This is a genomic window from Vibrio sp. H11, from assembly GCF_004804295.1.
GTDB classification, from domain to species: Bacteria; Pseudomonadota; Gammaproteobacteria; order Enterobacterales; family Vibrionaceae; genus Vibrio; species Vibrio ostreae.
Window position 1 is genome coordinate 230,687 of sequence record NZ_SSHN01000003.1, and the last position, 114,806, is coordinate 345,492.

At 50.2% G+C, this 114,806-nt stretch carries 107 protein-coding genes and 1 pseudogene (2 of these 108 running past the window's edge); 56 read left to right on the plus strand and 52 right to left on the minus strand.

Annotated elements, in window-relative coordinates; all coding sequences use genetic code 11:
* A protein-coding gene (locus tag E6C74_RS05975) for a LysR substrate-binding domain-containing protein (protein ID WP_136483781.1) crosses the window boundary here: on the minus strand, positions 1-433 show its 5' portion. Its footprint begins 464 nt before the window's first position; 433 of the gene's 897 nt are visible here — the first part of the coding sequence; its start codon is at positions 431-433; its stop codon lies beyond the left edge, outside the window.
* 92 nt (positions 434-525) lie between these two features.
* On the opposite strand from E6C74_RS05975, the gene E6C74_RS05980 reads away from it, so the two are divergent.
* Positions 526-1,443, plus strand: coding sequence for a DMT family transporter (locus E6C74_RS05980; RefSeq protein WP_136483782.1), 918 nt, complete (start codon positions 526-528; stop codon positions 1,441-1,443).
* Positions 1,444-1,466: 23 nt separating this feature from the next.
* Here E6C74_RS05980 and E6C74_RS05985 read toward each other — a convergent pair whose 3' ends face one another.
* From E6C74_RS05985 to E6C74_RS05995, 3 genes are all read right to left on the minus strand, one after another.
* On the minus strand, positions 1,467-2,543 hold the full coding sequence (locus E6C74_RS05985; protein ID WP_240798146.1) for a DUF3541 domain-containing protein: 1,077 nt from the start codon (positions 2,541-2,543) through the stop codon (positions 1,467-1,469).
* A gap of 185 nt (positions 2,544-2,728) precedes the next feature.
* The gene (locus E6C74_RS05990) at positions 2,729-3,337 is read right to left on the minus strand and encodes an alpha-ketoglutarate-dependent dioxygenase AlkB (protein ID WP_136483784.1); all 609 of its coding nucleotides are present in this window, start codon (positions 3,335-3,337) and stop codon (positions 2,729-2,731) included.
* Between the two features lie 538 nt (positions 3,338-3,875).
* A complete protein-coding gene (locus E6C74_RS05995; RefSeq protein ID WP_136483785.1) occupies positions 3,876-5,396 on the minus strand; it encodes a DUF3612 domain-containing protein in 1,521 nt (506 codons plus the stop codon).
* Positions 5,397-5,557: 161 nt separating this feature from the next.
* On the opposite strand from E6C74_RS05995, the gene E6C74_RS06000 reads away from it, so the two are divergent.
* Positions 5,558-6,136 carry a hypothetical protein gene (locus E6C74_RS06000; RefSeq protein ID WP_136483786.1) on the plus strand — a complete coding sequence of 193 codons (579 nt, stop codon included), beginning with the start codon at positions 5,558-5,560 and terminating at the stop codon, positions 6,134-6,136.
* A gap of 216 nt (positions 6,137-6,352) precedes the next feature.
* On the opposite strand, the gene E6C74_RS06005 is transcribed toward E6C74_RS06000, so the two are convergent.
* Positions 6,353-7,369 (minus strand): GGDEF domain-containing protein, encoded by a 1,017-nt coding sequence (locus E6C74_RS06005; protein WP_136483787.1) that lies wholly within the window; start codon positions 7,367-7,369, stop codon positions 6,353-6,355.
* A 167-nt stretch (positions 7,370-7,536) separates the two neighbouring features.
* A complete protein-coding gene (locus E6C74_RS06010; protein ID WP_136483788.1) occupies positions 7,537-8,433 on the minus strand; it encodes an EamA family transporter in 897 nt (298 codons plus the stop codon).
* Positions 8,434-8,548: 115 nt separating this feature from the next.
* Here E6C74_RS06010 and E6C74_RS06015 point away from each other — a divergent pair, with 115 nt between their 5' ends.
* On the plus strand, positions 8,549-9,040 hold the full coding sequence (locus tag E6C74_RS06015) for a MarR family transcriptional regulator (RefSeq protein ID WP_136483789.1): 492 nt from the start codon (positions 8,549-8,551) through the stop codon (positions 9,038-9,040).
* A gap of 5 nt (positions 9,041-9,045) precedes the next feature.
* Positions 9,046-9,435: an MmcQ/YjbR family DNA-binding protein gene (locus E6C74_RS06020; RefSeq protein ID WP_136483790.1), complete on the plus strand. Its 390-nt coding sequence runs from the start codon at positions 9,046-9,048 to the stop codon at positions 9,433-9,435.
* On the opposite strand, the gene E6C74_RS06025 is transcribed toward E6C74_RS06020, so the two are convergent.
* Complete coding sequence (locus E6C74_RS06025) at positions 9,436-10,359, minus strand: chemotaxis protein (protein ID WP_136483791.1); 924 nt, start codon at positions 10,357-10,359, stop codon at positions 9,436-9,438. It lies immediately after the preceding gene.
* A 217-nt stretch (positions 10,360-10,576) separates the two neighbouring features.
* Between E6C74_RS06025 and ppiC the strand changes: the two genes are divergently transcribed.
* Both ppiC and E6C74_RS06035 read left to right on the plus strand, forming a co-directional pair.
* Entirely contained in the window at positions 10,577-10,855 is a 279-nt protein-coding gene (ppiC, locus tag E6C74_RS06030; RefSeq protein ID WP_136483792.1) for a peptidylprolyl isomerase PpiC, read from the plus strand.
* Positions 10,856-10,880: 25 nt separating this feature from the next.
* Positions 10,881-11,105 (plus strand): alpha/beta hydrolase, encoded by a 225-nt coding sequence (locus tag E6C74_RS06035; RefSeq protein WP_240798133.1) that lies wholly within the window; start codon positions 10,881-10,883, stop codon positions 11,103-11,105.
* Positions 11,106-11,259: 154 nt separating this feature from the next.
* On the opposite strand, the gene E6C74_RS06040 is transcribed toward E6C74_RS06035, so the two are convergent.
* The 3 genes from E6C74_RS06040 to E6C74_RS06050 all read right to left on the minus strand — a co-directional run bounded on the left by E6C74_RS06040 (position 11,260) and on the right by E6C74_RS06050 (position 13,356).
* On the minus strand, positions 11,260-11,580 hold the full coding sequence (locus tag E6C74_RS06040; protein WP_136483793.1) for a heavy metal-binding domain-containing protein: 321 nt from the start codon (positions 11,578-11,580) through the stop codon (positions 11,260-11,262).
* 213 nt (positions 11,581-11,793) lie between these two features.
* A complete protein-coding gene (locus tag E6C74_RS06045) occupies positions 11,794-12,417 on the minus strand; it encodes a bifunctional 4-hydroxy-2-oxoglutarate aldolase/2-dehydro-3-deoxy-phosphogluconate aldolase (RefSeq protein WP_136483794.1) in 624 nt (207 codons plus the stop codon).
* Positions 12,418-12,429: 12 nt separating this feature from the next.
* Entirely contained in the window at positions 12,430-13,356 is a 927-nt protein-coding gene (locus tag E6C74_RS06050) for a sugar kinase (RefSeq protein WP_136483795.1), read from the minus strand.
* 276 nt (positions 13,357-13,632) lie between these two features.
* Here E6C74_RS06050 and kdgR point away from each other — a divergent pair, with 276 nt between their 5' ends.
* Together kdgR and E6C74_RS06060 are read left to right on the plus strand one after the other, a co-directional pair.
* Positions 13,633-14,415 (plus strand): DNA-binding transcriptional regulator KdgR, encoded by a 783-nt coding sequence (kdgR, locus tag E6C74_RS06055; RefSeq protein ID WP_136483796.1) that lies wholly within the window; start codon positions 13,633-13,635, stop codon positions 14,413-14,415.
* 193 nt (positions 14,416-14,608) lie between these two features.
* A complete protein-coding gene (locus E6C74_RS06060; protein ID WP_136483797.1) occupies positions 14,609-15,217 on the plus strand; it encodes a 2OG-Fe(II) oxygenase in 609 nt (202 codons plus the stop codon).
* Between the two features lie 185 nt (positions 15,218-15,402).
* Here E6C74_RS06060 and speG read toward each other — a convergent pair whose 3' ends face one another.
* From speG to E6C74_RS06075, 3 genes are all read right to left on the minus strand, one after another.
* Entirely contained in the window at positions 15,403-15,933 is a 531-nt protein-coding gene (gene speG, locus E6C74_RS06065; RefSeq protein ID WP_136483798.1) for a spermidine N1-acetyltransferase, read from the minus strand.
* 105 nt (positions 15,934-16,038) lie between these two features.
* Positions 16,039-16,434: a DUF2391 family protein gene (locus E6C74_RS06070; RefSeq protein ID WP_136483799.1), complete on the minus strand. Its 396-nt coding sequence runs from the start codon at positions 16,432-16,434 to the stop codon at positions 16,039-16,041.
* Positions 16,435-16,637: 203 nt separating this feature from the next.
* Positions 16,638-18,098: a PLP-dependent aminotransferase family protein gene (locus E6C74_RS06075; RefSeq protein WP_136483800.1), complete on the minus strand. Its 1,461-nt coding sequence runs from the start codon at positions 18,096-18,098 to the stop codon at positions 16,638-16,640.
* A gap of 114 nt (positions 18,099-18,212) precedes the next feature.
* On the opposite strand from E6C74_RS06075, the gene E6C74_RS06080 reads away from it, so the two are divergent.
* Positions 18,213-19,118 carry an EamA family transporter gene (locus E6C74_RS06080; protein WP_136483801.1) on the plus strand — a complete coding sequence of 302 codons (906 nt, stop codon included), beginning with the start codon at positions 18,213-18,215 and terminating at the stop codon, positions 19,116-19,118.
* A gap of 135 nt (positions 19,119-19,253) precedes the next feature.
* On the opposite strand, the gene malK is transcribed toward E6C74_RS06080, so the two are convergent.
* Positions 19,254-20,363: a maltose/maltodextrin ABC transporter ATP-binding protein MalK gene (gene malK / locus E6C74_RS06085; RefSeq protein ID WP_136483802.1), complete on the minus strand. Its 1,110-nt coding sequence runs from the start codon at positions 20,361-20,363 to the stop codon at positions 19,254-19,256.
* Positions 20,364-21,094: 731 nt separating this feature from the next.
* On the opposite strand from malK, the gene malE reads away from it, so the two are divergent.
* The 3 genes from malE to malG all read left to right on the plus strand — a co-directional run bounded on the left by malE (position 21,095) and on the right by malG (position 24,827).
* Positions 21,095-22,276, plus strand: a complete 1,182-nt coding sequence (gene malE, locus E6C74_RS06090; RefSeq protein WP_136483803.1) for a maltose/maltodextrin ABC transporter substrate-binding protein MalE — start codon at positions 21,095-21,097, stop codon at positions 22,274-22,276.
* Positions 22,277-22,349: 73 nt separating this feature from the next.
* Complete coding sequence (malF, locus tag E6C74_RS06095; protein ID WP_136483804.1) at positions 22,350-23,924, plus strand: maltose ABC transporter permease MalF; 1,575 nt, start codon at positions 22,350-22,352, stop codon at positions 23,922-23,924.
* A 12-nt stretch (positions 23,925-23,936) separates the two neighbouring features.
* Positions 23,937-24,827, plus strand: a complete 891-nt coding sequence (gene malG / locus E6C74_RS06100; RefSeq protein ID WP_136483805.1) for a maltose ABC transporter permease MalG — start codon at positions 23,937-23,939, stop codon at positions 24,825-24,827.
* Between the two features lie 160 nt (positions 24,828-24,987).
* On the opposite strand, the gene E6C74_RS06105 is transcribed toward malG, so the two are convergent.
* The 3 genes from E6C74_RS06105 to E6C74_RS06115 all read right to left on the minus strand — a co-directional run bounded on the left by E6C74_RS06105 (position 24,988) and on the right by E6C74_RS06115 (position 27,021).
* Positions 24,988-25,239, minus strand: a complete 252-nt coding sequence (locus E6C74_RS06105; protein ID WP_136483806.1) for a hypothetical protein — start codon at positions 25,237-25,239, stop codon at positions 24,988-24,990.
* A gap of 174 nt (positions 25,240-25,413) precedes the next feature.
* Positions 25,414-25,905: an acyl-CoA thioesterase gene (locus E6C74_RS06110; protein WP_136483807.1), complete on the minus strand. Its 492-nt coding sequence runs from the start codon at positions 25,903-25,905 to the stop codon at positions 25,414-25,416.
* Between the two features lie 204 nt (positions 25,906-26,109).
* Positions 26,110-27,021 (minus strand): DMT family transporter, encoded by a 912-nt coding sequence (locus E6C74_RS06115; protein ID WP_136483808.1) that lies wholly within the window; start codon positions 27,019-27,021, stop codon positions 26,110-26,112.
* A gap of 214 nt (positions 27,022-27,235) precedes the next feature.
* Here E6C74_RS06115 and E6C74_RS06120 point away from each other — a divergent pair, with 214 nt between their 5' ends.
* The gene (locus tag E6C74_RS06120; protein WP_136483809.1) at positions 27,236-28,024 is read left to right on the plus strand and encodes a helix-turn-helix transcriptional regulator; all 789 of its coding nucleotides are present in this window, start codon (positions 27,236-27,238) and stop codon (positions 28,022-28,024) included.
* 75 nt (positions 28,025-28,099) lie between these two features.
* Here E6C74_RS06120 and E6C74_RS06125 read toward each other — a convergent pair whose 3' ends face one another.
* Positions 28,100-29,014: a M14 family metallocarboxypeptidase gene (locus E6C74_RS06125; protein ID WP_136483810.1), complete on the minus strand. Its 915-nt coding sequence runs from the start codon at positions 29,012-29,014 to the stop codon at positions 28,100-28,102.
* A gap of 181 nt (positions 29,015-29,195) precedes the next feature.
* On the opposite strand from E6C74_RS06125, the gene E6C74_RS06130 reads away from it, so the two are divergent.
* Positions 29,196-30,104, plus strand: a complete 909-nt coding sequence (locus E6C74_RS06130; RefSeq protein ID WP_136483811.1) for a DUF808 domain-containing protein — start codon at positions 29,196-29,198, stop codon at positions 30,102-30,104.
* 186 nt (positions 30,105-30,290) lie between these two features.
* Here the strand turns inward: E6C74_RS06130 and pyrC are convergent, their stop codons facing one another.
* On the minus strand, positions 30,291-31,319 hold the full coding sequence (gene pyrC / locus E6C74_RS06135) for a dihydroorotase (RefSeq protein ID WP_136483812.1): 1,029 nt from the start codon (positions 31,317-31,319) through the stop codon (positions 30,291-30,293).
* Positions 31,320-31,627: 308 nt separating this feature from the next.
* Here pyrC and E6C74_RS06140 point away from each other — a divergent pair, with 308 nt between their 5' ends.
* Positions 31,628-33,448: a hybrid-cluster NAD(P)-dependent oxidoreductase gene (locus E6C74_RS06140; RefSeq protein WP_136483813.1), complete on the plus strand. Its 1,821-nt coding sequence runs from the start codon at positions 31,628-31,630 to the stop codon at positions 33,446-33,448.
* 145 nt (positions 33,449-33,593) lie between these two features.
* Here the strand turns inward: E6C74_RS06140 and E6C74_RS06145 are convergent, their stop codons facing one another.
* On the minus strand, positions 33,594-34,220 hold the full coding sequence (locus tag E6C74_RS06145) for an AraC family transcriptional regulator (RefSeq protein ID WP_136483814.1): 627 nt from the start codon (positions 34,218-34,220) through the stop codon (positions 33,594-33,596).
* 243 nt (positions 34,221-34,463) lie between these two features.
* Here E6C74_RS06145 and E6C74_RS06150 point away from each other — a divergent pair, with 243 nt between their 5' ends.
* Positions 34,464-35,570 (plus strand): 1-acyl-sn-glycerol-3-phosphate acyltransferase, encoded by a 1,107-nt coding sequence (locus E6C74_RS06150; RefSeq protein ID WP_136483815.1) that lies wholly within the window; start codon positions 34,464-34,466, stop codon positions 35,568-35,570.
* A 66-nt stretch (positions 35,571-35,636) separates the two neighbouring features.
* Here the strand turns inward: E6C74_RS06150 and E6C74_RS06155 are convergent, their stop codons facing one another.
* Together E6C74_RS06155 and E6C74_RS06160 are read right to left on the minus strand one after the other, a co-directional pair.
* The gene (locus tag E6C74_RS06155; protein ID WP_136484002.1) at positions 35,637-36,236 is read right to left on the minus strand and encodes a hypothetical protein; all 600 of its coding nucleotides are present in this window, start codon (positions 36,234-36,236) and stop codon (positions 35,637-35,639) included.
* 218 nt (positions 36,237-36,454) lie between these two features.
* Positions 36,455-36,757, minus strand: coding sequence for a YfcZ/YiiS family protein (locus E6C74_RS06160; protein WP_136483816.1), 303 nt, complete (start codon positions 36,755-36,757; stop codon positions 36,455-36,457).
* A 589-nt stretch (positions 36,758-37,346) separates the two neighbouring features.
* On the opposite strand from E6C74_RS06160, the gene E6C74_RS06165 reads away from it, so the two are divergent.
* Positions 37,347-37,808 carry a TetR family transcriptional regulator gene (locus tag E6C74_RS06165; RefSeq protein ID WP_136483817.1) on the plus strand — a complete coding sequence of 154 codons (462 nt, stop codon included), beginning with the start codon at positions 37,347-37,349 and terminating at the stop codon, positions 37,806-37,808.
* Positions 37,809-37,914: 106 nt separating this feature from the next.
* Here E6C74_RS06165 and E6C74_RS06170 read toward each other — a convergent pair whose 3' ends face one another.
* The 3 genes from E6C74_RS06170 to E6C74_RS06180 are packed head-to-tail and all read right to left on the minus strand — an operon-like array spanning position 37,915 to position 40,590.
* Entirely contained in the window at positions 37,915-38,697 is a 783-nt protein-coding gene (locus tag E6C74_RS06170; protein WP_136484003.1) for a heme ABC transporter ATP-binding protein, read from the minus strand.
* The gene (locus E6C74_RS06175) at positions 38,697-39,728 is read right to left on the minus strand and encodes an iron ABC transporter permease (protein ID WP_136483818.1); all 1,032 of its coding nucleotides are present in this window, start codon (positions 39,726-39,728) and stop codon (positions 38,697-38,699) included. The genes E6C74_RS06170 and E6C74_RS06175 overlap by 1 nt, the downstream gene beginning before the upstream one ends.
* A 7-nt stretch (positions 39,729-39,735) precedes the next feature.
* Entirely contained in the window at positions 39,736-40,590 is an 855-nt protein-coding gene (locus tag E6C74_RS06180) for an ABC transporter substrate-binding protein (RefSeq protein ID WP_136483819.1), read from the minus strand.
* Positions 40,591-40,939: 349 nt separating this feature from the next.
* Between E6C74_RS06180 and hutX the strand changes: the two genes are divergently transcribed.
* From hutX to E6C74_RS06195, 3 genes are all read left to right on the plus strand, one after another.
* On the plus strand, positions 40,940-41,437 hold the full coding sequence (gene hutX / locus E6C74_RS06185; RefSeq protein WP_136483820.1) for a heme utilization cystosolic carrier protein HutX: 498 nt from the start codon (positions 40,940-40,942) through the stop codon (positions 41,435-41,437).
* Positions 41,438-41,454: 17 nt separating this feature from the next.
* Positions 41,455-41,985 carry a heme utilization protein HutZ gene (gene hutZ / locus E6C74_RS06190; protein ID WP_136483821.1) on the plus strand — a complete coding sequence of 177 codons (531 nt, stop codon included), beginning with the start codon at positions 41,455-41,457 and terminating at the stop codon, positions 41,983-41,985.
* Positions 41,986-42,429: 444 nt separating this feature from the next.
* On the plus strand, positions 42,430-44,553 hold the full coding sequence (locus E6C74_RS06195; RefSeq protein ID WP_136483822.1) for a methyl-accepting chemotaxis protein: 2,124 nt from the start codon (positions 42,430-42,432) through the stop codon (positions 44,551-44,553).
* 67 nt (positions 44,554-44,620) lie between these two features.
* On the opposite strand, the gene yjeH is transcribed toward E6C74_RS06195, so the two are convergent.
* Positions 44,621-45,886, minus strand: a complete 1,266-nt coding sequence (gene yjeH, locus E6C74_RS06200) for an L-methionine/branched-chain amino acid transporter (protein ID WP_136483823.1) — start codon at positions 45,884-45,886, stop codon at positions 44,621-44,623.
* Between the two features lie 302 nt (positions 45,887-46,188).
* On the opposite strand from yjeH, the gene E6C74_RS06205 reads away from it, so the two are divergent.
* Together E6C74_RS06205 and E6C74_RS06210 are read left to right on the plus strand one after the other, a co-directional pair.
* Positions 46,189-46,647, plus strand: coding sequence for an Lrp/AsnC family transcriptional regulator (locus E6C74_RS06205; protein ID WP_136483824.1), 459 nt, complete (start codon positions 46,189-46,191; stop codon positions 46,645-46,647).
* Positions 46,648-46,724: 77 nt separating this feature from the next.
* Positions 46,725-47,339, plus strand: a complete 615-nt coding sequence (locus tag E6C74_RS06210; protein ID WP_136483825.1) for a LysE family translocator — start codon at positions 46,725-46,727, stop codon at positions 47,337-47,339.
* A gap of 141 nt (positions 47,340-47,480) precedes the next feature.
* On the opposite strand, the gene E6C74_RS06215 is transcribed toward E6C74_RS06210, so the two are convergent.
* The 6 genes from E6C74_RS06215 to E6C74_RS06240 form a co-directional block, all read right to left on the minus strand.
* Positions 47,481-47,693 (minus strand): hypothetical protein, encoded by a 213-nt coding sequence (locus tag E6C74_RS06215; RefSeq protein ID WP_136483826.1) that lies wholly within the window; start codon positions 47,691-47,693, stop codon positions 47,481-47,483.
* An 89-nt stretch (positions 47,694-47,782) separates the two neighbouring features.
* Positions 47,783-49,303, minus strand: a complete 1,521-nt coding sequence (locus E6C74_RS06220) for an EAL domain-containing protein (protein ID WP_136483827.1) — start codon at positions 49,301-49,303, stop codon at positions 47,783-47,785.
* 484 nt (positions 49,304-49,787) lie between these two features.
* On the minus strand, positions 49,788-52,913 hold the full coding sequence (locus E6C74_RS06225; RefSeq protein WP_136483828.1) for a DUF748 domain-containing protein: 3,126 nt from the start codon (positions 52,911-52,913) through the stop codon (positions 49,788-49,790).
* Positions 52,914-53,201: 288 nt separating this feature from the next.
* On the minus strand, positions 53,202-54,638 hold the full coding sequence (locus E6C74_RS06230) for a glyceraldehyde-3-phosphate dehydrogenase (RefSeq protein ID WP_136483829.1): 1,437 nt from the start codon (positions 54,636-54,638) through the stop codon (positions 53,202-53,204).
* 355 nt (positions 54,639-54,993) lie between these two features.
* Positions 54,994-56,040, minus strand: a complete 1,047-nt coding sequence (locus E6C74_RS06235) for a porin (protein WP_136483830.1) — start codon at positions 56,038-56,040, stop codon at positions 54,994-54,996.
* Positions 56,037-56,477 (minus strand): hypothetical protein, encoded by a 441-nt coding sequence (locus E6C74_RS06240; protein ID WP_240798134.1) that lies wholly within the window; start codon positions 56,475-56,477, stop codon positions 56,037-56,039. Before E6C74_RS06240 ends, E6C74_RS06235 begins: the two co-directional genes overlap by 4 nt.
* A gap of 117 nt (positions 56,478-56,594) precedes the next feature.
* On the opposite strand from E6C74_RS06240, the gene E6C74_RS06245 reads away from it, so the two are divergent.
* A complete protein-coding gene (locus tag E6C74_RS06245; RefSeq protein ID WP_136483831.1) occupies positions 56,595-59,249 on the plus strand; it encodes an ATP-binding protein in 2,655 nt (884 codons plus the stop codon).
* A gap of 50 nt (positions 59,250-59,299) precedes the next feature.
* Here E6C74_RS06245 and E6C74_RS06250 read toward each other — a convergent pair whose 3' ends face one another.
* Complete coding sequence (locus E6C74_RS06250; RefSeq protein WP_136483832.1) at positions 59,300-61,108, minus strand: bifunctional diguanylate cyclase/phosphodiesterase; 1,809 nt, start codon at positions 61,106-61,108, stop codon at positions 59,300-59,302.
* Positions 61,109-61,411: 303 nt separating this feature from the next.
* Positions 61,412-61,882 (minus strand): cytidine/deoxycytidylate deaminase family protein, encoded by a 471-nt coding sequence (locus E6C74_RS06255; protein ID WP_136483833.1) that lies wholly within the window; start codon positions 61,880-61,882, stop codon positions 61,412-61,414.
* Between the two features lie 983 nt (positions 61,883-62,865).
* Here E6C74_RS06255 and E6C74_RS06260 point away from each other — a divergent pair.
* The 4 genes from E6C74_RS06260 (at position 62,866) to yddG (ending at position 65,770) form a co-directional block, all read left to right on the plus strand.
* Positions 62,866-63,444 (plus strand): exopolysaccharide biosynthesis protein, encoded by a 579-nt coding sequence (locus tag E6C74_RS06260; RefSeq protein WP_240798135.1) that lies wholly within the window; start codon positions 62,866-62,868, stop codon positions 63,442-63,444.
* Positions 63,445-63,476: 32 nt separating this feature from the next.
* Complete coding sequence (locus E6C74_RS06265) at positions 63,477-63,875, plus strand: OsmC family protein (protein WP_136483835.1); 399 nt, start codon at positions 63,477-63,479, stop codon at positions 63,873-63,875.
* A gap of 343 nt (positions 63,876-64,218) precedes the next feature.
* Positions 64,219-64,791 (plus strand): sugar O-acetyltransferase, encoded by a 573-nt coding sequence (locus tag E6C74_RS06275; RefSeq protein WP_136483836.1) that lies wholly within the window; start codon positions 64,219-64,221, stop codon positions 64,789-64,791.
* 52 nt (positions 64,792-64,843) lie between these two features.
* Positions 64,844-65,770 (plus strand): aromatic amino acid DMT transporter YddG, encoded by a 927-nt coding sequence (gene yddG / locus E6C74_RS06280; RefSeq protein WP_136483837.1) that lies wholly within the window; start codon positions 64,844-64,846, stop codon positions 65,768-65,770.
* Between the two features lie 140 nt (positions 65,771-65,910).
* Here yddG and E6C74_RS06285 read toward each other — a convergent pair whose 3' ends face one another.
* Positions 65,911-66,807 carry a cation diffusion facilitator family transporter gene (locus E6C74_RS06285; protein ID WP_136483838.1) on the minus strand — a complete coding sequence of 299 codons (897 nt, stop codon included), beginning with the start codon at positions 66,805-66,807 and terminating at the stop codon, positions 65,911-65,913.
* Positions 66,808-67,192: 385 nt separating this feature from the next.
* Positions 67,193-68,071 carry a LysR family transcriptional regulator gene (locus E6C74_RS06290; protein WP_136483839.1) on the minus strand — a complete coding sequence of 293 codons (879 nt, stop codon included), beginning with the start codon at positions 68,069-68,071 and terminating at the stop codon, positions 67,193-67,195.
* 271 nt (positions 68,072-68,342) lie between these two features.
* Between E6C74_RS06290 and E6C74_RS06295 the strand changes: the two genes are divergently transcribed.
* From E6C74_RS06295 to E6C74_RS06330, 8 genes are all read left to right on the plus strand, one after another.
* A complete protein-coding gene (locus tag E6C74_RS06295; RefSeq protein WP_136484005.1) occupies positions 68,343-68,924 on the plus strand; it encodes a methyltransferase domain-containing protein in 582 nt (193 codons plus the stop codon).
* A 249-nt stretch (positions 68,925-69,173) separates the two neighbouring features.
* Positions 69,174-69,791: a thermostable hemolysin gene (locus tag E6C74_RS06300; protein ID WP_136483840.1), complete on the plus strand. Its 618-nt coding sequence runs from the start codon at positions 69,174-69,176 to the stop codon at positions 69,789-69,791.
* Entirely contained in the window at positions 69,788-71,296 is a 1,509-nt protein-coding gene (locus tag E6C74_RS06305) for an AMP-binding protein (protein WP_240798136.1), read from the plus strand. The genes E6C74_RS06300 and E6C74_RS06305 overlap by 4 nt, the downstream gene beginning before the upstream one ends.
* Positions 71,297-71,350: 54 nt before the next feature.
* On the plus strand, positions 71,351-72,034 hold the full coding sequence (locus E6C74_RS06310) for an iron-containing redox enzyme family protein (RefSeq protein ID WP_136483841.1): 684 nt from the start codon (positions 71,351-71,353) through the stop codon (positions 72,032-72,034).
* 10 nt (positions 72,035-72,044) lie between these two features.
* Positions 72,045-72,851, plus strand: coding sequence for an SDR family oxidoreductase (locus E6C74_RS06315; protein ID WP_136483842.1), 807 nt, complete (start codon positions 72,045-72,047; stop codon positions 72,849-72,851).
* A 13-nt stretch (positions 72,852-72,864) separates the two neighbouring features.
* On the plus strand, positions 72,865-73,503 hold the full coding sequence (locus E6C74_RS06320; protein ID WP_136483843.1) for a hypothetical protein: 639 nt from the start codon (positions 72,865-72,867) through the stop codon (positions 73,501-73,503).
* Positions 73,503-74,159, plus strand: a complete 657-nt coding sequence (locus tag E6C74_RS06325) for a response regulator (RefSeq protein WP_136483844.1) — start codon at positions 73,503-73,505, stop codon at positions 74,157-74,159. Before E6C74_RS06320 ends, E6C74_RS06325 begins: the two co-directional genes overlap by 1 nt.
* Positions 74,149-75,567 (plus strand): ATP-binding protein, encoded by a 1,419-nt coding sequence (locus tag E6C74_RS06330; RefSeq protein WP_136483845.1) that lies wholly within the window; start codon positions 74,149-74,151, stop codon positions 75,565-75,567. Before E6C74_RS06325 ends, E6C74_RS06330 begins: the two co-directional genes overlap by 11 nt.
* A 466-nt stretch (positions 75,568-76,033) precedes the next feature.
* Here E6C74_RS06330 and E6C74_RS06335 read toward each other — a convergent pair.
* Both E6C74_RS06335 and E6C74_RS06340 read right to left on the minus strand, forming a co-directional pair.
* Positions 76,034-76,933: pseudogene (locus E6C74_RS06335) on the minus strand (LysR family transcriptional regulator); the annotation flags it as partial.
* A 101-nt stretch (positions 76,934-77,034) separates the two neighbouring features.
* Complete coding sequence (locus E6C74_RS06340; RefSeq protein ID WP_136483847.1) at positions 77,035-79,020, minus strand: acetoacetate--CoA ligase; 1,986 nt, start codon at positions 79,018-79,020, stop codon at positions 77,035-77,037.
* 227 nt (positions 79,021-79,247) lie between these two features.
* Here E6C74_RS06340 and phhA point away from each other — a divergent pair, with 227 nt between their 5' ends.
* From phhA to E6C74_RS06370, 6 genes are all read left to right on the plus strand, one after another.
* Positions 79,248-80,039 carry a phenylalanine 4-monooxygenase gene (gene phhA, locus E6C74_RS06345; protein WP_136484007.1) on the plus strand — a complete coding sequence of 264 codons (792 nt, stop codon included), beginning with the start codon at positions 79,248-79,250 and terminating at the stop codon, positions 80,037-80,039.
* Positions 80,032-80,361: a 4a-hydroxytetrahydrobiopterin dehydratase gene (locus E6C74_RS06350; RefSeq protein ID WP_136483848.1), complete on the plus strand. Its 330-nt coding sequence runs from the start codon at positions 80,032-80,034 to the stop codon at positions 80,359-80,361. Before phhA ends, E6C74_RS06350 begins: the two co-directional genes overlap by 8 nt.
* A gap of 675 nt (positions 80,362-81,036) precedes the next feature.
* Positions 81,037-81,585 (plus strand): diaminobutyrate acetyltransferase, encoded by a 549-nt coding sequence (gene ectA / locus E6C74_RS06355; protein WP_206208382.1) that lies wholly within the window; start codon positions 81,037-81,039, stop codon positions 81,583-81,585.
* 17 nt (positions 81,586-81,602) lie between these two features.
* The gene (gene ectB, locus E6C74_RS06360) at positions 81,603-82,868 is read left to right on the plus strand and encodes a diaminobutyrate--2-oxoglutarate transaminase (protein WP_136483850.1); all 1,266 of its coding nucleotides are present in this window, start codon (positions 81,603-81,605) and stop codon (positions 82,866-82,868) included.
* Positions 82,869-82,877: 9 nt separating this feature from the next.
* Entirely contained in the window at positions 82,878-83,270 is a 393-nt protein-coding gene (locus E6C74_RS06365; RefSeq protein WP_136483851.1) for an ectoine synthase, read from the plus strand.
* Positions 83,271-83,397: 127 nt separating this feature from the next.
* A complete protein-coding gene (locus tag E6C74_RS06370) occupies positions 83,398-84,828 on the plus strand; it encodes an aspartate kinase (protein ID WP_136483852.1) in 1,431 nt (476 codons plus the stop codon).
* A 193-nt stretch (positions 84,829-85,021) separates the two neighbouring features.
* Here the strand turns inward: E6C74_RS06370 and E6C74_RS06375 are convergent, their stop codons facing one another.
* Positions 85,022-86,362 (minus strand): PLP-dependent aminotransferase family protein, encoded by a 1,341-nt coding sequence (locus E6C74_RS06375; RefSeq protein WP_136483853.1) that lies wholly within the window; start codon positions 86,360-86,362, stop codon positions 85,022-85,024.
* A gap of 345 nt (positions 86,363-86,707) precedes the next feature.
* Here E6C74_RS06375 and E6C74_RS06380 point away from each other — a divergent pair, with 345 nt between their 5' ends.
* From E6C74_RS06380 to E6C74_RS06390, 3 genes are all read left to right on the plus strand, one after another.
* Entirely contained in the window at positions 86,708-87,571 is an 864-nt protein-coding gene (locus tag E6C74_RS06380; protein ID WP_136483854.1) for an NAD(P)-dependent oxidoreductase, read from the plus strand.
* Positions 87,572-87,597: 26 nt separating this feature from the next.
* Positions 87,598-88,383 (plus strand): TSUP family transporter, encoded by a 786-nt coding sequence (locus E6C74_RS06385; protein ID WP_136484008.1) that lies wholly within the window; start codon positions 87,598-87,600, stop codon positions 88,381-88,383.
* Positions 88,384-88,548: 165 nt separating this feature from the next.
* Positions 88,549-89,376, plus strand: coding sequence for a Cof-type HAD-IIB family hydrolase (locus E6C74_RS06390; RefSeq protein WP_136483855.1), 828 nt, complete (start codon positions 88,549-88,551; stop codon positions 89,374-89,376).
* A 138-nt stretch (positions 89,377-89,514) separates the two neighbouring features.
* On the opposite strand, the gene E6C74_RS06395 is transcribed toward E6C74_RS06390, so the two are convergent.
* Positions 89,515-89,952, minus strand: coding sequence for a ribosome recycling factor family protein (locus tag E6C74_RS06395; RefSeq protein WP_136483856.1), 438 nt, complete (start codon positions 89,950-89,952; stop codon positions 89,515-89,517).
* 255 nt (positions 89,953-90,207) lie between these two features.
* Positions 90,208-90,927 carry a prephenate dehydratase domain-containing protein gene (locus E6C74_RS06400; RefSeq protein WP_240798137.1) on the minus strand — a complete coding sequence of 240 codons (720 nt, stop codon included), beginning with the start codon at positions 90,925-90,927 and terminating at the stop codon, positions 90,208-90,210.
* Between the two features lie 175 nt (positions 90,928-91,102).
* On the opposite strand from E6C74_RS06400, the gene E6C74_RS06405 reads away from it, so the two are divergent.
* Positions 91,103-91,951, plus strand: coding sequence for a helix-turn-helix transcriptional regulator (locus E6C74_RS06405; RefSeq protein ID WP_136483858.1), 849 nt, complete (start codon positions 91,103-91,105; stop codon positions 91,949-91,951).
* A gap of 86 nt (positions 91,952-92,037) precedes the next feature.
* Here E6C74_RS06405 and E6C74_RS06410 read toward each other — a convergent pair whose 3' ends face one another.
* Both E6C74_RS06410 and E6C74_RS06415 read right to left on the minus strand, forming a co-directional pair.
* Positions 92,038-93,147, minus strand: a complete 1,110-nt coding sequence (locus E6C74_RS06410) for a succinylglutamate desuccinylase/aspartoacylase family protein (RefSeq protein WP_136483859.1) — start codon at positions 93,145-93,147, stop codon at positions 92,038-92,040.
* Positions 93,148-93,281: 134 nt separating this feature from the next.
* Positions 93,282-94,052, minus strand: coding sequence for a transporter substrate-binding domain-containing protein (locus tag E6C74_RS06415; RefSeq protein ID WP_168796971.1), 771 nt, complete (start codon positions 94,050-94,052; stop codon positions 93,282-93,284).
* A 269-nt stretch (positions 94,053-94,321) separates the two neighbouring features.
* Here E6C74_RS06415 and E6C74_RS06420 point away from each other — a divergent pair, with 269 nt between their 5' ends.
* Positions 94,322-95,296: a sensor domain-containing diguanylate cyclase gene (locus tag E6C74_RS06420; protein WP_136483861.1), complete on the plus strand. Its 975-nt coding sequence runs from the start codon at positions 94,322-94,324 to the stop codon at positions 95,294-95,296.
* Between the two features lie 81 nt (positions 95,297-95,377).
* On the opposite strand, the gene hemB is transcribed toward E6C74_RS06420, so the two are convergent.
* Positions 95,378-96,364, minus strand: a complete 987-nt coding sequence (gene hemB, locus E6C74_RS06425; RefSeq protein WP_136483862.1) for a porphobilinogen synthase — start codon at positions 96,362-96,364, stop codon at positions 95,378-95,380.
* 344 nt (positions 96,365-96,708) lie between these two features.
* Between hemB and E6C74_RS06430 the strand changes: the two genes are divergently transcribed.
* Genes E6C74_RS06430 through E6C74_RS06440 form a run of 3 tightly spaced genes read left to right on the plus strand, consistent with a single transcriptional unit; the run spans position 96,709 to position 99,564 of the window.
* The gene (locus tag E6C74_RS06430) at positions 96,709-97,746 is read left to right on the plus strand and encodes a TRAP transporter substrate-binding protein (protein WP_136483863.1); all 1,038 of its coding nucleotides are present in this window, start codon (positions 96,709-96,711) and stop codon (positions 97,744-97,746) included.
* Between the two features lie 8 nt (positions 97,747-97,754).
* The gene (locus E6C74_RS06435) at positions 97,755-98,264 is read left to right on the plus strand and encodes a TRAP transporter small permease (protein WP_136483864.1); all 510 of its coding nucleotides are present in this window, start codon (positions 97,755-97,757) and stop codon (positions 98,262-98,264) included.
* 1 nt (position 98,265) lies between these two features.
* Entirely contained in the window at positions 98,266-99,564 is a 1,299-nt protein-coding gene (locus E6C74_RS06440) for a TRAP transporter large permease subunit (protein ID WP_136483865.1), read from the plus strand.
* 106 nt (positions 99,565-99,670) lie between these two features.
* On the opposite strand, the gene E6C74_RS06445 is transcribed toward E6C74_RS06440, so the two are convergent.
* From E6C74_RS06445 to proV, 7 genes are all read right to left on the minus strand, one after another.
* A complete protein-coding gene (locus tag E6C74_RS06445) occupies positions 99,671-99,886 on the minus strand; it encodes a hypothetical protein (protein ID WP_136483866.1) in 216 nt (71 codons plus the stop codon).
* A gap of 210 nt (positions 99,887-100,096) precedes the next feature.
* Positions 100,097-101,446 carry a magnesium transporter gene (locus tag E6C74_RS06450; protein WP_136483867.1) on the minus strand — a complete coding sequence of 450 codons (1,350 nt, stop codon included), beginning with the start codon at positions 101,444-101,446 and terminating at the stop codon, positions 100,097-100,099.
* Positions 101,443-102,009, minus strand: a complete 567-nt coding sequence (locus tag E6C74_RS06455; protein WP_136483868.1) for a mechanosensitive ion channel family protein — start codon at positions 102,007-102,009, stop codon at positions 101,443-101,445. Before E6C74_RS06455 ends, E6C74_RS06450 begins: the two co-directional genes overlap by 4 nt.
* Before the next feature lie 148 nt (positions 102,010-102,157).
* Positions 102,158-102,649 carry a MarR family transcriptional regulator gene (locus tag E6C74_RS06460; RefSeq protein ID WP_136483869.1) on the minus strand — a complete coding sequence of 164 codons (492 nt, stop codon included), beginning with the start codon at positions 102,647-102,649 and terminating at the stop codon, positions 102,158-102,160.
* Between the two features lie 314 nt (positions 102,650-102,963).
* Positions 102,964-103,968, minus strand: coding sequence for a glycine betaine/L-proline ABC transporter substrate-binding protein ProX (gene proX, locus E6C74_RS06465; RefSeq protein ID WP_136483870.1), 1,005 nt, complete (start codon positions 103,966-103,968; stop codon positions 102,964-102,966).
* On the minus strand, positions 103,965-105,071 hold the full coding sequence (proW, locus tag E6C74_RS06470; protein WP_136483871.1) for a glycine betaine/L-proline ABC transporter permease ProW: 1,107 nt from the start codon (positions 105,069-105,071) through the stop codon (positions 103,965-103,967). The genes proX and proW overlap by 4 nt, the downstream gene beginning before the upstream one ends.
* 2 nt (positions 105,072-105,073) lie before the next feature.
* Complete coding sequence (gene proV / locus E6C74_RS06475; RefSeq protein WP_136484009.1) at positions 105,074-106,261, minus strand: glycine betaine/L-proline ABC transporter ATP-binding protein ProV; 1,188 nt, start codon at positions 106,259-106,261, stop codon at positions 105,074-105,076.
* Positions 106,262-106,581: 320 nt separating this feature from the next.
* On the opposite strand from proV, the gene E6C74_RS06480 reads away from it, so the two are divergent.
* From E6C74_RS06480 to speB, 3 genes are all read left to right on the plus strand, one after another.
* Positions 106,582-107,439, plus strand: coding sequence for a hypothetical protein (locus tag E6C74_RS06480; RefSeq protein WP_136483872.1), 858 nt, complete (start codon positions 106,582-106,584; stop codon positions 107,437-107,439).
* A gap of 318 nt (positions 107,440-107,757) precedes the next feature.
* Entirely contained in the window at positions 107,758-109,668 is a 1,911-nt protein-coding gene (gene speA, locus E6C74_RS06485; RefSeq protein WP_168796972.1) for an arginine decarboxylase, read from the plus strand.
* Positions 109,669-110,598, plus strand: coding sequence for an agmatinase (speB, locus tag E6C74_RS06490; protein WP_136483874.1), 930 nt, complete (start codon positions 109,669-109,671; stop codon positions 110,596-110,598). It begins immediately after the preceding gene.
* Between the two features lie 89 nt (positions 110,599-110,687).
* Here the strand turns inward: speB and E6C74_RS06495 are convergent, their stop codons facing one another.
* Complete coding sequence (locus E6C74_RS06495) at positions 110,688-111,173, minus strand: Lrp/AsnC family transcriptional regulator (RefSeq protein ID WP_136483875.1); 486 nt, start codon at positions 111,171-111,173, stop codon at positions 110,688-110,690.
* 153 nt (positions 111,174-111,326) lie between these two features.
* Between E6C74_RS06495 and E6C74_RS06500 the strand changes: the two genes are divergently transcribed.
* From E6C74_RS06500 to E6C74_RS06515, 4 genes are all read left to right on the plus strand, one after another.
* Positions 111,327-112,556: an aminotransferase class V-fold PLP-dependent enzyme gene (locus tag E6C74_RS06500; RefSeq protein ID WP_136483876.1), complete on the plus strand. Its 1,230-nt coding sequence runs from the start codon at positions 111,327-111,329 to the stop codon at positions 112,554-112,556.
* A gap of 172 nt (positions 112,557-112,728) precedes the next feature.
* Complete coding sequence (locus tag E6C74_RS06505; protein ID WP_136483877.1) at positions 112,729-113,538, plus strand: transporter substrate-binding domain-containing protein; 810 nt, start codon at positions 112,729-112,731, stop codon at positions 113,536-113,538.
* Positions 113,539-113,613: 75 nt separating this feature from the next.
* Positions 113,614-114,558 carry an amino acid ABC transporter permease gene (locus E6C74_RS06510; protein WP_136484010.1) on the plus strand — a complete coding sequence of 315 codons (945 nt, stop codon included), beginning with the start codon at positions 113,614-113,616 and terminating at the stop codon, positions 114,556-114,558.
* A gap of 19 nt (positions 114,559-114,577) precedes the next feature.
* Positions 114,578-114,806 carry the 5' portion of an amino acid ABC transporter ATP-binding protein gene (locus E6C74_RS06515; protein ID WP_136484011.1) on the plus strand. It continues 497 nt past the right edge of the window, so 229 of the gene's 726 nt are visible here — the first part of the coding sequence; the start codon lies at positions 114,578-114,580; its stop codon lies beyond the right edge, outside the window.

Here is a 114,806-nt window from a genome sequence, read left to right on the forward strand (position 1 = left end):
TCAACGCCACATCCACACCTTCAGCTTCGAGTGAAAATGCACCGGTCAGGGTCGAGATACGAATATCAATTTCCGGCGCAAACTGCTGGAATTTGGGTACGCGCGGGATCCACCAATGCAGCGCCAGAGAGTTAATCATGTTGAGAGTGAGGCGGTTCGGGGTATTACTTACCAGCATGGACTCGGTTGCATCGACAATCTGTTCCAGCGCGGGGGCTATCTGGCGGTAATATTTTTTACCGGCACTATTGAGGATCACACTGCGTCCGACCCGGTTAAACAGCGGCTGATTAAGCTGGCTTTCCAGTGACTTAATCGCCTGGCTTACTGCTGAGTGGCTGACATTGAGTACCTGTGCCGCTTCAGTCATGCTGCCGGTTTCTGCCACAGCGATGAATGAGTACAGGGATTTAAGAGGCAGTAGTTTTCGCATGTGTAAGTTTTTCTAACAAGTTTGGTCAATATTACTCGTTATTTTTTCCGCTGTCACTGACGTAATATAAGCGCCAGATGAAGGAGAATTCCATGCCCAACAAATTATTACCTGTGGTGTTTATGCTGTCGTCGACCGCCAGCCTGTCCATCACAGGTTTACTGACCAAGTACCTGACTACTGTATTACCACTCAGTCTGCTGAGTGTGCTGCGTTTTGCCATCCCATCACTGATTTTACTGGTGTTTCTCGCGTTGACTCAATTGCGTTTGCCAACGCGCAGTATGTACAAGCCGCTGGCGATGCGTGCATTGTGCCTGGCGGCGTGTCAGCTCTGTTTCATCTATTCGTTGCAACATTTGACGCTGGTTGAAAGTGTGGTGTTGTTCAGTACCGGGCCGCTGTTCATTCCGTTGTTAGAAAAGCTCTTTTTTGGTGTTCGCATGCCCTTGACGACGCTGGCTGGGTTAGTCAGTACTTTTACTGGTGTGGTGATGTTGTCCGGCAGTGTCGGACATGTCGAATGGCGTCCGGAGCTGATGTCAGGCCTGTTGGCTGGCGTGCTTAACGCGGCTTCTCAGCTGTGTCTGTATCGGGTATCGAAAAGTAACATGCGTTCGGTTGATATCAATCTGTGGAGTCTGGGTATCGCATCGATTGTTTTGCTGCCGATGCTCGTCTTCGTGCCCTGGCAAGCCGCAGGCCAATTGACCTTGAACCCGCAATTATTGGTCATTGTCGGTTCGTTGCTCGCGGTTTCCCTGCTGGTGATTAATACGCAGATCTTTCGTTCTAAGGCGTATCGGCTGGCTGAGTCCGGATCTCAGTTGGCACCGCTGATTTTTACCAATCTGCTGTTCTCTGCGGTGCTGCAGGTGGTGTTTTTCGATGTGCAATATAGCCCGGTTCAGAATCTCGGACTGCTGCTGATTGTTGTCGCGACCATGATGACTAATGTCTTACCAATGTTGTGGAAAGCGGCCACCGCCCACAAACTGCATTCCGCTTAAGTTGTTACTTGTCTGGGGCGCTTTTATTGGATGGCCGGAGTGGGGCTTGGAGCGACTTTGGCCGGTTCCAGTCCGAACGGCAAGTCGGCAAAAATGTCCGGCTGATGGGCGAACGTTGGCGCTTCATGTACGCCCTGCCAGTCGAGCAGCATAATCGCCAGCACATTACGATGTTCGCCCCGGGCAAGGTTGGTGCCTCCTCTGACGGAAGGCACCATGCCCGCTTCTTTATTCATTGCCTGAACGATGGCCTGGCGGGTCTTGTCGACCACGGGATCATCGTCCAGTCCTGCTAATAAGAAACTGATGCCTACTTCGGCAATCACATCTTCTTTGGCATGCTGCAATATGGTGTCGATATTGGCGCGCAGATAATCGTATATCCACTGATATTGCTGTTCACTGACCAGGTGTTGATAGTATTCCGAAGCGGCGAAAATAATGTGTGTCATGCCATACAATTTATTTTCAAATTGCTGTGGTGACAGGTCATCATCCTCATTATCTGGATAGGTTGCGCGAAACGCCTGGATAAACTTATCGACCACATCTTGCTCACCCAATTGGCGTAGCCAGTAAACCTGATTGGCCAACTGTGCTGCCCAGGCACGGATCATTTCCGGATTCGTGGCATAGTTGCTGAAGTCGTAGCGACGGATGATGTTCCTAAATAGCTTATCGGAGCGGTGTTTGAGGCCATATTCATTGGCCCTCGCCATACTGCCGAGTAGATCAAGACCAAGGTAGAGATATTCCGGGGTATGTTTCGATACGGTGTAACGCAATTTGGAACGAATCGAGGGGTCTTTGCCGTAGTTGGCAAGCTTTTGTTGCGAATAGAGATAAATTTGCTCGGGCGAATTCACTTCAGCCGCAAAATAGTTGAGCTGACTGGCTACTCTGGCCATATCACTCCACACCGCAGCAGCGTATTTGTCATCCAGCGTCTGGCGATACATTCTCAGACCATAGTGGCCTTCTTTAAAAGCGGGCAGTGTGTACAACTGACTTTCAAAGGTATTTCGAATCAGATCGGCGGTGTAGGCATAATTGTCAACCGATGCGCTATTATTCTCTTTGGCGCTGTCTGCCTGAGCCATTGACGCGGCAAGTGCCGGTTGAGGCATCAGCAGTGCTGCAGAAAGTAAGCTGATTAGGTAGGAGCGAGGTAGCAACATAGTAAGCCTGAAAATGACCATTCATAACAACTAAGCATAGAAGATAGTCCTAATGTGAAGTGAAACTGACGTCAGGCTTGTGTAAAAACACAGCAATATTAAATCTTCTAAGGGTAAATATACCGAAAAGTCAGATTGATACGCGGCTCTCTGGGCTTTGCGGTTTTTGGTACACAATGCTGCCAGTAGTGCTGGGTAGGGCCTGCCATCACCAGCAGTGAGCCGTGCCCCAGTAGCAGCTCAAATTTCTCTTTGCTGTGCAGATGTTTTAACACAAAACGACGGGTTTCACCGAATGACAACGAGGCAATCACAGGCTGATGGCCCAGTTCCGGTTCGTTGTCCTGATGCCAGCCCATAGAGTCTTGTCCGTCGCGATACAAGTTGGCCAGCACTGAATTAAATGATGAATGTGCGGCCAGTTCACACTGTTGGCGCAGCGTATTCAGGGTTGGAGTCCAGGGGGTGGGCGCCATAGTCAGTCCGGAATATGTATAACTGTGGTCACCATACCAGGCTTGCAGGCGTGGCTGAATAACCCTCTTACCAAACAGAGTGATCGACTCCTGCTGCCAAGCGAGTTCACGCGTCAGCACGGACTGAATCTCGTCCGCCTCTGCTTGAGGCAGAAAATGTTCTACCCACAGCAAACGTCCATCTGCAATATCGATCCATTGTGGGCTGTTATCAAATAATCCTGATGTCTCTTTTTCCATAATTTATACAACCAAAATAACAATTTAAGTGTGGATTTAACGACTGATTTGTTTATTCTAATTGTTGTAGTCTCATAACGCCCACTATAACGGGGCGGCTCGTTCACAGTAACAGGAGATAAGCGCGATGACTCTGACCTCAGGTAAACGAATGGGTGTCCGTGCGCTGCTTGTTACGTTAGGTTACCGAGCGGCTTTATGAGTTAGCATGCTTAGTGTTAGATTGCTTATTGTCGTTGCAAAATGCAAGTAATTGCAAATCGCAATTGTATTATGACATCAGTTGTAATGAAATCGTTCTATTTTTCACCGGTAACCCCGTATTTAAAGCATTTTATAAGTTGGCACGCTATGTGCTTTATATACAGTGACCCTTTTAAGCCGAGGGTCACCTAGCCAACTGACGTTGTTAGTGAACCATCTTGTTCACATCTATATATAGCCAACCGCCTTTATTGCGATTGGCTTTTTTTTTGCTCTTTTTCCGGCAATTAACTTTTTACATTAATATCTTAGTTGGCCGGATGTTGTGTGACTTTTACTCTTCTCCATCGCATTTTGCATAGCAGCTTGGTTGACGTGGACAGACTGCACCACGTGAGCAAATCAAGCGGGCTTCATTTTCAATCCCACGTTCAATCCAGTTAATATTAAGAATTTTTGCGATAGTGAGTAAATCTTTCTTAATTGCGCCCGGAATCACAGTACTCCCGCCGTGACTGACGCAAGACGCTTTCAGCTCTTCTGCGATGGCCAGTGCATCTCCACCTTGCGCTGCAATGGCCGGGTTAAGATCGATACCTGCGCACAACACCCGGTTATTGCCGGCAGGATCGGTCATGTTGATCGATTCACAGCAGTAAATACGCGGTTCGTCCCCGACGTTGAGAATAGAGATCTGTGCGGAGCTGTCCGGTTGAGGCTCAGAGAGGCGACGGAAAACCGCCCAGTGCTGACAGGGGTCGTTAACTTTACGCATATTGCCCCAGGGCAGAGGGATACCATTGCCACGATAAACCGCTTTGAGCTTTCCTGCTCCGTAAGCATCGAAATAGTGCCAGTACGGGTAGGGTGAAACGACCGTCATACGGCGCATCGCGACCGACGGTGATACACCGGCTTTGAGGTGCACATCAATTTCATAGCCATTGCGGTCGAGTAGTTGGCGGAAGGGAACTTTAGGACACAGCAGGGCACCGGCAAAAAAGCTCGATTCAAAGTCTCGCCACGCCTGCAGAATATCCTGCGAGTTAAGCTCTGAAGTGGGCTGGCTGTCTTGCTCTTCCCAGCCCTGCGTATGACCGACAGTGAGTACGCTTTTCAGGCCGTCTTTGCTGTGCAGGACATTGTGACCAATGTAGACCGCCAGATCATATTTAAGCCGTGTCGGATGCTGGCGCAGGATTTCATTGAGATAAATGGTGCCGGGAGGTTCAAAAAATGAGGTGATAAGCTGTTTGGCACTCACTCCAAGCTCGTCCACCACGTCACGAGGTGTACGCTGTACCCAGCGAATATTCAGTCCCAGGCTTTTGGCGATATCGAACAGATCTTCCACCGCCAGGTTCAGACGTTTAAGACCGACCTCTTCAGCAGCACGTTCCAAATCGGGAAAATGGTTCTGCAGGCTTTCCTGGTGGGCTCGGATCAGCAGATGAGCAAACTGGCGACCGGTAATACCGGTTTGTGACAGCATTTCCGGTATGGCGATCTGCAAAATGTCGTTCGAAAACAAGAAGCTTGGCTCCAGAGCCATGCCGCTGATCCCGCCCCGGTTACCTTTGTCCGGGGTGATATCGGCCTGCTCCGGCTCGTCATCGAGAAACCAGGCCGGATCTTTTTGAAATACATTGGCGATCACCTCGAGCATTTCCACACTTGGTACCCGTTTGCCCCGTTCAATCATCGACAGGTAGGAGACGGATGGCGCGTACTCCGGATTAACCCGAATACAGCGTGCGGAGAGATCCTCCATTGTTAAGTGATTGCGTTTTCTCAGGTTTCTGACTTTAGTCCCGAGAAAATGAGACTGTCTGACTAAGCTTTTTGACACGGCCATTTTGTAAAATTCACATTGTAAAATTTTTGTTGTGAAATTGTAGTAAAAAATCCGCTAATCTACAAAATAAGCAAGTCACAAACTGGAAAACAAAAATACTTAACCAGCTTAATGTGAATGCACAGGACGAAACATTTTTGGTTATCCATGAGGGAAAGACGATGAATATGCTGACATTCGATAAAACAGAAATCCAACAACAACCGAAACCATTTATCGCTGAAGCTGTCTTCGCCGTCGAGACGATCAGCGCTGATAAGCAGTGTGAAAAACAAGCCAAAGCCAAACAGCTGCTCGATCGCCTGTTTCCGCTGGAAAATGGCTCACACCAAGATGTGACCAGCTACATGATTGATTACAGTCACGTACTGGCCTATTTCAAAGACGGTACTCACAGTGGACTGAAATATCCGAAACACTTTGTGGCGTACACTGGCGGAAAAGACAATCCGTGCTCAATCCTGCTGCGTGATGGCAGTGGCTGCCATGTTGAAGTGCTGCTGGGCTGCATGAAAGGCACCGGCTGCGTTGAGTTGGTAGAGATTGACGATATCCAGCTTGAGACCTGTACCACCTTCTGTCAGATGTGTGATGAGACGGAACCGACCGCTGCGATGCGTCACTGGATAAGCCTTATTAAGGGAGACCAGCGTGGCAGACCACAGGCGTGCAGTGAGGATAAAGAATACACGTCCAAAAGCGGAGAAGACTACTGCCTGAGCTACTGCTTTAATCTGTGATAGCAAAACGTTGCGGTGAAAAGCCGCGCAGTGATATCAATCAGAGCCTTATATCAGAGTGATACATAGCACAGTGATATTAGGTAACTTGATTCATCGCCAAAGCGTTTACTTTGGGTAAGGCCTTCAGTAATAAAAAATCCACCGGGTTAAATCGGTGGATTTTTATTGTCTCAGCGTTTCGCAAAGCTGTTGTGTGCTGCTTGACGTGCCTGTTTAAATCGGCATCACCCGGTTACGTCCCAAGTGCTTGGCGTCGTACAGCATTTGGTCGGCCCGATCGAGCAGTGACTGCGCGCTATCAAGGTCATCACGCTGCGAAACTCCGAACGAGGCGGTAATGTTGCCAACCTGGTTATTATTGCGGCGATCGCGTACCTTGAGTTTTTCAATTGAGCGGCGCAACGTGTCGGCGAACTGGCGTGCGCTGCGTAATGATTTATTCGGCAGGATTAGTGCAAACTCTTCGCCGCCAAAACGATAAGCAGTGATACCTTCCCGACAACTCGCCTGCAGACGTTTACCCAGGCTGCGTATGATATTGTCGCCGAACAGGTGGCCAAATTCGTCGTTAAATCTTTTAAAATGATCGATGTCGAGCAAAATAATGCTCATTGGCTGGTGGCCATGCATTAGGGCGGCCAGATCATCATTAAAGGCTCGGCGGTTATACAGGCCAGACAGGCTGTCAAACAGGGCATCGCGCTGTACCGTCGCCAGCTGCGCTTTCAGGCGTGATATTTCCTGACTGGCACTCTGTAACTGGTTGTTGAGGAAACGGGTCGAGTGCCGGATATCGTGTGATTCACTGACAAACTGACGGATCATCATCATCACTTCCTCGATGGAAAGCTCTTCATGCTCAACCCGTTCAAGGTCATTCAGACTCTTATCGATAGCGGCCTCAAATGCACTGGTGTCCGTCATGGTGTCTGACATGGAGCAGCAGATTTCATTGGCCAGCAATTCGATATTGTTGCGCAGTTCACTGACGCTGGTTTCGGCTCTGGTCGCTATGTGCGTCTTGTAGAGATGCTCACCAGTGGCTGGCGGGAACAGATCGAAGTTGGCCAGAATGGCGTCCATCTCCTCGTTCAACTGAGGCATACTGTTATCAACATAGGTGTACCAGAGCGCGTAGTTGGCAGGCGTCGCGGCAACATGGTTTTTGATCATCAGTGGAACGGCTTGTTTGAGGTTGGCCGTGGATTTTTTGAAATCGTCGTCAGTCATTATGTATCGGAAGTCACTAGGCGATAACCATTTGATTAGCAAATAATAGCTGAGTTTGGTCAGCAATGCTTTAAAAAACGCATGATATGTAAGGTTCCATGAGTCAGACTAGGCTTTAGCTAAGTCCTTTTTTCTATACAGATCAAAACCTAATTAAATTAGGCCGCTCATGAGTGAGCAGCCAGTTTTAACGGGCGGCGCTGACGCAGCAGCGCGATCACCTGAGGTAATAATGACATGACGATCATCCCGGCCATCAAGGCATATTGCTGCGGTTGGTAAAATTCACTCAGTAACAAGCCCCCGCACACAATACCGGCCACCGGATTGGCGATACCGCCAAAGGTAAAATCGACCACCGACATACGTTGCAGTAGCCACACATACAAACCATAACCGATAACAGTATTGGCCAGCACTATCCATAGGATGCCGATGGCGTTACGGGCAGAAAAATGATGTAGCGCCTCCAGATAGGTATGAGGTTCAATCAAAGCGTGTACCAGTGCAGCCGCGCTCAGCGCCAGGCCGCCAATGATCAGTTGCCAGGTCAGCACTGACCACCAGTGAATGCGTCCACCCAGTACCTTGGTCAGGGTTGAACCAAAAATGATACACATGATTGCTGCCAGCATGGCCATCAGACCAAACGGGTTGAGGCTAAGGGTTTTAGGATCAAACAGCATCCAGGCGAGCAGCACCAGGCCTAGACCGCACATCAACTGAATCAGCGATGGTCGTTGACGCCGGACCAGCCAATGGTAGCCCATGGCAAAGACAGGGACAGACACCATACCGACCCCCGAAATGGCTGATGGCAGCGTTAAAGCCATGACAAAGATCAGGCTGAAGAATGCGGCAATATTGACCAGACCAACCATACTCAGCGTTTTCCAGCTTGTCTTATCAGGCCAGCTTGGTTTTAGAGCAAGCAGCAGCAGACCGGCAGGCAGTGCGCGCAACGCTCCTAGTGCCAAAGGTGGCCAGTCGGCCAAGGTAGATTTAGTGACAGCGTAGGTGGTTCCCCACAGGAAGGCAGGAATCATGGCAAATAAAATGTTCATATCAAGTATCTTTATGTTGAGATATTTAAGTGAAATTTATCGCACAGAATGCTTCTTGTAAAGTATCTTTATGTTAAAGTAAATTATCGAAGCCGATAAAGGAGAATACAACCCGATGGATGCGATTGATCGCGTACTTGCACAGTGGCAGGCAGAGCGGCCACAGTTAGACACTTTACCTATGGGTATCATGGGACGCATGATGCGTTTGATTAAGCACCTTGAAGCAGCGGTGGGTGAGTTGCACAAGCAGCATGGTCTGAAAATGGGCGAATTTGACGTGCTCGCCACGTTGCTGCGATCCGGAGCCCCTTATCAGTTGACACCGTCAGAGCTGCTTTCTTCTATGATGCTTACCTCAGGCGCGATGACCAACCGGCTGGATAAACTGGATCAGAAAGGCCTGATCACCCGCGTACACAGCACGGCGGATCGACGCAGTATTGAAGTCAAACTCAGTGAGCAGGGATTGTTATTAATTAATACTTTGGTGCAGGAACATGTCAACATTCAACAGCAGTTAACCCAGTCGTTGAGCCCGCAGCAGCAGCAGGCGCTGACACTGTTACTCAAACAGTGGTTGAGTGATTTCGAAGCGCAGGAGTAAGTCGTATGGCGCTGACAAACACACCCAGGCAGACGCTGATTGAATTTATCGAAAGCTTGCCGCAGGTACAGGCGGACTATCCCTTTGGTCCTGAGCCTCTGGTGTATAAAATTCGCGGCAAAATGTTTGTGCTGTTTTTTGAATCGGCCTCGGAGTGGTTTGTGAACCTGAAATGCACTCCTCAAGACGGTGAAATTCTCACCAGCCAGTTTAATGCGATTCGGCCGGGCTACCATATGAACAAGCGTCACTGGATTTCAGTCGCGCTGCAGGGAGATGTGGAGCCGGGAATGATCGAAGATCTGTGTCTGCGTTCTTACCAGTTGGTTGTGAATAAACTAAGGAAAGGGGAGCGCGAAGCCTTGCAGCGTTTGTGGCCGCAAGGCAAGGCGTGATCAGTGGCTGGAAGAGAGCGCGGGCTGGCTCAGTTTTTTGGCACCGCGCAGCATAGCTTCAATCAGTTCGGTGGCGTTAAATTTCTCTAATGCTTCATGTGCGCCGACCTGATGGGCACGATCGACACAGATTTCACTCGACAGTGAGGTGTGCAAGATGCAGTAGGCATGGCTGAGGTGAGCGTCGTTTTGTACCTCAAATGCCAACTCGTAGCCATCCAGTCCCGGCATTTCAATGTCGCTGACCAGGATATCAATCGCCTGATGGTCTGCAGCCAGTCTGCGCATCATATCAATCGCTTCGAGACCGTTTTTACAGATCTGGTAAGGGATATTGATACGATCCAGCGCATCCGCCAGCTGTTTACGTGCGATAGATGAGTCATCCACCAGCATGATATTGAGGGCTTTGAGTCGCTCACGTTCCACATCGGTCAGCATCGGCACTTTAGTGGATTCATACTGCGGGTAAATTTTAGACAGCAGCAGTTCGACATCCAGCATCTGAACGATTTTCTGCTCGTAGCGGGTAATACCTGTCACGAAAACATTGCGCCCGGCTGACGGCGGAGATGGCTCAATACTGCGCCAGTCACATTCGATGATCTTTTCAATCCCGCGCACCATAAATGCCACGACAGTACGCAGACAGTCAGTGACGATCAGATAGCTTTTTTCATATTCATCCGGGTGGATCGGGCGAAAACCGATCGCCGCTGCCATATCAATCACCGGCACGGTGGTGTTGCGGAAGGTAACAGTACCAACCACATGGTGATGTGAGTAGGGAATCTGAGTCATCGGCATAAAAGGAATAATTTCGCGTACTTTTAATGTTCCAATCGCGAACAGCTGTTTTTGCATATTCAGCGTGAACATCAGCATGCCCTGCGACTGATTTGCCTTACTGAGAGTTTTAGCCATAACTAGTATCTTAATTAATCGTTATTCACTCTATACTAACTGAAAATAGCGCATCGGCAACGGTAACGCGGTTTTTTTAGTGCAGACGGAGTGCCAGTTCGAGAACAATCGAACAGTTGTTTGAAAAATGTTTTCACGATGTAAATGAAACAATGCCGAGTGCATCGGGTGCGGAGTTCCGCTAGACTAGGCAACTTTTTCGGGTGAGGTAAAAGTTATGGCAAGAACGGCAGCAGCGTTGCATATTCTGGTAAAACACAAAGAACAAGCTGACGATATTATGCAGCAGCTGAAAAAAGGCGCCAAGTTTCAGACTCTGGCGAAGAAATATTCTCAGTGCCCTTCGGGCAAACGCGGCGGTGATCTGGGTGAATTTCGCCAGGGCCAAATGGTGCCGCAGTTTGATAAAGCGTGTTTTAAAGGCGAAGTGCTCACTCCGCAACTGGTCAAGACCAAGTTTGGCTGGCACGTGATTAAGGTGTTGTATCGGACATGATAGCCCTAGCTGGCATAAGTATTATATGCCGATTCTGACTTATATCGCTGAAATCTCACCACGTCCGGTACTGTTTGTGCTTGTAGAAGTCGCTCATTCGCGTTACGGCAGTGAAACCGCGTACGAGGCGGCAGTTGAACCGAAAGAGCGGATGATCATTCCGGGGGAGACCCATACCGATTTGTACGATCAGTTGGATGTAATTGCGTTGGATAAGATGACCAGCTTCTTCCCGTCTCACCTGTCGTAGCTCCAAGCTTATTATCAACACTTATCATCAAAGCCGGGTCTGCCTGCAGGCCCGGCTTTGATCTATGTAAACGTTCGATTCAATTCATCAATTTCGCAAAGCAACTTAGCGAATCGATTCATCTAATTCAGCAAGAAAGCCACTAAGTTTCCGACTATTCCACCAGTACGGCCGTGCCGCTGACAGACACCATCAGCATACCGTTGGTTTTGCCAAATGTTTCGTAATCGAGGTCGATACCGACCACGGCGTTGGCTCCTAGTTCGGCAGCACGGGCTTCCAGCTCTTGCAGCGCAATAGTGCGCGCTTTTTGCAGTTCGTGCTCATAGGTGGCTGAACGGCCCCCGACGATATCGCGAATGCCTGCAAACATATCTTTAAAAATGTTCGCGCCCATAATGGCTTCACCGGCGATGACACCGCAATAGCGCACGATACGTTTACCTTCGACTTGGGGAGTGGTGGTGATGATCATAGTTATGTTCCTGTTTTACAGAGAATATCAACAGTGTAGAGCAACATAACCGCGGTGTAATAGCATTGAATGAAAAAAGCCCGCCATGAGAGGCGGGCAAATCGTGTCTTAGGCCAGAAGCCGCTAATATGACGCCGATCTAACGTAAGTTCCTCAGAGCTAACGTAAGTGCGCTTCAGCGCAAAGGTATGATCCCGATAAAAATGTTCAGGGTCACGCAATGACGGAAGCAACTTCTTTGACCAGTGCGGCCAGTTCATCCCACTTTTCATTGTCGATCAAATCGTTTGGTACCATCCAGGTACCGCCGCATGCCAGCACTGCCGGGACCGCGAGGTAGTTTTTCACGTTGCTCGGGCTTACGCCGCCGGTTGGCATGAAGCTGACCGGGTACACGGCAGTCAGTGCTTTGAGCATCGCGACACCGCCGGACGGCTCTGCCGGGAAAAACTTCAATGTGTCGAGGCCCATTTCCATCGCTTGTTCCACCAGGCTTGGGTTGTTGACGCCAGGGATGATGGTCACGCCGCGCTGCTGACAGTATTTGACCGTGGTCGGGTTAAAGCCTGGGCTGACGACAAAATCAACGCCGGCTTCAATCGCTGCATCAACCTGTGCTGTGGTCAGTACTGTTCCTGCGCCGATCAGCATTTCTGGATAGGCTTCACGCATGTTTTTCATCGCCAGCGCCGCCTGTTCGGTACGAAATGTCACTTCTGCGCAAGGCAGGCCATTTTCAAGCAGTACCTGCGCCAGTTTAACGGCTTTGTTTGCGTCTTTGATTGCAATTACGGGCACGACTTTTATATCGCGCAGTTGTTGGTTAAGCGTTGTCATAGTTCATGTCCTTTAAAGTGTTGGCATTGCAGCGCAGGGAATAATGGCACCGCGGTGCTGGATAACAGTGCCGGCCAGCAGATGGCCGGATTGAGCTGATTCAAACGGATTACCACCGGTCAGACGCTTGGCGAGGTAGCCGGCACTGAACGAGTCACCGGCAGCGGTGGTATCGATCACCTTGCTGATCTGGTTGGCCGGCACAGCGATGGTTTCGTTGTTGACGTGTACCAGGCACTCTTGTGCGCCGCGTTTGATCACTATTTCCTGTACTCCAAAAGCTTGTGTGCGGGTAATGGCATCGCTTTCGGTGTGCGGGCCGTACAGCATGATTTCGTCATCAAAGGTGAGAAAGGCAAGGTCGGTCAGGCGCAGGACTTGAGCATACGCTGCCTGTGCGTCCGCCACTGAGTTCCAGAGAGCAGGACGGTAGTTGTTGTCAAAAGCAATAGTACAGCCCTGCTTACGACACTCGCTGAGTACATCGACAAGCTTTTCCAGGCAGTCAGGCGGCAGAATCGCCAGGCTGATGCCACTTAGGTAAATCACCTGAAACTGGCTAAGTGAGTGCGCCAGCTCGGCTGGGTTGCAGTCACGTAACCAGTATTTGGCCGCGGAATCATTCCGCCAGTAATAAAAACTGCGCTCGCCATCTGGTGCGGTTTCTATTGCGTACATGCCTGGCAGTTTAGTATCAGAGATGTTCACCAGCTCTGTATTGATCCCTTCTTGCTGCCAACTGGCCAACATCTGTTGGCTGAACGAATCCTTGCCCAGACCTGTTGCGTAGGCTGTCGAAATGCCGTGCTGCTGAGTCAGGCGTGATAAGTAAACGGCGGTGTTGAGGGTATCGCCCCCAAAACTCTGCCTGAGCTGGCCCGCAGATTTCTGTAGTTCGACCATACATTCACCAATGATCGCAACACGATTGACCTTCATAGCTACTCCTTAATCTGTCTGCCGTTATTATGACCATTTGTACTTCGTGTAACAATAAAAATAAAACGTAGGTTCATTTATTTTGTGAGTTGTGTCGTTAAATAAATTGAAGTGATTGAAACGGACGAATCGAATCGCCGGCCAGGGGACGGGTTACCTGGGCGATGAAGGCCTTGAAGCGACTCTCATAAATTTGAAAAGCCTTTTTAAAAATACTGGTACGAGGATGTTGAGTCGTTATAATGGGCGCAAGCTCTAAGATGCAAAGGATTTAGCATGGAAAAGTCATCGCAACCGGAAGCCGTCTCTTCGGTTCTGAAAGTATTCAATATTCTGCAGGCTCTCGGTGAGCAAAAAGAGATTGGGGTCTCTGAGCTGTCTCAGCGTTTGATGATGTCGAAGGCGACGACCTACCGTTTTCTGCAAACCATGAAATCGCTCGGTTATGTGGCGCAGGAAGGCGAGGCAGATAAATACCAACTGACACTCAAGTTATTTGAACTGGGCGCGAAGTCTCTGGAATACGTCGATCTGATCGAACTGGCGGACAGAGAGATGCGGGTTATCTCGGAACTGACCAATGAAGCGCTACATCTCGGTGCGCTGGATGAAAAAGAGATTATTTATATCCACAAAATTGATTCCGGTTACAATTTGCGTATGTATTCGCGTATCGGACGGCGTAATCCGCTCTATTGCACTGCGATAGGTAAGGTCCTGCTGGCAGAGCGGGATGAAGCCTTTGTACGTCAGACTCTGGACGGAGTTGAATTCACCAGGTTCAACGAGCGCACATTACAAAATATCGACGAGCTACTGATTGAATTGGATAAGGTGCGCAGCCAGCACTTTGCTGAGGATAATGAAGAGCAGGAAGCCGGGCTGCGCTGTATTGCCGCGCCCGTCTACGACCGGTTTGGCAATGTGATCGCCGGAGTGTCTATTTCGTTACCGACCATTCGTTTTGATGAACAGCAGCTCAGCTATTATGTTGAGTTATTGCAAACCGCAGGGCGTAACATCTCCCGTCAGTTAGGTTTCAACCAGTATCCGGTGTAAATAAGTCCGTCTCAACTAGGAAGGGCATGTAACAGCAGTCTCATGGCTGCTGTTTTCTAATCAGGCAGCCTGAGCAGGGTAGATTAAGCCAGTCGCATCGACAAATTATATTGTCCGTTTGGATAAAAACTTAGATTTGTCGCCCTTGGGTTATCCTTATATAACGCCTTTTTTCAAACAGATATGTAGAAAAATGGCATTAGAAACCTTATTGGATGCAATTGCTGAGCAGGGCTGGTACGTGTGGGATGATTTTCTTTCCCTGGAGCAGGTACAGAGCCTGAGAGAGTGCGTACCTCAAGATTGGTACCGTGCCCGTATTGGCCGCAATGATGATCTGCTGCAAGCCAAGGCTATTCGCAGTGATCGTATTCAGTGGTTGAATTCGGAGATGGGACTGCCGGTGCAGGATTACCTGACACGCATGGAGCAGATCCGCTGCGAGGTGAACCGCGATTTCTTCATGGGCCTGTTTGAGTATGAATCCCACTTTGCCCAGTATCAGGTCGGCGACTTTTACAAAAAGCATCTCGATGCGTTTCGCGGCCAGGAAAACCGCAAACTGACCACAGTGTTCTACCTCAATGAGAACTGGACCGAAGCCGATGGCGGCGAACTGAAAATCTACGATATGGATGATCAGTTAATTGACACCGTTGCGCCGGTCGCCGGACGTCTGGTGGTGTTCCTGTCAGAAAATTTCCCGCATGAAGTGCTGCCTGCCAAAGCGGAGCGCATGAGTATTGCCGGTTGGTTCCGCACCAACGGCGTGACAGAGAGTCGTTTCGATATTGCCCATTGATATCAGGCCACCGTCTAAGTCGCTGAGTAACGCGATGGCCCGATGATAGCCCGTTTTATACCAACCGCGCCGCTGTTTGCTGGCGCGGTTTTTATTTGGGCTTATGATAATGTTTTAGGCGAAAAGTCGCTTGGCTAGGAGGCGTTTTGAAGATGGTGGCCTCATTTCCCTGAATTGCCCCTGGCTCAGCTTTGCGCTGAGAGTTTGCTCAGATAGTCATTTTGCAGAATATACATGCGTTTGACGTCACGATAGGCGCCGTTGATGAAGAATTCTTCCACCAGATGGCCCTCTTCTTTAAATCCACATGACTGATACAAATGCACCGCTTTTTCGTTATCGATCGCGACATGCAGATACACTTTATGCAGGTTGAGAATGGTAAAGGAGTAGTCGAGTGCTTTATGAATTAACGTGCGGGCGAAGCCACGGCCCTGATGCTGCGGGGTGATGATAATCTGAAATTCACCACTGCGATGGATATAGTCAATTTCAATCAACTCGACCAGACCCACCAGTTCCTTTTGTTCATTTTCTACCACAAAGCGGCGTTCGGCGTTGTCGTGGATGTGCTTGTTGTACAACTCTTCCAGTTCATCGAACGACTCATACGGCTCTTCAAACCAGTATGACATAATATTGCGGTTGTTGTTGAGATCGTGAATGAAACGCAAATCACTGCGTTCAAGCGCTCTGAGAGTGAGTTGGATGTTCATATGAGGTCCTGATTTATTCGCTTGTATTGCAAGGAATCTTATAAGGTTTTGAATATAGTCCGCTTTTGTTGCAAAACGACGGTAGTAAAACAATGGGTTCGGTGATTATTCTTTGTCAAAACTGTCAACGATAATAGCACCCATCGATGCGGGCATGGCGATGACGACAATACGTTTAAGTGAAATTAGCGGTTCGTCGAGGAGCGGCAATTTGTCGAGTGCGAGCAGGACAAAACCCACCACCAACGCGGTTATCGCATAGGCGATGACAATACGCAGCAAAAAAGCGGGTATCCGACGCTGCACATTGCGCTGGAAGACACTTTCATAGGCAAATACGCCGAGAAAACCCAGAGACAGCGTCAGTAACAGCAGCAGGTTGGGCAGCGGGAGCGACGTTCCAAGTTGCCAGGCTTCTTCTGAAAAGGAAATGGGCACCGCCAGAGCAAAGGCACCGACGCATACCTGACTGGCGTCTTCCATGTTAAAACTCATTTTCATACTTACACCTCATGATTGGGCCGGCTGTGAGCGGCAACCGATATCCTCAAGCATAATCGATTATCGGTTGAGACAAATTCACGCGCAGAGACAATTTAATGTGCTGCGATAGCTGTATGCTCACAGACAACTGTATGCGCTGAAACCACTTTACGTGCTGGTCACGCAATTAGCGAACTTCTTAGCTCTGTTGGGTCAATCGTTTAGCTCTGATTATGTTGGTCCGCTAATGTTTTACCACTGCTGCGGGTGAGCTGCTGCACTATTATCTCAGCCAGTATCTGCAGACTTTTTTGCCAGCGCGTTTCATCTTCCAGATTGGAAACACTAAAGCGGATACATTGGGTAAATTGTCCCTGATTAGCGAACAAGTGTCCGGGTAGCAGGCTGATTTTCTGACTCAGGCAGTGTTGATAGACCTGCTGGGTATCGACCTCTGCAGGCAGCGTCAGCCAGCACAGGAAAGAGCCCTGCGGACGTGACAGGTGGTAGCGGCCATTGAGCTCCGGATGTGAGTTAAATGCCTGAGAGAGCATCTGGGCGAATCGGAGTTGCCGGCTCTGATACAGGCGTCGCATGCGCGTCAGATGAGTGCGGTATCTGCCGGTCGAGAGAAAAGCCGCGACCGCCGACTGGATCAAATTGAGACTGCCCATATTTTCGCTCAGCAGGACTTTCTCGATCTGATTCATATAGCGTCCGGCGATAATCCAGCCGATACGCAGTCTCGAATCGAGCGTTTTCGATAACGAACTGATGTAAATCACCCGTTCCTGCTGATCCAAACTCTTCAGGCTCGGTAGCGCCTGTGCAAATCCCAGGCTGCCAAACACGTCGTCTTCGATAATGGGAATTGATTCAGTGACATCCAGCAGCGCCTGGCGATGAGCCAGCGGCATCAGCGCTCCGGTCGGATTGTTAAAATTCGGCGTGACCATGACAGCCTTGATGCGCCAGCGGCTGATGGCTTGTTTGAGCGCTTCGATATCCATCCCTGTGGTGAGCTGACTTGGGATTTCGACCACCTTTAGCCCCAGTGACTCAAGCAGCAGTAGGGTGCCAAAATAGCAGGGGGATTCAACGGCGACAATATCGCCGGGTTGGGTCAGGGCGCGAAAAGCCAGGCTTAATGCCTGCTGGCCGCCGTTGGTAATGGCGATATCACGCAATCTTGCATCAATACCGAGATCGCGGCAGATTTTGCGTATCTGGTTCACCAGTTGATCATTGCCCGGAGGCAGTTGATAGTGACTGGGAATATGGGTTTGCATCCGGCTGTGGCGGCCGATTTCAGCATACAAACTGCGAATAGCCGGTGAATCCGTACAAGGATGGGCGGAGCCTGCCGGCATATTATGCTTGATCACAGGCGCAGCCAGAATAGATTTAGACATCGACAGTAAATCAACCCGGCTTGGCTCACTGGCCTGATTATCCAGACTGGATTTACGTTCAGCGACACGATATCCCGAGCGGGGCAGAGAGTAAATCCAGCCCTGAGCTTCCAGAACCTGATAAGCGCGAATGACGGTATTCTTACCCACCTGATGCTGGGTCATTAAGCCCCGTATCGAGGGCAGTTTTTCGTCGGGCTGAAACAGGCCGCCTTCAATGGCGCGGCGTATTGCCAACTCGATATCCTGATATTTAAACTCTTCGCTCATTCTGGCTGCCTAGGTTAACACTGTACCCATTAATTCTACATCAACTGTGCCTTTTTTGTCATTCTGTGCCTAATTAGAATGGCGCCACAATAATTAGACTGCCAGAGAAATACTATGCTCATCAAAATGATTCCTTTTCTGTTCGTAATACTCTGGGCATCCGGCTTTGTCGGGGCCCGTTTCGGTCTTGAATATGCCGAGCCGATGACCTTTCTCAGTCTGCGGATGGTGCTAAATGTGGTGCTGTTTGCGCTACTGATCATGCTGCTCAAACGCCGTATCCCGACTGGCCGTCAGTTCTGGCACTCCTGTGTATCGGGGCTGTTTATCCATGGTTTGTATCTGGGGGGCACCTTTCAGGCGATTCACTGGGGGATCCCGGCGGGCTTAGCCTCACTGCTGGTCGGTAGCCAACCGATATTTACTGCGCTGATCCTGCTGCTGATGGGCAGTGAGCGGCTTAATCTCGCTCAGTGGCTCGGGCTTGCCCTGGGTTTTGCCGGCATCAGTTGTGTGCTGATGGGTAATATTGAGTGGCAGTCGGACGCACACAAATGGGCAGCCATTGGTATGTGTGTGGTTTCTTTGATCGGTATTACGGTCGGTACGCTGTATCAGAAGAAGTTCTGTCAGGGTGTTGATTTGCTGGGCGGTGCCTTGGTGCAATATGTGGCTGCGGTTGCGCTGCTGTTGCCTGCTGCGATGCAGTTTGAAACCATGCAGGTGGAATGGACCCCGACATTCATTATGACGCTCGGCTGGCTGGTGGTGGTGCTGTCGTGCATTGCGATTTTGCTACTGCTGTATATGGTTGAACATGGCGCATCATCTAGTGTTGCGTCGGTGTTTTACCTGGTACCGCCGACCACTGCAATTCAGGCCTGGATTTGCTTTGGGGAATCTTTTGATCGGTTGGGGGCGCTGGGCTTTGTACTGGCCGCTGTGGCGGTTTATCTGGTGGTGAAAAAGCCGGTGTTGCGACGTAGCAGAATGCCGCAACCCGCGGAAAGTGTCAGCTAGCGCAGCATGACGGAAATGAAAAAGCCCGTTCATTGATTTGAACGGGCTTTTGCGGTCAGAGGTAATAAACATCTGAGGTTATAACCATATGAGGTGAAGGATATTAGTCCTGCCTGACAGAGATTAGTTGTTGAATTAGACGCCCTTCTCTTTAAACAAGCGGCGACACGCGCGGCCATCACTATGGAACAGATGGCAACGATGGGCCGGAATACCAATTGCCAGGCTATCGCCGACCTCAATGTCCAGGGTGTCAGGCTGACGATAGATGATATCTGAATCTGAGCCTTTAACGTTCATGTAGGCCTGGGTCTCGTTGCCCAGTTTTTCCACAATCATCACCTTTCCTTCTATTTGAGCATCACCTTGCTGCGCTTCCAGCAGGTGCTCAGGACGTACGCCCAGCGACATACGTTCACCGACCGTGACTGTCGTGCCATCAACCGGGATCCAGAAGGCGAAGCCGTTTGACAGCCGAACTTTAACCCGCTCTTTTTCCGCTTCGTCAATAGTGACACTCATGAAGTTCATCTTTGGTGAACCGATAAAACCGGCCACAAAACGATTCTGTGGGTAGTGGTAAAGCTCGAGTGGTTTACCGACCTGAGACACAAAACCGGCGTCCAGTACTACGATTTTATCAGCCATGGTCATGGCTTCGACCTGATCGTGGGTGACGTAAATCATGGTGCAGCCTAATTTGCGCTGCAGCTTAGTAATTTCGGAGCGCATCTGTACCCGCAGCGCAGCATCGAGGTTAGAAAGCGGCTCATCGAGCAGGAAAACATTGGGTTGGGAGACCAGAGTCCGGCCAATAGCGACACGCTGACGCTGGCCGCCCGATAAGGCCTTTGGCTGACGATCCAGCAGATGGCTCAATTGCAGGATATCGGCTGCGTGTTCAACGCGTTTACTGATCTCGGCTTTGTCGGCTTTGGCCAGTTTGAGGCCAAATGACATGTTGTCGTGCAAATTCAAGTGCGGATAGAGGGCGTAAGACTGAAATACCATGCCGACCCCGCGTTTGGAAGGTTCGACATCATTCATGCGTTGCTCACCAATAAACAGATCACCAGAGGTAATGTCTTCCAGTCCGGCAATACAACGCAGCAGGGTGGATTTACCACAGCCTGACGGACCGACGAAGACGACAAATTCGCCTTCCTGGATTTCCAGATCCACATTCTTGGAAATCATCACATCGCCATAAGCTTTACAAACGTTTTTTAAGCTGACACTCGCCATCTAGCTCGTCCTCGGATCAAGATTTTTAATGATTACCGCCTCTGTAAGTAGATTCTCAGCAAATTTTGCCGCAGGCAGTAAAAGTAGGGATATATTGAGGTGACTCCTCGGCCTTGTGTGGCCGGGACTCTGCGTCTTAACGCGCAACCTCTTATTTTATCAGATAAGAATAACAGGTAAGAAAAGAAAGGGTGATGTCTTCAAACAAAGGGTTTGAAGAAACCATCACCCGTCAAAGCCAAGAGCCTGTTTGCTTCCCCCGCTGCAGCGTGCGTCTCCCCCGTACAATAATTACCACGAACGCGTCGACTGCAGCAGCAAATGAGCCCGGCAATGCAAGCCAGTATTAAGGTTCAATACCGAAAAAGATTCTTACCATCCACTCTTTGGATGGGATTAGTTTCCTTGAAGCTGCCCAGCTGCACATCCTCCTAAACTTATTTTTTGCGGGGGGAGTAGGTAAGGATGAGGTGGAGGAGGGGCTGGAATGGCCTGAGAGATCCAGTTCAAATTATTGACGGGTCTGAACATGAAGTAGATCACAAAGGGGCATTTTTTTGTGATTGTTCTCTCTAACAGGCAACGATTCGGATCACGAAAATAAGCCATAATACCAGGGGCGTAGGGAGTAGGAGGATGAGATGAGCCCGTTTTTTTCTGATGATATGTGGCGAAATACGGCGACACCTCACCGGTAAGCCCTACAACATAAATAAAACAAGGATATGAACATGAAAAACGCCCTAAGCACTGTAGCGCTCAGCACTCTGGTCGCTCTTGGTTCGTTTGGCGCACACGCTGCCATCCAGGAAGGACAACTGACTATCTGGATTAACGGTGACAAAGGTTACAACGGTCTGGCTGAAGTTGGTAAAAAGTTTGAACAAGAAACTGGTATTAAAGTCACTGTTGCGCATCCGGATGGTCTGCAGGACAAATTCCCACAGACAGCGGCAACGGGTGATGGTCCCGATATCGTATTCTGGGCACATGACCGTTTCGGTGGTTACGCGGAAGCGGGTCTGCTGACGGAGATCAAACCGTCACAAGCGATCAAAGACGGTATTGTTGATTTCGCCTGGGATGCCGTGAAGTATCAAGGTAAGCTGATCGGTTACCCGGTAGCGGTTGAGTCGCTGTCACTGATTTACAATAAAGATCTGGTCCCTAATCCGCCAAAAAGTTGGGAAGAAGTGGCCGCGCTGGATGCTCAGCTGAAGAAAAACGGTAAATCAGCCATCATGTGGAACCTGAAAGAACCGTATTTTACCTGGCCTCTGATGGCTGCTGATGGTGGCTATGCATTTAAATACACTTCTTCTGGCTACGATGTAAAAGACGCAGGTATCGACAAGCAAGGCGTCAAAGATGCGATGAATTTCGTTAAAGGTCTAGTTGATAAAGGCGTGATTTCGGCCGATATGGACTACTCTGTATCTGAAGCGGAATTTAACAAAGGCAATACGGCCATGACCATCAATGGTCCGTGGTCATGGGGCAATATTGACAAGTCAGGTATCAACTACGGTGTGACCACTCTGCCTAAATTCAATGGCCAGTCTTCTAAACCGTTCGTTGGTGTGCTGACCGCTGGTATCAGTACTGCATCGCCAAACAAAGATCTGGCGGTTGAGTTTATCGAAAACTACCTGCTGACTAATGAAGGTCTGCGCGCGGTCAATAACGATAAGCCACTGGGTGCGGTTGCTCTGAGTTCATTCCAGCGTGAACTGGATTCGGATCAGCGTATTGCTGCGACCATGGATAACGCGATGAACGGCGAGATCATGCCAAACATCCCACAAATGAATGCGTTCTGGGGCGCAGCTAAGAACGCAATCATCAACGTGGTTGATGGCCGTCAGACTGTTGATGCAGCCCTTGCGGATGCTGAAAAACAGATGACGAAGTAATCCCAGATTCACCTTTTAAGGAGGGGGCAACTCCTCCTTACTTTCCAGTTTTATTTCGCTAGCAGGTTGTTCTATGCAGTCAATCCAAGGTACAGAGGCTATGTCAGCATCCGCAATGACACCACCGACCAATAACAATCGCACCATCATTAAGTGGAGTGTATTAGCCGCCGTCGGTCTCGTGAATGGATATGCAACAGTTTTGATGTATTCCCGTGGTGAGCTCGCTTTTGCATTGCTGACCATTATTCTTACTGCTCTGGCACTTTACATCTTTGGCAGTAAAAAGACTTACGCCCATCGTTATATTTACCCGGGTATCGCCGGAATGATCTTATTCATTCTGTTTCCGTTAGCCTATACGGTCAATCTGGCGTTTACCAATTACAGTGCCAAAAACCAACTTTCTTTTGATCGAGCCCAGTCGGTACTGATGGACCGCACGTTTCAGAGTGGAGCGAGCTATCCGTTTTCGCTGCTTAGCACCGAACAAGGTTACCGCATCACCATTCAGGATGGTGAAACTCAGTACGCCACTCCGGTGTTTAGTCTCGATGCGAGCGGGCAGTCGTTAGCGCTGACTCCGGTCCAGGATGTGACGGGCGATAAAGAGGCGATTAAAACCATCATCAGTCACCGTGAGGCTCTCGGGGCGTTGAATCTGACGCTGCCGGATGGCAACGCGATTCGCATGAGCGGACTGCGTAAATTCGCCGCTGTGGCGCCGCTTTACACCCTGCAGGATGATGGCGAAACGCTAATCAATAACCAGAACGGAGAGATGCTGCGACCGAATCTGGAGGTCGGTTTCTACCAACCGGTTAACGAGCAGGGGCAGTTTGTCGGCAGTACGGTGTCACCTGGTTTTATTGTTTCAATCGGTACCCATAACTTTGAACGGGTTTGGAAAGACGAAGGCATCAAAGAGCCATTTATCAGTATCTTTATCTGGACTGTGCTGTTCTCTGTGCTGACCGTGATCTTTACTCTGGTGATTGGTCTGGTGCTGGCGAGTGTGGTGCAGTGGGAAGAGCTCAAAGGCCGCGCTTTCTATCGTGTGCTGTTAATTCTGCCTTATGCAGTACCGGCGTTCATTTCGATTCTGATTTTTAAAGGTCTGTTCAACCAGAGCTTTGGTGAAATCAATATGGTGCTGCAAGGTCTGTTTGGCCTCAGTCCGGCCTGGTTCTCGGATCCGTTCCTAGCGAAATGCATGGTGTTGATCGTCAATACCTGGCTGGGTTTCCCCTACATGATGATTTTATGTATGGGCTTGCTGAAAGCGATTCCGGATGACTTGTACGAAGCTTCAGCTATCGATGGCGCGAACTTCGTGCACAACTTTACCAAGATCACGTTGCCATTGATGATTAAGCCGCTCACACCGCTGCTTATTGCCAGCTTTGCTTTTAACTTCAATAACTTTGTTATGATTCAGCTGTTGACGGCGGGCGGTCCGAACATGATAGGTACCTCTGAGCCAGCTGGTTACACCGACCTCTTGGTGAGCTATACCTACCGCATTGCATTCGAAGGTGCCGGTGGCCAGGACTTTGGTCTGGCGAGCGCGATTGCGACGCTGATCTTCCTGCTGGTGGGAGCGCTTGCGCTGCTTAACCTGCGTTTCACTAAAGTCAGCCAGAATTAAGGAGCGACACTTATGGCTATGGTACAAGGAACATCGCTCAAATACCGTGTGTGGGCGACACATATTGCGCTGTGGGCGTTTCTGGCGCTGATCATCTTTCCGTTGCTGATGGTGGTGGCTATCTCATTCCGCGAAGGTAATTTTGCGACCGGTAGCATCATTCCGGAAAATCCGTCCCTGGAGCACTGGAAACTGGCACTCGGTTTCTCGGTCACTAACGCAGATGGCAGTGTGACACCGCCTCCGTTTCCGGTTCTGACCTGGTTGTGGAACTCGGTTAAAATCGCGGCGGTTTCATCGGTGCTGATAGTCTGCTTATCGACCACTTCAGCCTACGCGTTTGCCCGCATGCGCTTTAAAGGCAAAGAGACCATTCTGAAAGCGATGATGATCTTCCAGATGTTCCCGGCTGTGCTGGCTCTGGTCGCGATATATGCGCTGTTTGATAAGCTTGGTCAGTACATCCCGTTTTTGGGCCTCAATACCCATGGTGGCTTGATCTTCTCCTATCTGGGGGGGATCGCACTGCATGTCTGGACTATCAAGGGCTATTTTGAAACCATCGATAACTCGCTGGAAGAAGCGGCTGCACTGGATGGTGCAACCCCTTGGCAGGCATTCCGTTTGGTGCTGCTGCCATTGTCAGTGCCAATTCTGGCGGTGGTGTTTATCCTCTCCTTCATCATGGTGGTGGGAGAAGTACCGGTGGCTTCGCTGCTGCTGTCGGATGTCGATAAGTACACATTGGCGGTAGGGATGCAGCAATATCTGTATCCGCAAAATTACCTGTGGGGTGATTTTGCCGCGGCCGCAGTGTTATCGGCTTTGCCAATTACCGCTGTTTTCCTGCTGGCGCAGCGCTGGCTGGTGGGTGGCCTGACGGCTGGTGGTGTGAAAGGTTAGCATCGCGACAAGCGATAGGATTGACCTGTCAAAACGGTAGAATTGAACTGTAAACAATAGGCCCGGGCATTGCTCGGGCCTATTTACTGAGTGCGATTGAAACGATTGAAACGATGGAAGATCACTATTCGTTGCAAGGCGACAACGATAATGGGTCAAATCACAGCTCGCGACTGGATGGCGCGCACCCGATATAACGCAGCAGCACGTACAGGCTCTCCTGCTGCAGAGCCACTTTACGAAACAGATCGGCAAAGGTTTCATCTCCGCCAAAGCAGGCCTGAATGTAATGATTAATCTCTAACGGGGGATAGCCTTCCACGTACATGGTCCGTACCCACTGGTATTCAACCGATTTAGTATCAGACAGGGTGTTCTCACTGAGGGTGATATCACTGAGGGTTAACGACATCTATTGCTCTCTGCTTGTGCCAATAGGCAGGCATACCTTTGCCAGCTAATGAAGTAGTAAAGCAAAGAAAAATGAAGGTTAGATGACAAGGCTGAATAAAATTAGCCAGATACGTTATCAGCTAACCTGATGTCGTATCTGGACTATTTCTGATTGGGTGGATCTGTGCGAGATTTAGCGGGCTTTGAGATATTTAACGTGCGCTTCCATCTCTTCGCCGATTTCAGTACGCATATTCATCAGGCGGATGGCCGATTGACGCAGTGCGATGTCTTCATCGGTGGTCGGGATCCACTCCGGAACCGGCGTTGGTTTACCGTTTTCATCCACGGCGACCATAATCACAATGCAGTGTGTGGTGAGATGATTGTTGAGCTCTTTCGGATCCGTGGCCTGGACATCAATCGCAATGTGCATTGAGGTTTTACCGGTATAAATGACCTTAGCGCTGACTTCCACCAGGTTGCCGACCAGAATCGGTGCCACGAAACGAATACCGCCGGCGTAGGCGGTGATACAGTATTTTCCGCTCCACGCTGCGGAGCAGGCGTATGCAGCCAGGTCGATCCATTTCATCACGGCGCCGCCGTGTACTTTACCGCCAAAGTTTACATCTCCGGGCTCTGCTAGAAAGCGCAGAGTTATATCTCGTTTGCCACTGCTCATCGGCTCTTCCTTTATGATTTGAACGCGTCTTTGCCACATTGTGCGCAAGACTTCATGCACGCATGTCTAACTAATAACGAATCTGTAACCTTTGCGCAATGTTTTGTTTTTGTTTGCTCTGTGTTGGCAATAAAAAACGCGCCTCAATGCGCGTTTTTATCAAATTCCGAGTCCGGCCAGCGGGTTATACTGTCGGTGAGCTGTTTAAGGTCGTGGTGAGGTAAGCGGTAAGGCAGTGGCTGGCGGAGTGCTGCGCAGCGGACGCTTGATCTGAGCCAGAATCACCCCGCTCAGCACCATGAGACCGCCCAGCAGATGATAGACGTGGATCTGTTCATCCAGCAACCCAGCTGCCAGCGCTACCGACACCACAGGCAGCAGGTTCATAAATATAGCGGTTGAGTCAGCTCCGAGCACGTCGATGGCTTTGACCCACATCCATGGCGCCAGTAAGGAGGCGGCAATACCTGCGTAGGCGATCAATGGCAACGACTCTTGCGGTGGTAGTAAGTGCTCGCTGGTCAGCCAGAGTGGTGCCAGCATGACCACTGCCAGAGAGCCTTGCAGGTAGATCAGTGTCCAGTTGCTGAATGGCATTTTCCAGCGCTTAAGTAGCACGCAGTACAGGGCGTAGACCGCCGCCGACAGGACCATCAGACCGTCACCTTGGGTGATATCCTGATCGATAAAAAACAGCAGGTCACCCTGGCCAAGCATAAATGCCAACCCGGCCAGCGATAGCACGGCACCGACGATACTCAGTGCAGAGAGACGTTTACCCAGCAGCGGCACACTGAAGAAGATACTCAGCAGAGGGATCAGTGAAGTGATTAATGACATATTTGAAGCGCTGGTGGTGAGGCCGGCGTAGTAACCAAGCGATTGGTTTAGCGCCATGCCCAGAAGCGACAGGAACGCGAGTTTAGCCAGGTAAGGACGAATAATCGTCCATTGCCGAAGCACACCGGGCAAACAGAACGGAGTCAGAATCACCATCGCCAGCAGCCAGCGGTAAAAGCTCATGGCACTGGGTTCGATAATGTGGGAGGCCAGTTTATTGACCAGGGTGTTGGCACCCCAAATCAGTACTGTAAACATAGGTAAGAGATAGATCATGTCAGCCTCAACGTTCTGAAGTAAATCGATAAAGACAATGTATGAATTGCGATTGCGTGCTGCTACCGAATTGATGTGACACCTGCTGACCTGGCTAGCCAACGACCCTGATGCCAGGTGATGTCGATATCAAGTAGTATTGGCGTTAAGTGTGACAGGTCTATATAATTATATATATCTTCAAAAAGACATCGCGAGCGATAGGAAGACAACTTTGAGAAAACGCGCCAGAAACCTTCACCCCTCTTTGTCGATTGAGCAGGCACCCTCCGATGTATTTATGAATTTTGAAGCCTTTCTGTCCAACACAGAAACCCGTGAGCACAGTCATGCCTGGGGCCAGGTGCAACTGATATCCGGTGGTATTCTGGAGATGGAAGCGCAGGACACCCGTTTTCTCGCACCACCTCATCTGGCGATTTGGGTTCCGGCGGGTATCCGGCATAAAAGTTTTAACCGTAAGCCAATCGAGTACTGTTCGCTCAACATTGCTGCCGATATGACCACGGCGTTTCCGAGCCGGACCTGCTTAATCAAAGTCACCCCGATCGTGTCAGCGATTATTGATGATTTTCGTCGCCGCCAGATAAGCGTGGCAGAATCACTGCAGGATAAACGTCTGGTTCAGGTGCTGCTCGATCAACTGGCGACTCAGGAAAGCCAGCACCATTTTCTGCCATCAAGTAATAATAAGTATTTGGCACCCATCCTGGCGGCCGTGGAAGAGAGCCCCACCGATGACACCAGCCTGCAGCAGTGGGCGGAAAAAGTCCATGCAACGGAACGCACACTGGCACGCCATTGTCAGGCTGAATTGGGTATGAGCTTTACCGAGTGGCGTCTGCGGGTCCGTTATCTGTATTCCATGGAATTGCTGCGCAGCGGTCATTCGGTCAAAGAAGTCGCACTGACTTTAGGCTACAACCAGGCCAGTCCGTTTATCTCGATGTTTAAAAAATACTCCGGGCAGACCCCGGAGCAATACAAAAACCGCCTGCTTTAGGACCGATGATTGAGAGTGTCGACCAGTGTTATCCGTGGCACGCCATTATCCGCGGCGTGCTATGCACCATGCTTATCACTGGGCCAGCACGTACTCCAGCGCGCCGACCACCGCCGCGACCTGCGCGTCATTGCATTCCTGAGCAGTCACCTGCGGGCTGTCTGGATAGACTTCGGTGGTTGAAGTGTACGTACAATCGGTGACGCCGCCACACAAACCCAGTTTTTTCATCGGATAGAGAATCACGCCTTCCTGAACCGCATCGGAGCCAATCAGCTGGCCGTTCTCGTCGCTTGGTGCAATGTGGGTCACCTTGCGCACCGCCTCGATGATAGCCGTCTGCAAGGCCAGTTGCGGTTTATCGCTGTCGCCGACCGTGTAGAAGCCGTCCGGAATCGAGCCGGCGACATAGGCAATACCATCACGTGCGGCCAGTGCCGGGCGGAACTCGCTTTCATCCGTGTCGGTGGTTTCGTGCAGATCAATATGCAGCAAAATATCTGGCAGTTCAGCCACCAGTGCCATCAACGCGGCAGACTCTTCCGCCGGGCTGCCCGGATAAAACGAACGGTTCGGATCGAGCGCATTCGGGTTCCAGCGATTGATGGTCTCATAACCCCAAGGGCTGACACATGGCGCTACCACGAGATTGACCTCGCTTTCAAAGCGGCTCGCCTCTGTGGCCAGAAACTGCAGCGCACCATGCACGCCGCTGGTTTCGTAGCCGTGCACACCGCCAGTGATCAGTACCGTTGGTTTGTCATCCTGCCAGGCGCGGGTTTTCACACACCACAGCGGATAGCGCGCTGGATCATAAGAGAGCGAGCCATACTGAACCACATCAAACCGAGCGCGTAAGGCTTCGATTTCAGGTATTACCAGCTGCTGATATTCGCGTTTGATACTGGTTTGAGCACGCCAGATCTGGCGTTCTTCATCACCCCATTTCTGACCTGGGGTTCCGATTGGATAAGTGTAAGCACTGTGCATAACTTTCCCTGTGACTAAGGAGAAAAAACCAAGAGTAATCCCAGTTATCTGCTGAGACAAGTAGCGGGCGTTACCAACGGCAGCGGCACGAGAAAAAAGCCGGCTTTATTTCGCGCACAGGCCCGGATGATGTTACATTTCGTTGCGTATTGTTTGATTAAACCGAGATGAAGAGACGAGAATGGCTGGTGCAAGTTTATTAACCCTGTTAGATGATATCGCGACCGTGCTGGATGATGTAGCAGTGATGTCCAAGATGGCCGCCAAAAAAACTGCGGGTGTGCTGGGCGATGATTTGGCGCTCAATGCACAGCAAGTGTCAGGCGTTGCCGCTGAACGGGAAATTCCGGTGGTCTGGGCGGTTGCCAAAGGTTCATTTCGTAATAAATGTATTTTGGTACCTGCGGCGCTGATCATCAGCTCTGTTGCGCCCTGGCTTATCATGCCTTTGCTGTTGCTGGGCGGCTTGTTCCTCTGTTATGAGGGGGCGGAGAAAGTGCTGGAGAAGCTGTTTCACCCGCAGCCAAAGAAACAGCCTGAGCAGGCGATGGAAGAGCTCAGTCAGGTCAGTCTTGAGGAGTATGAAACCAAAAAGGTTCAGGGGGCGATCCGGACCGATTTTATTCTTTCTGCGGAGATTATCGTCATTGCGCTGGGCACAGTGCAGGGATACGCGATGTTGACCCAGATTGCGGTGGTCAGCCTGATTGCGGTGATCATGACGGCCGGTGTGTATGGCCTGGTGGCCGGGATTGTCAAACTCGACGATCTTGGTTTTTATCTGGAGCGTAAATCTCAGGGTAAAGGTGGTCTGGCAGTGATAGGAGCAGCCTTAGTCGCGTTCGCGCCTAAGCTAATGAAAGGTTTGACAGTGGTGGGGACCGCAGCGATGTTTTTGGTCGGTGGTGGTATCGTGGTGCATAACGTGCCGGTCATTCATCACTGGATTGAGCCTGTGATTATGCGTATTCCGGAGCTTACCCTGGTTTCAGACTTGGTTCCGGCGCTGCTGAACGGGCTGATTGGGGTCGTGGCAGGTCTGCTTGTGGTGGCGGTGATGGAAGTCGTGCACAAAGTACGCGGTCACTAAGTTGTCGTTATCGACAAGATAAAACATTTCAATGGTGATTTACTAGTGAATGAATAGACTAACGCTTTTCTTCTCTGCCAGTCACCAGTTATGCAACGTTGCCAATCAGTGCAATAAAAAAGAAGAGGCGAAGCCTCTTCTTTGCGTTTGTTTTCGGCCGTTAGGCTACTGACTCAGTGGTCACGGTTATTTGACTGTCCACAGCACCTGTTCGCCGCCACGAATCGGCACTACGGTTTCGCCGCCAAACGGCATTTCCGCTGGCACGTCCCAGGCTTGTTTGCTTAGGGTAACGGTGTCGCTGTTACGCGGCAGACCGTAGAAATCCGGGCCATTGTGGCTGGCGAAGGCTTCCAGTTGATCAAGCTTACCTTCCTGTTCGAATACTTCCGCATACAGTTCCAGTGCCGCGTGTGCGGTGTACGAACCGGCACAGCCACAGGCCGTCTCTTTTTTGCCCTTGGAATGCGGCGCTGAATCGGTGCCAAGGAAAAATTTCTTGCTGCCTGAGGTCGCGGCTGCAACCAACGCGTGCTGGTGGGTCGCGCGTTTCAGGATTGGCAGGCAGTAAAAGTGCGGGCGGATACCGCCAACCAGCATGTGGTTACGGTTGTACATCAGGTGATGCGCGGTGATCGTTGCCGCGACGTTGTCACCGGCTTTGTTGACGAACTCGACAGCATCGGCCGTGGTGATGTGCTCGAGGACTATTTTCAGATTCGGGAAATCGTTCACGATCGGAGCCAGTACGGTGTCCAGGAAGGTTTTTTCACGGTCGAAAATGTCAATATCGTGCGTAGTCACTTCGCCGTGCACCAGCAGCAGCAACCCTTCTTCCTGCATCGCTTGCAGTACAGGGTAAATATTTTTCGCTGAGGTGACACCAGAGTCTGAGTTGGTGGTGGCGCCCGCCGGATAAAGCTTGGCAGCGACAACGGCACCGGATGCCTTGGCGCTGCGGATATCGTCTGCGCTGGTGTTGTCAGTCAGGTAGAGTGACATCAGCGGCTCAAACTGGCCTTGTGGCTGCGCGTTCATGATACGCTCGCGGTAGGCCAGCGCCATTTCGGTATTAATCACAGGTGGGACAGTATTGGGCATGATTAGCGCGCGTCCGTTGTAGCGGCTGATATCACGTACTGTATCGGTCAGGACCTCGCCATCGCGCAGGTGAACGTGCCAGTCGTCAGGACGAGTGATCGTAAGTGTTGTCATGTATTGCTCCCACCATGAAGTCGTTGAGTGATTGGAGCCTAAACTGTCTGCCTGACCGCAAAAAACGCGGATGTCCGTATGACGCAAACGCTTCCGTTTAGGCGACAGGATGATAGAGGAAAAGGGGGCCAATTTCACCCCTTAATTTGATCTTCGTCTGAAAGCGGCATTTTTCTCACTTTTTATCGCCGTATCTCTCCATTATGCAAGCAGGTTAGTCGTCAGCGTGAAATTGTTTTATTATCACCTCACACATCGAATTATTATCACCGCATCACATCTCATTCTTATTGCGCTAAGGAAATGCCATGTCGTCCGCTCATCTCTCTCAAATTAATGTCTATCCGGTTAAGTCAGTAGCCGGCATCGCTCTGTCTACCGCCTGGGTAGAAAAGCAGGGGCTGATGTTTGACCGCCGTTTTATGGTGGCGCTGGCTGATGGCAGCATGGTCACGGCGCGCAAGTATCCCGCGATGGTGAAAGTGCATTCGACTCTGGCCCCGGATGGCTTGATCTTTACTGCGCAAGATAAGCCGCCGCTGACGCTGCGTTATGTGGATTTCAAGTTGCAGGAAGCGCCGGCACAGGTTTGGAAAGATAACTTTATTGCCTATACCACCACCGATGAAGCGGATGACTGGTTCAGCGAGGTGTTGGGTCAGCGGGTTGAGTTACTGTTTAGTGGCCAGCAGTCTAACCGGATGCGGGAAAAAGTCGGCAGTAACGTCAGCTTTGCCGACGGTTATCCGCTGTTGGTGATCAGTGAAGGCTCCCTCGAAGAGCTCAATCGCCGCAGTCCGGAGCGCCACAGTATGGATCAATTCCGTACGAATCTGGTGGTGTCCGGGACGGAACCATTCGCCGAGGACGGCTGGAAACGGATTCGGATTGGCGACGTCGAGTTTGAAGCGGTGAAGCCCTGTGAGCGCTGTATTCTGACTACGGTGGATGTGGAAACGGGCACATTTCGTCCCACTCAGGAGCCACTGCGCACCTTATCGCAATTTCGCGCCAACGAGCGTGGCGGAGTGTTTTTTGGCCAGAACCTGGTGGCGAAAAATGAAGGCATGATTCGCGCCGGTGATGTGGTGCAAGTATTGGAATACAAAGAAAAAGAAGCGTATCAGGATCAGGGGCTGCGTCATTACCGCATGACTTGCGTGGAGCGGGAAGAAATCGCGCGTGATTTCGTTACCTTCTGGCTTGAGCCGCAGCAGGGTGAGTTGCCGGCTTACCTGCCTGGGCAGCATCTGCCGATTGAGCTGGTGATCGAAGGGGAGCGGATAGCACGCCGTTATACCTTGTCATCCAGTCCTTCGCGTCCCGGACGTCTGGCGATTTCGGTCAAGCGTATTGATGGTGGCCGGGTGTCGAACTGGCTGGTGAATCATCTGCAAGTTGGTGATGCATTAACGACCGAAGCGCCGGATGGCAGCTTTCACCTCGATGGGAGTCAGTCGCGTCAGCCACTGCTGTTGTTGTCGGCTGGCAGTGGGGTGACCCCGATGCTGTCGATGCTGCGTTATCTGGCGGATCATGATCAAATCGACGACGTCGTGTTTTACCACCAGTGTCGTTCAGTGGCAGATATCCCGGTGCGTGACGAGCTGAAACAACTGGAAAGCCAGTTTACCGGCCTTAAAGTCTTTATTTCGCTTACCCAGGCACCGCTGGACTGGTTTGGTCTGAAGGGGCGTTTTTCGCTGTCTCACCTCAAGCAAGTGAAAGAGGTAACTCAGCGTCAGGTGTTTGTGTGCGGGCCGGATGGTTTTATGCAAAAGGCGAAAAATTTGCTGCTCAAACAGGGACTGCCGCAAACGGCTTATCATCAGGAAGCCTTTGGTGTCGCGCTAACGGCGCCAAAAGAGCTTAAAACCGTTCAGCTTAGCATTAATGGAAAAGTGTTCAGCGGCAATAATCAGGCGCCACTGCTTGATCAGGCAGAAGAAGCCGGTATTCACATCGAAAGCAGTTGTCGCGCCGGTTTGTGTGGCGCCTGTAAAGTCACAGTACAATCGGGCAAGGTGCATCAACCTCAGGTGCCGGCGCTGCCGGCGCATGAACGTCATATGGGTGTGGTGCTGGCGTGTTGCTGCGTCCCGGAGACAGACGTCGAAATTGTTGGTTAGCAATTTGAGGCTGGGAGACTGGTCTTCAACCGACTGGGCTTCAAGATTGTAGCTTAATCGACTCAACTGGCGTGAGAGTCACGCCGGTTGAACGCTGTCCTGACTGATATCCAGTGCTGTTGGCTGCTGCGCTTCGTGCTGGAGCCTAGAGCGTTTTACCTAGTACGATCTGACACATCTGCTGATACTGGCTGTTGTTGTCAGCAAACAGTTCGGCAACGATTTGCGCTTCTTTTCCGCCTGACTGGCGACGTTTCATCGCTTCACGTACCAGCAAGACTAAATGCTGTTCTTTGCTTAACCCATGGTGTGCCTGTGGTGACCAGGCGGCTAAAGACTGATTAAATGTCGAATGAGGCAGCTTAGGTTCAAAGTTTTTTACTTCGCTTTTTATCACTTGCAGTAAATGCAGATACACTTCGTCTTCACGGCTGACTTGCTGATCACTAGCAAGTTGTCGCAGACGGTTAAGTACCGCCCGGCTAAGTTCGCTATGTTTAACCAGGCCCGCCTGATGCGGAAAGGTATCAGGCAATCGAACCGAAAAATCGATACGCTGAATTTGTGTGTTGGGGAAAAACGTCAGTGCACTCAGACAGTCGATCGGTATCCACAGCGCTTGATCCGCCTCAATGGCGTATTCCTGCTTGCCGAGTTTGACCAGCACTAAACCACGCTCCACATGAATCAGGCTGTGCTTAACGGCGCGCTTACGCGACGTGGCTTCAAGGTAGGGAAATAAGCACGTTTCAGATTGGATAGCGTAGTTCATGGATAGCCTCGAGCAATAGAAGGGCGCTAAGGGTAACGCTTTCCCTGAAAAAAGCCAAATACCCAGTGAAGTGGTATGAAATAAGCCTACTGAGAGTTGTGACAGGCGGAAATATTTCTGTCACTTTTAAGAAACCTTTATCACGTGTTCTGGTCTGACCTTGTGAATTATGTGGTAACGATAGCTGCGACTGATGGTGACTACGCGTAGAATAGGCCAGCTTTTTATTTGATGTAAAATAATATGACTTCAACAAACGATCCTTATGTAGACATTCGTCCTTACAATGACGAAGAGATTCCTGCCGCCATTAATCGTCTGATTAATGACGAAGAGTTTATCGCTGCCATTTTGCAGCACCGTTTTGAGCGTCAGCCGGCTTGGCTGCAATCTCTGATGGGACCTTTTGTTAAAGCCTATCTGAAATTCAAATGGGCTAAACTGAAGTCCGTTGATGTTATTCAGCGGGAAGTGAAAAAGTACCTTGATCAAACGCTGGAGCACACCACGCATGGTGTGACATACAGTGGCCTCGACAAGCTGGATAAAAGTACCTCGTACCTGTTTATCTCTAACCACCGTGATATCGCGATGGATCCGGCGCTGGTAAACTATGGTCTTTATGTTTCCGGGCATCGCACTGTACGTATTGCAATCGGCGATAACCTGCTGAAGAAACCATGTGCCACTGAACTGATGAAGCTGAACAAAAGTTTTATTGTGAAACGTTCCGCCAAGGGCCCGCGTGAAATGATGAAAGCGCTGGGTACCTTGTCAGCCTACATTAAGCATTCGCTGGAGACCGGTAACTCAATCTGGATTGCACAGAAGGAAGGCCGTGCCAAAGATGGCAACGATTATACCGATCCGGCGATCCTGAAAATGTTCCATGTTGAAGGACGTAAACAGAAAGCTGAGTTTGCTGATTACATTCAGTCACTGAAAATCGTGCCGGTCTCTATCTCTTATGAGAATGACCCGTGTGATATTGCTAAAGCGCGCGAACTGTATGAGAAGGCCACGCACGGCAAGTACGAAAAATCAGAGTTTGAAGATATCGAAAGTATCATTCAGGGTATTGTCGGTGAAAAAGGCCGTATCCATGTCGCGTTTGGCGATGTGATTGATCAGCCGTATGAGACTCCAGAGGCACTGGCGCAAGAGATTGACCGCCAGATCCACACGCACTATAAGCTGTATCCGATTAATCTGCTGGCCGCAGGTGAAGAACATGAAGATATCACGCCAGCGGTGCGCGCTAAGCTGCAGGAGAAACTGGCCCATCTGCCTGAAGGTGCGCATCCTTACTTGCTTGATAGTTATGCCAACCCGGTGCGTCACCGCAAGTAACACCTGATAATAAAGGACAAAAAGAGAAGCAGCTGCTTCTCTTTTTTGTTCCCGAATGGTACTGGCTCAGCGGGCGACAGCGCCGCCCAGGGTAAGATTAGCTGGCCAGTGGCTGATACGGTTACCGCCCAGATAGATATTGCCATTAACGGTTAAGTTATCCGGCAAGGCGCTGATTTGCGAGCCGCCAATAAACAGATTCCCTTCCACGACTAATCCATCCGGCAGTTCGGTTAAAGGGGTGCGCATGACACTCAAGTCGCCTTTCACTCTCAAACGCGGTGGCAATCCAACCAGTGGCGTGTCAGTCAGATTGAGATAACCGCCAAGATTAATTCCAGCCGGCCAGCGCTGGATTTGCGAACCGAGTAAGTTGGCGTAGCCGCGAATAAATGTACCGCGTGGCACTTGTGCCAGTTGACTGTTGGCTGCATCCAGGCTGCCTTCAATTTTCAGCCCGCGAGGCAGTTTAGTGATGCCTGTTTTGGCGATACTCAGATTGCCCTTGAGTTCCATGTTGTCTGGCAGTGCGGTGAAAGGCTTATTGCGTAAGTCCAGATTACCGTAGTTATCCAGATAATTCAGGATTTGATAGTGGTCGAGTGGTTCGGCCGATGCAGAGAGGGCGGCCAGTAATGTGAGCAGAGCGATGAGCGGGTAGTGCATGCCGATGTCCGCAATCCAGACAATAGTGATGGCTTCAGTATCGCCAGCGTGCACAGTGTCTGCAATGATAGAGGCGGAAAAATCATCATCAAAGCGCACAATGTCACAAAAATGGTCACAATAATGGTGATAACAAAGCGAGTCCTGACGGCTCGCTCTCCTGTCAGGCCCGGAATGCGGCTCCGGGCTGACGTTAACCATTCCCGATAATTGGGTTATTAACGTGCTAGCGAGCGGGATCTGAGCTCGAAAATTAATTTTTCCGCACTGACTTCAAATTTGAATCGCACGTGCATCTCTTTGGCATCGTCGGCTAACGGCATGACTTCGTGCTCAACGTTTTTGTTTACCTGCTCAGCCAATGTGAGGTACTTGTCCAGTTCTGCGCGCATTTGCGGCTCTGAGTCGGCAAAAATAGTTACTTCAGCGACATCATCCCCTTCGCGGATGATGAAGCCCATTTCACCGGCGACACCACATGCTTCACACACTTCCTGTTCTCGGTAGGTTTGGTTGCTCATCTTACCATCCTCTTACAAATCATGAGGGTATCTTACTCCGCTCGCTCTGGCCCGGCTATGGTTGTTTTAAGCAAAAATTCGCGAAAGTTTGCGCCTGATCAAGGATGAGTGAGTTGCACGATTTTCTGCTGCCAAATCTCTTGGTTTGTGAAAGTTGATCAGATTCTCACTCAGCCTGGAGACGTAGTGAGTGAACTCTTTTTTGGGCGCCTAATCGGTGTGAGTGGCACTTTTGTGACAATTCTGAGTGTGAGTTCAGTCAATTTATTGTAAGTTTGAGTGTCATTAATTTGGCGTAGGTTACTGAAATTTATTGCCTTAACTAAAGGTTTATTAGATGATTCACGGGTCGGAAATATTGATGTGTCGAATTTTATCGGTAACTCACCGATGTTTAAGCGGGTGTTTTCATCCATTCAATGAGTGCATTGGTCACTGTGGAGGTTGGCTGATGTACGTCCTCAGGTGGTTCGAGCCGTTGATGCCACCACGTTGTGCAAGGCATTGATAAAACGTAATCAATGATATTTATCATTGGAAACCAACATTGTATGGAACTACATAAAAGTACATAAGAAGAGCCTTAACCATGCCAAAGCGTAGCAAAGAAGATACCGAAATCACCATCCAGACCATCATGGATGCGGTTGTCGAACAGTTATTGACCCTCGGCTATGACAAAATGTCATACACCACTCTGAGCCAGCAGACCGGTGTGTCACGTACTGGAATCAGCCACCATTTTCCCAAGAAAACCGATTTTGCTTCAGCACTGGACGGCCGTATGTTCAGCCTGTTTGTTGAGCATCTTGATTTTGATAATGGCCAAGAATCCTTTGTTTCAAGCTGGATGAAAGCGCTGGACAACTCAGAATTTGTTGCCATTCTTCGTCTGGTTTTCCAGCACGTCGTGATTGCTGAACGTGCACAGGAGTTCGCCTACAATGGCCTGGAACGTCTGTACAAACTGGCTGACGAAAAACTCGGCTCAGGCAGTGATGAAAAAGTCGAATGGTTGATTGGTAAATCTCTTATTACCATGAGTAAGTAATTCGCATGAGAACGTAAGCATCATCCAACGTCAGCATCATGAGAAAAGTAATCAAAAGGCCAGCATGAAGACATGCTGGCCTTTTGATTTTCAATACCAATAACGCTTACTTGGCAGGATAGACGACCGGAAAGGCCAGGGTCGGATGCGCAGCGATGACGGCCCGGAAACCATAAACCTGTTGTATGGTCTGTGTGGTGAGCGCCTGCCAGGGCGCGGCATCACACACCAGTTCACCTTCACTCAGCAGCAGCATACGATCAGCATATTGTGCAGCGAGGTTGAGATCATGCAGTACTACAATCACGGCGCACTGTTCTTCGGTTGCCAATTGACGGACGATTTGCAGCGTGTTGTGCTGATGAGCCAAATCCAGTGCCGAAGTGGGCTCGTCGAGCATTAAAATTTTCTGCGATCCGGCCTGATGAAGCTGGGTCAGCACCCGGGCTAAATGCAGGCGCTGTTTCTCTCCTCCGGACAACGATGGATACAGGCGGTGCGCGAGGTGGACGACATCGGTGACATGCATATAGTGTCTTGCCAGTTTGGTCACTTGTTGACGACTGACACTGAGCGGAATCGCCCCCAGCTCCACCACTTCCTGTGCGGTGAAGGCAAAGCTGAGGCTGCTCGACTGCGGCAGCAGACCAACATGGCGTGCCAGTTCACTTTTATCCCATTGTTGGCGGCGCTGACCAAATACCCGAATCTCTGCTTCGCTGGCCATCTCGCCACTCAGCAGCTTAAGCAGGGTGCTTTTACCGGCACCGTTGGGCCCCAGTAGCGCAATGACCTGGCCACAATCAATATCCACATTAAGATTATTCAGAATAACACGTTGCCCGAATTGAACGTGCAGCCCGCGGGCCTGAATGGCCGGAGTGCTCATCACGACAGTTTTCCTTTTTGTTGAAACAGTAGATAGAGAAAGAAGGGCGCTCCGATCAACGCGGTGACAATACCAATCGGCAGTTCAGTCGGAGCGATAATCTGGCGCGATACCATATCCGCGATGGTTAAGAGCAAAGCGCCGAGTAAGGCCGAAACCGGGACGAGGTTGCGGTGATCCGGGCCAACCAGCATACGCCCTAGATGAGGCACGACCAGGCCGACAAAACCTATCATGCCGACTGCACTAACGGTCACGCCGACACCAAGGGCAGACAGGACAATCATATTGCGTTTGAGACGTTCAACCTCAATGCCCAGATGACGAGCTTCTGACTCACCAAGCAGCAGCGCATTCAGCGCCAGGGTGTGGCGAGAGGCATAACTCAACAACAGCAGCAATGTCACCGCGCACAGCGCGATATTGGGCCAACTGGCCGCCGCAAATGAGCCCATCGACCAGAGGGACAGATCACGCAGCATTTGATCGTCGGCGACAAAGTTGAGGTAGCCCACGCCTGCTCCTGATAGCGCACTGATGGCAACACCGGCCAGCAGCATCATGGTGACCGAGGTGCCGGGGGAACTGGTGCCAAGGCGATAGACCAGAATAGTCGTCAGAGCTCCGCCGACAAATGCGAACAGAGGCAGCCCTAAAGTATTGAGCCAGGTTGGACTGCTGCTCAGGTTCGCCAGCATGACAATCGCGATGGCAGCCCCAAGCATGGCCCCCGCGGAAACACCGATAATACCTGGCTCTGCCAGCGGATTGCGGAACAATCCCTGCATCACGGTGCCACACAGGGCGAGAATAGCACCGACCAGCATACACAGCACCGTACGCGGAAAGCGGATTTGATGGATCACCATTTGCACATGGTTAGCCACATCACTGGAACTGAGCAGCAGGCTTTTCAGGCTATCGCTGACACTGATGGCCATCGGTCCGACTGTGATTGAATAGACCGCGCTGAATGTCACCAGCAATGTCAGCACCAGCGAGGTCCATGAAAGGGGGATCTGCCTTAACATTGTTGTGCTACTCCTGAGGGTACAAAATAGTTTGCAGACGCTGGGCTTCCTTCAGGCTGTTGAGGCCCAATCCGCCGACCAGTGCGTGCCCGTCAAGGGTAATGATCTGTTTGTTCTGGCCAGCCGGTGTTGCCGCCAGCAGAGGCAGAGATTGCAGAATCGCGTCCGGTCCGCCCAACTTGTCATAGCTGCGCCCGCTGACCAGGATGACATCGGGTTGCATCTGAACCAGAGCTTCCATCGACAGCGGTTTATAACTGCTCACTTCACCGGCTGCCGGATTGGTCGCGCCCGCCAGATTGATGATTTCGTCCGGTACTGTCTGGGTGCCGGCGACATTGGCGGCTCGTCCTTCATGAATCAGCAAAAACAGAACTTTTTTGCGTGCTGATTGTGGTGGCTGGTGGGCCGACAGGTGATCAAGAGTGTGTTGTACGGTTTGTTTGAGCTGGGTGGCATTGGCGGAATGCCCGGTCAGCGCGGCAATTTGATCGATACGCTGCATCAGCCCTTGTGGTGTGACATCGCTGTTAATCACGTCGACTTCAACACCGGCTGCGCGTAATTTGTTTAAGGTCGCCGGTGGCCCCATTTCATCTGAACCAATCAGACGGGTTGGTGCTAAAGATAGAATACCTTCGGCAGATAGCTGGCGATGATAACCGATTTTTGGCAGGGTCAGCATATCTGGCAGAGTACTGGTGACATCAACAGCAACCAACTCTTGCTGGGCGTTGAGAGCCAGCAGCAGTTCCGTGACGCTGGCACCTGCGCTGATAATACGTTGTTCGGCCTGTACGCTATAGGAGAGCAGGGAAAACAGAGTGGCGGCCAGCCAGGCTAAACGTGTGGTGACTTTCATGGCATATCTCATTTTTTGGTTTTGACAGAGAAACTCGGGTTATGTCCCCGTAGCACGACCGGTTGAAAAACCTCTTGCTGCGCAGCACGTGTGGTGTGTTTTACGGCGTTATGGTTCACTTTTACCGGTACGGCGCAAGTATTTAACAAAATGCAAATAAGATCAATTATCAATTGCATTCTCATTTGTGTCGATTTATGCTTTTGCCACTTCTGCACAATGCCTAGTACCTAATGCGTAAGTACAATGCAGGCAAAATGCAGATGGTCAGTTCTGGCCTGTGAATCAGGCAAACATAACGGTCTTGGTGCGCAGGCATCACAAGATCGTCAGCACAGCGGAAACCAACATGGAATCTTTAGCACAACAAGTCGCTCAACTGCTCGAGAGTGAGCCTTCTTTGTTGCCTGCGGCAATAGCCCAACAACTGAATGTTTCTGAGTATGAGGTGGTGAGTGTATTGCCGTCCGGTATGGCGACTATTTTGGATGGCGCACAAGCAGAGTCAGTGCTCACTGATTTGGCCGATTGGGGCCAGGTGACCACAATAGTTCATTCATTTGGATCTATTTTTGAAGTCAAAGCACCGTTGCCAAAAGGGAAAACGGCGCGCGGGTACTACAATTTAATGGGGCGGGAAGGGCAACTGCACGGCCATCTTAAGCTGGATTTGATTGCGCACATTGCTTTGGTCAGCAAACCGTTCAACGGGCGTGAGAGCCACTATTTTGGCTTTTTTACCGAGCAGGGTGACAGCGTATTTAAAGTGTACCTTGGCCGTGATGAGCAACGTCAACTGCTGGCGGATCAGGTCGCACGGTTTAAAGCATTACAACAAAAACAGTGATAGGTTCGGAGAAATATATGAATCAGCAAGTTAAGCAAGAAAGGTTGCAAGGAAGACTGGAGCCGGAAATTCAGGAGTTTCGGCAGGAACGCTGCACTTTGCAGCTGGCAACCGTAGATGGAGAGGGTAAACCGAATGTCAGTTACGCGCCATTCGTGCAGAACCAGGCAGGTTACTTTATTTTAATTTCTCATATTGCCCGCCACGCACGTAATCTCTCCGTCAATCCACAAGTTTCCATCATGATGATTGAAGATGAAGTGACGGCCAAACAGCTGTTTGCCCGTAAGCGTCTGACATTTGATGCTGTGGCTCAGGCGGTAGAACGTGACAGCGTGCTTTGGCTGCAAGTGATCGAGCAGATGGCTGAACGTTTTGGAGAGATCATCGATAACCTCAAACAACTGGACGATTTCACCCTCTACTGCCTGAAACCGGAACAAGGCCTGTTTGTGAAAGGATTCGGTCAGGCTTATCAGGTATCTGGTGATGATCTGGTCGATTTTGTTCACCTCGAACAAGGGCATCGAAAAATCGCCAATCAGTAATGTTATCAGTGAAAAGAAAGGCTGCAGGCGCAGCTTTTTTTGTGCCTGTACGCCAGTCCTGAGTGGGTGACGATGGCTTATTGCTGCGCCATAATGGCGCGACTCAGTCTGCATCATAATGAAGCAAGTGGACCGTTTTGTAACTTGTTTCATGGCACAGCATGGTGGCAGGTTTGTTTATCTCATATTTTTCAGTGCATTACGATAATACATTACGCACCGTTTTGGTGCTTTACCTGGTGTTTGCATCGGTTAACTGCACTCGGGTTGTGCAATGGGCCGGACGCAAGATACCTGACAAAAGACTAAATGACTGCAACGAGTGTCGTTTCATAGCGATCTGTTTTGTTTCAACATGTTAATCCAGAACAGTGTAATAATGTCTCATTTTTGGAACGAGCATTGCATTATCCAGATGAATAACAATAACATGGATGGTGAATTATGCAGTTAACGTTAGAGGAAAAGCGCTGGCTTCCTTGGTTTGGAACGACCGGTAAGTTGGCGATGCGCAAAGCCTGCTTTTTTAACCGCAGTCGCATCTCCTCTTTGCAACAGACTTTTGAAAATATTGCCAACACACGCGTGCAGATACTGACCACCTGGGCTGAAAATGAATGGTCATTTTTACAAGATGCTGCCTTGTATTTAGCCGGTAAACCGCGACACGAATACGGGGAAGCCTTACAAAGGCTACTTAAACGCAGCAGTGACTTTTCCGAACTTTTTCTGGTTTCCCCGCAGGGCATCATTTTTGAATCCACTTATCGGGCTCAGCAGGGAAAAAAGAGCGTTTCTGCCGCCGCACTTGAACTCGGATTAACACAACCTTTTTTGCATGGTCCTTATTGTGATGACGTCACCGAGGCTATCGGCGCCTCAAGCTCATCGTTTCACGATGAGGTGACGCTGATGTTTTATCAGCCGGTGAGCATGGACGGAGAAGTGATCGCCTGTTTATGTGGTCGGGTGCCTAATGATGTGATTGGTGATCTGATTCAACGGGAAGCGGGACATATCTACAGTGAATCGGGAGACAATTACCTGTTTATGGTGCAGTCGCATTTTGACCCATCGATAGCGCCCGGCGTCGCTTTATCCCGCTCCCGCTTTGAAGATAACCGTTTTTCTCATGGCGAAAACCTTAAAGACGGAGTGCATACTCGTTGGGGAACAGTCAAAGTACAGCGTCATACCGAGTTTGAAATCGTGTTTAATGATCCGGCGACCAGACAGCTCCATCCCGGGGTTCGGGAAACCATTCGCAACGGCCACAACCTGTATGTGGAATATCCCGGCTACTCCGATTACCGCCATATTCCTGTAATCGGCAAAGGAGTGACGTTTACTATGCCGGGATCTTTGGATCGCTGGGGAATGATGTGTGAATCCGATCTGGAAGAGGTCTACCGGCATCGCTCGTTGTCGCAAAAGTTGGATCAGCAGTTTGGGTTAAGTATTTTCGCACCGTTACTGTTGCCGTTTGCGATCAGCTATTGGTATCCGCTGGCGGAATGGCAATTGCTGGTGCTCTCACTGCTGATGGGCACGATTGCCGTTGGCTTGTTTCATCGCATGACCTCGCGCCCGATCGCGAATAATCTGGAAAGTATGACCCAGGTGATGCAGATTTTGGCTGAAGGGGATGGAAACCTGACCCGGCGACTGGATGCGAATCGTTTTAAAGCAGATGAAACCGGCGATCTCGGGCGCTGGACCAACAGCTTTATCGATAGTCTGGAGGCGATTATCAAAGAGTTGGTGTTTGCCAGCCGTGAAGTACAGAGTGTTTCCGGATCGATGCTGCGTCGCAGTCAATTGTTGTTATCCAGCAGCGACACTACCGCTACCTCGATTACCGATATGCTGGCGTTGGCGGGAATCCAAAGCCAGGAGATCAACCGAGCCAACGAAACCGCAACTGAAATGAACCTGCTGATGCAGGCAACCGTGGAAGCGGCGCAGCAGGACTATCAACAGGCAACGGAGAGCGCACAGCAGATCAAAGCGATTGTACAGTCGTCAGCTCAGACGGTGAACGAAGTGAATGACGAGATGCAGAAAATCGGTGGCATCGTGGATTTAATTACCGAGATTACCGCCCAAACGAATTTACTGGCACTCAATGCTGCCATTGAAGCTGCCCGGGCTGGTGAGCATGGGCGGGGATTTTCTGTCGTGGCAGATGAAGTACGGACATTGGCCAGCAAGACTGCACAGGCAGCCAACAATATCGGTGATTTAATGAAAGCATTGCACAACCAGTCACAGCGGGCAGTTCAGTCGATGCAGGAAGGGATCACCAATGTAGAAAACAGCACTCAGGTGGTGGACGATTCGGCCCGTAGCGAACAACTACACCACTCTGCCAGCGGACTATTTACCCTTATTCAGGGCATAGCCCGTAATAGCGAGGAACATCGTCAAACCGCAGACTCGGCCCAGCATACCGTGATTCAGTTACAGGAAGCCTCCTCGCAGCTTTCGCGTCGCACCACTCTGATGCAAAATTCGCTGCAGCGTCTGGATCAGTTAGTTGGTCGTTTCGAAGTCAGTAAAGCCTCCTGAGTACAGTGATAAGCCGGATGGAAACATCCGGCTTTTTTTGGCCTGTGTGCCGATGTCGGTATCGTACTTACTGTTCGTCAAAGCTTTGCTGCGGGGATTTAGTCTCCTTTTTCCACGGCACAGCCAACAAGGTAAAAATCCCGAGAGCGTAGAGCATCGACCAACCAAGGCAGATAAACACCGCGGTACAGAGGATAAGCGCGATACTGGAGAGAACTTTAGCTAAGCCGTTGAGTAGCTTAAATGCTGCAAACATCGCCAGCAGATAGACCAGAACAAAAATACCGTTAGCCAGTTTGAGGAACAGTTCCAGATCCAGCCCGGATAATTCCCTGACCCCGCAAAAAACCAGCAGCACTAAACCGACTATCCAGGTGGCTGTTGCGGGAACGCCGCGTGAGGAGAGCCGCGCCAGAGCACTCTTGGGACGATAGTCGCGCGCTTGTGCCCAAACCATGCGCGCCAGGCTTTGAGTATACAGATTAATACTGGCGAAGCAGGCGAGAAAACCAATCACACTGATAACGCTGGCCATCTGGCGACCAAACAGTTTATCGCTCAGCCACGGAATGGAGGCGCTGTCGAAGTGCGGGCTGCCATACGCCCCAAACTTAAGGATCACCGCTGAGCAAGCCCAGTAAGTGGCACCTGCGACGAAACATCCCACCAGAATGGCGAGCGGAAAATCTCGCTGCGGATTCTTAAATTCTTCCCCCATGTGGGCAAAGGCCTCGATGCCGACAAAACACCAGAACATCACGCCCAGCGCTGCGCCGATTGGCCATAGTGATGAGGCGTTTAAGGCTGGCATTACCAGATCTTTGCTGCCGATATCCCCGACCCAGAAAAATGCGGCAACCAGAGTAAAAATGCTGAGGGCAATCAGAGTCTGCAGTCTGCCAGATGACTTACTGCCTGCCAGATTGACCCCAATCAGCAAAGCAACAGTCAGGGTTTGGGCGATCAGCGGCGCATCCAATGGGGCCGGCAGTACGGGTTGCAGAAAACCGGCGGCGAGGGCAATAGCCGGTGGCACACCGACCGGAATAACACTCACGAATAACCAGGCCACCGCGCGCTCTAAACGAGGACTAAATGCCTGACGTACAAAATATGCGGTGCCGCCGGCATTCGGATAGCGTTTACCTAAAGCGGCGAAAGTGAGGGCAATCGGGCAGATAGCCACGAACAGAATCAGCCATGCCCAAAGAGAGAGATGACCTGCAATACCCGCCGCGATGGCCGGGATCATAAACAGACCAGTGCCCATTAATGTGGTGGAGAGTTGTCCGATACCGGATAATAAAGTGATATCTTGTCTGAGTTGCTGCACCGTGTCATTCCCTGAATTTTTTGTTATACCCAAGTCACCGGCCACTTAGTCGAAACCGTGCAGATCACTTGGGTGGAAGCCGCTAGAATACTCGGTTCATCAACAGGATGCAGCAGACAAAGCGCTCGGCTTGACCGTCAAAATGACGGTTTTTAGCGTCGGCAAAGTCACTTTGACGGTTGACTAAGCAAAAGGGGAAAAGCAACGGGTGGCCGGATGACGAAAATTGTGTCAAATTAACCACTAATCAACGGGATAAGTTGGCGGCGGCCTGTAGGCCGACCCAGGCGGAAATAATAACAATGGATAAATTTGATAACCAGATCATCACGTTACTGCAGCGCGACGCACGTATGTCAGTCAGTGATATCGCACGAGAAGTGAGTCTGTCCCGCTCGGCGGTGACGGCCCGAATCAAGAAGCTTGAACAAGATAACGTCATTCTGGGCTACCATGCGCAAATCGCCCACCCCGAACACCACAATAATGTCAGCGCCTACTTTGCGTTGAAATTTGATATGTCAGCGGATCTCTATTCGTGCGAAAAGTATGCCGAAAAGTTGTATCGTATCCGCGGGGTGAAATGGTGCCATGCGATCAGTGGGGAAACGGACCTGATGATTTATGTTGAAGCGCAAAGCATGACGCAGCTGAATGCGATTCGTGATGAGCTGCAGCAAAATCCTCAGTTGCGTAATCTCAGAACCCACACGGTACTAAAAGAGCTGTTTAACACCACTAAGCAGACGGAATTACCTTAAGTGTTGGCAAGCTTGGACGGCATGGCGGGACTGATGCTGACACTTTTCTCTGATTAATTATTGATAAGGAATTCTCTATGACCTTCACGGTTTGGCTTTCACTGTTTACCATTTGTATTTTAGGGGCGATGTCTCCCGGGCCAAGCCTGGCGATGGTGGCCAAACACAGTCTGGCGGGCGGGCGAAAAAACGGGTTGGCAACGGCCTGGGCCCATGCCTTTGGAATTGGCGTCTATGCGCTGATGACGATTGTTGGTTTGGCCGTGGTATTGCATCAGTCGCCTCTGGTGTTTAAATCCATTAGTTATGCGGGCGCTTTTTATCTGGCCTATCTGGGGTTTAATGCTTTGCGTTCGAAAGGGGGGGTGGCGGCTAAACTGGAGTCCGGCCAGACGGTCAGCGCCTGGCAGTCAGCGAAAGAAGGGCTGATGATTTCGTTACTGAGCCCGAAAATTGCACTGTTCTTTATCGCGTTGTTCAGTCAGTTTGTTGCGGTCGGTCATGACTGGGGCAGCAAAGCGGTGATAGTGGCAACGCCGCTGATTGTGGATGGGTTGTGGTACACCTTGATTACTTTCCTGCTTTCCAGCCCGCGTTTGCTCGATAAATTGCGCGCCAGGGCGGTTGCGATTGATCGCCTCTCCGGACTGGTGCTGATCGCCCTGGCGGTGCGTGTTATTCTTACCGTGTGAAGTTTTTTAGCGGCTGAAATAGTCTGGTCGTGGCGGACATTTTACCGGTGATAAAACGCCGACCCGTGACAAGCCGCTCATAATGAAAATTAACCTGGTGTAAAATTTAACAGGCCAGCAGTCATCACCGGCACAGCGTATTTATCGCTGCTGGTCGGTAATTTCTTCGAACTCACCTTCAATCACATTAGCGTTATTTTGCGCCGGATTAAACGGGCGACGCTTAAGCTGTTTCTCAATACGCTTGCCGGTGATAATCGCAACCAAGGTCAGCGGGATAGCCAATAACAGACCAAGCATGACGGCAAAAAAACCGGTCACCAGCGTCAGAGTGGTAACAATAAATCGCGACATAAGTGGCTCCTTTCTATTCATGAGTGGCCAGCATAACGCCGCCAAGATGAATTAAACATGAACGCCGATAATACTCTTATCTTGCGATGTTAGTGTGAATAAGCCAGTTCGGAAGACGCCACTTGCTGTACATCGCCATGCTGCGCCAGATAGTCCAGCCATAGTGGTTGTGGCAGCGGTTTTGAGAATAAATAACCCTGAATATAATCCACGCCTAACTGCTGGAGGATGGCAAGTTGCTCCTGAGTTTCCACGCCTTCGACAATGACGCGCATTTTCAGGCTCTCGGCTAACTGCAGCATGGAAATCAGCACGTTGTTCAAGTGGGGTTCATGGCCGAGGTTTTTCACAAAAACCTGATCAATTTTTAGAGTATCGAAGTGGAATTGACGCACAAAATTGAGGCCGGAATACCCGGTGCCAAAATCATCCACGAATAAACGCATACCTGAGTGGCTCAAGAGGCGAAAATTGCGGTCCACCATATTTTGCTCACTGTCGCTGAAATCACCATTTTCTGTGATTTCAAAAGCGATATTTTTGGCAAAACTGCTGTGGTTAATACAGCGTCCGATGATCTTATCGGTAAACTCCGTCGAGCAAATTAACTCGCGGGCAATATTGACACTGACATATTTATTCTGCATCAGATGCGGATAGTGCTCGTGTAATGCAGTGGCTTGATCGATAACAAAGTCGGTCAGTTGCTCGATAAAGCCCAATCTCTCCGCGAGGGGGATAAATATATTGGGAGGAATAAATCCCTGAGTCGGATGGTTCCAGCGCAGCAACGCTTCACAACCTGCAACGGAACGGTCAGAGCTTTTTACGATTGGCTGAAAATAGACTTCAAACTGTTTGGCTTCCAGCGCATGTAAAATAGAGCTCTCCAGACTTTTCTTCTGAATCACTATCTTGCGTTTATACAGATAGCAGGAGAGCAGAGAGAAGTAAATGCATAGCAGTACCCAGATTTTACTAAGTAAATAGCTAATATAGGTCTTAACGGTAAAGAAAAACTCTATTTGTAGCGGAAAGATGTCAGAATTGAAGACCATAGATTTAATATAGTCCTGATGGTTCTGGCCTAAAATGTGGTACTGGTAGACTTTAATATCGAATATCAGGTCTTCCTGATTAATGATGCCGTTAATCAATCGGGTCAGGTAACGCGGCGGAATCACCATGCTGATACCATTGAATTGATTGTCGGAGTAGATATATAAGATCGAATTTTGCTTAGTGATCGCTGTTCTGGTGAAAGCCAGTGTCTCATGAGTCGGAGAATGGATAATTCGATCGAAGATGGTGGAGTAGATCTGAACCTGTGAATAGCCTTCGGTACTGGTGCAGTATATCGTTGGCGATCCTTTAAACACGCCAATCTCTTTGGCGTAGTCAGACATAAACACCGTTTGTCTGAGCTCTGGAGCAAGTTGGCTACAACTTTGATCAGCACTGATTAGATTGAGTATGTGTTTGGTCTCTGTGCGGGTTTGTTCGAGAGCATTTTCGATATCTGCGATGGATTGCTTGCCAAGATGAGTGAATAGCCGTTCGCTGTTGTAGAGACAGAATATAGAAAAAATGATCAAAGATAGGCTGATCATAATAATTTGATGTCGTAGGGGCTGGTTATTTAACTTGCCCAGTAACGAACTGAACTTTGTTTGTGCTGAAAACATAGAGTTAATAAATCCATCACTGCGTACTCTACTTATGCGAAGAGTTATGCTGATATTGGCTAACAATGGATGTCAGTCAACAAATTGTCATTGCTGGAAAATTGACAGGCCACAGTATATACATCGAGATGATCTTATATCACTGAAACGCTGTCAATATGTAAAGCCATTTTCTCGCCTAAGTTGTTTTTCAAGTTTTGTCATTGTAATAAACAGTATTCAACAACCCTCTGACTATTGTTATGAATAACTAGTGAGGTCTCTGTCAAATAATTTGTTTTCAACATGATTTGGTATTTATTTTTATCTTTGGATCTGTTTCAACCAGGATGAACTGGCTAGATAAAATAAAACGCCCCGATGAAACGGGGCGTGTGACTTTAATAACGACCTTTAACCACTACCGACGTTATTTAGCATCCAGAGTCAGGTCTGCGCCGTTATCTTCTGTACGCAACCGGGTTTTGCTGTCAAGCAGGAAAACCCGCTCCGGCGCAACCATTGCTTCATCCACTAAATAGGTCTTAATCGATTTTGCCCGCTGTTCGGCCAGGTTCGCCAGCTGGCTATGGCTGATATTGACTGAGTTCACCAACTGGTTGTAGAGGCCCAGCATCAAGGTCGTGTCGATCTGCTCATCAGAAGGTGAATCCGTTTGCCCTTGCTTGAGTTGCTGCACGACCTTATCACGTTCATCGCCAAGGTCGAGATTCAGGTCAGATTCAGCCAGCGCAGTGACGGCATCCGCCAAAGGTTCGGACTGGGCGATATAGCTCGGACTGAAATCCGCTGGCAGGGTATTGAGTCCGCTCTGCTCCAGCATGCGCTGCTGGATATGCTGCTCGGCCATCGCACGGCTGTCATCTTGCTCATTCACGGCTGCAGCAATACTCAGCGTCAGTTGCGGACGTGAGGCCAGTGCCTGTGCCAGTTTATCCAGGCGCTGTTGCTCATCAGTGCTCAGAGAGGCGTCTCCTAACGCAAAGGTGACATGATCAAGTTCTTCATCCGAGCCGACCAGATTGGCCAGCAGAGAGAAAGGTGCGGTCACCGCTTTAACAACGATGTTGGACAAGGCTTTGAAAATAATGCTGCCAAAACTGAAGTCCGGATCATTCACGTCTCCTGAAACCTGAACGCCAAGGTCGATGACGCCGTTTCGGTCCTGCAACATGGCGAGCGCCAGTGAAACCGGCAGACTGGTGGCTAGCTTAGATTCGCTTGGTTTACCGAGCTTGAGTTGGTCGATGACCAAATGGTTGTCGCCTTTGAGTTGATTTTCTTCAAGTTGATAATTCAGCGCCAGCGACAGCTGCCCCTTATCGATGTAGTAACCGGCGTAGGTCCCTGAGTAAGGGTTGACCGAGGTCAGCTCGACGCTTTTAAAGATCAGGTTTAAATCCAGGTAAGGATTTGCAATCAATGGGTTAATTTCACCTTTGAGTGACACGGGGGCGTATTTGTCGATTTTACCGGCAATATCAACTTGAGCTGTCGTCCCTGGCGTGGACGACAGGTTGCGGACAGAACCATGCAGCAGCTCAATACCGGAGGCAAAATTCGGGGTCAGTGAGTTGTCAGCAAAATAGGCCGAACCGTTGCTGAACGTAATGGCTTTAACATCAACCGCAAATGCCGAGGAGTCCTGCTTGGCTGTTGTTGATGGGGCTGGATTCACCGTTGATGATTTGGCAGTTTCAGATCGGCTGTTAGCGTCCCTATTGACCACAATATCGCCAATGTTAGTGCGCTTATCTTTCGCGATCATCACCTTGGCATAGGGTGCATCAAAGGCGATGGTGTCGATTTGCAATGACTGCTTCTGAGCATCGAATATCATGCTATTGATGTTCATTTTTTGCCACTGAACCAGCGGCTGATTATGCAGGGTGTCTTTGACCAACAGATTGCTGATATCGGCGCTGCCTTGATAGATAGCACGGCCTCTGTTATCAGCACTGTAGTGGCCCTGAGTTGCCAGTTCTCCTTTGGTGAGATGCAGATTCACATAGGGTGCCAGGTAAGGCTGGACCTGGGTTAAATCCAGTCCGTTAATCGAGAGATCACCTTCTGCGCTGAGTTTGGCAGCATCAACCTTGCCTTTGGTGCTGAGCTCTCCGCGCGCATGTTGCGGGGCAGCGTTGTCGCCTGAGCTGACAGCCAGTGCGATGTCGTAATCGATAGGTTTAGCCAGATCACTTTGGATTGGGCCAGTGGTGACAGAGAGCGGGTAGATCCGCCAGAAAACGCCTTTGCTCTGCACACTCTCTTTAATATTTACATCGGTATCTGTCATGGCAAAGCGTGCCAGTTTGACCAGCCAGGGCGCAGAAGTGGTGCTGGTGTCTGTGGCCGCTTGTTGTTCAGCACTGGTTTGACTCTGTTCATTATTGGCTGTCGGAGACGTGGCTGTCTTCTTAGTGGTAAATAGCTGGGCGAGATCCAGACCCTGTGCTGATGCTTCACCTTCAACCCACAGTCCTTTGAGCTTTATCGCATCAACGTCAATCTGCTGGTGATCGCCGTTAACCCGTACGTTTTGCACATCAAGGCTTGGCAGTTTGATTTTAGCCTGGCTTTGATCGCTCACCACCAGATGTTTGAGTTGGAGCTGGCCTTGCGTGACCTGATAGTGGAAGTTGTGATCTCGTTCGCCGGCACTGAACTGAGCGGACAGGTTGATCGCTCCGCCAGTGACGGCGGCCTGCATTTGGTCTGCAGTAAATGGCCAGAAAGGTTTAAGCGTGACCGATTTGAGTTCAAGTGTGCCATCTATTTTAAACGGCCTTAACTGGAACTGGCCATTTAAAGCCAGCTGGCCTTTATCTGCGCCTTCAAGCATCAGCGAATATTGGTTGCTGACAACTGCCGCACCGTGCTTGTCAGCCTTGTGTGCTGCGACTGGCTGACTGATAGCACGGCTGTCGAAGTGGTTTAGGTTGAGATTAAGGCCGGCATAGCTGAGATCCGCGCCGGTAAGGTTGTCATGAAAACGGACCTGACCGTCTGAAATATTGAGACGTTGTACCCGGATGGCCGGGAGTGCTCCTGGCTGTCCGGCCGTTTCAGTTGCGACCGTTGCCGTACTGGCATTACTTGCCAGAGTGTCAAGTATATCGCTGAAATTGAAGCGGGTCTGGTTATCGTCTGCCAGACGTTGTAGCACAATCTGCGGCGAACTCAAGGTTATATGGTCAACAGTTGGAGTCAGCGCAAACAGGCTTTGCCAGAAATTGAACTCCAGTTCGAGTTCATCAAAGCGGGTAAAGCTATCGTTGCCATTGGCTTCCTGAATGGAAAATCCTTCAATGCGTGCTCTGAGCACGAACGGGTTAATGCTCACCTTGTGCACATTCACATGGCGTCCAAGCTGTTCACTTAACAGCTCAGGAGTTTTGGCTTCAATCAGCGCCGGGATGATTGCACCCAAGGTGACAGCATAGAAGGCGTAAGCAGACAAAGCATAGGTTGAATAACGCAATAAGCGCGGTGCTTTCTTAAAACGTAGTAAAGCAGGTGACAGTGGATTTGGCATAGCAGGCGAAGGTCCGGTTAAACATCAATGCGAAGACTCAATGTTATACGGATGGCTGTCATCATGCTACTCAAGGTACTTAATTCCGACGGAAAATTCTCAATAAAAAATCAGGTTTTACAGCTGGTTAACCGATGGCGCAAAAAAAGCCGCCCACATCAGGAAGGGCGGCAAGTACGGGGGATACCGTCAGAGGAGAGTGAAGCAGAGGGACTTACTGGTTCACCGCCATCCTCAGGATGAATTGTTATTATGTTGTGGAGACGAATATGTTTTCAGATGAATAGCTTACACCTGAGGATAGGTTTTGTAGCGTACACCCATCATCTGTTCCATGCAGTGCACTACCTGGCAGCTGTAGCCGAATTCGTTGTCGTACCATACATACAGGACACAACGATTACCCTGAGCGATGGTTGCTGCGCCGTCAACAACGCCGGCATAGCGTGAACCAACCAGGTCGGTGGAGACAATTTCGGTCGACTCTGTGTAGTCAATTTGTGCGGCGAGTTTTGAGTTCAGAGCCACGTCGCGCAGATAAGCATTTAGCTGTTCTTTATCGGTTTCTTTTGCAAGATTGAGATTTGCGACCGCCATGGATACATTTGGTGTCGGGACACGAATCGAGTTACCCGTTAGCTTACCCGCCAGTTCAGGCAGGGCTTTAGACACGGCTTTTGCTGCTCCGGTTGAGGTCAGTACCATGTTCAGCGATGCTGAACGGCCACGACGCTCACCTTTGTGGAAATTATCAATCAGGTTCTGGTCGTTGGTAAATGAGTGAACGGTTTCAATATGGCCGGATACCACACCATACTTATCGTTCATTGCTTTCAGCACCGGTGTAATGGCATTCGTGGTGCAGCTGGCTGCAGAAATGATGGTATCTTGCGGGGCAATGACAGATTCATTGACACCGAATACGATGTTTTTGATGTCGCCTTTACCCGGTGCCGTCAACAGTACTTTGGCTGCACCTTGTGAATCCAGATGCTGGCCCAGACCTTCTGCATCACGCCACACACCGGTATTATCGACCACCAGAGCATTGTGAATACCATAATGGGTATAGTCGACATCGGCCGGGGAGTTGGCGTAAATAACCTGGATATAGTTACCATTGACGATCAGTGCTTTGTTCTCATCATCAATCACGATGCTGCCATTGAACTGGCCATGTACTGAGTCTCGGCGTAGCAGACTGGCGCGTTTCTCCAGATCGCCCTCTTTACCGCCTCGCACGACAATAGCGCGCAGACGCAACGGGTAGCCAGGGCCACTTTTCTCAATCAGTAAACGCGCCAGCAGGCGGCCGATGCGACCAAAACCATACAGAACCACATCTTTTGGCTCGTTCATCACCGCGCCGTTCAATGCTTGTTGCAGTTCAGTGGCGAGGAAATCGTCCAGACCATGCGTATCATTATGAGTTTGCCAGAACCGGTGAGCGAGTTGGCCAATATCAATCCGGCTCGGGGAAAGAGCCATCTGGGTCAACTTTTCAACGATTGGCATGGTTTGTTGTAGTGACAGCGCTTCGCCAGTGTAGCGGCGCGCGATGCGATGAGTTTTGATGATGTCGATGGTGGCGGCGTTGATCAGGGTTTTGCCAAACAGGATGATTTCCACCCCTTTGTTACGATAAAGCTGGGCAATCAGGGGGGACATTGATTCAGCAATCGTCTGGCTGGCCTGCCAGTCTTGGAGGTGTTTCTCTGGACTCATTTTTACTCGGGACCTTTTCACGTTTTGTTGAGCTTTACGTTGGCCTGTAGGGGGACAAACGTCAGCAATTTCTACCCACAGTTTTTACTGTGTTTGGTATCGGGGGAGCTTGTTGTTTTTGTGTGGTCAGATTGTAAAGGTCGAAGGGTTATTCTGCTAGTAAAAATAATGGCCAGATTTTAAGCTTATATTTGTACATAAATTAGTGAATTTAGTTGCCTTGATCGGTATTTATGCGTATTGACTTTAACAAAACACACAACTTATTTTGTGGTAATTTAGTTTCATATCTACACTTTTTACTCTCATTGCAGCTTTCATTTCATAAAACTGTAATTTATGTCGCATAACCCCCTTAAAAAGTAAACGAGATAGCGGCTGAAAAAACCTGTACCTCGGTTTCTATGTCACCCATTGGATTCTGGATGCGGGTGAAGTGACCATTGATCATATTTTCTTGACTGGTGATGTATTGCCACTCCGCGTTAAGCGCCACATTAGCGGTAATGTTGTAGCGTAACCCGAGCAGATAGGATTCATTATGGTTGAGTTTACGCCGCTGTCCGTACTGAACATAAGGCTGCCACGGGCCGAACTGGCGAGCGACTCCCAGATACCAGTTGGCATAGAGCGTGCGGTCGTAAATGAACTCTGAGAAAACGTGATAATGTGCGAGTGAGTAATTGATGCCGAATGCGAACAGGTCGAGATCATAATGGTCAATGTTAGTGTTGTAGGCAGCAAGATTGGCTTCGCTGGTGATGTAGGTCAAACGATACTGATTCTCTTCCTGATACCAGTCGGCGGTAAAGCCGAAAGCAGCATCCGCAGCCAGGGTATAATTGGTGTCATATAAGCGGTAATCGTTGTCACCGGGGACGGCCATAAAGGTCGACAGCCGCAATTGTGACGCGTCACTGACCGCTTTATTCCACTCAAATGATGCTCCGTCATAGTGGGTGATACCGAGCAGGCTGTCATAGACATCGTGCGCCGGACGAATCCACGGATACGCGACAGAAACGTAGTTGTATTCAGACATCATGAACAACGGCAGCCGCAGCCGTCCGACTTTAGCGCTGTATGCTCCCCATGCCGACTCAACATAAGCCCATTCCAGCTCCGGATCGGACAGATGATCCTGTGGTCGCTTAACCGCCTGCACTGAGGCCCGCCAGCGGTTGTTGATGAGCCAGTCGAGCTGCAAGCCGAGCGTTGTGTCGCAATCAAAGCACCAGGCGTCGGCGATTTCTCGATGGACAAAAACCGGCACTTTACTGTCGGAGCGTGTGGCGGACAGGGTGCCAAAACCGCTGAGTCTCAGTTGTTCACCGAGATGAATCTGTGCTGATACCACGGGTGACAAAAGGATTATGCCGAGGAGTGTTGACGCTGTTTTCATAGTGGTTCCTCACTATCAAAGACATAGAGGACAGACAGCTCTTCCCTAAGCCAGGAAACAGGAATATAGGCGATGCCATTCTTATTATGATTGAGCCAGTTAGTCACAGACTGCGGGTTATTCTCCGCCACTTCGGACGGCGCCCGGTTGCGGCCGGAGAACGTCTGGCGGGCCCAGATAGCCTGCATCTGAGCCGGACTTTTGCCCAGTAAGGTGTAATAAAAGCGGTTGCGCAGAGCTGAGCCTTGGGTCAGATCAAGTAATACAATATTGACGTTATCGATATGGCTGACATGACCGCGGTAGATCATTTTGACCTGGCTGCTTTTCAGCTTAGGGAGGGCCTTGTTCAGCGTGACGATGGCATAGCTTTCGGCAAGTGCGCAGGCACTGCACAGCAGCAAACAACACGACAGAAGAAATCGGATTCGCTTCACTAAAATGTCTTTCCTTGACCTAACTGACTCAACGTTATTGAAATTATCGGCGCAAACACAGGGAAGAGTGACTATGTTTAACTGTAGGCTAGGTCTTCTCTTTATCAAGGTGCGGCAATGTTTATTGTTAATCGCTTCTCAATAAAAGCGCGGCTGGTGCTTTTGTGCTTATTACCTATGGTGGTAATAGCTTGGGGAACGTGGACGCTATTTAGTCAGTTTCAGTCCCAGTTATTGTCTTATCAAAGTTCGACCCAGAAAGTGACTGCGCTCAATTATGTTGCCAATGCCACGCACTCGTTTTATCACCTATTAAGTCGTCGGCTGAACGATGACCCGCTGGATTTCTACATTGAACAGTTGGAGTCAGAGCTTAGCCAACTGAGTGAATTTTTTGCTCCTTCAGTGACCCGGCTGGTGGCGGCAAATTCCGATCTGTTAATTCGCAATAATATTGCAGAACTGAGAAGTATGGCGCAGGAGGTTCGGACGGCGCCACTCGAAGATGTCAGACAATATGGCACCTGGGGTTTTGATTTAATTTATGAGCTCAATCTCGAAATTCAGAAAACCATTAATCACGACGCTCCGGCAGAGATCCATCATTTAGATACGATTTATGATGAACTCAGTTGGTTTCTGTACTGGATGCAACGTGAAGCCTGGTTTCTACGCGATTTAGCGCGTTCGGAAACGCTGACCAAACAGCAGGTTGGGAAATATTTGCGCATCGCGGAAAATGAACAATTGTATCTGGAGCGCTTTATCGACTCCGGGGCCAGCTCAGTACAGTTGGAACAGATAGTCAAATTGTTTGCTCAGCAGGACTTTAGACAAGGGGCATTAGTGCGGGAAAAAATTCTGCAGCAGGATGTCTCCCCATCTGAGCTGGCCGGTTATGTAAAAACCCTGGATAATCGCCATGCATCGATTCAGAAGCTGTTTGTCGGTTTCTCCGATCATCTCGCCGCGCAGATCGCTCATCGCTCCCAGCAGGATCAGCAGCGTATCATTCTGGTCAGTGTGGTGGTGTTTCTGGTATTTATGTTGCTGTTGTTCCTCGGACTCGGTACTTTCTATCGTATTTCTACCAAGCTGAACCGTATCCTCGATACTATGTGGCGGATGCAGGACAAACGGGATCAGGTTCAGTTGATTGACATTGATGGTAATGATGAGTTTTCCGACTTCGCCACCAATCTCAATCACATCATCGAAGAAGTTCAACTGCATGAAGCTTCTCTGATTCAGGCCAAAGAGGACGCGATTGCGGCTAACCGGGCCAAAAGTTCTTTTCTGGCGAATATGTCCCATGAAATCCGTACTCCGCTCAACGGTATTATTGGTATGACCGAAGTGTTGGGAACGTCGGGGTTGACGGCTAACCAGCAAGATATCTTATCTGACATTGATAGCTCTTCTCAGGCGTTACTCATATTGCTGAATGATATTCTCGATTTGTCCAAAATTGAGGCCGGCAGTCTGACGCTCACCTCTAATCCGTTTAACTTTGCTGAGCTGGTGTATGACACGGTAAACCTGGTGAATCTGCGTGCTGTGACGCAACACGATGAGCTGTCTATACAGCTCGATCCTGCCTTGCCTTTGTTGGTTGTCGCGGATGAATTCAGGGTCAAGCAGATCCTGATGAACCTGCTGTCCAATGCGGTGAAATTCACCAAAGATGGAGAAATAAGCGTTGAAGTCAATTTTCTTGCCGAGGGTACACCGCAAATCCGCTGCAGTGTCACGGACAGCGGGCGTGGTATCGCGAAAGACAAGCTGACGACTATTTTTGCTCCATTCACGCAGGAAGACGACAGTATTACCCGCCATTTTGGCGGCACGGGGCTGGGCTTGGCGATCTGTAAGCAGTTGATTGAAATGATGCGAGGTACATTATCGGTCAACTCGACCAAAGGGTTGGGCAGTAAATTTGAGTTTATCATTCCAGTAGCGTTGCCGGACGAGCAGCCTGAACCGGTTCAGTGCTTGCAGTTCTCGCTACTGGTGGCAAATGGCACCTCATATGTTGCAGCGATTCGCCGCGAGTACCAGCGCCTGGGAACCGAGTGGGCAGAAGCTCAGACAGTGGCTGACCTGACAATGATGGAATTCAGTAAGCCGGTCAGTCATGTGGTCTATTGTCAAAGTCTGACTCAGCGTAGTGAGGGCGATATTGCGTTGTTGCGGCAACGTTTTCCGCACGCCAGTATTATTTTCTGTCAACATCACCTGTTCACCCATCGCAGTCAGGTGGATAACGTGGATGGTTGGGTTACGCTGCCTTTTCTCGGCACTCGTTTTGAACGTCTTCTTGCCAATCAATCCGATGTCGCACCGGGGGCAGTAGATAGAACGGTACTTGAACAAAGTCCTGCCGCTGAGCCAAGCTCAAGTTGCATCCTGATTGTGGAAGACAACCTGATGAATCAGAAAATCGCGACTTTCTTTCTTGAGAAAGCCGGCCTGAGCTATGTGATTGTCAGCAATGGTCAGGAAGCCGTGGATGCCGTCACCCAGGGCGGTAGATTTGCGGCCATTTTGATGGACTGCATGATGCCTGTGATGGATGGATTTACTGCCACACGCCGGATCCGTCAGTGGGAAGAAGAGAATGGTATGGCCAACACACCGATTATCGCCCTGACAGCCAGTGTCCTTGATGAAGACATTGCGCACTGCTTTGAAGCGGGGATGGATGCTTATTTGCCCAAACCTTATAAGTCTAAACAGCTATTTGATATCTTTAACGAACTCGAAGTGGCTTAGTTGCTTGTAGTGGTTTAGTTACTTGTAGTGGTTTAGTTGCTTTAAGTGGCTTAGTTGCGACCCATTGCAAGTGTTCGAGTCGCCTGCTCGCGCGTAATCAAAATAATGAATTCTTCTGCTATCAAAGGCGGAGAGTAGTAATAGCCCTGATAGTCGTCACATCCTTCCTCAGCCAGTAGTGACAACTGTTCACGGCTGTTTACCCCTTCTGCGGTGACCACTTTACCGAGATTATGGCCGAGTTGGATGATGGTTCTGACCAGCATATGGTCGTGGTGATCGTCAACACAGTCATCAATGAAAGATTTGTCGATCTTAACTACATCAATGGGCAGTTGTTTTAAGTAATTTAGCGATGAGTAGGCAATACCAAAATCATCGATTGCAATGCGCACGCCAATACGACGTAACTCTTCACAAGTCTGGCTGACGCTTTGTGGCTGTTTCATTAGGGTGGTTTCGGTGATTTCGAGCTGGAGTAACCGGGCATCGAGCTCTGTATCCCGCAGAGTTTGGGAGACGACCTGAAAAATATCGTCATAAAGAAACTGAACTGTAGATACGTTAACGGCAATACAGATATCGTGACCCTGTTGCTGCCAGGCTTTGGCCTGGCGACAGGCAGTCTCAATGACCCAGCGTCCGATCGGAATGATTTGCTGGCTTTTTTCCGCAATTGCCACGAACTGCTCCGGGTTAACCTGACCTAAATCCGGATGGTGCCAGCGTATTAACGCTTCAGCACTCGTCACTCGTCCGCTTACAACGTCGACTTTAGGTTGATACTCCAGATGTAACTGCTGGCGGCTAATCGCCGTGCTCAGTTCACGTTCGAGCTGATAATTACGGATGGTTTCTCCGATTAACTCTTCATCAAAATGCTGTACCAGATTCTTGCCTTTTTGTTTGGCGCGCTGCAGTGCGATATCCACATTACGGCACCAGATATCACTGTCGTACATCGCATCGTCAAACAGCGCCACGCCGATGCTCATTGTCATGCTGTAGTAGCGCTGATTGAGAAAAAATGCCTGGCTGCAGGTGGCGAGAATACGGTGTGCGACCTGATCGGCTTTGGCCCGGATGTGTTGGTCACCTTTTATAATGAGCGCGAACTCGTCGCCACTGAGACGGTACAACTGGTCACAGCCAAGATTCAGTTGGTTAAGACGTTGCGCCAGCCCTATGAGCAGTATATCGCCCTGATGGTGGCCCAAAGTATCGTTAATCAGTTTGAAATCATCAATATCCAGTTGCAACAACGCATAGTGCTGGGCGCTGTTATATTGGGATTCCAGACGCTTGGTGTCATTTAAAAACGCGGCACGGTTGGCAAGGCGGGTAAGAAAATCGGTCAGACTGTCGCGTCGATAGCGTTCGATCTGAGATTGCAGTTTGTGTTTGTAGTACACGCCGAGCGTTGCCAGTATTGAAATAGAGACAAGCTCTATCGCATCCAATAAGTAGTCACCGAAATTCGCCGAATTGAAAGAGTGATGAGATAAGCTGGATATGACCAAAAGCAGCGCGGCGATGATTGGCCACAGGGTGCCCGGAAACAGAATCAAATAGCTTAGAGGGATCAGGATAAAGGTTTCCTGAAGCGCGGCAGATGGCGATAGCTGGCTTGCCAGGGTGACACAGCCCAGAGCCGCGAGTGCTGCCAGCATCTTGAGCTTTGCGTTCGCACTGATAAAAGCCAGTAACAGGCACAGCGGATAGGCATACAGATAAGGTGCCACTGTTTGGGGCACCACCAACAATGAATAACTGACAATAGTGACGGCAACAAGATAAAACAGAGGCAATACGCCCCGTAACAGCGATCTTGAAACGGTCTGACTGGTTGCAGATAACATGTAAGTTCCTGTGAGTAATTCTGCCTTGGCGCGACATTTGTCTCGATTCCAGGCGCGTTGTGACAACAAGATGACGGCGAGCGCCAAAGGTGATGCAACAATTTACTTGGAGTGTAATTCAGGAATAGCGAATGTAAGTCAATATATTGACAGCTTTGGCTGAAACCTAGTGCTAGTCTCATTTGGGAGACGGTCTAACGGCCGGTGTTCAGAATAATCGCTTGAGCGCGAGAGTTTTTCAGCGCAAAAAATAAGCTCTCCGTGTGGAGAGCTTACTGATTCATGATGACGCCGGACAAAACCTTATGAGGGCAGGCGAATCTCTGTAATCGAGCTGAGTTCTTCAATTGGCAGCCAGTTTACTTTTACGCCTGCCTGAAGAAACATGTCCTGGCTGACTTGGATCTTGTCACCCCAGCGGGACAAAAAGTCCTCTGATTGTTCCGGACAGTGCACGGCAGCGATTCCTGTCTGGATTATTTTTGCCGCACAGTTCGGGCACGGAAAGTGAGTGACATAGATTTCACAACCGTCGAGATCCCGTTTCGCGAACAAAATAGCATTTTCTTCTGCATGCAATGTCTTGAGATATTTCATATCGCGGTCATCGGTGTTTGCGCTGTCTGAAATACCGTGTGGGTAGCCGTTAAAGCCGACCGAAACGATGCGGTTTTGTTTCGTGATCACCGCTCCGACCTGAGTCGAAGGGTCTTTACTCCAGGAACCAACGAGTTCTGCCATTTGGTAAAAGCGTTGTGCCCATTTAGAAATCATTGTGTGGTTTCCTCACCTGAATCGTTATTGGTAGTCACGTAGGTTATTTATGTGACTAATATCCTTAATTTAACTGAATGAGTCTAGAAAAAATACGTGCTCACAAGGTCAAGATGGGTAATTGCTGGCTTATTGTGCGCTTTATGATAGGTTTCCTCGCATTAATTGGTTTCCGCGCATTAATAGTGAGATCCAAATCAACTTTTATTCGGGGGCGACTTTAGTGCCGATTGACCATTTTAGGATTGGCTTTGTGCGAGATCTCTTACATGTCATGTAAGATTTTAGCTGTTAATTCGTAAGGTAAGTGAGATGCTGTAAATGTAAGTAATTGTTTGTTATAGATTAGTTTTTAACTGATACCAATTCTCAGCTGGAAGGGCTGTTTTTAGCGCTTGCTCAAATTGGCCGATATCGTAATCTCAAGCTGTCAGCAGGATGCAGACATGGAACAGGAAAGACCCAGGGATAGGTCATCTTCAGGATGAAGATTCGGTTATTCAGGATGAATGATCGGCATGGATAGCAAAGGACATAAGCTGGATGCGACGTAACCAGGATGGTTATGAAGGAAGGTTTATGGACAGCTTGAAGGACATAAGCGTATGTCTGTCAGGATGACAGAGTCAGGGACACCGCTAGGACGGCGATGAAACGGAATACGCTGAAGGACACAGCAAACTATCAAGGAATTGATGCAGGGAGCACCTCTAGTAGCCGGATTGCTGCGAGTAAGAACTGAACCCCACCAGGCGCGAGCTTGGTGGGGTTTTCTTTTATGGGCTGATAATAAGCTGACATTGGTGCGCTGAGTTTATGGCAAGTTACATCGCACGCAATCATCGTTATCTCAACGATGCAAATTGTCTTGTTGATGGCAATAGTCTGGTCGATGAAAACAGTATTATGAGTTAAACAGTGTCGTCAGTTAAATAGTGTCGTTGGTTAATAAATAGTGTTGTCGGTTAAATAGTGTGGTGAGTGTGGAAAAAACCTCTGAGTTGTTAGTCAAGACCCTGCAACAGCATCCTGAAACCTACCTTTCGATTGGAGAATTGCTGGAATCGCTCAAACGGCGTTCTTATGGCGCGCTGTTAATCATGTTGAGTCTGGCCGGATTAATTCCCGGCATTTCATTTTTCGCCGGATTTGCCATTTTTTTGCTGGGTCTGCAAATCATTGTTGGCTTCCAGTCACCGCGCCTGCCAAAACTAGTCCAGCGCCGTCGTCTTAACCGTCATAAAACCCTGCGTTTTATCGAAGAGATGCGGCCTTGGCTGGAGCGGGTAGAGCAATACATCAAACCGCGTTGGGAACCTTTGTCTAACTCAATGGCGCGACGCGTTGTTGGCGTGGTCATTTGTCTGCTATCTGTTGTCGCAGTGATGCCACTGCCTTTTGTGAACTTTCCCCCTAATATCGCGATTATCTTGTTTGCGTTGGGTATCATTGAGCGTGACGGTTTGTTCATGCTGATTGGTGGCGTGCTGAGCGTCTTCGCTGTGTGGGTGGGATATCTGTTAATGCGTATAGCACTCAACTCGCTGATGTTGGTATTATAAGGCGTGTTAACGCAAAAGAAGTGATAGTAACTATGGAAGCACAAGTTAAGTGGGTTGAGGATTTTAAATTTATTGGTGAATCTCAGTCCGGCCATTGTGTGGTGATGGATGGTAACGGCGGTGCGACTGCGCCAAGCCCGATGGAAATGGTGTTGATGGCTGCTGGTGGCTGCAGCTCGGTTGATGTGGTTGATGGCCTTAAATCTGCCCAGCAACAAGTACACAGCTGCATTGCAAAACTGACTACTGAGCGTCGTGATACGGCGCCGCGTCTGTTTACCAAAGTCAATATTCACTTTGTGATCTCCGGCCTGCAACTTGATGAGTCGGTGGTTGAAAAAGTCACCGCGGATTCTCTGCAAAAATACTGCTCGGTATGTCTGATGCTGGGCGCCGGAGTGGCAATGACTCATAGCTGGGAAATTTGCTGATCGGAAGCGTTACTTAAAAGAAGCAGTGCTTAAAAATGAAAAACCGGGTCAAAGCCCGGTTTTTTCGTTCCTCAAATTCAGTGCTTTGACTATGTTTAGCGCACGTTTGATAAATCTATCATTACTAGTATGGACGTCAAAGGTCACATCACTGAGTGGTATGCCGCTCAGGGGTACGGTTACGTCACTCCTGAGCAGGATGCCCTGCGTATCCAGTTTTACCGACAGGATGTGTCCCCCTCGGTCAATTCTAAACAGGGAAAGCTAACCTGCGAGTTTTTCTCTTTTTTCCGTACGCAATCCGGGTACCCTTGCAGTCATAACATGAAACATGAGGTGCCCGATGAAAGAATTAGAAAAGATGATTGCCGGTGAGGTTTTCGATGCTAACGATGCAGCTATCGCGACTTTACGTCAGCGAGCGACCGAGCTGAAAGTTGAGATCAATCAGAGTGTGTGTGATGTTGAGCGGCACAAGTTGCAAACAGAACTGTTTGCTGCGTTTGGTGCCGACAGCATTGTCCAGGCACCGTTTTACTGTGAATTTGGTAAGACGATTACGATTGGTAGCCGAACTTTTATCAACATGAATGTGACCATGTTGGATAATGCACCTATCAAGATTGGTAATCATGTGCTTATCGGTCCTAACAGCCAGTTTTATACCCCTTCTCACTCTCTTGATTATCGACATCGCCGTGAATGGGAGGCGTTCAGTCAACCGATTGTGGTCGAAGACGATGTCTGGATTGGCGGCAACGTCGTCATTAATCAGGGAGTGACGATTGGTGCCCGGTCTGTGGTGGCGGCCAATTCTGTGGTCAATCATGATGTGCCGCCGGATACTCTGGTTGGTGGTACACCTGCGCGTATCATTCGTTACCTTAATAGTGGTAGGGATACTTCTCTGTGCTGAAAATTTCAGTTAAAGTTCGTTCTCTTTTCTGATTACTTTTCCGGAGCCTGTTTTGGCACTGCACAGATGTACCGTTTACGGTGTTGCAGCCATATTGTTATGGAGTTGCGTTGCGGGTTTAGTTCGTATGGTCGCGGAGCAGTTCAGTCCGACTGGCGGGGCTGCCCTGATTTATACGGTTGCCAGCGTGTTTCTGGTTGGGGTGATGGGGATCCCCCGCATTAATCGTTTCTCCTTGCGCTATCTCATTATCGGCGGGGCGCTGTTTGTCAGCTACGAGATTTGCCTTGCTCTGGCTTTGGGGATGGCACACTCTCGTCATCAGGCGTTGGAAATGTCGGTGATTAACTACCTGTGGCCAGCATTGACCGTACTGCTTACCGTTATCTCCAGTCGGCAGCCTGTCAGCCGTTGGGTTTATCCATGTATTCTGGTCGCTTTTCTCGGCGTTGCCTGGGCGATATCAGGTGATAGCGGTTTATCGCTGAAGCAAATTGCCGGCAATGTGTCGGGTAATCCGCTGGCGTATACCATGGCGGCGCTGGGCGCAGTTATCTGGGCGGTGTATTGCAACGTCACCCGGGTGATTGCCAATGGTCAGAATGCAGTCACTCTGTTTTTCATTGCTACCGCGGTGACCCTTTGGGTGAAATATGTGTCAGGAGATGAACCAGCGCTACAGTTCACCGTGCCGTCCGCTGTGACGCTTGTACTCACAGCTGTGGTGATGGGCAGCGGCTATGCACTTTGGAATCAGGCGATTCTGGCCGGTAATATGTTGCTGTTGGCGACCTTGTCTTATTTTACCCCGGTATTTTCGACTCTCTTTTCCTGCCTGATTCTTGGTGTGGTGCTGGGCAGCCATTTCTGGCAAGGAGTGGTGATGGTGACGCTGGCATCTTTAGTCTGCTGGTGGGTGACACGTCATAGTTCATCGGCGAAGCCGCCAGGAGTATCCCCTTCTCAGAGAACGGTTTAGCGATCGCTGCGGTTAACTTGTCACGGCCTGGGGTTCTGGACATGACAAAAGCGACGTGGTTTGGCACGTCGCTTTCTATTTGCTTGCTTGATTAACTCTCATTAACCGAACGTTGGCCTGGCTAACCTCAAGTGGCGATCTCAAGTAGCAATGTTGACTGTGATTTGCAGTTTCAGCGGCAGCTTGGCCAGACGTTTCTTAATGGTTTCTCGCGTCTGTTCAATATCTTCCAGCAGAATCATTTCACTGCTGTCCGGGTAAATATCAACGTCGACCCAAAGTTCACGACCTACTTTGGTCACACCGGCCAGTTCAATCTCCTGATCGGACTCTTTACCGGCATCAAACACGCTTTGGTCAACGGTTTGACAAATCTCTTTACTCGGCGCCATCAGGAAGATTTCGCGCAGCGCTGAAGTCAGCATTTGGAACGGTACTTTGATGAAGTAAAATGACATCGCTAACATCATCATCGGGTCTGCATACACAGCGTAAGGTGCCAAAGGCGTTAATGAAATTCCCCAGGCAATGACGAAGCCTGCGGTGACTGCAACACTCAGCATGGCATCCATCTGCCACTGCTTCACTTCAGCATCGATAAGGCCAGAAGTACGGCGTTTATTCAGTGCTGCCATGTACCACCATGCAAATCCACAACCAATAACGTTGATGGCACCGAATGCAGTGGCAATAGACGCATCAACTTCGCGCCCGCCGGTGAACATGGCCCCAATCGCAGAGTAAAGCGAGTAGCCCACCACCAGCAGAATAACGGCACCTTTAACCGCAATCACGGCAGGTTCTAGCACCGCGCGTCCGAACGGAAATCGTTCATCAGACGGTTTCATAATGTAACGTGATGCCGCGAGCGACAATAATGTTAACAGCAGGCTGACCAGTGAATAAACACCATCAAACATAATCACCAGTGAGCCGACGAGCAGACCAATCACTAACCCGCCGCCTGCAAAAAGGGATGCAAAAAGGGCAGAGAGGGTCAGGACACGCTTTTCGTTATAAGTTGTTCGAGCACACATTTGATTTATACCTGTAAGAAACTGACGTTATTCTCGCCTAAAGCGGGCCTTTTACAACGACGATTTGTACTTTTGGTTGGTTGGTGTTTAACCGATTTTGCTTTTGTTTAATAAAATCATAGAGATAGAATGTTTTTCTGCTGTCAGTAATATTGACACTGAGTGGCATGTCGCCCTGTTGAGCGGAATAGACAGCGCGTCAGTCAGACTGCTAATGAGCAGCCCAAGGCCAATTCAACGTTGAGCTGCATGTTATCAGTGACATGAAGAAAGGAGGACTGATGCGATGGTGAACATTGGAACTGGTAGACGGCGATTAAGTGTCTATTATTAATTAAAACAAATAGTTAAATTCAGACAAGGCCGCAGGGAATCAAACAGATAGCTAGAAATCAAACAGATAGTCGCTCAGTTTATCCGAAAGCCAGGCCATGGCCGGATCTTCAGTGCTGCCGGTCAGGGTAAACATACAATAGTCTTCCTGAGTCAGACCGTAGGTATGGCGAATCACCGCCAGGCGTTGCTCACGCAGATGGTTGCGGATCAGTGGTTCAGGCAGCACCCCCCAGGCGCTCTCGGTCAGTATGGTACTGAGCATGTATTCAAAACTGGAAAATCCGATATAACGGCGTGAAAATGGTCCCAGGCTGGAATTATCCTGTTCGTTAAGATAGACCATGACCGCCTGCATCGATTTACGCAGGTCTTCATCGGTCACTCGCTTGATTTTGGTGAGTGGATGGGTGGCACTGCATACCGACATCATGCGGATTTTACCCAGTGGTTGATAGCTGATGCGCGCATCGTCCAGGCGTTCATAATCAACGCCAAAAGCAAAATCGACCTGTTGGGTCGCGACCAGGCTGGCCAGGTCACCGCTGGAAGCCAGCACCAGGTTAAACGAGGTGTTGGGGAACAGTTTATTGAGCGAGTGGGCGAGCTCCTGCCAAACCGTGTCAGGCAACGAGTCGTCACGGGCAATCCAGACTTCAGCGGCAAATTCATCTGAGACCTGCGAACAGGTGCGTCGAATGCGTGTTGCGGTAATCATTATGCTTTCGCAATCTTTATAGATTGCTTTGCCCGCTTCCGAAAGGCTGACATTATTGCCGGTACGCACGAAGAGTTCGACGCCCAGCTCACTCTCAAACGCTTTGATGGCCATGCTCAGTTTAGTGCGGTTGCACTCAAGCTGGCGGGCTGCCTCGGACACCGAGCCGGTGTCTGCAATAGTACAGAATGCTTCAATCTGCGACAGGTTCATAACGGTCTCTGGAAGTTAAAGTGTGTGAATCATATACAATTTTCTCTGTGCTGCCTATGTGCTGAATTTATCACCAATTGACACAAGTAGAGACACTGCAGCACAAGATTGTGTGGTAACTCTATGAACTTCTCTTTATTTTGGTTTAATCTTGGAGTGTTTGAGTCGTCTCAAACAGAGGGATTCGTTTGGTTTATCCCAATCCTGAGTCCGGCTGTTTGAGTTTACTTGGGCACAAAGCCTGAAGACAAGAAGTTACACGGAGGCCATGATGGCACAAAACTGGGACGAATATGCAGCGAGCTGGGAGCAAGATGAAGCGACCGTGGTTTTCGCCAACAACGTCTTTGAGCAACTGAATAAACTGACTTCCCTTGAGGGCAAGCACGTGCTTGATTTTGGTTGCGGCACCGGATTATTGAGTCAGTGGATGTCGCCATTGGCGAAAGATATCGTTTCTCTGGATTCGTCAGAGGCGATGATTGAAGAGCTGGATAAAAAAGAACTGGCGAATGTGGAGCCGGTGGTGGACCACCTGACTCGCGGTTTGGTGGCTCAGCATCCGGCATTTCGTAAACAATTTGATTTAGTGGTGGCGTCATCCGTGTGCGGTTATGTCGCCAATCTCGATGAAGTGGCGGAAATTATTTACTCGCTGCTGGATGAAGGCGGTCTGTTCGTGCACTGGGACTGGCTGGTGGCGGAAGATGATCCCGAGTTTGGCCTGAGTGAGTCAGAGGTCAAAACAACGCTGACTAAGGCCGGCTTTACTGATGTCGAAACCGTCACCGCGTTTGAAGTGGCGACACCACAAGGTGTGATGCCAGTGATTATGGGTATCGGGCGTAAATAAAGCAGCTCGATTCAGCCCCCCGCAATGCTCTGAACCGCAGCTCGTCAGTGTTGCGGTTTTTTATTGCCCGTCGGTTATTTCCAGTCTGTTATTACCCCTCCATTGCAGTTTTTACTCAAATTTATTTTATTATTTTTCAATTGATTACATGTTGTTTCTGCTTTTCTTAAGAAAAGTTTGTGGTTCTTAAGTTTTCCTTAAGCTTGTGTTTTTAAGCTCTTTAGGTAAGTCACCAAAGAGGGCTTTTGAATGAAAGACTTTTTTCAGCATCATCAACTGCAACTTGCGATCGTTGATCGTAACCATCCTGATCGGGCAGATGTTGAACACTATATTGCTCAGCGCTATTCGCTGGCGTTTGATGCCCGGCTCGACACTTTTATGCCGACGTTTATGGCGCTGATGGATAACAACCAGATTAAATCCTTATGCGGCTACCGTGTCGCCGGTGATGAACCGCTGTTTCTGGAGCAGTATCTGGACCAGCAAGCAGATGTTTTACTGACGCAGGTATTTGGAAAGCCCGTTGACCGACACCAGTTGATTGAATTTGGTCAGTTAGCCTCTTTCTCGAAAGGTTTCTCTTCGCTGCACTTTTTACTCATGACTCAGAAACTGGTCGAGCAAGGGTATGAATGGTGTGTCTTCACCGCGACCGATCCGCTCTACGCCATGATGTCCAGACTGGGGCTCGACACGGTTATTCTGGCCGAAGCTGACCCGTCCCGTATCCCGAATGCGGAAACGATCTGGGGAAATTATTATCAATATCAACCTCGTATCGTGGCGGGGCATCTGAATGGTGCGCTGCAGCATCTGCAAGCGCTGTTTGCTGCGCGTCAGCATCGTTTGGGCGGTATTTTATGATGAATCAAATTATTACCACATTAATTCAGCGCGCGCAGCATACGCCGGATGACACCGCATTTAGCGGTTCTCGGCACGGATTACAGCAGCAGACCCGTCTTAGTTACAGTCAGTTACTGGCGCGGGTTCAGCAGGCGGCGGAGCTGTTGCAAGCCTGGTCTGTGACTTGTATTGCGCTGCGTGCTGACAATAGCCTCGACTGGGTGATTATCGATTTGGCCGCGATGTATGCGCGGATCCCGATTGTTCCGGTACCGATGTTTTTCAGTGAGGCTCAGGTGGCGCATACCTTACAGCAATCCGGGGCTGATCTCCTGATCGGAGAGTGGCTTGAGAGCCACGGTATCGCCGATGATCGGATTGAAGGTTTCGATGTCTGGCGTTTACCAAGCGGGTTACCGCAGTGGCTGCCAGACAGCAGTAAGATTACCTTTACTTCCGGTTCTACCGGGCAGCCGAAAGGGGTTTGTCTGGGGCAGAAGCAGTTGATTGAGGTCAGTTGTGCCCTTGCTGCTGCGATTCAGGCGGACGTGCGTTGCGAGACCCATTTGATCATGTTGCCGTTATCGACTTTGCTGGAAAACATCACCGGCGTCTACGTGCCGATCTTGCTTGGCGCCAATTCAGTCGTGCTATCTGGTTCGCAGGTTGGCTTATCCGGCTCAAGCCAGTTTGATGCACGGCAATTCGCCGCGGCTCTGGAGCAATATCAGCCCAACAGTCTGGTGCTGACCCCAGCGCTGCTGATGGCACTGATTCAGGTTGCGACCCTGCAACCAGCCCTGACCCGCAGCCTGACGTTTGTGGCGGTTGGCGGCGCACGAGTGTCCCCGCCATTGTTGCAGCAGGCTCAGGCATGCGGCATTCCGGCTTACGAGGGCTATGGCCTTTCAGAGTGTGGGTCGGTGGTCAGTGTGAATACACCATCGCATTCTAAACCGGGTACAAGCGGCCGTGTGCTGTCTCATGTAGCGGTCAGAATCGCTGACGATGGTGAGGTGCTGGTGCGCGGTAATCTTGCTCTCGGTTATATCGGTGAGCCATTCGGTCATGCGTGGCTGGCAACCGGTGATTTAGGGTCATTAGACCAAGACGGTTTTCTCACCATCAACGGACGCAAGAAAAACCAGATTATTACCGCTTTCGGACGCAATGTGTCGCCGGAATGGATCGAATCGGAAGCGCAAGCCATGCCAGCTTTAATGGGCATGATCGTGGCCGGTGAGGGGCAATACGGACTGACAGCCGTTCTGGATGGTGACATCAGCGACACCATCATCGGCAGTGTTACCAGGCTTAATCAGCACCTGCCTGATTACGCACGCATTACTCGGGTGGTGACTGCACCGGGGTTGAAACACAGGGCAGGGCTGTTTACCAGTAATGGGCGTCCGGTTCGCCAGCGTTTAGAGCAGTGGTTGCATCAACTGGATGAGCAGGAGCCGGGTATCGTTTCCACCGCCGTTATTTATCCAGGTTCACGTAATTTATCCAGGTTCACATAGTTTATCCAGGTTCACATAGTTCGTCCGGCGATATCAATTCACGAGGAATCCAATATGACTGCATTTTTTGACCGACTAAAACAAGAAACGTCCGCAGCCCAGCAGGCGATGCTTCAGGCGCCGATTTTTGCCCAGTGCGCACGAGGCGAAATTGATCGTGCCACTTATCTCGCATTTCTGACCCAGGCTTTTCACCATGTAAAGCACACTGTACCGCTGCTGATGGCCTGTGGCGGCCGGTTGCCTGAAAAGTATGAATGGCTGCGTCAGGCGATTGGTGAATACATTGAGGAAGAAAAGGGACACCACGAATGGATTCTCAATGATATCAATGCTTGCGGCGGCGATGCGGCGGCGGTGCGTGCCAATCGGGATGCAGGGCGTGTGGGTGTGCCGGTTGAACTGATGGTTGCCTACCTCTATCACCAGATTGATCGCGCCAATCCGATGGCTTTCTTTGGCATGGTCTGGGTGTTGGAAGGCACCAGTGTCGGGGTCGGTGGTCAGGTTGCGGCTTTGATCAAACAAACGCTGAATCTGCCGGAGCAGGCGATGACGTATCTGACTTCGCACAGCACGCTTGATCAGGAGCATATCCAATTGTTTGAGAGCTTGATGAATCGTATCACGGATCCTGTTGATCAACAGGCGATTATAGATTCCGCCAACATGGTCTTTGGTTTGTACGGCGGTATGTTGCGCCAGCTGACCACAGACCAGTTGCAGGATGTGGCGTAAGGGAATTAGCATGAATTTGCAGGATAAACAGGTATTACTGACCGGGGCGTCGGGTGGTATCGGAGAAAAAATGGCGTTGGCTCTGGAGGCGAAAGGTGCGTCATTGATTCTGGTCGCCCGTAATCGCAATAAACTGGAAGCGTTGAAAAATAGTCTGAATTATCCTCAACGTCACCAGGTACTGTGCGTTGATTTCAATCAGTCCGATGGCATTGAAATCTTGGATGAGTTTTGCCTGGCACAGGTCAAAAAGCGCCGTATCGATGTGTTGATTAATAACGCCGGCAATAATCAATTCAGCTTTCTGGCCCAGCGTTCCGCCCAGTCGTTGCAGCAAGAAATGCATCTTAATCTGATGACCCCGATTCTAACCAGTCAGGCGGCTCTGGGCTGGTTACAGCGTCCGGGTATTATCCTCAATATCGGTTCTACCTTCGGGTCGATCGGTTTTCCTGGTTACACCAGTTACTGTGCGGCCAAAGCCGGTGTGCAGCGCTTTAGCGAAGCGCTCGATCGAGAGTTGGATGGCGCTGGAATCCGGGTGCTGTATCTGGCTCCCAGAGCGACAGCCACCCCCCTCAATGACGACCGTGTTACTGAGATGAACCGTCGCCTCGGCAACCACAGTGACGCCCCTGAGGTGGTCGCACAGCATGTGGTGACAATTTTGGAAAAAGAGCGGGCCGCGATGTGGATTGGCTGGCCGGAAAAACTGTTCGCGCGCGTTAATCAACTGCTGCCCAAGCTGGTCAGTAACTCGATTCGCAAGCAACAGGACACGATTCACCACTACATCAACCAGGCGACATCTAAATAACGAGGGCGCGATTATGAAATGTATCACAACCATGGCTGTGGCCACTCTGACTCTTGGCATGATAAGCAGCGCAGCTGCTGCAGGAGAGGACCCGTTACAGACGATTCAGAAAAAATGGGCGGTGTGTCAGTATCAGTCAAAAGATAATGATCATCAGGTGTATTGCCTGGAAAATCTGATCAAAAGGAACGAAGAGGCCCTGCAACAGCAGCCCAACCGGGCCGAACTGAAAGTGTGGCTGGCGATAAACAAAGCTTCTCTGGCAGGTGCTGACGGCGGTTTGGGCGCCTTGTCCTTGGTCAAAGAAGCGAAAGTGTTACTGGAACAAGTGATTGACCAGGCACCAGAAACGTTAGATGGCTCCGCGTATACCAGTTTAGGTTCGCTATACTATCAGGTGCCGGGCTGGCCAATTGGCTTTGGGGATGACGATATGGCTGAGACCATGTTGCTTAAAGCACTGCAAATCAATCCGGATGGTATCGACTCCAACTACTTTTATGGCGACTTCCTGGCGGAGGAAGGACGTAAAGACGAAGCGATTCAATACCTGACTAAAGCTCAGCAGGCTAAGCCGCGGCCGGAGCGTCCGTTGGCGGATGAGGGGCGGCAGCAAGAAATAGCCAAGAAACTCGGAGAACTTAAACGATAATGCGTTTGCTGCTGGTTGAAGATGATATTTTGCTGGGACGTTCCATGGTGACTTCATTGAGTCGCCATGGTTTTACGGTCGATTGGGTTGAACGAGGCGCTGGCGTTGATGTGGCGCTAAAGACCGAGCAGTTCGCTGCGGTGGTATTGGATTTGACCCTGCCGGATATTGATGGCCTGGTGGTATTGAAAAATATTCGTCGCGCTGGTTACACCCTGCCGGTTTTGATTCTGACCGCGCGGGATGATATTGAAGATCGCGTCAAAGGGTTGGATGGCGGGGCGGATGATTACCTGATCAAACCGTTTGCGCTGGAAGAGCTTATGGCCCGGTTGCGGGTGCTGATTCGGCGCCAGTCAGGCTTTTGTGATACCCGGATTGATGTCGGTGAGCTGTCCTTGTCCTTGTCTGAGCAAGCGGTGGATTATCAGGGAGAGCGCCTCAAACTGACCAATAATGAATTTAAATTATTGGCAGCGCTGATCACTCATGCGGGGCGGGTGATGAGCAAAGAGCAATTACAGCAGTCATTGCATGGCTGGGATGAAGGCAGCAGTGATAATGCGATTGAGGTCCATATTCATAATTTGCGTAAAAAAGTCTCTAATGACGTGATCAAAAATATTCGTGGTGTGGGGTATATCATTGAAAAATAGTGGTCAGAAAGAGTTTTCGATTAAAAAGCGCCTGACGATTACCGTTGTCGTCTTGTCATCGGTGTTGATCCTGATCTCTCTGTTTTTCAGTTTTATGGCATCGCAACACGAAATTGAAGAAGTGTACGATGCGCGTCTTGGCCAATCTGCCAAATTGCTGTTACTTGGTATTCCCCTGGAAGAACAGGGGCTTGAGGCGACTAAAGCCAGACAAATGCTCAATACGTGGATGGAGCGTATTTCCGCCCAGGCTAAGGATGACGACGATGCGACCGCGTTTGGTCATCCTTATGAGCGCAATATTCTGGTTCAGTTTTATCTCAATGGCCAGTTAACCTGGAGCTCAATTCCCGAAATCACCACCACGCCGCATGATCCCCGTTATGCCGGTTTTGGCTATATGACGATTAAGCATCAATCCTGGCGCTATTTTCAGTTGCCTCTGCCTAATGATTATCACACACGTCCCGAATATGTGATTGTCGCCGAAAAACAGTCGATTCGCGATGAGATGGTGCATGAACTGGCGTTATCGACCGCTTTGCCTCAGCTGATAATGATCCCTTGTCTTGCCCTGGTGATGACGTTATTGATTGGTAAACACTTTGAACCGATCACAGAGCTGAGACGGGCGATTGCCCAGCGTAACGTTAATAAGCTCGACACCATTTTTGTTGCCAACCCGACTCAGGAGCTTTCCCCTCTGGTCGCGGCGCTGAACGCATTACTGGAGGAGCTGGAACAGGCCTGGATGCGTGAACGCCGCTTTACCCGCATGGCTGCCCATGAATTGAAGACGCCACTGACGGTGTTAAGGCTCAACGCGGAAAATGCCCTGCTGAGCCAGAACGAAGAGCAGTTGAAATCTGATCTGAACAATATATTGCGCGGCATTGAACGGACTGACCGTTTGATCCAGCAACTGCTGCTACTGGCTAAAGTGGAAAGTATCCATGATCTGAAGTTTGCCAGCCTCAACCTGAAACGGTTGGCACAAAATGTCACGGCGGAATTAGTGCCTCTGGCGCTGCGTAACGGACAGGAATTGTCACTGGAAGGCGATGATATTTTTGTACTGGGTGATGAGCCGCTGCTGCGTATTTTAGTCACTAATCTGGTCGATAACGCGATCCGCTACTCGGGTCAGGGCAGCCAGATCTGTATCAGGGTCAATGAAGATGCCGGCAGTGCCAATCTTTGGGTCAGTGACAGCGGTCCTGCCATTAGTGATGAAACCAGAGAAAAACTGTTTGAAAATTTCTATCGCGCTAATACCGAAAAAGGTGACGGAGCAGGTTTGGGGATGTCCATTACACGTGATATTGCGCGCTTACATCGTGGTGATGTGGCTTTGCTTGAGCGACAAAATGAACACAATACTTTCTGGGTGAACCTGCCTAAAGCCTAGTGCGCCAATCGCTTATTGATAAATTTCCAAATGGTAAATTGAGTATTTACGTAATTTCACTGTCGGAAATCGCGATCTCGCCATACACTTTAGTCATGTAATCGGTTACGGCGCTCGTTCCTGCAAGATTACACAATCAAAATCTGTTTATTGACTAACAACTCATGGCTAGGGTTTTAAAAAATAGAATCAAGAACAGAACAAAAGAGGTCAGCGCAAGCTGACCTCTTTTACTTTGTAATTTCTACGTTACTTTCTGATTGCTACATTTTTACTGCCGGCATAATTTGCAGGCGCTTGTTCGTTGCCGCGCCTGTTATTTACGGCAACTAACGGTTAATGATCACGCAACCATTAATGGCCAAGTGACCTATCACACCATACCTTCTCCTGACGAGACCGGACCTTCTGATGAGGCCGGATGGCGTTCACCGCCCGGACTGACACAGTCACAATGGCCTTGGGTTAAGCGCTGACACAGCCATTTCATCGCCTGATCGTTCATGCTTGGTTTATTCCATACCAGGCTGTAGGCCACGGTACCGTAATCGAATGGTAACGATTTACACACTAATCCCTTGGCCTGTTTCGCATGCTCTGCCCAATGGCGCGAGCAGGTAAATAACAGGTCCGTGTGGTGGCACATAATGGCTGCGGCGCCGAAGTCGGATGTGGTCAGTTTGATGTGTCGCGAGCGGTGATTTTGCGCGAGTGCTTTTTCAAAGAATGGTTCACTGAGCTCTTTGTCCAGAATGGACACATGCTGGCATGACAGATAATTTTCTATCGTCATTTCCTGCTCTGCGAGCGGATGGGCGGGATTCATCAGGCACACCATTTCATCACCGGTGATCACCTGCCACACTAAATCTTTCGCATGAGTCGGGGGTTGACTGATGTCATGAGGCAAAATCATAAAGTCTATTACGCCACGTTGCAGCGATTCGAATCCGTGATGCTCTTTGGAGTGAATGGTCAGCGATAATTCCGGGGAACACTCATCAATGATGTTGGCGATGTCTGCGGCAAACAGCTCCAGAGTACTTTCACGCATGGCGAGGTGATAGTGACCGCTGTATTGGGTTGGTTCAAAATTGGCCTGGTGCAATATTCCGTTCATACTGGAGAGAATACTGTGAACGGCAGGTCCCATCTGGATGGCGCAGGGGGTTGGAATTAGCTGATTCCCGTCGCGATAAAACAGATCATCATCGAGAAGCGCACGTAACTGAGCGAGAATTTTACTGATGCTGGACGGGCTGACACACAGCCTGGCAGCAGTCTGAGTCACGCTGCGTGTACTGAGCATGACGTGCAGTGCCGTAAGGTGTTTTAAGCTGAATCTCGATAGGTGAATATAATCCATAACACTAGAAAGCCATTCATCAATGACGCAAGCATATCATTATTAAGGAAAAATAGTGTAATGAATTATTTTCACTGCGCAGCGGGCGACGTGACATTCCTTCATTCCCGTTGTCTGCCAAGCGATTGGCGGATTTCTTCCAGTACCTGCGGGTTGGCCAGTGCGCCGATATTTTTGACCGCTTCGCCGTGCAAAGTTTGTTTTACCGCCAATTCGACCAGTTTACCGGAGCGGGTGCGCGGCACTTCGCTGATCGCATAAATAAACGCGGGTACATGGCGTGGCGAGCAGCGCTGCTTCAGGATGTGACGTATTTTCTCTTGCAGGTTGTTATCGAGCTGATGGGGTGCTTGCAACTGGACAAACAGCACGATTTCTTCACGATCTCCTTGGTTGTAGCCAACAGCAACCGAATCGACGATCTCAGGTATTTGATTGATCTGCTGGTAGATTTCTGCCGTGCCAATTCGCACGCCTCCTGGATTCAGGGTAGCATCGCTGCGACCGTAAAAACGGTAACCGGCTTGAGCTGTTTGTGCAATTTCATCGCCGTGGTGCCAGACGCCAGCAAATTTATCCCAGTATGCATGGTGATAAGCTTCACCATTATCGTGCCAGAATCCAATCGGTTGATTGGGAAAACTGTTGCGGCACACCAACTCGCCGCGCTGTTCAATAATGGCTTCCCCCTGCTCGTTGAACACAGCAATGTCCATGCCTAATCCAGCTCCCTGGCACTCGCCGCGATATACCGGTGAAATCGGATTGCCAAGCACAAAACAGCCGCAGATATCGGTTCCGCCGGAAATAGATGCCAAGTGTAAATCGGCCTTAATTTGTGAGTAGACGAAATCAAATTGCTCCGGATAGAGTACTGAGCCGGTTGAACAGAGCGTTTTCAATGCGCCGAGGTTAACGTAGCCACAGGGAGAAAATCCGCTTTTCTCCAGGGTGGCAAGATAACTGGCAGAGGTGCCGAAGAGTGTCATATCGCTCTCTTGCGCCAGTTCCCATAATACGCTGGGTTGCGGGTAGAGTGGGCTGCCATCATAGATGACCAGTGTCGCCCCGCTGGCCAGAGCAGATACGTGCCAGTTCCACATCATCCAGCCGCAGGTGGTGTAGTAAAATACCCGGTCACCGGGTTGAATATCACAATGGAGTTGGTGCTCCTTGAGGTGGTTGAGCATGGTGCCGCCCACGGAATGGGTGATGCACTTCGGCTGGCCGGTAGTACCGGACGAGTAGAGAACAAACAGTGGCTCATTGAAACCGACCCGCTCGAATTCGAGCCCGCGCGGCAGATAACTGGCAAGAATCGCCTGCCAGTCGGAAAATGTGTCGTTGAAGACCGGGGTGTCGTCGCGTTGCTGCAGATATTCTATCTGGCAGGTATTCTGGATTGAGCTGATGGTGTTGACGATCTGTGCGTTGCGCTCTTCCATGCGGTGAGTTTTACCGCCAAAAGTATAGCCATTGCAGCAGAACAGGATTTTGGGTTGCACCTGACCAAAACGTTCAACCACGCTGTCGACACCGAAATCAGGTGAGGTTGAGGTCCATATCGCCCCCAGGCTGGTGGTCGCGAGCATGGCAATGACCGACTCCGGGATATAAGGCAGATAGCCCGCCACCACATCACCGCGGCCGACCCCATTTTGTTTCAGCCACTGCTGGACAATCGAAACCTGATCGCACAACTTTTGCCAGCTTAACTTGCGGCTTTGGCCATTTTCATTTTTGAACCACAATGCTACGTCGTTTGGGCTCTGATAGGCATAAGAGAGCAGATTCTCAGCATAGTTGAGCTGCGCCTGTGGAAACCAGATGGTATCCCGGGCGCGTACCAGTTCCTGCCAGCGAGGCATTCCTTCACCATAGACACAATTGCCCCGATAGCCAATTACGTCGCAGAACTGCCATACTTCCATCCAGAACTTATTTTTGCTGAATACTGACCATTTGTGCAGTTGCTGATAATCCTCAAACGCTTCGCCCTGCATATTAATGTGACGCAGGAATTGCGCCAGATTGGAGGCGGCAACTCTTTGCTCGCTTGGGATCCACAATGGTGTCGGGTTCGGCATAATGTCCTCGTCTGGCGCAATAATTATTCTTTAATGCAACAAGTTTTGACCATATCTGGCTAAAGTCAAACCTGAATGTCAGGATCAGATGGCTGATATTTAAGTAAAAAAATATCAATGTAAAATAAATGTTACACAGAATGGCGGTGGGGAATAATTGGCCGCGATTGGCGCCAACTAATGAAGGCGATAGGCTTAATGTAACGCAATTGTTAAGGAGAGGAATGATGACACATTATCATTCCAAGCCAGTGAATCACAAAGGGTTGGTGCAATGGAGCGAGCAGGAAGATGCGATATGGCATGATCTGGTTGCCCGTCAGCAATCAGTGATTCATCCCCGCGCTTGTCAGGCTTACCTCGACGGGCTGAGTATGCTGGACTTACCGCTCGACCGGGTTCCGCAACTGCCGGAAATTAACCGGATTCTGCAACGTGAAACTGGCTGGCGGGTTGCGCCAGTTCCCGCATTGATTCCGTTTGATCGTTTTTTTGCCCTGCTGGCGGAAAAGCAATTTCCGGTTGCCACGTTTTTACGTAGTCGGGAAGAGTTTGACTATCTGCAAGAGCCGGATTTTTTCCATGAAATTTTTGGTCACTGTGCGATGCTGACGCATCCTGATTTTGCTGCTTTTACCCACAAATATGGTCAGCTTGGGCGTGAGGCATCCGCCAAGCAACGTGGTTTTCTGGCGCGGCTCTACTGGTTTACGGTCGAGTTTGGACTGGTACGGGAAGGTGATTTGACCAAGATCTACGGTGGAGGGATCCTGTCGTCTCCGGGAGAGACGATCTATTCACTGGGCAGTGACACTCCTATGCGCGCCGAGTTTGACTTGCACCGGGTGCTCAGAACACCGTATCGGATAGACATTATGCAGCCAATATATTTTGTGTTGGATGATATTCGTCAGCTCTATCAACTGAGTAAAATGAATTTAATGAGCCACGTTGAACAAGCGATGCAGGCAGGTCTTCTGCCGCCGCTATTTACGCCAAAGGAAGAAAACCATGCTTGAAGAACTACGCTGTGAGGCGTGCGGTGCAGATGCCATCGCGTTAAACGCTGCCGAGCAGCAAACATTATTACGTGAGTTGGATGATTGGTCGCTGATGCTGCGGGCTGGTATTCCACAGCTGGAAAAAATCTATCGATTTAAAAATTTTAAGCAAGCCTGGGCGTTTGCTGACCAAATCGCGCAACTGGCTGAAGAGCAGTTTCATCATCCGGCCATTTTGCTGGAGTGGGGTCAGGTCACGGTGACCTGGTGGAGTCATTCGATCAAAGGACTGCACAAAAACGATTTTATCTGTGCCGCGAAATGTGATGCTTTGGTGTGAGGTGATGCTTAAGTTCGAAGTGATGCTTAAGTTTGAGGCCAGGTTTTCATGTGTGAAAGGAGATGTGTTCGCTCACTGACGGGCATCTGGCCGCCTGAAGATTTCAGTCAGCTCTGTCTGTGACTGGGATTACACTGTGAGAAGATTCCACCGTTAAGAACGTATTACACCGGGTGGATCGTATTTCGCAGATAAAAAAAGAGCCAATCGTAATCATCACGATTGGCTTGATATAAGTTGTGAACAAAAAGTATTCACTAACAACGTCAGTTGGCTAGGTGACCCTCGGCTTAATAAGGGTCATTTCTAATAATGCAGTATATGTGCCAAGTTTTATACCCCCGGTTTTACGCTAAATCTCACCTTTTTTCCCCTTTTTCTACTCATTCTGTTGCATTATGCGAATGCAAAATGCGAAACAAAAACAATTTTGCTAGTGACCCTTGTGTTAGTAATGAGATTGAAATTGTTTTGTTATTGCTCTGTCATTTTGTTTACACATCTAAATAAATAACTTCGTTTTAGGAGTAATTTAAATAATTTTATACTTTTCAAAATCAATAAGTTATGTGCTAATTTGTTATTATTGGGTAATATTGAGGGTTGAAATAATCATTTGAGCTGTTAGTTTATAAAAGGAATTTGTTTAGAGCACTAACTGATATGTGGCAGACAATGATTACAGCAGCACCTTGGGTCGCATACCCTGAAATTATGCACAACACTCAGGATGAGTGGGCGTTTCGATCACCGAGTCGAACTGACGGAAAGCGCGTTCACGAGTTGATCGCGCAATGTTCGCCTCTGGATGAGAACTCCGCTTACTGTAACTTCCTGCAATCGACACATTTCCGCAGTACCTGTGTGGTAGCGGAACGCAATGGGGATTTGGTAGGATTCGTCTCAGCCTATCGCAAGCCAGACAAACCAGAAGAATTATTCATCTGGCAAGTCGCAGTGCATCAGGATGCGCGCGGAATGGGTCTTGCTTTCCATATGCTGACCGAATTGTTGACCCGCGATGATCTTGCTGACGTTACGGTCATCGAAACGACAATCACCCGAGATAACCAAGGCTCCTGGAGTTTGTTCAAAAAACTGGATAAAGCCAACGGCGAACGCGGTGAAGTGTCAACTTTTCTCGATCAGACTCGCCATTTCGACGGCGAGCACGATACAGAATACTTGTATCGTATTCCCCTAAATTCTCGAACCAACCGATAAGGATAAATCCCATCGTTATGGATATCTTTAAAAAGAAAGAATCAAACGTTCAATCTTATGCCAACAATTTTCCCGTCGTGTTTTCGACGGCGAAAGGCAGTTGGCTGTATACCAAAGATGGCGATGCTTACCTCGATTTTCTGGCGGGCGCAGGCTCGCTGAACTATGGCCATAACAACGCTATCTTCAAGCAGGCGTTGCTCGAGTACATCGACAAAGATGGTATTACTCACGGCCTGGACATGCACTCTGAAGCGAAAGCGGAATTTCTGCATGCTCTGCAAACATACATCTTTGCCCCGCGCGAGCTGGACTACAAAGTGCAGTTTACCGGCCCGACCGGCACCAATGCGGTGGAAGCCGCGATGAAACTGGCGCGTAAAGTGACCGGACGCTCGAATATTGTTGCGTTTACTAACGGTTTCCACGGCTGCTCTTACGGCGCTTTGGCCGCAACCGGTAATCAGCATCATCGTGGTGGCGCCGGCTTAGGTTTATCGGGCGTTACCCGCCTGCCATATGACGGCTATGCTGACATCGATGGTCTGGCTCTGTTTGAAGCCATGCTGGCTGACAACTCGTCTGGCCTGGACAAACCGGCGGCCGTGCTGGTGGAAGCCGTACAGGGGGAAGGTGGCTTGAATGCCGCTTCTGATACGTGGCTGCAACGCCTGAGTAAGATTTGTCAGTCTCATGGTGTATTGGTGATTGTGGATGACATTCAGGCTGGCTGTGGCCGAACCGGTACGTTTTTCAGCTTTGAAACTGCCGGCATTAAACCTGATATTGTGACCCTGTCGAAATCGATTGGTGGTTATGGCCTGCCACTGGCTGTGGTGTTGTTTAAGCCTGAGCTGGATGAGTGGAAGCCCGGTGAACATAACGGCACATTCCGTGGTAATAACCATGCGTTTGTTACCGCCGCGAAAGCGCTGGAAACTTACTGGGCCGATGACGAGTTTGAGCAGCACATCAAAGCGCGTGCCGAGCAGGTTAGTGCAACCATTGAGCAAGCTCTGAGCCGTTATCCTGAGCTGTTCACCCGCCGTAAAGGTCGCGGTCTGATGCAGGGCATTGAATGTCAGGACGGCGATATTTCAGACAAAATTGCGCGCGAGTGTTTCCGCCTCGGCATGGTGATTGAGACCGCAGGGCCGCAGGATGAAGTGGTCAAATTCTTCTGTCCGTTGACCATCAGCGAAGCTGAACTGGCACAAGGTCTGAGTATTTTCGACAAGGCGGTGGCCAATGTTGCCCCGCAATTCATTAAACAAGCCTCATAAGGAAGAGTCATGATTGTAAGAACCCTGGAAGAATGTCGCCAAAGTGAACGCCGTATCGTTGCAGAAACGGGCACGTGGGAAAGCGTGCGCATGCTATTGAAAGACGATCAGATGGGCTTCTCTTTTCACATCACGACCATCTATCAAGGTACCGAAACACACATTCATTACAAGAATCACCTCGAATCTGTGTACTGCATGTCCGGCGAAGGCGAGATTGAAGTGGTCGGCGGGGAAACCTATCCGATCAAACCCGGCACGCTCTACGTGCTGGACAAGCACGACGAGCATTACCTGCGCGCCGATAAAGGCGCTGATATGGTGATGGCCTGTGTATTTAACCCGCCGCTGACCGGAGCCGAAGTGCACGACAAAGACGGTGTTTATCCGGTTGCTGACTAAGCACTGAGTGATGTATGCCAGTGGCCGGTGAGAATAACCGGCCACTGACTTTCGCAGTAAAGTCCGCTTATTTTCACTTTGTCTTTACTAATGTCTTATCTAAAAAAACAAACAACCAGGAGACCCCATGTCTTACACCGTAGAAAAGATCGGTGGCACTTCGATGACAGCGTTTGATGCTGTACTTGATAATATTCTGCTTAAACCGAGTGACCCGTATAACCGTGTGTTTGTGGTATCGGCTTATTCGGGAATGACTGATGCGCTGCTGGAGTGTAAGCGCAGCGGTAAACCCGGCATCTACCAGATGGTCGCCAAACGCGACGAAAACTGGCCGGATGCGATGTATGATCTCGAAAAGCGCATGCTGATGATCAATGAAAACCTGTTCGCCGATCCTATCACCCGGATTCGTGCCGACAAGTTTATCCGCTCCCGAATCTCTGAAGCGGTCAACTGCATCAATAACATTCTGGACACCTGTCAGTATGGTCAATTTTCGCTGCGCCACTACCTGCCGCAGGTCCGTGAGTTTCTGTCTTCGATTGGCGAAGCGCATAGTGCGTATAACACCAGTTTAAAACTCAAAACGCTGGGTGTGAATGCGCGTTTTGTCGACCTGTCCGGCTGGAATGAAGAATCACGCGGTAGCCTGGATGAAGTGATTATTCAGGCATTTAATGATGTGGATGTGACGACAGAACTGCCGATCGTGACCGGCTACGCCTACTGCGATGAAGGCCTGATGAAGACCTATGATCGCGGTTACAGTGAAATGACCTTCAGCCGGATCGCCGCGCTGACCAATGCCGATCAGGCGATAATTCACAAAGAATATCACTTAAGCTCTGCCGACCCGCGTGTGGTGGGGCCGGACAAAGTCCGCCCGATGGGGCTGACCAACTTTGATGTCGCTGACCAGTTGGCGAATCTGGGCATGGAAGCTATCCATCCCAATGCGGCAGCTGGTCTGCGTCATCAGGAGATTGAACTACGGGTTAAAAATACCTTTGAGCCGGAGCATCCCGGAACCCTGATCTCCGGTCATCATCAGCCACAGGACAATAAAGTTGAGATTATTGCCGGCCGTAACAAGGTGTTTGCGCTACACGTGTTTGATCAGAACATGGTGGGACACATTGATAACGTCAGTTATGAACTGATGGAGATCATTGCTGATGCTAAAGTGCATCTGGTCGGAAAAGAGATGAACGCTAACTCGATGACTTATTTCCTTAGCGGCACCAGCGATAATCTGAACAAAGTGTTGTATAAGGCAGAGAAACGCTATCCTAATGCGTCGATCTCCGGGAAAATGGTCGCGTTAATCTCAGCCATCGGCGCACATATCAATACCAACCAGGCGCTGGCGCGCGGTATGCACGCACTGGCGGAAGTGGAGGTCAGCCCGATGGCGGCGCACTCGTCAATGCGTAACGTTAATGTGCAGTTTGTGGTCGAAGACAGCGACTACAACAGCGCGATTTGCGCCCTGCATCATGCGCTGATTGATGAGCAGGCTGCGACAGCCCAAGCTAAAGCAGCCAAAGCGGCGTAGTTGTCTGGCCCGCATCGCCTAGTGGCGGGGAGTCCAAATCGCGGACTGAAGCAAATTAACAGGTTGAACAAGCCGTCCGGGGAAAACCCGGGCGGCTTTTTTATGCTCGATTGATACCACGCGCCGCGCTGAAGTGACAGAGCGCGCTTGTGCAAACCGGTGTTTGGTGAATACGCAAGGCGTTTGATTCATGCTAAAAAGGGAACAGGCTGCTGACGTCGGAGTCAATCAGTTGCTTGAGGATCAACAGCCCTTCTTGCAGCTTATCTTCACGGCTGACAGACATCAAAGAGAGGCGGATATGGCTGCTGTCGTCGCCGGACACATCAAAGTAACTGCCGCTGCTGACGATAACCTGCCGGTCTTTGGCCGCCATTACCAGACGGTCGGCACGCCAGTGCGCTGGCAGCGGCAGCCAGACATGGTAGCCGTTAAAGCGCTCTCCTACCTGAGGAAAAATATCGCGCAGCATCGCCTGACGCTCAAGCGCGGTGTCACGTTGCTGCTCTGCAAGACGGAAGGCTTCGCCGTGGTTAATTAAATGCGCTGCTGCCACGTAATTGATCGGTGAAGAGAGCCAGGTGTAGGTGCGAATGTGTGCGTTGAGTGTGTGGATCAGGCTGGCGGGCGCCTTGATAAAACCACAGCGCATCGCGGGGCTGATCGCTTTGGAGAGCGAACTGATATGGACAGCACGCTCGGGAATAAAATTGCTGATCGCCGGGATTGGGTGCGGATTGAGAAAGGCATAGATGTCGTCCTCCACCAGCCAGATGTTCCTCTGTTCAATCACCCGGGCAATCTCACGCCGGCGCTGCTCCGGCATGGTCACACCGGTCGGGTTTTGGTGTGAGGGGACAACGATAGCCAGGCTGACCTTGTGCTCGGCAATGATTCTGTCCAGTTGCTGCGGGATCACACCTTCGTGATCCATCGGCAGGCTGACCACGTGCCGACCGGACAGGTTGGCGGCAGTCATGATTCCCGGGTAGGTGAGTTCTTCAACTGCAATGGTGTCACCTGGTTTCGTCAGGGTGTTGATCAGCAGGAACAACGCGTGCTGCGCGCCGTTGGTCAATACCGTATTTTCCTGGTGACCGCCCTCAAGGCCATAATGTCTGGCCCATTCCACACCGGCCTGACGATGTGCAGCATGACCGGAATGTTCGGTATAGCCAATCAGATCGGCGGTCAATTGAGCCGCGGCGTGCTGATAGGCGTGTTGCAGAGGCTGAACATTCTTATATAAGCAGGGCTGCAGAATAGAGAAGTTGTATTCATGCTCATCGTCCGGAGCCTGAATGACCTGATTCAATTCCGACTGGCGGCTGACATAGGTGCCCCGGCCGACGAATGATTCAAGGCGTCCTTTATCAGCCAGTAATTTATAGGCTTTCGCGACCGTAGCCGGTGTGGTGTTCAGTTCTTCTGACAAGGCGCGATGAGTAGGCAGCTTAGTATTGAATGCATAAATACCTTGCTCGATCCGCTGTTCAATGATCTGGGCTATGTTATGGAATTTTGTATCACTCACCTGGCTCTCCTCACTCAATATTCGCCTCATTATAAACCATGACTTAACTTAATGTGACTTGGTATTTTCCAACTAATTTAATTTTTTAAATTGACATATGTTAATGTGAGGTTTAAGTTAGTTCAAAAGTCAGGGTATCAGTGGTTTGGATTGTCGTTATCGTTGGTATTTTACGATAAGTATCTGAATTCATATTAGATTTGACAATCAGCTGGCCAGTTTAGGTCGGGATTGAGCGTTGGAAGGTACAGTGTCCTGGCTACTCTGGCTACTTAGTTTAATTTGCAATTGACATAGGTTGAGTGCCTGGTTATAGGGCAAAGTGGGATATCACAAGGAGCGGAGATGAAAAGAGCAGCATTTATCGGATTGGGCGTCATGGGAGCGCCGATGGCAGGGCATCTGGCTTTGCGTGGGTTCGAGACCTGTGTTTATAACCGTAATGAGCACAAGGCGATCAACTGGCTGGAGTGTTACCCGGGGCGGCATGCCGTAACGCCTTCTCTGGCAGCCCAGGGCGCGGATGTGGTGCTGGTGTGCGTCGGCAATGATGACGATGTGCGCAGTGTGGTGTACGGACCATCAGGAGTGTTAGGCGCAATGCGGCCTGGCTCGACTTTGATTGATCACACCACCACGTCGGCCGAACTGGCGCAGGAACTCGCCCGGGCCTGCAGCAAGCAGGGGGTACATTTTATTGATGCGCCGGTGTCCGGTGGTCAGGTCGGTGCAGAGCAGGGCGCTTTGACGGTGATGTGCGGCGGTGAGGAAGCCGTGTTTACAGCGATGAAGCCGGTGTTTGATTGTTATGCCCGCCAAGCCACTTTGCTGGGGGAGCATGGGCAGGGCCAGCGCTGCAAAATGGTCAATCAGATTTGCATCGCCGGTGTACTGAAAGGGCTGAGTGAGGCGCTGCTGGTGGCCGATGCTGCAGGGCTGGATATCGGCCAGGTCGTCGAGGTTCTCAAACAGGGGGCCGCCGGCTCGTGGCAACTGGAAAATCGCGCTTTAACCATGAGTCAGCAGCGCTTCGACTTTGGTTTTGCTATCGACTGGATGCGCAAAGACCTGGCGATTTGTCTGGCAGAGGCGGAGCGTCATCAGTTAACACTGCCGCTCACCGCCGAAGTGGATCGTCAGTATCAGATCTTACAGCAACAGGGATTAGGCCGGATGGATACCTCGGTATTGATCAAAGCCTGTCTGTAAAAAATAATATTAAGGATAAGAGCATGATGGATTGGCTGGGTAGTGATATTACGTTTTGGATGTTAGTGGCTCTGATGGCGGCAGCGTTTGCGGCTGGATTCATCGATAGTGTGGCCGGCGGCGGCGGACTGGTACTGGTGCCGGCCTTTATTTTAGCCGGTCTGCCCGCGCAGGTAGCGCTCGGACAGGAAAAGATAGTCAGTACTATTGGTACGCTGGCCGCGATCAGAAATTTTGTGCGCAATAAAAGAGTGGTCTGGATGGCGGTGGCGGCGGGGATCCCGGCCGGATTGCTGGGGGCGTACGCCGGCGCTCAGGCCATACTCTATTTTGAACCGGACACGGTCGGCAAAATTATTCTGGCGCTGTTACCTGTCGGGATTGCATTGTCTTTTGTACCAAAAAAAGAGCGGGCCAATGAGGTCAGTGCACCCGTTAATAGAGCGGTCCTTTTGGTTGGTGTGCCGTTAACTGTGTTGGTGATTGGCTTTTATGACGGCTTTTTTGGCCCCGGTACCGGCAGTTTTTTGATCATCGCGCTGCACTATTTGCTTAAATTTGATCTTGTGGCAGCGTCGGCGACGTCCAAATTATTTAATTTTGCGTCTAATCTTGGGGCATTGATTGCTTTTATGCTGGCCGGTCATGTGCTGTATGCGCTGGCGTTGCCGCTGGTGGTGATGAATCTGCTTGGGAACCATGCAGGCAGTTCTTCCGCGCTCAAGTATGGCCCGAAGTTAATCCAGCGCACCATTTCGTTGTCGCTCAGCCTGTTGATGCTCTCATTAGGTTACAAATTCTTGTTGGCTTGAGCATCGCAGCCCCGGATGGCGTGTGAATGTCCGCGACGCGCGATGATTTCATTGCTTGTTCTCTTACAGTTTCACGCCAGACGTTGTACAGTACGGAGATAGTCTCCGCACTGTATGGCGGTGCGGTTGATGATTGATTGATAACAGAAACAAGAGCCCCACAACATGTCACAACCGAATATCAAATTTATTGCCACCGATATGGATGGCACTCTGCTGGATGAAAACGGCCAGCTTGATGCGGAGTTTTTTGCCCTGCACCAGCAACTGGCTGAGCGCGGAATTTTGTTCGCGGCTGCTTCCGGACGTCAGTATTACAGCCTGCTCGACACTTTTGCTGATATTCAGGATCAGATCATGTTTATTGCTGAAAATGGCACCCTGGTGATGTACAAGGGTGAAGAGTTACACAGCAGTACCATAAAGAAAGCCGATATTGAGCAGATCATTCAACAGGCGCGTCAGATTGAGGATGCACATGTTGTGTTATGCGGTAAGCGTTCGGCCTACATTGAGACGACAGAGCGTGAGGCTTTGCAGGAAATTGAAAAATATTATCACCGTTGTGAGTCGGTGACGGATTTACTGGCGGTCGATGATGATTTCATCAAAGTGGCTATCTGTCATTTTGGCGGCACCGAGCAGCACGTATACCCGGTAATCAATCAGGCGTTTGGCGCCAGCCATAAAGTGGTGGTGAGTGCGAAAATCTGGTTGGATGTGATGCATGCTTCGGCTTCAAAAGGCACCGCTATTACTCAACTGCAGCAGTCACTCGGCTTTAGCGAACAGCAAACCATGAGCTTTGGCGACTACTTTAACGACGTCGAAATGCTGGAGGCCAGTTATTACTCTTTTGCGGTTGAGAATGCCCATCAAGAGATCAAAGCTCTGGCCCGTTTCCGTGCCCCAAGTAACCGTGATAAAGGTGTGCTGCAGGTACTGAAAGCGCTGTTAAACGGTGAAGAGCGCCTGTTTGAACAACAGAGTTGAGGTTTGACCAGGCCTGCTAAGGTTTAATGAACACGCTATGTTGTTTGAGCATCGCCATGCTATTCAATCAGTTCTGACAGAAGGCGGGTACCGGTGAAGGTATCCGCTTTTTTACTTTTGTCTGCTTTCAACTGCGCGTTATTGTTGCCATTCGTGCGCTTCCCGTGCCGCACGCGCCTCAGCCAGAGTACAGCCTGTCTGCTGAACCAGCTCCGCCAGGGTAATACCCGGAGATGTCCGGATTAATTCAACCAGCCGGTTTGGCCTCGTCTGCCGCTGGTAAGCCTCGATACTGACAGTTAATTTCTGGGTGACAAACCGAATCGCTTCAGCGTCCGGGCTGGCATGGAGCTCGCGTAGCAGTGCTGCTAGCTGTTCTCCCTGACCGCTCAGTTGCCAGTGACGTGAACGGCGGACTCGTTTGAGCTCACACTGCTGCGCCAGCGCCAGTTGTTTAAGTACCTGGGTATGTAACCGGCCAATGCGATGAATCAACGATGGCAGGGCAATCGTCAGCACTTCGTTTGCCTTATCTGGCAGGGGATTATCTTGCAGTTTGGTGCGGGATTTGGGCATGGGCAGTCATGGGGGCTGTGGTGGTAAAAGTGGCGACTCAAGGTACAAGTCAAAAACCATTTATAGACAAGTCACAATTCAGAACAAAGAATAACGTTACCAAGCCTGGGAGCAACAATCTATTGGCCAGGTGCTCAGTGAGAATGCTCTATGCATGGCAGTCCGGGCATAGAGCATTCAAAGGATTGTGGTTGATGCGGCGGATTATAGCTCTTGGCAGGCTATAGCTCTTAGTCGACTAAAGCTCTTGGTAGACTAAAGCTTCTGGCCCAGATCAATCGCGGCTTGCAGTTCCTGACGCGCCTGCTGCTGACTGATTGGCGAAACACGTTTTTCGACATCCATTAACAGAAATGACGTGGTATTATTTTTGTTGTCCTGCACGCCTTGCTCAACCACGACTAGGTTGGCGTACACTTTTTCCAGTACACAGGCCCCGATAGCGGCTGTACCATCCGGCATATCACCGTTCGAAACGCGCTGCGCGGCGACTGCAGTGCCTTCCGGCACGGACAGTTCTTTCACCCCCAGACTCTGTTTCCAGCTCTTGATCTGTTTGAGCGCCGCCGGATGGGAGGCTATTAGCGTAATCGGGTGTTTGGACGCCACATCAGCACGGTTCATTAATACGCACATTTCAATCGGTGTGGTAATGAAGGCTTTGACGTCCACCAGTTTGTATTGCTGTAACGCTTCGACCGTCGCCTGAACCAGGTGTCCATCGATGGTTGAGTTTTCAACTGCGCTGAAAGCAAGAGAATTGTGCAGATCAGCCTGCATAAAAGTGTTGAGCGGTGTACCGGAAAAGTCGACATCCGCTTTTAAACTGGGTTGTTGCTTAAACAGTTTGCTGATCGCTGCATCGTTAAAGCTGCCTTTGGATGCCTGTACGTAGATATGATCACTGCTGGCAGCAAATGTTCCCGATGCGAATAATGCTGTTCCTGCCAACAGTATGGTAGCCAATCGTTTCACGACAATTTTCCTTATTATGGTGTTAAACCACTAGCTTATTATTTAATCCCGGTAACGAGAAGCCTCCGGCGAAGGTTTTTTTACAAAGCCCGATCTGGCTTCACATAAGCCTGTCGCTTCGCAGACGGATGTGTTAAAAAGTGCAGGATTTTGAATAAATATTTGGTTTGTTGGTATGGAATTGCAAAATATAGCAGTCAATCTTCGTCTTCTATGCAGTTATGTAGGTAATGTCACTGAGTGCAGTCGTAAAATCGGCATCAACCGGCAGCAGTTTTCCAAATACCTCAACGGCTACAGTCAGCCTTCGATGCAGAGTTTGCGTAAAATCTGCGATTACTTTGGTGTCGACAGTGATGAAATTTATCTTGAGCCGGAGTTATTCAAAAAGCTGTTATCAACCCAGCCGATCACTCACCAACCTCTGCGCCTGGTGGATGATTCGCCGCAGAGCCAGCGCTATAGCCGGCAATTACAAGGCATGATAGAACATTCCGCTCAGGGGCTGGAGCGTTATCTCGGCGATTATTATTACTACTATATGACCCCGTCTTATCCCGGACATATCAGCAAAAGTTTTGCCCGCCTGACAATGAAAAATGGCATTGGCTATTCGCATTTCTACGAACGGGTCGAATCCGGCCAGGCGATGCAGGAGCATTGTGATATCGGTAAATTTGTTGGTGTCCTGTTTCTGCTGGGCGAACGTCTGCAGATCGTGGATTACAGCGTGCATTGTCAGCGTGCGGTTTCCCAGACGATTCTGTATGGCGCAACCCGCGGCAATGTCCATCTGCTCTCTGGATTGACCATGGGGATTCAGGGGCGCAACTCACGTATTCCGTTCACTTCGCGGGTCGTTTTTGAAAAGTTAAGCAGTGAGCAGCCACTGAAACAAAAATTGCGCGGAGTCAGCCTGGAGCGGATCGATGATAACAACCTATCACCTGCGGTTTTATCGCGCTTGACCGCCTGTGGCAGTCTCGATGACCCGCATATTTTTACTGCGGCAGAAAACTATTGAAGGGATTGGGCAAGCTGTTGCCTCAGAGCTCTCGATAAAAGTTTTATGACCAAAAGGTTCTGTTTACAGCAGCTTGCTTTAACCGGTTAAGGTGCCAGCAGATAGCCGCTGCGGATCACTTTCTCTCCGGCCACATTACCAACCAGCATACCGGCCGTTGCCATGCGACGATTGGTGCGTGAGTAGACTCTTCCTGCCTGGCTGACCCGGATTGGTTCGACTTTATCGCTGACCGGGTCAATCACTTCGGCAAACAGGTCGCCGGCCTGCAGCCAGTCACCCGGCTGCGCATGCAGTACCAATAATCCACCCATCGGTGTCGTCAGAGTCTCAACAGCAGCTAAATCGCTGCTTGGCGCCGTACCCTCCGGCATCATGGTATCGCCGCTGATGATATCCAGGGTGTGCAGGTACTGGATGATAGCATTGGCGTCTTTTTCGGCGTATGTGTCATTCACATCAGCCTGGCCGCGCAGCTCAATGGTAGCGCCGAGACAGCCCTGAGGGATCCGTTCGCCGAATTCAGCCTGCAGACGCTGCCAGATCATATCCACGCTGCAGTCAAACGGGCTGCCACCGGTCTCATTCGCCAGCATATTGACTTGTGAATCCAGAGCCCGCGCCAGCGGTTCGATACCCGGCCACGAATAATAGGTACTGTAGGTGTGCAGCATTGCTTCAAAATCACAATGCAGATCGAGCATCACATCCGCATCATGGCTCAGCAGTTGCAGCGCCTGATGATGTGACTGATATTCGGTTGTGACGGTCTGAGCAAGCAGCGCTGTTCTCATCGCGGCGCGAATCAGCTGCTTGTTATGCTGGGTATCGTCACTGAGCTGGTCTGCGATTGCCGCGCGCACGTCACTGTAGGTATCGTAATAATTGCGATTAAAGTTAGCACCATTTTCCAGCTCATAACGGCCAAGGTGAATATCCATGATGTGCTGGTTTTGCCCAATCGGGTTGGCAACCGGCACTAATACCACTTCTCCCAACAGCAAACCATGCTGTTCGAGCTCGAGTAATTGCTGTTTCAGTTTCCAACTGACCAGCATGCCGGGTAATTCGTCAGCGTGCAGAGAGGACTGAATATAGACTTTCTTGCCGGCATCTTGTGGCCCGAAATGAAAGCTGTCTATGCAGCGCTGAGTGCCGGGAACCGGAGCGATTAAAGGGGTCTGAATATGTTTCATAGTGAGCCTGTAGGGTAAAGCCAATGACACAAGGTCACGCGGTCAATAAAACAAAGACAGCCGTGGCTGCCTTTTCATTATGAAATCGACACTCATGTTATCGACGGTCATTTGATGAGTATCGGTAAAATGGGTTAGCGATGATAAAGCTGCAGGTCACCAAAGTATTGGCGCTGGATACGGTCATAAGTACCATTGGCATGGATTTTTTCCAGACCTTCGTTGAGCTGCTGAGTCAGCTTGCGGTCGTTTTTACGCACTGCAATCGCGGTATCGGCCGGCAGCAGTTCGTCTTCAATCTGCAAGTTGGTAAAGCTCGCCTTGTTGCCACGATCAATAAAGTTAAACTGAGCCTGGATCATATCCTGAAAAGAGGCATCGATACGGCCGCTGAGCAGATCGGCATAGACCTGGTCCTGATCCTGGTAGGTCTTGACCTGGATACCATGCTGCTCAAAACGCTGTCGTACAAACTCTTCCTGCATTGAGCCCATCTGAACGCCGACCACCTTGCCCTGTAGCGATTGTGGATTGGCGGCCAGTCCTTCTTCACTGCGGCTTAGCATCGAAGAGTAGCCACTCCACACGACGTTGGTGAAATTCACCTGGCGGCTACGCTGCTCGGTAACCCCTAAAGAAGAGAACACGGCATCAATTTTACGTGCTTTCAGGCTGACGATCAGGCCATCAAAATTCGAAGGTACCCATTGGCATGTTCTGTTGATTTCAGCACAAATTGCGTTACCAAGATCAATTTCGAAACCGGTCAGAGAGCCGTCCGGATTGGTGGACTCAAACGGAGGAAAGGTGGCATCGACGCCGATACGCAGCGGCGGACCACCAGCTTGTGTGGTGGCCGCAAACAGGGTCGAGCAAAGCAGAATAAGGGAACTGATGTGTCTCATGATTTCTTCCGTGATGAAAAAGGCATTAAAAAGTGTCTGATCACTGTATCGGTCACGGTGTGGGAAGTCTACGTCAGGCGGACTGCCGTGCGCTGCATAACGATGCTTAGGAGCATCAACTCGCATCACCTGAGTATAAGCCTTGCCATGGCAAGCGATATTTCCCCCGCGCGATGAATTGTCTCTATCCGGGATGTGGTTGACACGGAATTTGTGGCAGACTAGAGGTTATTCATTGGTTATCAGTTACACGGTGCTAAGTGACGGCAATGCCAGACAGTCAAGATCGCATTCAACAGCTCGAGCTTCGGGTCGAAGAGCTTACCCGGCAGAATGAACGTTTACAGGAAAAACTCAACGCGGCGTTGGATGGTACCGGGCTCTGTTTGTGGGAGCAGCAAGTTCCAACCGGACAGCTGCGTATTTTCAATATGGAGTGGGGCCAGATGCTCGGCTTTCAGCCCAATGAGCTGGAAGCGAATATTGAGACCTGGAAAAGCAAACTGCATCCGGATGATTATGACCTGGCGGTCGGAGCGTTTGAGGACCATCTCTACGGACGCACGGATACCTACCAGGTGGTGCACCGTATGCTGCACAAAGACGGCAGCCACAGCTGGGTTTCCGATCGCGGGCGGATTGTCGAGTATGCGGAAGATGGTTCGCCGCTGCGGATCATGGGCACTCACATCGATATCACCAATGAAAAACGCTATGAACTGGAACTGTCGCGTTTGGCCAGTCAGGATCCGCTGACGGGGCTGTTGAACCGCAATGCACTGCTGGATGAGTTTGAACAGCTGTGCGGCCTAGCTCAATCCGGACCTTGGTCACTGGTGTTTATCGACCTGGATAATTTTAAGGCCGTTAACGATCATCTCGGACATAAGGCCGGGGATAGTGTGCTGATGGTGGTGTCACAATGGCTGACCCGCTGCGCGCCTGAACATTCTGTGGTGGCGCGTCTCGGCGGCGATGAGTTTGTGCTGCTGTGTCCGGCGCAGGATGAGGCTGCGCTTAATCAGTGTACCGATCAACTGCTGACGCTGGTCAGTCAGCCGATTCGTCTGGAAAACGGTGCGGCGCAAATTGGTTTTAGTATCGGTATTTGCGAGTTTAGTGCCGGACAGTACAGCTTTGAGCAACTGTATGAGCTGGCTGATCGTGCCATGTATGCAGTGAAAAAATCCGGTAAGAACGGAGTGCAGCGTATTGACGCTACCGAGAAAGGCAATCGCCCGTAACGATGAATAATTAACCGTTAACCATTAACCAGTACGGGCGATAGAGTGCTGAGGATAAAGAGACTTACCTTAGCCTGTGCATCAGTGCTGTAACCATTGTGCCAGTTCTTTAGCGTAGTACGTCACAATCACGCTGGCACCCGCACGCTTAAAACCGACCATGGTCTCCAGTACGGCGCGCTGCTCTTCAATCAAACCAGCCTGCGCGGCATTTTTCAGCATCGCGTACTCGCCGCTGACCTGATACACCGCCAACGGCAGGCGAGTGTTATCGCTCAGTGATTTCAGCACATCCAGATAGGGTGTACCTGGTTTGACCATCAGGATATCGGCACCTTCGTCTTCATCCAGCGCCGCTTCGAGCAGAGCCTGACGACCATTGTGCGGATCGGCCTGATAGGTGTTGCGATCGCCTTCCAGTTCACAATCCACCGCAGAGCGGAACGGGCCGTAAAACGCCGAGGCAAACTTAATTGCGTGCGCCATGATGCTCACGGTCGGATAACCGGCAGCGTCCAGGCCCTGGCGAATTGCGCCCACCTGGCCGTCCATCATCGCGGAAGGTGCCAGCATATCAGCGCCGGCTTTCGCCGCGGCAACAGACTGCTTGACCAGGTTAGTCACGGTCAGATCGTTATCGACATAGCCGTCGTGCACTACGCCGCAATGGCCGTGCGTGGTGTATTCACAAAAACAGATGTCCGGGATAACAATCATATCCGGACAGGCTTCCTTAATCGTGCGAATCATCCGGGTCAGCAGGCCATTGTTATGCCAGGTATCTGAGCCGCATTCATCTTTATGTTTAGATATGCCAAACGGCATCACGTAACGAATACCCAGTTGGTATAACTCGTTAACTTCACGTGCGATATCAGATTCCGGAATACGATTGACGCCCGGCAGTGAAGGAATGGCAACTGGAGCTTCGATGCCCTCTTCAATAAAAATTGGCTGAATAAAATCACTGACCGAAAGCTGAGTTTCCTGCACCATCTGGCGGATATGAGTGTGAGCTCTTAAACGACGCGGGCGCTTTACGGGCGCAACAAGAGATGGGTTTTCCATTCGGGACACCTTACTGATAATTCTGTGCTTGCCGGTATGGCTGGGCCGATGTCCGTATTCAGCGCCTGGGGAATGGGTCTTCATGACGCCTGAGTCTCGGCAAGCAGCTAAGTTGAGCGCTGTGACTCCATCATGGCGCGTTCGGAAATGAATTGGTAGCTTTATATCAAAATCAAATAATTGCTTGGTTACTATCAGAACAGTTAATTAATTTCCGCGGCTATGTCGTTAACCGCCGTCCCGACGTCGTGCCGGGAATACCGAGGGTAAGATTTCCTACTTAGAGTGAAAGTTGAGGATTCATTTTGAGAAGGAAATCAACAATGTTACTTGAAAAGAGATCAATGTTACTTGAAAAAAGACCAACGTCAGTTAAACAGAGATCAACAACGCTACTTAAAAAGCTGACCGCGGCAGCGATGTTATCGGCTTTATCTATGGCAGTGACGCCACTGGCGAATGCCCAGGTTAAACTCGATTTTTCCAATGAGTACAACGCACAATCTATTCACGCCCAGGGTGATCTGTACTTTATCAATCAGGTCAAGGAACTGACCAAAGATGAAGTCAATATCACTTTGCATACTGGCGGTTCGCTCGGCTTTAAATCCGTTGACCACTTTTACGCGGTTTCTGACGGAGCGGTGCCGCTGGCGGATACACTGGCAGGCAGCATGGCCGGTATTGACCCCATTTTCCTGCTTTCTTCATTGCCGTTTGTGGTTAAGAGCGAGGATGACGCAGAAAAGTTGTATCGGATTGCTAAGCCATACTATGAGCAAGTGTTTGCCGACAATAATGAAATCCTGTTGTATGCCTCTCCTTGGCCGGCGAGTGGTATCTGGTCCAAGCATGCAGTCAACAGTGAACGTACTTTAAAAGGCCTGAAAATCCGCACTTACGACAAGAATGGTACGCTGACGTTTAAAACCGCTGGTGCAGCACCGGTTAATCTGTCTTGGGCCGATGTGGTACCGCAATTGTCGACTGGCGGGATCGAAGCGGTACTGACTTCGGCTGATGCAGGCGCAAGTGGCCGCTTCTGGGAAAATCTCAACTCTTACAGTGCGATTCAGTATGCGATTCCACTCAATATGGTGCACATGAATCGTGATGAATTTGATGCTCTGAGCGATGAGCAGCAGCAGGCGATCATGCAGGCGGCGCGTAACACCGACCAACATAACTGGCAAACAGTCCGTACTCGCGTCCAGAACAATTATGCTGAATTACGTGCCAACAATGTCACTATTCTTGAAGAGCTGCCGGCTGATTTTATTTTGCAACTGCAGCAGGCGGCTCAACCGGCCTTGAAAGATTGGCTGGAAGAGACAGGTGAGCGCGGCAAAACCATCATGGACAAGTTTGCGCAGAGCAAATAGGGACGCCGATGAAGACACTAATCCGTTTATCTCATGCGCTGAACCGACTGTGCGGAGGAATGGCCATTGCGCTGATCCTGTACATGTTCGTGCATATTATTGTTGAGATCGGCTTGCGCTTTTTTGGTATGTCGACTTTTGTTCTGGACGAGTTTGTCGGCTATGCCGTTGCGGCTTCGACTTTCTTTGCTTTGGGTTACAGCCTGGAGCGGGATGGTCTGATCCGGGTCAATGTGGTACTGGACCGAATTGCTGAATCGAAGCGCTGGATACTGGATTTGTTCGCCTCGCTTCTGGCCAGCGCTTTCTTTCTCTGGGTCGGCTATTATTGGTGGCTAACCGTAGCGCGTAGTTTTGTGCGCGGTACTACCAGTCAGTCGCTGGCAGAAACACCGTTGTGGATCCCGCAGGGAATGGTGCTGATCGGGATGGGCATGTTGTGCCTGACTCTGATCGTGCGGATTGCCGCCCTGATCTGTTATCAGCAGGCTCCGAAACCTGCTGCGCAAGGAGCCTGATATGGACATGTTATTTATTGCGCTTGGTGTGCTGGCGCTGCTGTTTGTGGTGCTCGGCAGCGGTATCTGGGTATTCGCCGGTCTGGCGGTCGTGTCATTTGGATCCTTGGTGTTGTTTGGCGATATGTCACCACAGCGGGTCGGCAGTATCCTGAGCCGGATTCTCTTTCGTGCCGGTAACTCCTGGGAATTAGCGGCGATCCCGCTGTTTATTCTGATGGGTGAACTGATTTTCCGCTCGGATATTTCCGATCGTCTGTTTAAAGGCCTGGAGCCCTGGACCCGCTTGATCCCGGGAGGCATTTTGCATACCAATGTGTTTGGTTGTGCCATGTTTGCCGCGGTCAGTGGTTCCAGCTCGGCGACAACAGCCACGATTGGTAAAATCACCACCACCGAGCTGCAAAAGCGTGGCTACGATCGCCAGCTGTCGATCGGCTCTCTGGCCGGTGCCGGTAGCCTGGGATTACTGATCCCGCCTTCGATTGTAATGATCGTGTACGGTATTCAGGCCGAAGTCTCGATCAGTAAGCTGTTTATGGCGGGTATTCTGCCTGGCATTCTGATTGCCATGCTCTATTCCGGTTATCTGATGCTGCGCACCTGGATGTCACCAGAACTAGTGCCGCAGGATCAGAGTAGTGATATTACGAAGCTGCAGAGTGTAGGTTACCTGGCACCGGTACTGCTGCTGATCTTCGTGGTACTGGGGGCGATCTATACTGGGATTGCAACGCCATCGGAGGCTGCTGCGGTCGGCGTACTGGCGACCTTGATTTTGCTGGTCTTCGAGCGCCAGCTCAATGTCGCGATGCTGAAAGAGGCGCTGATTTCGACCGTGCAAAGCTCGACCATGGTGTGCAGTATCATGGTGAGCGCCGCGCTGCTTTCTACTGCGATGGGCTATCTGCATCTGCCGTCTGAACTGGCCAAATGGATTGCCTCCATCGATCTGACACCGGTTTTGCTGCTGTGCGCATTGGCGCTGTTCTACATCATTCTGGGCCTGTTTCTGGACGGGATCTCGATTACGGTGATGAGCCTGCCAATTACGCTGCCAATCATTGAACAGGCCGGTTTTGATCCGCTCTGGTTCGGGGTCTTTCTGGTTATCATGGTCGAGCTGGGCCAGATCACGCCGCCGGTGGGCTTTAACCTGTTTGTATTGCAAGGTTTGACCGGAGAGAAGATCGGCCGTATCGCACGGGCTTCTCTGCCGTTCTTTGTGCTGATGTGTCTGGCGGCGGCTATTCTGTGTGCCGTCCCGCAACTGGCGCTCTGGCTGCCTAGTCTGGCCTGATGCAGGAGCGTTGACGGTTCCGTCCCCGTAACTCAAAGCGATAACCGGCTCCGTCAGGAGCCGGTTTTTTATCTCATTGACATGACGTTAGGTGTTCTGCCCCCTGTCAATGCACGGTGACATTCAGTTGCTCAGCCAGTTTGCTTATATCCAGCGTAATCAACCACAAGATAGGTTTATGTGTTGGGTACCGCAGCGCCGGCAGGCTGAAAATAGCCTCATGATGGTAACGTGGAAATGATTGTGCTGCAGGCCATATGCTCGGTGCCGGGCCTGAGGCTGGTTCAGTGATGTGCAACTGCACGGTTGGATAAGAGTTCATACACACCTCCTTAAAAAGAGGGTGCAGACGTACCCTCAAGTTAACAAACTGCGTGGGCGAAAGCAGCGTTGCCGCTGGCCACTTACCCATATATGTAAGGTCGTTGTTGCTGACTTCAAGAGGCCGGTGTGGATTTAATTTACTCTTGCAGTAACCAAAATGCCCTGCAGCTGCAGGGCATTTGACAACATGCGCTAATAAAAGAGGTCGTTACAGCATCACCAGGCTGGCGGTGCCAAGGAAAGCGAAGAAACCCACCACATCCGTGACTGTGGTCAGAATCACCGATCCTGCCAATGCCGGATCGAGCTTCAGTCTATCCAGAATAATAGGGATCAGCACACCAAACAGTGCCGCGGTAATGATATTGACCACGATCGCCAGCGAAATGGTGTAGCCAATCATAGGTGACTGAAACCAGAGCCCGGCGACACCGCCGATGATCAGTGCCCACACTACGCCGTTAATGGCGCCGATGCCCAGTTCGTTTTTCATCAGTGCAATGCGGTTACCTGTCGTGACCTGATTGAGTGCCATGGCTCGTACCATCAGAGTCAGGGTCTGACTGCCGGCGATACCGCCCATTGATGCGACAATCGGCATTAACACTGCCAGGGCTACGACCTGGGAAATGACATCTTCAAACAGGCCAATTGTGACCGAGGCCAGAATAGCGGTCAGCAGGTTGATACCGAGCCAGACACCACGGCGTTTGGAACTGCGCACGACCGGAGCAAACAGGTCATCGCCTTCATCCATACCGGTACCCGCCATCAGGCGCGCTTCGTACAATTCACGTTGCGTACTGAGGGCAAACTGCCAGTCAACCGCACCCACCAGAGTATCATCGTCACTGACCACCGGCACCATGGGCAGGTCAGCATGCTCCAGCGCTTCGACGGCATCGGACAGGGATTGACGAGCGTTGATCAGGACCAGTTCATCCTTTTTCAGCTCTTTGATCGGTGTGCTGCGCTCGGCTTGCAGAATATCACTGTAGGCCACCACTCCACGGAATTTACGCGCTTTGGTAATCAGATAAATGTATTGCGGTGATTCCAGATGGTATTTATCGATCAGGGCCAGAGCTCGGGTTACGCTGATCCCAAACGGCAGGGTAAACAGCTTTCTGTCTGCCCAGTGGCCGATTTCGTCATCTTCAAATTCATTGGCCTGATCATACAACTCAAGCTCGTCACGGCTGATAAGACGCAGTGCTTCCGAGACGATCTCATCCGGCAGAGAGTCTTCCCATTCGATCAGTGACAAGTTGTCCAGATTGGCCAGAGTCAGTTTCAGCTCGGCTTCGGACAGGGCTTTGATAACAGAAACCCGCACGTCGGCACGCATTTCGGTCAGCACATCGATGTGCATCTCCATCGGCAGGCTACGCCATAAACGTACCCGGTCATCGACCGGAAACGCTTCCAGAATCAGTGCCAGTGAGCCTTCATCCAGTCCGTTTTCGACCATTTCCCCAAGCAGAGCCACTTGATGCTGATCGTCGTCAGCCTGGGCCAGGGTTTGAATTTGTTGTGACAGATCCTGGTACTCGCTCAACGTTTCACTCCATTCGGTAATTGCTTTTTGTCTGCTTTCTTGAGCGCTTTTTCCGGTGCTTTGCTCAGCACAATCACGGGGCGAACAATAAACAGATTATTCGGGTAAAGGATGCGGTTGCCATCAACGGTATCGAGTACGACATTGAGGAAGGTCATATCGACAATTCGGCCCTCAACATGATTAGCGCCATCGACTACGCGGACCCACAGGCCAATCCGGCAATGATTTTGAATAAACAGCGCCAGGAACGAGGTGACATTGCTCAGCAGCGACCAACTGGCGAACAGGCCGACGCCCAATAAGGCAAACAGAGATGAGCCCACCACCAGCAAGCCGCGTAGCTCAATCCCCCACATCATCATTAAGGTCAGTAGCAAGGTGATCAGCATGGCTGCTTTGATCAGCCAGCGCGCGCGCTTGATGCGATGAACGTCATGACGATCGCTCACGGTGCTTTCAAACAGGCGCAGCAGCACCTTGGCAATTTTAGGGTAAATGAGCAGAGCAACAATGGTGATCCACCATTGGTAATAGTCTTGTAATAAAGCGATGTAATCCATAGTGGCAACGCACACAGAAGTTTGCTTCAAAATAACTGAATTACAGGGAATTACAAATTGAATTATCCCCTTAACCGGGGATGTGCTGTTTTATTGGCCGAAGTACAAATAAAACGGCGTCATGACGGTGCGCAAGATTAGTTGAGCCTTACGGAAGTTTGAGCGGCTCTGCATCTTCATTCTCTATGGTGAGTAATAAAGCGTCGGGAGTGATTTCCGGCGCATTCATCATCCGTGCTAAACGCTGCAGCGAAGAAAGAATCAGGGTCTGCTCCCATTTGTCCAAGGCACGAAACTGGTGCACAAAGTCATCCTGCAGCATTTGCGGCGCGGCTGAAAGAATCTTCTCTCCTTCTGACGTGAGATGGGCGTGCACCTTACGTTTATCGGTGGTATCGCGTTCCCGTTTCACCAGTTCACGTTTTTCCAGTCGATCCAGAATGCTGGTGGCTGTTGCCTGACTCATGTTGGTCGCGCCAGACAACTGACGTATGGTCATGCTCGGTTCGGCTTTGATTGCTCTCATCAACAGCAGTTGCGGGCTGGTCAGTCCAAAGTCTTTGTTGAGTTTTTTGGAGTGCAGATCAATAGCGCGTATGATTTGTCGTATCGCGACTAATACTTCCTCGTGGATATCCAAGTTATCCTCCATCAAGTCTTATTGGCGTTCTCCGTCCTATCGCTCTGAAGAGAAAACTGCCTGACTTGTCGTTATCATTATAATAGTTGGGTACTGAATTGTTATTTGGCACGCAATATCGGCGTGGTGCGAAATATATGTTTGGGGCTGAAATGCCCGCTTATCACTGAGTTACCTGAGTTATCTGAATTAACTGAATTAACTGAATAGTGATAAGCGTCTGATGTTCATGACCGGGCAGGCTAATCTCCCCTGACGGTAGTGAGCTCGATTAGCCCGCCGGTGGCTATCACTTCACCTTTGCCTGGTGGTGATTACATCGCGGCCTGTTTAGCGCTTTCAATCCATGAATTGAACAGTTTCTGGTGCGCTTTAATCCAGCCATCGGCATGCGCTTCAATATCCTGCTCGGAATTATGACCCTGACTCATCATCATGTTTTCAGCACTGACATCATTGATGTTGAGTTTCATCACTTCGAACAGTTTCGCTGCGGCCGGGTTGTTGTCAGCAAACTGCTTGTTGGCGACGATTTTCATCGAGTTCATCTGGAAGCCGTAATTTTTGCCATTCGGCAGTGTGGTATCTACGTCGCTGCGATCGCCAGGCAGAGCAGAGAAGGGCACTTCCAGCCACACAACATCTTTACCCGGAACCAGCACACCACTTACCCAATACGGAGTCCAGGTGTAGTAGAAGATTGAATCGCCTTTTTTATAGCGCGAGATGGTATCGGCTATGATTGCGGCATAGTTACCCTGATTGTGAGTGACAGTGTCACGCAGGCCAAAAGCATCCATCTGATGTTCTATTACACCTTCACAGCCCCAGCCCGGAGTACAACCGGTTAAATCCGCTTTGCCGTCATCGTTGGCGTCAAACAGCTTGGCGATTTTCGGATCTTTGAGCTGTTCAATATTGGTGATGTGGTACTTGTCTGCGGTTTTTTTATCAATCAGATACCCTTGTGCAGCGCCAGAAATATACTCGCCTTTACGATAAAATTTAGCGTCACCGCCGGCTGCCTGATATTTGTCTTTGTGCAGCGGCGCCCAGTTAACCGCCAGATAGGTGGCATCGCCTTCGCTGATCGAGGTGTAACCGACGTTGTAATCCACTTCTTTGGTTGGTAGTACGGTGTAACCTAGTGCTTCCATCGCTTTATTAACGATCAGCGTCTGGAACGTTTCTTCAGCCACTGTCGACTGAACCGGTTGCACTGTAATACCCTCACCAGGCAACTTGGCAAAGGCCGGGGCTGCGAGTGTTGTACCGGCCACAAATCCTGTGGTGAGTATTGTCTTCCATGCTAACTTCATTTCTGTTCTCCTAGCGTGTTTTTACCTTCTGTGTGAATCAGTTTCTGTTTCAGGTGGTATACCAGTGAGGCCGGGCCTTTCTGGTACCAATGGGTCTTCTTGTCACGGCTGTTTGCGCCTATGGACTGAGTAATCCGGTCAAGAAGAATCGCCAGAATGACGATACCCAGACCACCGACTGCGGCTAAGCCCATGTCGAGACGGCCAATACCACGCAGCACCATCTGACCTAAACCGCCGACCGCAATCATGGATGCGATCACGACCATGGACAGCGACAGCATCAGCGTCTGGTTGACGCCGGCCATAATGGTTGGCATCGCCAGCGGTAACTGAATGCGATACAACATCTGTTTCGGACTGGCGCCAAAGGCGTGACCGGCTTCAATCAGCTCCTCAGGTACCTGCTGGATACCCAAGATAGTCAGACGCACGATAGGCGGCAGGGCGAAGATAATCGTCACCACCACGCCCGGCACGTTACCGATACCAAACAGCATTACAATCGGCACCAGATAGACGAAGGCGGGCGTGGTCTGCATCGCGTCCAGCACCGGCCGGATAATTTTGCCTGCGGTCTCACTGCGTGCCAGCCAGATACCCAGCGGCAGCCCGATCAGCAGGCAGAAGAACACTGAGGTCATCACCAGTGCCAGTGTGACCATGGCTTCATCCCAGGCGCCGATCAGGCCGACGACCAGTAATGAGCAGAACGTCGCGATGCCCATTCTTGAACCAGCCAGTTGCCAGGTGATCAGAAACAGAATCAGCAGCATGACCGGAGCAGGGGTGGATACCAATGCGGTTTGAAATGAGGTCAGTATTAAGTCTATCGGGATGCGAATCGCCTGAAATACGGGGCGTCCGTGGGTCACGAGCCAGTCAAGAGCAGTTTCAACCCAGCTGTCAAAGGGCAGAATCGCGTCTTTGAATGGATGTAGCCAGTCAAAAGGCGTGGCATCAGGAGTGGCGGTATTAAGCCAGTCTGCCCCTGAAGATGTGGCATTGCCAGCCCAGGGATCGCTGTTTGATGACGCAGCCTGATTCGCGGCGCCCCAGGGAACGGCGGCTTGTGCAGCCGAAGTTATCGTTTCCGTCGTCATGATTATTCCCTATCTAAAGTTTGCAGTAAGCGGCTTTTGGTGATCACACCATAGTAATGACCTTGGGCATCGACGACTGGCACTGAGTAAGGCACTTCGGCGACCTGGCCGATCAGATCGCCCACAGAGACGTCCGGGTCAATAGTGATGGTGTCATCCAGCAGGGCACTGCTGAGAGAGCGTTGCTCGCGTTTGGCGGCTTTGAGAGAATCGAGGGAAACGATCCCGGTGTACTTATTGCTGCGATCGACCACGATGCCGTATTCGCGATCGTTGTCCATCAGCAGTTGCATTGCCGCCGCAGGACCATCGTTATCGTGTTTTTTGAACATCGCAGCCGGCTTTTTGCGCGCGATGTCTTTGGCACAGAAGACGCTGGCGACATTTACGCCGCGGAAGAAAGAACTGACATAATCATTAGCCGGATGATGCAGGATTTCATCGGGTGTTCCGACCTGGACCACAACCCCGTCTTGCATGATGGCGATGCGGTCACCGATGCGCATCGCTTCATCCAGGTCATGAGAAATAAAGACAATGGTACGTTTATCGTCATTCTGCAGTCGAATCAGTTCGTCCTGCATTTCGGTTCGGATTAACGGGTCGAGAGCAGAAAAAGCTTCGTCCATCAGCAGGATGTCCGGGTCATTGGTCAGTGCACGTGCCAGCCCGACCCGTTGCTTCATCCCGCCTGACAATTCATCGGGGTATGAATCGCAATAAGCCTCCAAGCCTACTCGTTGCAGAGCGGCTTTGGCGGCAGTGTGGCGTTGCTGCTCGGCAACACCAGCCAGCTCCAGACCGAAGGCGGCATTTTCAATCACTGTCATATGCGGCATTAGCGCAAAGTTCTGGAACACCATGGAAATGTTTTGACGCCGAACTTTTCTCAGTTCGTTATCCGAGATCTGGGCAATGTCTTTACCCTTGAGCAATACACTGCCACGGGTGGGTTCAATCAGGCGGTTCAGCAAGCGGACCAGGGTCGATTTACCGGAACCGGACAACCCCATAATGACAAAAATCTCACCCTCATTGATCGAGAGAGACACGTCCTTAACCCCCACAGTAAGGCCGGTTTGCTCGAAAATCTCATCTTTGTTGAGCCCCTTATCGATCAGGGCGAATGCCTCTTGCGGTGTCTCTCCAAACACCTTATAGAGGTTGTTAACTTCTAGCATGGTTGACATCATTTACATCCTTTGTTGTCGTCAAAAATTAGCGACGATAAATTGTAAATATGTATAGTACACTAAACATTAACTTCGCAGTTATCAAGTTGTTAAAGAGAGAAAGATGTTGCGATCTTTACTTATTTCTATGATTTATAAGAAAAATTAAATTTTCAAAAAACTTACAGTTAATTTGAGTTAGAATGTTTTGTATTAGTAGAATAATCGGGTAACACACCGACAAAATACAGCATTCAATCTGCTTTCCACTGACAGGAAATGCATCATTTAAGGAGCGCTACGTGCATAAAATTTGGCTAATAATCAGCTGTTTGGCTATGTTGTTCACTTTCGGAGTCTCAGCCGAAGAGGCCGAAGAAGCCGCGCAGGACACAGCACAACAACAGGCGCCGGCTTACTCAGAATCAGCATTGCTGGATCGGCCACTGATGGAACGTTACATTCTTGATGAATTGAAATCTTTGCGTCAGGACCAGCAGGATCTCGAGCGCAGGGTGATCACCCAAATTACCGATCGTGAGTTGACGGTGGCGGATAAATCGATGAACTACGCCAATGTTACCGTGACTTATTTCTTCTATATCATCGCCGGAGTTGCATCGCTGGTGGCGTTAGTCGGCTGGCAGTCGTTACGGGAAGTGAAACATAACACCCGTGAAATGGCGGATAAGCGTCTCAACAAAATTGCCATGGAATATGAGAAGAAGTTCGTGGCACTGGAGCGGGATTTGAAGCGTAAAACCCGGATGCTGTCGGAGAATAACCGTGAAATCGAAATTATTAACGAGATACACAACCTGTGGCTGCGAGCGCAGAACGCGCAGACCGCTGACCAGCGCATCGAAGTGTACGATGAAATTCTTAAAATCCGCCCTGGTGATTTGGAAGCATTAACCTACAAAGCCGATGCTGCGATGGAGATTAAAGAGTACCACTGGGCAATGAGCCTGTGTAACCGAGTGCTCGAACTGGATGAAAATAATGGTCCGGCCCTGTACCAGCGTGCCTGTGCTTATGCGCGTTTGGGGGCAGAAGAACAAGCGATGGAAGACATGACCCGCGCGCTGGAAACCACCCCTTCGCTGCGCGAACTGATCGCTGATGAAGCAGATTTTGAGTCCCTGTATGGCAATAAAAAGTTTGATGCGTTAGTCAAAGCAACTCAAGCGGATTAAATATATACAAGCAATTGAATAATAGTCACAATTACTTTATGCATTAACTTAGCGCGCTCCCGGAGCGCGCTTTTCTTTTCCACTCTCATCTGACAAGGCTTCATCTTGATCTATTCTTTGATAGGGCACCGGGCAAATTTGTTGATTACTCATTAATTTGCAAAGTTATGCGCTATAACCAAAGCTTGTCCTGACGACAAATTATTATCATTAGACACCTAGGGTGTTTTGCCTGATAAAGCGCGTGACATTTAGGGTGTCGGGTGTGGCTTTATCGCAAAGCCACAGACAAATTCTCTTGATATTGTGAGACTTGATGTGGAGCAACAATCCAAATTAGACAGCGTTCGAGCTGATTACAACGTTCATTACTGGAGCCAGGGTTTTTTTGGCATTGACGACCATGGAGAAGTGTATGTTTCGCCCCGTAAAGACGGAGCTCACCCCACTCAGTTGAGTTCTATTGTAAAGCAACTCGAAGCGCGTAATTTGAATTTGCCGGTATTGGTGCGTTTTCCGCAAATCCTGCATCAGCGTGTGCACAACATTTGTGATGCGTTTAACCAGGCGATTGAAGAGTACGATTACCCGAACAAATACCTGTTGGTTTACCCGATTAAAGTGAACCAGCAAAAAGAAGTGGTGGATGAAATCCTCGCCAGCCAGGCAGAGCTGGAAACCAAGCAGCTCGGTCTGGAAGCAGGCAGTAAGCCCGAGCTTCTGGCGGTGTTGGCCATGGCACAGCAAGCCAGCTCTGTGATTGTATGTAACGGTTACAAAGACCGTGAGTACATGCGTTTGGCTCTGATCGGTGAAAAACTGGGCCACAAAGTGTTCATCGTGCTGGAGAAACTGTCTGAGCTGGATCTGGTTCTGAAAGAGGCCAAAAGTCTGGGTGTGAAACCACGCCTGGGCCTGCGTATTCGTCTTGCGTCTCAGGGAGCGGGTAAGTGGCAGTCGAGCGGTGGCGACAAATCTAAGTTTGGTCTGGCGGCGGCTCAGGTGCTGAGTGTGATTGACCGCCTGAAACAGGAACAGCAGTTAGACGCGCTGCAGTTAGTACATTTCCACCTCGGTTCGCAGATGGCGAATATTCGCGACGTGCGCAACGGTGTGAATGAATCGGCGCGTTTCTACTGCGAGCTGCGTGAGCTGGGTGCACAGATCCAGTACTTTGATGTGGGGGGCGGTTTGGCGGTGGATTATGACGGCACCCGCAGCCAGTCATCGAACTCGATGAACTACGGTTTGCTGGAATACGCCCGCAACATCGTTAACACAGTCGGTGATGTGTGTACTTTGTACAACCAGCCGATGCCAACCATTATCTCGGAATCCGGTCGTTCGGTAACGGCGCATCACGCTGTGCTGATTACTAACGTGATTGGTGCTGAGTCGTACCAGCCGGAAGCGATTGAAGCGCCGGAAGAGGACGCCCCGATCCTGCTGCAGAACATGTGGCGCAGTTGGGAAAACCTGAGCGAAGGCAGTGATGCCCGTGCTCTGATTGAGTTGTTTAACGACACGCAAAGTGACTTGTCCGAAGCGCACAGCCTGTTTGCAACCGGTGTGATCAATTTGCAGCACCGGGCATGGGTGGAGCAGCTGTCACTGCGTATTTACCATGAACTGCGCCAGAAAATGAGCACCAAAAACCGTTTCCACCGTCCAATCCTGGATGAACTGCAGAACCGGTTGGCGGATAAGTTCTTCGTCAACTTCTCGTTGTTCCAGTCGCTGCCGGATGCCTGGGGTATCGATCAGGTGTTTCCGGTCCTGCCTTTGTCAGGACTGGAAAACATGGCCGACCGTCGCGCGGTGATGCTGGACATTACCTGTGACTCGGACGGCGCTGTGGAACAGTACGTGGAAGGCCAGGGGATTGAAACGACTCTGCCGGTACCCGCCTGGAACCAAGATCAGCCATATCTGATGGGCTTTTTCCTGGTGGGGGCTTATCAGGAAATCCTGGGCGACATGCACAACCTGTTTGGTGATACACACAGTGTGGTGGTCAACATTACCGATCAGGGTGAGTCAGACATTACTTTCGTCAATGAAGGTGATACGGTCGAAGACATGATGCGTTACGTACATATTGATGTGGATGCGATTCGCACCAATTATCGTCAGCTGGTAAGCCAGCGAGTGGCGGCGCAGGAACAAGCGACTGTTTTGGCCGAACTGGAACAGGGCCTGAACGGTTATACTTATCTAGAGGATTTTTAAATGAATGATTTGTTTACTAAAACTGATTATTCACTCTACTCCAACGCGATGACGTTCGTGCGTCGTCCGTACCAGCGTGATCCGCTGGAAACAGACGCCGATATCGTCGTGCTGGGTGTACCGTTGGATATGGCAACGTCCGGCCGTCCCGGTGCGCGTATGGGGCCGGATGCCATTCGTCGCGCTTCGGTTAACCTGGCGTGGGAAGGCAAGAAATTCCCGTGGGATTTCAATCTGTTCAAGCGCATTAACGTAGTTGATGCCGGTGATTTGGTGTTTGATTGCGGTGACGCGGAGGATTTTACCTATCGTCTGGAAGCAGCCACCAATGAGATCCTGAAGAGCGGTAAAACCATGCTGGCTCTGGGCGGGGATCATTTTATTACCCTGCCGATTCTGCGTGCGTATGCCAAGCATCACGGCGAGATGGCGCTGATTCACTTCGACGCTCATACCGACACTTATGCCAATGGCAGCGCCTATGACCACGGCACCATGTTCTACCATGCGCCGAAGGAGGGATTGATTTCTCCGCGTCATTCAGTGCAGATCGGTATTCGTACAGAGTATAAGCAGGAAGGTCATGGCTTCAACGTGATCAATGCAATGCAGGCTAACGACATGGCGGTGGATGAAATTGTCGGTCAGATTAAACACATTATCGGTGATAAGCCGGTTTATCTGACGTTTGACATTGACTGCCTGGATCCGGCGTTCGCACCGGGTACTGGTACGCCGGTGTGCGGCGGCCTGAGTTCAGACAAAATTCTGAAAATCATCCGGGCGCTGAAAGGCATTAATCTGGTGGGTATGGATGTGGTTGAAGTATCTCCGCCATACGATCAGAGTGACTTGACGTCACTGGCCGGCGCAACCATCGCACTGGAACTGCTTTACGTGTGGGCATCCAATAAGTCCGACGACGAATAGTTGCAAAGAGCCAATCAAAACCGAGGTCTGTCCTCGGTTTTTTTACGCCCCCGTTTCGGTGGCCGTGTTGCCTCTGCAATGCGCTCAACTTAAGCGGTGATATCTTCGTCGCAGATCGGTACGTAGAGGCTTTTTTTCGGTGTATCCAGCACTACATTGGTGGTGACTCGTTTGATCTGCGGATAAAGTTGCATCAGTTGTTCGATAAAGGCGTCATAAGCCCGGGTATCCGGCGCGGTGATCACCAGCATCAGGTCGACATGGCCGGTGACGTAGAACACTTGCTGCACGGTATTCTGTCCTTCTGCCCAGCGTTTGAAGCGGCTCAGTACTGCGTAGTTATCACGGTCAATCTCAACCCCGGCCAGAAACGTCATTTTATGGCTGGTCACTGCCGGATCGACAATCGCCACTTCAGCCCGGATTACCCCCTCTTCACGCAGTTTTTTAATCCGGCGCTGCACCGCTGAGGCGGACAGTCCAACCTGCTCAGCTATCACATCTGCCGCCAGGCGACAATTACGCTGCATCAGTTCGAGAATCTTCTGATCAAACGTATCCAGTGGGGAACTCATAGTCATCCTTGTGCGGTCTGGCCGCATCATTGACCGCAAAAATGCGGCGATTGTGCATCTTGGTGGCTAGGATAGCCGATTTTTGTGCGCCAATCGAATTGACAATGGTGGTCAACCTCCTATTTAAACCCGTGTAAAAGGAAATGAGTAATTATGCACTATCATGATGCTGACCAGACTGAACCAGAGACCTATGCGCCGCAGACTCAGGCGTTGCATGCTATGTTGCAGGCCGACCCGGTTCATCAGGCGATCGCGCCCAGTATCGTCATGTCAGTCAATCACAGTTTCAGTCCGGAAAGTGGCGCATTTTCGGCCTGCGGACTGGATGACATTGCGGATGCGCCTTACCTGTATGCCGGATGGACCAATCCTACGGTGCGCCTTTTAGAGCAAAGGCTGGCAGTGCTGGAACACGCAGAAGAAGCCCTGGCTACCGCAACGGGTATGGCAGCCGCTTCCGGTCTGTTTCTCTCGGTACTCAAAGCAGGCGATCACCTGATAGTCAGTGATATGTGTTACGCCGCCGTGTATGAATTTGCCACTCAGGTGTTGCCTGGATTTGGGATTGAAGTGTCGGTAGTTAATACTGAATGCACTAATAATGTGCAACAGGCGCTTAAAAAGAACACCAAGTTAGTGCATATTGAGACCCCGAGTAATCCTTTGCTTCGCTTAACCGATATTGGCGCGCTGGCGCAGTGTCTGAAATCTCATGGAGTACGGCTCAGTGTCGATAGCACGTTTTCTACCCCGGTTGTGACCCGTCCACTGGATCTGGGAGCGGACTTTGTCATCCACTCGCTGACCAAATTCATCAATGGTCATGGCGATGTGCTGGGGGGCTGTATCCTGGGCAGTAAAGCGCTGTTGTCACCCATCAGAGCGATGGCAGGCGTTTATCTGGGCGCGACACTCTCGGCACAAAGTGCCTGGCTAATTATGCGCGGGATGGAGACGCTTTATCCGCGGATGAAAACCTTGTGTGACTCCGCGTTACAGATAGCTCAGTGGCTGGAAAGCCATCCGCGTGTAGCACGAGTTTTATACCCCGGATTGGCCTCACACCAGCAATTTAGTCTGGCGCAGCGTCAAATGGATCATTTTGGCGGCATTATTGCATTCCAGGTCGATGACATTGATATGATCGAGCAGCGTTTTGCCCAGGAATCGGCGCTTTTTTATTATGCTTATTCTATTGGTCATCAGCGCAGCCTGGCTGTGGTAATGAGAACCGACGACTTAGATGCGTCAACTTACCGCTTTACGCCGCAACAAAAAGCCGATTTTTGTCGCGATGCCGGACAAGGCGTGGTGAGACTTTCGATTGGCCTGGAGGCCGCGGAAGATTTAATTCGGGACTTGCAGCGTTTACTCAGGTAGTGGTTGCATATTTATACCACGCTATTGGTTATAAATTCGAAAAGTTGGTGGAACTCGGCGATAAAATATCGCATTATCTGCAAGACGTTAATGTCAGTCACATTTGTGTCGTCAGACAGCGTTTTTGTCATAGGACGAACGACAAAATAACAAGATCTACATAAGGGATAATATGAAAAAGTTCATTAAATCTTCTGCAGCCGGGCTGCTTTTCGCTTGCTCTCTGTTAGGTGCCTCTCAGGCTTCTGCGGCGGAGTCTGCGCTGGAAAACATTTTAAATACAGGTGAACTTAAAGTCTGTTTCGATGCGGGTTACATGCCGTTCGAAATGAAAACCAAGGATGGTCGCTACATCGGTTTTGACATTGATATCGCGAAATATATGGCGCGTTCAATGGGGGTGAAGTTTACGCCGGTCAACACGGCATGGGATGGCATCATTCCTGCGATGCAAACCGGTAAATGTGACATCATTATGGCGGGTATGACGGTAACAGCGGAACGTAACCTGAAAGTGAACTTTGCCACGCCATACATCGTTATCGGTCAGTCTGTGGTGTTGTCGCCAAAACTGGAAGGAAAAGTAACCAGTTACAAAGATCTGAACGATCCGAAATACACCATCGCTACTAAGCTGGGGACTACAGGTGCTGAAGCGGCGAAAAAATACGTACCAAACGCGAAGCTTGACCTGTATGACACGGAAGTGGATGCTGTGCTGCAGGTTGTTAACGGCAAAGCAGATGCCTTCGTTTATGACTTGCCTTACAACGCGATTTACAGCGCGCAAAACAAGGGCAAAGTGGTGCACCTTGAAAAACCGTTTACCTATGAGCCGCTGGGTTGGGCAATCCGTCAGGATGACCCGAACTTCCTTAACTTCCTGAACAACTACCTGCGCCAGATTCAGGGCGATGGTACCTATGATCGTATCTACGATAAGTGGTTCAAAAGTGACAGCTGGCTGAGTGACGTACAGTAAACGTCGTCACTTAAGTTGCCAAAGCCGGGCGGTCCGACTGCCCGGTTCATTCCAAGAATAAAGAGAATCTGAGTGATGCAGTCAAAATCCTCAAATTGGGTCGGACATCTGATTTATGGTCTGATCATGCTAATGCTGGTCAGCGCGGTGTATTTTTCCGGGCGCAGCATTAATTACAACTGGCACTGGGATCGTTTGTGGCCATACGTCATTAATACCGAAATGCAGGAGATCCGCGCAACCGGTGATGGCACAGCAAGCATCAAAGACGGCCAGCTAGTCATAGAATTCGATAACCAGGCTTCGCCGCAGGTTATCACAGATTACACTCAACTGATGGTGGGTGAGGGCGACCTTATCTTCCAGGGCGATACCGTTGCCAAACTCAACGAGTGGCAATTCGGCCCTATTGCGACCGGATTGTGGGTCACGATCGAAATTTCATTTATTTCATTGATATTCGCGGTCATTCTCGGGCTGATATTCGGCCTGATGCGGGTGTCCAAAAACCTTACGGTGCGCAATCTTGCCATTACTTACGTGGAATTAATCCGCGGCACGCCGTTACTGGTACAAATTTTTATTGTTTACTTCTTTATCGGCACGGTACTCGATTTCGAGCGCTTTACTGCCGGTGTGGTTGCGTTGTCGGTCTTTACCGGGGCGTACGTTGCAGAGATCGTGCGTGCCGGTATTCAGGCTATCCCGAATGGACAGATGGAAGCGGCTCGTTCACTGGGCATGACTTATCCGAAAGCGATGCGTTATGTCATTTTGCCTCAGGCATTGAAGCGCACTCTGCCGCCACTTGCCGGTCAGTTTATCAACCTGATCAAAGATTCTTCACTGGTCTCAGTGATTTCCATCACCGACCTGACCAAGGCCGGACGTGAAGTGGTCAGCGGCAGTTTTGCGCCATTTGAAGTCTGGTTTACGGTAGCGGCACTTTACCTGGTGGTCACCGGGACCTTGTCGTGGGCTATCCAACGTTTAGAGAAGAGGTTATCGGCCAGTGACTAGTGAATACAACGGCGAAGATATGGTTTATGCCAGCGAAGTTGACAAATATTATCCGAACGGATGCCACGCACTTAAGTCAGTCTCCACCACGGTTAAACGGGGTGAAGTGGTCGCGATCATTGGTCCGTCCGGCTCTGGTAAATCGACCTTCTTACGCACGCTCAATCAGCTCGAAGAAATTTCTTCCGGCACCATCATAGTGGATGGGTTTGATATGTACGCGAAGTCGACCGATATCAACGTACTGC

What these genes read in the sequence shown, in the direction of transcription:
- E6C74_RS05980 (WP_136483782.1), top strand. Translation starts at nt 526, where the DNA reads ATGCCCAACAAATTATTACCTGTGGTGTTTATGCTGTCGTCGACCGCC.
- E6C74_RS05985 (WP_240798146.1), bottom strand. Translation starts at nt 2,543, where the DNA reads ATGGCTCAGGCAGACAGCGCCAAAGAGAATAATAGCGCATCGGTTGAC.
- E6C74_RS05990 (WP_136483784.1), bottom strand. Translation starts at nt 3,337, where the DNA reads ATGGAAAAAGAGACATCAGGATTATTTGATAACAGCCCACAATGGATC.
- E6C74_RS05995 (WP_136483785.1), bottom strand. Translation starts at nt 5,396, where the DNA reads ATGGCCGTGTCAAAAAGCTTAGTCAGACAGTCTCATTTTCTCGGGACT.
- E6C74_RS06000 (WP_136483786.1), top strand. Translation starts at nt 5,558, where the DNA reads ATGAATATGCTGACATTCGATAAAACAGAAATCCAACAACAACCGAAA.
- E6C74_RS06005 (WP_136483787.1), bottom strand. Translation starts at nt 7,369, where the DNA reads ATGACTGACGACGATTTCAAAAAATCCACGGCCAACCTCAAACAAGCC.
- E6C74_RS06010 (WP_136483788.1), bottom strand. Translation starts at nt 8,433, where the DNA reads ATGAACATTTTATTTGCCATGATTCCTGCCTTCCTGTGGGGAACCACC.
- E6C74_RS06015 (WP_136483789.1), top strand. Translation starts at nt 8,549, where the DNA reads ATGGATGCGATTGATCGCGTACTTGCACAGTGGCAGGCAGAGCGGCCA.
- E6C74_RS06020 (WP_136483790.1), top strand. Translation starts at nt 9,046, where the DNA reads ATGGCGCTGACAAACACACCCAGGCAGACGCTGATTGAATTTATCGAA.
- E6C74_RS06025 (WP_136483791.1), bottom strand. Translation starts at nt 10,359, where the DNA reads ATGGCTAAAACTCTCAGTAAGGCAAATCAGTCGCAGGGCATGCTGATG.
- ppiC (WP_136483792.1), top strand. Translation starts at nt 10,577, where the DNA reads ATGGCAAGAACGGCAGCAGCGTTGCATATTCTGGTAAAACACAAAGAA.
- E6C74_RS06035 (WP_240798133.1), top strand. Translation starts at nt 10,881, where the DNA reads ATGCCGATTCTGACTTATATCGCTGAAATCTCACCACGTCCGGTACTG.
- E6C74_RS06040 (WP_136483793.1), bottom strand. Translation starts at nt 11,580, where the DNA reads ATGATCATCACCACCACTCCCCAAGTCGAAGGTAAACGTATCGTGCGC.
- E6C74_RS06045 (WP_136483794.1), bottom strand. Translation starts at nt 12,417, where the DNA reads ATGACAACGCTTAACCAACAACTGCGCGATATAAAAGTCGTGCCCGTA.
- E6C74_RS06050 (WP_136483795.1), bottom strand. Translation starts at nt 13,356, where the DNA reads ATGAAGGTCAATCGTGTTGCGATCATTGGTGAATGTATGGTCGAACTA.
- kdgR (WP_136483796.1), top strand. Translation starts at nt 13,633, where the DNA reads ATGGAAAAGTCATCGCAACCGGAAGCCGTCTCTTCGGTTCTGAAAGTA.
- E6C74_RS06060 (WP_136483797.1), top strand. Translation starts at nt 14,609, where the DNA reads ATGGCATTAGAAACCTTATTGGATGCAATTGCTGAGCAGGGCTGGTAC.
- speG (WP_136483798.1), bottom strand. Translation starts at nt 15,933, where the DNA reads ATGAACATCCAACTCACTCTCAGAGCGCTTGAACGCAGTGATTTGCGT.
- E6C74_RS06070 (WP_136483799.1), bottom strand. Translation starts at nt 16,434, where the DNA reads ATGAAAATGAGTTTTAACATGGAAGACGCCAGTCAGGTATGCGTCGGT.
- E6C74_RS06075 (WP_136483800.1), bottom strand. Translation starts at nt 18,098, where the DNA reads ATGAGCGAAGAGTTTAAATATCAGGATATCGAGTTGGCAATACGCCGC.
- E6C74_RS06080 (WP_136483801.1), top strand. Translation starts at nt 18,213, where the DNA reads ATGCTCATCAAAATGATTCCTTTTCTGTTCGTAATACTCTGGGCATCC.
- malK (WP_136483802.1), bottom strand. Translation starts at nt 20,363, where the DNA reads ATGGCGAGTGTCAGCTTAAAAAACGTTTGTAAAGCTTATGGCGATGTG.
- malE (WP_136483803.1), top strand. Translation starts at nt 21,095, where the DNA reads ATGAAAAACGCCCTAAGCACTGTAGCGCTCAGCACTCTGGTCGCTCTT.
- malF (WP_136483804.1), top strand. Translation starts at nt 22,350, where the DNA reads ATGCAGTCAATCCAAGGTACAGAGGCTATGTCAGCATCCGCAATGACA.
- malG (WP_136483805.1), top strand. Translation starts at nt 23,937, where the DNA reads ATGGCTATGGTACAAGGAACATCGCTCAAATACCGTGTGTGGGCGACA.
- E6C74_RS06105 (WP_136483806.1), bottom strand. Translation starts at nt 25,239, where the DNA reads ATGTCGTTAACCCTCAGTGATATCACCCTCAGTGAGAACACCCTGTCT.
- E6C74_RS06110 (WP_136483807.1), bottom strand. Translation starts at nt 25,905, where the DNA reads ATGAGCAGTGGCAAACGAGATATAACTCTGCGCTTTCTAGCAGAGCCC.
- E6C74_RS06115 (WP_136483808.1), bottom strand. Translation starts at nt 27,021, where the DNA reads ATGATCTATCTCTTACCTATGTTTACAGTACTGATTTGGGGTGCCAAC.
- E6C74_RS06125 (WP_136483810.1), bottom strand. Translation starts at nt 29,014, where the DNA reads ATGCACAGTGCTTACACTTATCCAATCGGAACCCCAGGTCAGAAATGG.
- E6C74_RS06130 (WP_136483811.1), top strand. Translation starts at nt 29,196, where the DNA reads ATGGCTGGTGCAAGTTTATTAACCCTGTTAGATGATATCGCGACCGTG.
- pyrC (WP_136483812.1), bottom strand. Translation starts at nt 31,319, where the DNA reads ATGACAACACTTACGATCACTCGTCCTGACGACTGGCACGTTCACCTG.
- E6C74_RS06140 (WP_136483813.1), top strand. Translation starts at nt 31,628, where the DNA reads ATGTCGTCCGCTCATCTCTCTCAAATTAATGTCTATCCGGTTAAGTCA.
- E6C74_RS06145 (WP_136483814.1), bottom strand. Translation starts at nt 34,220, where the DNA reads ATGAACTACGCTATCCAATCTGAAACGTGCTTATTTCCCTACCTTGAA.
- E6C74_RS06150 (WP_136483815.1), top strand. Translation starts at nt 34,464, where the DNA reads ATGACTTCAACAAACGATCCTTATGTAGACATTCGTCCTTACAATGAC.
- E6C74_RS06155 (WP_136484002.1), bottom strand. Translation starts at nt 36,236, where the DNA reads ATGCACTACCCGCTCATCGCTCTGCTCACATTACTGGCCGCCCTCTCT.
- E6C74_RS06160 (WP_136483816.1), bottom strand. Translation starts at nt 36,757, where the DNA reads ATGAGCAACCAAACCTACCGAGAACAGGAAGTGTGTGAAGCATGTGGT.
- E6C74_RS06165 (WP_136483817.1), top strand. Translation starts at nt 37,347, where the DNA reads ATGCCAAAGCGTAGCAAAGAAGATACCGAAATCACCATCCAGACCATC.
- E6C74_RS06170 (WP_136484003.1), bottom strand. Translation starts at nt 38,697, where the DNA reads ATGAGCACTCCGGCCATTCAGGCCCGCGGGCTGCACGTTCAATTCGGG.
- E6C74_RS06175 (WP_136483818.1), bottom strand. Translation starts at nt 39,728, where the DNA reads ATGTTAAGGCAGATCCCCCTTTCATGGACCTCGCTGGTGCTGACATTG.
- E6C74_RS06180 (WP_136483819.1), bottom strand. Translation starts at nt 40,590, where the DNA reads ATGAAAGTCACCACACGTTTAGCCTGGCTGGCCGCCACTCTGTTTTCC.
- hutX (WP_136483820.1), top strand. Translation starts at nt 40,940, where the DNA reads ATGGAATCTTTAGCACAACAAGTCGCTCAACTGCTCGAGAGTGAGCCT.
- hutZ (WP_136483821.1), top strand. Translation starts at nt 41,455, where the DNA reads ATGAATCAGCAAGTTAAGCAAGAAAGGTTGCAAGGAAGACTGGAGCCG.
- E6C74_RS06195 (WP_136483822.1), top strand. Translation starts at nt 42,430, where the DNA reads ATGCAGTTAACGTTAGAGGAAAAGCGCTGGCTTCCTTGGTTTGGAACG.
- E6C74_RS06205 (WP_136483824.1), top strand. Translation starts at nt 46,189, where the DNA reads ATGGATAAATTTGATAACCAGATCATCACGTTACTGCAGCGCGACGCA.
- E6C74_RS06210 (WP_136483825.1), top strand. Translation starts at nt 46,725, where the DNA reads ATGACCTTCACGGTTTGGCTTTCACTGTTTACCATTTGTATTTTAGGG.
- E6C74_RS06215 (WP_136483826.1), bottom strand. Translation starts at nt 47,693, where the DNA reads ATGTCGCGATTTATTGTTACCACTCTGACGCTGGTGACCGGTTTTTTT.
- E6C74_RS06220 (WP_136483827.1), bottom strand. Translation starts at nt 49,303, where the DNA reads ATGATCAGCCTATCTTTGATCATTTTTTCTATATTCTGTCTCTACAAC.
- E6C74_RS06225 (WP_136483828.1), bottom strand. Translation starts at nt 52,913, where the DNA reads ATGCCAAATCCACTGTCACCTGCTTTACTACGTTTTAAGAAAGCACCG.
- E6C74_RS06230 (WP_136483829.1), bottom strand. Translation starts at nt 54,638, where the DNA reads ATGAGTCCAGAGAAACACCTCCAAGACTGGCAGGCCAGCCAGACGATT.
- E6C74_RS06235 (WP_136483830.1), bottom strand. Translation starts at nt 56,040, where the DNA reads ATGAAAACAGCGTCAACACTCCTCGGCATAATCCTTTTGTCACCCGTG.
- E6C74_RS06245 (WP_136483831.1), top strand. Translation starts at nt 56,595, where the DNA reads ATGTTTATTGTTAATCGCTTCTCAATAAAAGCGCGGCTGGTGCTTTTG.
- E6C74_RS06250 (WP_136483832.1), bottom strand. Translation starts at nt 61,108, where the DNA reads ATGTTATCTGCAACCAGTCAGACCGTTTCAAGATCGCTGTTACGGGGC.
- E6C74_RS06255 (WP_136483833.1), bottom strand. Translation starts at nt 61,882, where the DNA reads ATGATTTCTAAATGGGCACAACGCTTTTACCAAATGGCAGAACTCGTT.
- E6C74_RS06265 (WP_136483835.1), top strand. Translation starts at nt 63,477, where the DNA reads ATGGAAGCACAAGTTAAGTGGGTTGAGGATTTTAAATTTATTGGTGAA.
- E6C74_RS06275 (WP_136483836.1), top strand. Translation starts at nt 64,219, where the DNA reads ATGAAAGAATTAGAAAAGATGATTGCCGGTGAGGTTTTCGATGCTAAC.
- E6C74_RS06285 (WP_136483838.1), bottom strand. Translation starts at nt 66,807, where the DNA reads ATGTGTGCTCGAACAACTTATAACGAAAAGCGTGTCCTGACCCTCTCT.
- E6C74_RS06290 (WP_136483839.1), bottom strand. Translation starts at nt 68,071, where the DNA reads ATGAACCTGTCGCAGATTGAAGCATTCTGTACTATTGCAGACACCGGC.
- E6C74_RS06295 (WP_136484005.1), top strand. Translation starts at nt 68,343, where the DNA reads ATGGCACAAAACTGGGACGAATATGCAGCGAGCTGGGAGCAAGATGAA.
- E6C74_RS06300 (WP_136483840.1), top strand. Translation starts at nt 69,174, where the DNA reads ATGAAAGACTTTTTTCAGCATCATCAACTGCAACTTGCGATCGTTGAT.
- E6C74_RS06305 (WP_240798136.1), top strand. Translation starts at nt 69,788, where the DNA reads ATGATGAATCAAATTATTACCACATTAATTCAGCGCGCGCAGCATACG.
- E6C74_RS06310 (WP_136483841.1), top strand. Translation starts at nt 71,351, where the DNA reads ATGACTGCATTTTTTGACCGACTAAAACAAGAAACGTCCGCAGCCCAG.
- E6C74_RS06315 (WP_136483842.1), top strand. Translation starts at nt 72,045, where the DNA reads ATGAATTTGCAGGATAAACAGGTATTACTGACCGGGGCGTCGGGTGGT.
- E6C74_RS06320 (WP_136483843.1), top strand. Translation starts at nt 72,865, where the DNA reads ATGAAATGTATCACAACCATGGCTGTGGCCACTCTGACTCTTGGCATG.
- E6C74_RS06325 (WP_136483844.1), top strand. Translation starts at nt 73,503, where the DNA reads ATGCGTTTGCTGCTGGTTGAAGATGATATTTTGCTGGGACGTTCCATG.
- E6C74_RS06340 (WP_136483847.1), bottom strand. Translation starts at nt 79,020, where the DNA reads ATGCCGAACCCGACACCATTGTGGATCCCAAGCGAGCAAAGAGTTGCC.
- phhA (WP_136484007.1), top strand. Translation starts at nt 79,248, where the DNA reads ATGACACATTATCATTCCAAGCCAGTGAATCACAAAGGGTTGGTGCAA.
- E6C74_RS06350 (WP_136483848.1), top strand. Translation starts at nt 80,032, where the DNA reads ATGCTTGAAGAACTACGCTGTGAGGCGTGCGGTGCAGATGCCATCGCG.
- ectA (WP_206208382.1), top strand. Translation starts at nt 81,037, where the DNA reads ATGATTACAGCAGCACCTTGGGTCGCATACCCTGAAATTATGCACAAC.
- ectB (WP_136483850.1), top strand. Translation starts at nt 81,603, where the DNA reads ATGGATATCTTTAAAAAGAAAGAATCAAACGTTCAATCTTATGCCAAC.
- E6C74_RS06365 (WP_136483851.1), top strand. Translation starts at nt 82,878, where the DNA reads ATGATTGTAAGAACCCTGGAAGAATGTCGCCAAAGTGAACGCCGTATC.
- E6C74_RS06370 (WP_136483852.1), top strand. Translation starts at nt 83,398, where the DNA reads ATGTCTTACACCGTAGAAAAGATCGGTGGCACTTCGATGACAGCGTTT.
- E6C74_RS06380 (WP_136483854.1), top strand. Translation starts at nt 86,708, where the DNA reads ATGAAAAGAGCAGCATTTATCGGATTGGGCGTCATGGGAGCGCCGATG.
- E6C74_RS06385 (WP_136484008.1), top strand. Translation starts at nt 87,598, where the DNA reads ATGGATTGGCTGGGTAGTGATATTACGTTTTGGATGTTAGTGGCTCTG.
- E6C74_RS06390 (WP_136483855.1), top strand. Translation starts at nt 88,549, where the DNA reads ATGTCACAACCGAATATCAAATTTATTGCCACCGATATGGATGGCACT.
- E6C74_RS06395 (WP_136483856.1), bottom strand. Translation starts at nt 89,952, where the DNA reads ATGCCCAAATCCCGCACCAAACTGCAAGATAATCCCCTGCCAGATAAG.
- E6C74_RS06405 (WP_136483858.1), top strand. Translation starts at nt 91,103, where the DNA reads ATGGAATTGCAAAATATAGCAGTCAATCTTCGTCTTCTATGCAGTTAT.
- E6C74_RS06410 (WP_136483859.1), bottom strand. Translation starts at nt 93,147, where the DNA reads ATGAAACATATTCAGACCCCTTTAATCGCTCCGGTTCCCGGCACTCAG.
- E6C74_RS06415 (WP_168796971.1), bottom strand. Translation starts at nt 94,052, where the DNA reads ATGAGACACATCAGTTCCCTTATTCTGCTTTGCTCGACCCTGTTTGCG.
- E6C74_RS06420 (WP_136483861.1), top strand. Translation starts at nt 94,322, where the DNA reads ATGCCAGACAGTCAAGATCGCATTCAACAGCTCGAGCTTCGGGTCGAA.
- hemB (WP_136483862.1), bottom strand. Translation starts at nt 96,364, where the DNA reads ATGGAAAACCCATCTCTTGTTGCGCCCGTAAAGCGCCCGCGTCGTTTA.
- E6C74_RS06430 (WP_136483863.1), top strand. Translation starts at nt 96,709, where the DNA reads ATGTTACTTGAAAAAAGACCAACGTCAGTTAAACAGAGATCAACAACG.
- E6C74_RS06435 (WP_136483864.1), top strand. Translation starts at nt 97,755, where the DNA reads ATGAAGACACTAATCCGTTTATCTCATGCGCTGAACCGACTGTGCGGA.
- E6C74_RS06440 (WP_136483865.1), top strand. Translation starts at nt 98,266, where the DNA reads ATGGACATGTTATTTATTGCGCTTGGTGTGCTGGCGCTGCTGTTTGTG.
- E6C74_RS06445 (WP_136483866.1), bottom strand. Translation starts at nt 99,886, where the DNA reads ATGAACTCTTATCCAACCGTGCAGTTGCACATCACTGAACCAGCCTCA.
- E6C74_RS06455 (WP_136483868.1), bottom strand. Translation starts at nt 102,009, where the DNA reads ATGGATTACATCGCTTTATTACAAGACTATTACCAATGGTGGATCACC.
- proX (WP_136483870.1), bottom strand. Translation starts at nt 103,968, where the DNA reads ATGAAGTTAGCATGGAAGACAATACTCACCACAGGATTTGTGGCCGGT.
- proW (WP_136483871.1), bottom strand. Translation starts at nt 105,071, where the DNA reads ATGACGACGGAAACGATAACTTCGGCTGCACAAGCCGCCGTTCCCTGG.
- proV (WP_136484009.1), bottom strand. Translation starts at nt 106,261, where the DNA reads ATGTCAACCATGCTAGAAGTTAACAACCTCTATAAGGTGTTTGGAGAG.
- E6C74_RS06480 (WP_136483872.1), top strand. Translation starts at nt 106,582, where the DNA reads ATGTTGTTCACTTTCGGAGTCTCAGCCGAAGAGGCCGAAGAAGCCGCG.
- speB (WP_136483874.1), top strand. Translation starts at nt 109,669, where the DNA reads ATGAATGATTTGTTTACTAAAACTGATTATTCACTCTACTCCAACGCG.
- E6C74_RS06495 (WP_136483875.1), bottom strand. Translation starts at nt 111,173, where the DNA reads ATGAGTTCCCCACTGGATACGTTTGATCAGAAGATTCTCGAACTGATG.
- E6C74_RS06500 (WP_136483876.1), top strand. Translation starts at nt 111,327, where the DNA reads ATGCACTATCATGATGCTGACCAGACTGAACCAGAGACCTATGCGCCG.
- E6C74_RS06505 (WP_136483877.1), top strand. Translation starts at nt 112,729, where the DNA reads ATGAAAAAGTTCATTAAATCTTCTGCAGCCGGGCTGCTTTTCGCTTGC.
- E6C74_RS06510 (WP_136484010.1), top strand. Translation starts at nt 113,614, where the DNA reads ATGCAGTCAAAATCCTCAAATTGGGTCGGACATCTGATTTATGGTCTG.